At 70.8% G+C, this 115,343-nt stretch carries 100 protein-coding genes (1 of these 100 running past the window's edge); 57 read left to right on the top strand and 43 right to left on the bottom strand.

Annotated elements, in window-relative coordinates:
• From ACIREI_RS03935 to ACIREI_RS03915, 5 genes are all read right to left on the bottom strand, one after another.
• Nucleotides 1–85, bottom strand: partial view of a branched-chain amino acid ABC transporter permease gene (locus ACIREI_RS03935; protein ID WP_403328032.1) — the beginning only. 1,727 nt of this gene lie to the left of the window's left edge; only the first 85 of its 1,812 coding nucleotides appear in the window; its start codon is at nt 83–85; its stop codon lies beyond the left edge, outside the window.
• A 23-nt stretch (nt 86–108) separates the two neighbouring features.
• Nucleotides 109–1,038, bottom strand: a complete 930-nt coding sequence (locus tag ACIREI_RS03930) for a branched-chain amino acid ABC transporter permease (protein WP_403327075.1) — start codon at nt 1,036–1,038, stop codon at nt 109–111.
• A gap of 113 nt (nt 1,039–1,151) precedes the next feature.
• Complete coding sequence (locus ACIREI_RS03925) at nt 1,152–2,381, bottom strand: branched-chain amino acid ABC transporter substrate-binding protein (protein ID WP_403327073.1); 1,230 nt, start codon at nt 2,379–2,381, stop codon at nt 1,152–1,154.
• 847 nt (nt 2,382–3,228) lie between these two features.
• Entirely contained in the window at nt 3,229–3,717 is a 489-nt protein-coding gene (locus tag ACIREI_RS03920) for a hotdog fold thioesterase (RefSeq protein WP_403327072.1), read from the bottom strand.
• Nucleotides 3,718–3,772: 55 nt separating this feature from the next.
• Nucleotides 3,773–6,052 carry an FdhF/YdeP family oxidoreductase gene (locus tag ACIREI_RS03915; protein ID WP_403327070.1) on the bottom strand — a complete coding sequence of 760 codons (2,280 nt, stop codon included), beginning with the start codon at nt 6,050–6,052 and terminating at the stop codon, nt 3,773–3,775.
• Nucleotides 6,053–7,102: 1,050 nt separating this feature from the next.
• Between ACIREI_RS03915 and polA the strand changes: the two genes are divergently transcribed.
• A complete protein-coding gene (polA, locus tag ACIREI_RS03910) occupies nt 7,103–9,829 on the top strand; it encodes a DNA polymerase I (protein WP_403327068.1) in 2,727 nt (908 codons plus the stop codon).
• Between the two features lie 284 nt (nt 9,830–10,113).
• Nucleotides 10,114–10,512 carry a hypothetical protein gene (locus ACIREI_RS03905; protein ID WP_403327066.1) on the top strand — a complete coding sequence of 133 codons (399 nt, stop codon included), beginning with the start codon at nt 10,114–10,116 and terminating at the stop codon, nt 10,510–10,512.
• Here ACIREI_RS03905 and ACIREI_RS03900 read toward each other — a convergent pair.
• The gene (locus ACIREI_RS03900) at nt 10,427–11,287 is read right to left on the bottom strand and encodes a DUF4184 family protein (protein WP_403327064.1); all 861 of its coding nucleotides are present in this window, start codon (nt 11,285–11,287) and stop codon (nt 10,427–10,429) included. The genes ACIREI_RS03905 and ACIREI_RS03900 overlap by 86 nt on opposite strands.
• A gap of 345 nt (nt 11,288–11,632) precedes the next feature.
• Between ACIREI_RS03900 and ACIREI_RS03895 the strand changes: the two genes are divergently transcribed.
• From ACIREI_RS03895 to ACIREI_RS03885, 3 genes are all read left to right on the top strand, one after another.
• Nucleotides 11,633–13,366 carry a lytic transglycosylase domain-containing protein gene (locus tag ACIREI_RS03895; RefSeq protein WP_403327062.1) on the top strand — a complete coding sequence of 578 codons (1,734 nt, stop codon included), beginning with the start codon at nt 11,633–11,635 and terminating at the stop codon, nt 13,364–13,366.
• A gap of 166 nt (nt 13,367–13,532) precedes the next feature.
• Complete coding sequence (locus tag ACIREI_RS03890; protein ID WP_403327060.1) at nt 13,533–13,667, top strand: SPW_0924 family protein; 135 nt, start codon at nt 13,533–13,535, stop codon at nt 13,665–13,667.
• Nucleotides 13,668–13,707: 40 nt separating this feature from the next.
• A complete protein-coding gene (locus ACIREI_RS03885) occupies nt 13,708–14,700 on the top strand; it encodes a DUF3068 domain-containing protein (protein ID WP_403327058.1) in 993 nt (330 codons plus the stop codon).
• Here ACIREI_RS03885 and hrpB read toward each other — a convergent pair.
• Both hrpB and ACIREI_RS03875 read right to left on the bottom strand, forming a co-directional pair.
• Complete coding sequence (gene hrpB / locus ACIREI_RS03880) at nt 14,690–17,167, bottom strand: ATP-dependent helicase HrpB (RefSeq protein ID WP_403327056.1); 2,478 nt, start codon at nt 17,165–17,167, stop codon at nt 14,690–14,692. The two genes, ACIREI_RS03885 and hrpB, sit on opposite strands and share 11 nt — an antisense overlap.
• Before the next feature lie 4 nt (nt 17,168–17,171).
• The gene (locus ACIREI_RS03875; RefSeq protein WP_403328030.1) at nt 17,172–18,020 is read right to left on the bottom strand and encodes a class I SAM-dependent methyltransferase; all 849 of its coding nucleotides are present in this window, start codon (nt 18,018–18,020) and stop codon (nt 17,172–17,174) included.
• Between the two features lie 376 nt (nt 18,021–18,396).
• Here ACIREI_RS03875 and rpsA point away from each other — a divergent pair, with 376 nt between their 5' ends.
• The 4 genes from rpsA (at nt 18,397) to ACIREI_RS03855 (ending at nt 22,189) form a co-directional block, all read left to right on the top strand.
• Nucleotides 18,397–19,890 (top strand): 30S ribosomal protein S1, encoded by a 1,494-nt coding sequence (gene rpsA, locus ACIREI_RS03870; RefSeq protein ID WP_403327054.1) that lies wholly within the window; start codon nt 18,397–18,399, stop codon nt 19,888–19,890.
• A gap of 236 nt (nt 19,891–20,126) precedes the next feature.
• Entirely contained in the window at nt 20,127–21,065 is a 939-nt protein-coding gene (locus ACIREI_RS03865; RefSeq protein WP_403327052.1) for a PAC2 family protein, read from the top strand.
• A gap of 57 nt (nt 21,066–21,122) precedes the next feature.
• Complete coding sequence (coaE, locus tag ACIREI_RS03860; protein WP_403327050.1) at nt 21,123–21,737, top strand: dephospho-CoA kinase; 615 nt, start codon at nt 21,123–21,125, stop codon at nt 21,735–21,737.
• Nucleotides 21,738–21,808: 71 nt separating this feature from the next.
• Nucleotides 21,809–22,189: a tetratricopeptide repeat protein gene (locus ACIREI_RS03855; RefSeq protein ID WP_403327048.1), complete on the top strand. Its 381-nt coding sequence runs from the start codon at nt 21,809–21,811 to the stop codon at nt 22,187–22,189.
• 34 nt (nt 22,190–22,223) lie between these two features.
• Here ACIREI_RS03855 and ACIREI_RS03850 read toward each other — a convergent pair whose 3' ends face one another.
• On the bottom strand, nt 22,224–22,520 hold the full coding sequence (locus ACIREI_RS03850; RefSeq protein ID WP_403328028.1) for a DUF6343 family protein: 297 nt from the start codon (nt 22,518–22,520) through the stop codon (nt 22,224–22,226).
• A 73-nt stretch (nt 22,521–22,593) separates the two neighbouring features.
• Here ACIREI_RS03850 and ACIREI_RS03845 point away from each other — a divergent pair, with 73 nt between their 5' ends.
• Together ACIREI_RS03845 and ACIREI_RS03840 are read left to right on the top strand one after the other, a co-directional pair.
• The gene (locus ACIREI_RS03845; RefSeq protein WP_403327046.1) at nt 22,594–23,505 is read left to right on the top strand and encodes an acyltransferase domain-containing protein; all 912 of its coding nucleotides are present in this window, start codon (nt 22,594–22,596) and stop codon (nt 23,503–23,505) included.
• A gap of 140 nt (nt 23,506–23,645) precedes the next feature.
• Complete coding sequence (locus ACIREI_RS03840) at nt 23,646–24,077, top strand: DoxX family protein (RefSeq protein ID WP_403327045.1); 432 nt, start codon at nt 23,646–23,648, stop codon at nt 24,075–24,077.
• Between the two features lie 39 nt (nt 24,078–24,116).
• Here the strand turns inward: ACIREI_RS03840 and ACIREI_RS03835 are convergent, their stop codons facing one another.
• Nucleotides 24,117–24,644, bottom strand: a complete 528-nt coding sequence (locus ACIREI_RS03835; protein WP_403327043.1) for an RNA-binding S4 domain-containing protein — start codon at nt 24,642–24,644, stop codon at nt 24,117–24,119.
• Between the two features lie 60 nt (nt 24,645–24,704).
• On the opposite strand from ACIREI_RS03835, the gene ACIREI_RS03830 reads away from it, so the two are divergent.
• Nucleotides 24,705–25,418: a uracil-DNA glycosylase gene (locus tag ACIREI_RS03830; RefSeq protein WP_403327041.1), complete on the top strand. Its 714-nt coding sequence runs from the start codon at nt 24,705–24,707 to the stop codon at nt 25,416–25,418.
• A gap of 8 nt (nt 25,419–25,426) precedes the next feature.
• On the opposite strand, the gene ACIREI_RS03825 is transcribed toward ACIREI_RS03830, so the two are convergent.
• A complete protein-coding gene (locus ACIREI_RS03825; protein WP_403327039.1) occupies nt 25,427–26,089 on the bottom strand; it encodes a GntR family transcriptional regulator in 663 nt (220 codons plus the stop codon).
• A gap of 197 nt (nt 26,090–26,286) precedes the next feature.
• Here ACIREI_RS03825 and ACIREI_RS03820 point away from each other — a divergent pair, with 197 nt between their 5' ends.
• On the top strand, nt 26,287–27,786 hold the full coding sequence (locus ACIREI_RS03820; RefSeq protein WP_403327037.1) for an NCS1 family nucleobase:cation symporter-1: 1,500 nt from the start codon (nt 26,287–26,289) through the stop codon (nt 27,784–27,786).
• A gap of 5 nt (nt 27,787–27,791) precedes the next feature.
• A complete protein-coding gene (locus ACIREI_RS03815; RefSeq protein ID WP_403327036.1) occupies nt 27,792–28,511 on the top strand; it encodes an aspartate/glutamate racemase family protein in 720 nt (239 codons plus the stop codon).
• Here ACIREI_RS03815 and ACIREI_RS03810 read toward each other — a convergent pair.
• The 3 genes from ACIREI_RS03810 to ACIREI_RS03800 form a co-directional block, all read right to left on the bottom strand.
• Entirely contained in the window at nt 28,502–28,990 is a 489-nt protein-coding gene (locus ACIREI_RS03810) for a GNAT family N-acetyltransferase (protein WP_403327034.1), read from the bottom strand. The genes ACIREI_RS03815 and ACIREI_RS03810 overlap by 10 nt on opposite strands.
• Nucleotides 28,987–29,403, bottom strand: a complete 417-nt coding sequence (locus tag ACIREI_RS03805; protein ID WP_403327032.1) for a RidA family protein — start codon at nt 29,401–29,403, stop codon at nt 28,987–28,989. The genes ACIREI_RS03810 and ACIREI_RS03805 overlap by 4 nt, the downstream gene beginning before the upstream one ends.
• A gap of 168 nt (nt 29,404–29,571) precedes the next feature.
• Nucleotides 29,572–30,204, bottom strand: a complete 633-nt coding sequence (locus tag ACIREI_RS03800; RefSeq protein WP_403327030.1) for a hypothetical protein — start codon at nt 30,202–30,204, stop codon at nt 29,572–29,574.
• 38 nt (nt 30,205–30,242) lie between these two features.
• Between ACIREI_RS03800 and ACIREI_RS03795 the strand changes: the two genes are divergently transcribed.
• From ACIREI_RS03795 to ACIREI_RS03770, 6 genes are all read left to right on the top strand, one after another.
• Nucleotides 30,243–32,171 carry a TIR domain-containing protein gene (locus ACIREI_RS03795; RefSeq protein WP_403327028.1) on the top strand — a complete coding sequence of 643 codons (1,929 nt, stop codon included), beginning with the start codon at nt 30,243–30,245 and terminating at the stop codon, nt 32,169–32,171.
• Between the two features lie 64 nt (nt 32,172–32,235).
• Nucleotides 32,236–33,000, top strand: a complete 765-nt coding sequence (locus tag ACIREI_RS03790; RefSeq protein WP_403327026.1) for a nucleotidyltransferase family protein — start codon at nt 32,236–32,238, stop codon at nt 32,998–33,000.
• A gap of 245 nt (nt 33,001–33,245) precedes the next feature.
• Nucleotides 33,246–35,207 (top strand): FUSC family protein, encoded by a 1,962-nt coding sequence (locus ACIREI_RS03785; protein WP_403327024.1) that lies wholly within the window; start codon nt 33,246–33,248, stop codon nt 35,205–35,207.
• 91 nt (nt 35,208–35,298) lie between these two features.
• Nucleotides 35,299–36,663: an amidohydrolase gene (locus ACIREI_RS03780; RefSeq protein ID WP_403327022.1), complete on the top strand. Its 1,365-nt coding sequence runs from the start codon at nt 35,299–35,301 to the stop codon at nt 36,661–36,663.
• Between the two features lie 150 nt (nt 36,664–36,813).
• The gene (locus tag ACIREI_RS03775) at nt 36,814–37,503 is read left to right on the top strand and encodes a DUF899 domain-containing protein (RefSeq protein ID WP_403327020.1); all 690 of its coding nucleotides are present in this window, start codon (nt 36,814–36,816) and stop codon (nt 37,501–37,503) included.
• Between the two features lie 155 nt (nt 37,504–37,658).
• Entirely contained in the window at nt 37,659–37,844 is a 186-nt protein-coding gene (locus ACIREI_RS03770) for a hypothetical protein (RefSeq protein WP_369168562.1), read from the top strand.
• Between the two features lie 41 nt (nt 37,845–37,885).
• Here the strand turns inward: ACIREI_RS03770 and ACIREI_RS03765 are convergent, their stop codons facing one another.
• The 3 genes from ACIREI_RS03765 to ACIREI_RS03755 form a co-directional block, all read right to left on the bottom strand.
• Nucleotides 37,886–39,748 carry an ABC transporter ATP-binding protein gene (locus ACIREI_RS03765; protein WP_403328026.1) on the bottom strand — a complete coding sequence of 621 codons (1,863 nt, stop codon included), beginning with the start codon at nt 39,746–39,748 and terminating at the stop codon, nt 37,886–37,888.
• Between the two features lie 377 nt (nt 39,749–40,125).
• Nucleotides 40,126–40,560, bottom strand: coding sequence for a hypothetical protein (locus tag ACIREI_RS03760; RefSeq protein ID WP_403327018.1), 435 nt, complete (start codon nt 40,558–40,560; stop codon nt 40,126–40,128).
• Nucleotides 40,551–41,186, bottom strand: coding sequence for an ATP-binding protein (locus ACIREI_RS03755; protein WP_403327016.1), 636 nt, complete (start codon nt 41,184–41,186; stop codon nt 40,551–40,553). The genes ACIREI_RS03760 and ACIREI_RS03755 overlap by 10 nt, the downstream gene beginning before the upstream one ends.
• A 274-nt stretch (nt 41,187–41,460) precedes the next feature.
• Between ACIREI_RS03755 and ACIREI_RS03750 the strand changes: the two genes are divergently transcribed.
• The 3 genes from ACIREI_RS03750 (at nt 41,461) to ACIREI_RS03740 (ending at nt 43,429) form a co-directional block, all read left to right on the top strand.
• Complete coding sequence (locus ACIREI_RS03750; RefSeq protein ID WP_403327014.1) at nt 41,461–42,321, top strand: helix-turn-helix transcriptional regulator; 861 nt, start codon at nt 41,461–41,463, stop codon at nt 42,319–42,321.
• Nucleotides 42,322–42,576, top strand: a complete 255-nt coding sequence (locus ACIREI_RS03745) for a DUF397 domain-containing protein (RefSeq protein WP_403327012.1) — start codon at nt 42,322–42,324, stop codon at nt 42,574–42,576.
• Between the two features lie 64 nt (nt 42,577–42,640).
• Nucleotides 42,641–43,429: an SAM-dependent methyltransferase gene (locus ACIREI_RS03740; protein ID WP_403327010.1), complete on the top strand. Its 789-nt coding sequence runs from the start codon at nt 42,641–42,643 to the stop codon at nt 43,427–43,429.
• A 72-nt stretch (nt 43,430–43,501) separates the two neighbouring features.
• Here the strand turns inward: ACIREI_RS03740 and ACIREI_RS03735 are convergent, their stop codons facing one another.
• From ACIREI_RS03735 to ACIREI_RS03720, 4 genes are all read right to left on the bottom strand, one after another.
• Nucleotides 43,502–44,206: a dual specificity protein phosphatase family protein gene (locus tag ACIREI_RS03735; protein WP_403327008.1), complete on the bottom strand. Its 705-nt coding sequence runs from the start codon at nt 44,204–44,206 to the stop codon at nt 43,502–43,504.
• Between the two features lie 183 nt (nt 44,207–44,389).
• Entirely contained in the window at nt 44,390–45,307 is a 918-nt protein-coding gene (locus ACIREI_RS03730; protein ID WP_403327006.1) for a hypothetical protein, read from the bottom strand.
• Entirely contained in the window at nt 45,304–47,691 is a 2,388-nt protein-coding gene (locus ACIREI_RS03725) for a PEP/pyruvate-binding domain-containing protein (RefSeq protein ID WP_403327004.1), read from the bottom strand. The genes ACIREI_RS03730 and ACIREI_RS03725 overlap by 4 nt, the downstream gene beginning before the upstream one ends.
• Nucleotides 47,692–48,006: 315 nt before the next feature.
• Entirely contained in the window at nt 48,007–49,482 is a 1,476-nt protein-coding gene (locus ACIREI_RS03720) for a PLP-dependent aminotransferase family protein (protein WP_403327002.1), read from the bottom strand.
• 47 nt (nt 49,483–49,529) lie between these two features.
• Between ACIREI_RS03720 and ACIREI_RS03715 the strand changes: the two genes are divergently transcribed.
• Nucleotides 49,530–50,063 carry a carboxymuconolactone decarboxylase family protein gene (locus tag ACIREI_RS03715; protein ID WP_403327000.1) on the top strand — a complete coding sequence of 178 codons (534 nt, stop codon included), beginning with the start codon at nt 49,530–49,532 and terminating at the stop codon, nt 50,061–50,063.
• A gap of 30 nt (nt 50,064–50,093) precedes the next feature.
• Here ACIREI_RS03715 and ACIREI_RS03710 read toward each other — a convergent pair whose 3' ends face one another.
• The 3 genes from ACIREI_RS03710 to ACIREI_RS03700 all read right to left on the bottom strand — a co-directional run bounded on the left by ACIREI_RS03710 (nt 50,094) and on the right by ACIREI_RS03700 (nt 53,211).
• On the bottom strand, nt 50,094–51,581 hold the full coding sequence (locus tag ACIREI_RS03710) for a glutamate synthase subunit beta (RefSeq protein ID WP_403326998.1): 1,488 nt from the start codon (nt 51,579–51,581) through the stop codon (nt 50,094–50,096).
• A 144-nt stretch (nt 51,582–51,725) separates the two neighbouring features.
• Nucleotides 51,726–52,205, bottom strand: coding sequence for a DUF1772 domain-containing protein (locus ACIREI_RS03705; protein WP_403326996.1), 480 nt, complete (start codon nt 52,203–52,205; stop codon nt 51,726–51,728).
• Nucleotides 52,206–52,515: 310 nt separating this feature from the next.
• On the bottom strand, nt 52,516–53,211 hold the full coding sequence (locus tag ACIREI_RS03700) for a DUF2293 domain-containing protein (RefSeq protein ID WP_403326994.1): 696 nt from the start codon (nt 53,209–53,211) through the stop codon (nt 52,516–52,518).
• 510 nt (nt 53,212–53,721) lie between these two features.
• On the opposite strand from ACIREI_RS03700, the gene ACIREI_RS03695 reads away from it, so the two are divergent.
• The 3 genes from ACIREI_RS03695 to ACIREI_RS03685 all read left to right on the top strand — a co-directional run bounded on the left by ACIREI_RS03695 (nt 53,722) and on the right by ACIREI_RS03685 (nt 55,528).
• Entirely contained in the window at nt 53,722–54,363 is a 642-nt protein-coding gene (locus ACIREI_RS03695) for a uridine kinase (RefSeq protein WP_403326992.1), read from the top strand.
• A gap of 156 nt (nt 54,364–54,519) precedes the next feature.
• The gene (locus ACIREI_RS03690) at nt 54,520–54,933 is read left to right on the top strand and encodes a PPOX class F420-dependent oxidoreductase (RefSeq protein ID WP_403326990.1); all 414 of its coding nucleotides are present in this window, start codon (nt 54,520–54,522) and stop codon (nt 54,931–54,933) included.
• 157 nt (nt 54,934–55,090) lie between these two features.
• Nucleotides 55,091–55,528: a CBS domain-containing protein gene (locus ACIREI_RS03685; protein ID WP_403326988.1), complete on the top strand. Its 438-nt coding sequence runs from the start codon at nt 55,091–55,093 to the stop codon at nt 55,526–55,528.
• 99 nt (nt 55,529–55,627) lie between these two features.
• Here ACIREI_RS03685 and corA read toward each other — a convergent pair whose 3' ends face one another.
• Nucleotides 55,628–56,755, bottom strand: a complete 1,128-nt coding sequence (gene corA, locus ACIREI_RS03680; RefSeq protein WP_403326986.1) for a magnesium/cobalt transporter CorA — start codon at nt 56,753–56,755, stop codon at nt 55,628–55,630.
• Nucleotides 56,756–57,069: 314 nt separating this feature from the next.
• On the opposite strand from corA, the gene ACIREI_RS03675 reads away from it, so the two are divergent.
• Nucleotides 57,070–57,864 (top strand): methyltransferase domain-containing protein, encoded by a 795-nt coding sequence (locus ACIREI_RS03675; RefSeq protein ID WP_403326984.1) that lies wholly within the window; start codon nt 57,070–57,072, stop codon nt 57,862–57,864.
• A gap of 53 nt (nt 57,865–57,917) precedes the next feature.
• Here ACIREI_RS03675 and ACIREI_RS03670 read toward each other — a convergent pair whose 3' ends face one another.
• Together ACIREI_RS03670 and ACIREI_RS03665 are read right to left on the bottom strand one after the other, a co-directional pair.
• Nucleotides 57,918–58,808, bottom strand: coding sequence for a carbohydrate kinase family protein (locus tag ACIREI_RS03670; RefSeq protein ID WP_403328024.1), 891 nt, complete (start codon nt 58,806–58,808; stop codon nt 57,918–57,920).
• 74 nt (nt 58,809–58,882) lie between these two features.
• On the bottom strand, nt 58,883–59,791 hold the full coding sequence (locus ACIREI_RS03665; RefSeq protein ID WP_403328022.1) for a pseudouridine-5'-phosphate glycosidase: 909 nt from the start codon (nt 59,789–59,791) through the stop codon (nt 58,883–58,885).
• A 99-nt stretch (nt 59,792–59,890) separates the two neighbouring features.
• Here ACIREI_RS03665 and ACIREI_RS03660 point away from each other — a divergent pair, with 99 nt between their 5' ends.
• The gene (locus ACIREI_RS03660) at nt 59,891–60,319 is read left to right on the top strand and encodes a VOC family protein (protein ID WP_403326982.1); all 429 of its coding nucleotides are present in this window, start codon (nt 59,891–59,893) and stop codon (nt 60,317–60,319) included.
• 49 nt (nt 60,320–60,368) lie between these two features.
• On the opposite strand, the gene ACIREI_RS03655 is transcribed toward ACIREI_RS03660, so the two are convergent.
• The 3 genes from ACIREI_RS03655 to ACIREI_RS03645 form a co-directional block, all read right to left on the bottom strand.
• Nucleotides 60,369–61,655 carry an MFS transporter gene (locus ACIREI_RS03655; RefSeq protein WP_403326980.1) on the bottom strand — a complete coding sequence of 429 codons (1,287 nt, stop codon included), beginning with the start codon at nt 61,653–61,655 and terminating at the stop codon, nt 60,369–60,371.
• A gap of 263 nt (nt 61,656–61,918) precedes the next feature.
• Nucleotides 61,919–62,473: a methylated-DNA--[protein]-cysteine S-methyltransferase gene (locus tag ACIREI_RS03650; protein WP_403326978.1), complete on the bottom strand. Its 555-nt coding sequence runs from the start codon at nt 62,471–62,473 to the stop codon at nt 61,919–61,921.
• Between the two features lie 64 nt (nt 62,474–62,537).
• Complete coding sequence (locus tag ACIREI_RS03645) at nt 62,538–63,407, bottom strand: glycerophosphodiester phosphodiesterase (RefSeq protein WP_403326976.1); 870 nt, start codon at nt 63,405–63,407, stop codon at nt 62,538–62,540.
• Nucleotides 63,408–63,685: 278 nt separating this feature from the next.
• Here ACIREI_RS03645 and ACIREI_RS03640 point away from each other — a divergent pair, with 278 nt between their 5' ends.
• The 7 genes from ACIREI_RS03640 to ACIREI_RS03610 all read left to right on the top strand — a co-directional run bounded on the left by ACIREI_RS03640 (nt 63,686) and on the right by ACIREI_RS03610 (nt 72,545).
• The gene (locus ACIREI_RS03640; RefSeq protein ID WP_403326975.1) at nt 63,686–64,552 is read left to right on the top strand and encodes an MHYT domain-containing protein; all 867 of its coding nucleotides are present in this window, start codon (nt 63,686–63,688) and stop codon (nt 64,550–64,552) included.
• 40 nt (nt 64,553–64,592) lie between these two features.
• Entirely contained in the window at nt 64,593–66,740 is a 2,148-nt protein-coding gene (uvrB, locus tag ACIREI_RS03635) for an excinuclease ABC subunit UvrB (protein WP_403326973.1), read from the top strand.
• A gap of 198 nt (nt 66,741–66,938) precedes the next feature.
• Entirely contained in the window at nt 66,939–67,514 is a 576-nt protein-coding gene (locus ACIREI_RS03630) for a TerD family protein (protein WP_403326971.1), read from the top strand.
• Nucleotides 67,515–67,585: 71 nt separating this feature from the next.
• Nucleotides 67,586–69,661 (top strand): TerD family protein, encoded by a 2,076-nt coding sequence (locus ACIREI_RS03625; protein WP_403326969.1) that lies wholly within the window; start codon nt 67,586–67,588, stop codon nt 69,659–69,661.
• Nucleotides 69,662–69,885: 224 nt separating this feature from the next.
• Entirely contained in the window at nt 69,886–70,887 is a 1,002-nt protein-coding gene (locus ACIREI_RS03620) for a TerC/Alx family metal homeostasis membrane protein (RefSeq protein ID WP_403326967.1), read from the top strand.
• Nucleotides 70,888–71,026: 139 nt separating this feature from the next.
• Nucleotides 71,027–71,329, top strand: a complete 303-nt coding sequence (locus tag ACIREI_RS03615) for a hypothetical protein (protein WP_403328020.1) — start codon at nt 71,027–71,029, stop codon at nt 71,327–71,329.
• A 115-nt stretch (nt 71,330–71,444) separates the two neighbouring features.
• On the top strand, nt 71,445–72,545 hold the full coding sequence (locus tag ACIREI_RS03610; protein WP_403326965.1) for a calcium:proton antiporter: 1,101 nt from the start codon (nt 71,445–71,447) through the stop codon (nt 72,543–72,545).
• Between the two features lie 70 nt (nt 72,546–72,615).
• Here the strand turns inward: ACIREI_RS03610 and ACIREI_RS03605 are convergent, their stop codons facing one another.
• Together ACIREI_RS03605 and ACIREI_RS03600 are read right to left on the bottom strand one after the other, a co-directional pair.
• Nucleotides 72,616–73,887: an MFS transporter gene (locus tag ACIREI_RS03605; protein WP_403326963.1), complete on the bottom strand. Its 1,272-nt coding sequence runs from the start codon at nt 73,885–73,887 to the stop codon at nt 72,616–72,618.
• A gap of 95 nt (nt 73,888–73,982) precedes the next feature.
• Nucleotides 73,983–75,029 (bottom strand): S66 peptidase family protein, encoded by a 1,047-nt coding sequence (locus tag ACIREI_RS03600; RefSeq protein ID WP_403326961.1) that lies wholly within the window; start codon nt 75,027–75,029, stop codon nt 73,983–73,985.
• A 104-nt stretch (nt 75,030–75,133) separates the two neighbouring features.
• Between ACIREI_RS03600 and aroQ the strand changes: the two genes are divergently transcribed.
• The gene (gene aroQ / locus ACIREI_RS03595; RefSeq protein ID WP_403326959.1) at nt 75,134–75,607 is read left to right on the top strand and encodes a type II 3-dehydroquinate dehydratase; all 474 of its coding nucleotides are present in this window, start codon (nt 75,134–75,136) and stop codon (nt 75,605–75,607) included.
• Between the two features lie 120 nt (nt 75,608–75,727).
• Here aroQ and ACIREI_RS03590 read toward each other — a convergent pair whose 3' ends face one another.
• From ACIREI_RS03590 to ACIREI_RS03570, 5 genes are all read right to left on the bottom strand, one after another.
• Nucleotides 75,728–76,456 (bottom strand): amino acid ABC transporter ATP-binding protein, encoded by a 729-nt coding sequence (locus ACIREI_RS03590; RefSeq protein WP_403328018.1) that lies wholly within the window; start codon nt 76,454–76,456, stop codon nt 75,728–75,730.
• Nucleotides 76,457–76,491: 35 nt separating this feature from the next.
• A complete protein-coding gene (locus ACIREI_RS03585) occupies nt 76,492–77,412 on the bottom strand; it encodes an amino acid ABC transporter permease (RefSeq protein WP_403326957.1) in 921 nt (306 codons plus the stop codon).
• On the bottom strand, nt 77,409–78,293 hold the full coding sequence (locus ACIREI_RS03580) for an ABC transporter substrate-binding protein (protein ID WP_403326955.1): 885 nt from the start codon (nt 78,291–78,293) through the stop codon (nt 77,409–77,411). Before ACIREI_RS03580 ends, ACIREI_RS03585 begins: the two co-directional genes overlap by 4 nt.
• Nucleotides 78,294–78,632: 339 nt before the next feature.
• Nucleotides 78,633–79,289 (bottom strand): MBL fold metallo-hydrolase, encoded by a 657-nt coding sequence (locus ACIREI_RS03575; protein WP_403326954.1) that lies wholly within the window; start codon nt 79,287–79,289, stop codon nt 78,633–78,635.
• Between the two features lie 44 nt (nt 79,290–79,333).
• Complete coding sequence (locus ACIREI_RS03570) at nt 79,334–80,020, bottom strand: maleylpyruvate isomerase family mycothiol-dependent enzyme (protein ID WP_403326952.1); 687 nt, start codon at nt 80,018–80,020, stop codon at nt 79,334–79,336.
• 223 nt (nt 80,021–80,243) lie between these two features.
• Here ACIREI_RS03570 and uvrA point away from each other — a divergent pair, with 223 nt between their 5' ends.
• Nucleotides 80,244–83,291: an excinuclease ABC subunit UvrA gene (gene uvrA, locus ACIREI_RS03565; protein ID WP_403326950.1), complete on the top strand. Its 3,048-nt coding sequence runs from the start codon at nt 80,244–80,246 to the stop codon at nt 83,289–83,291.
• A gap of 153 nt (nt 83,292–83,444) precedes the next feature.
• Here uvrA and ACIREI_RS03560 read toward each other — a convergent pair whose 3' ends face one another.
• The 3 genes from ACIREI_RS03560 to ACIREI_RS03550 all read right to left on the bottom strand — a co-directional run bounded on the left by ACIREI_RS03560 (nt 83,445) and on the right by ACIREI_RS03550 (nt 86,770).
• Nucleotides 83,445–84,356, bottom strand: a complete 912-nt coding sequence (locus ACIREI_RS03560) for a carbohydrate kinase (RefSeq protein ID WP_403326948.1) — start codon at nt 84,354–84,356, stop codon at nt 83,445–83,447.
• The gene (locus ACIREI_RS03555; protein WP_403326946.1) at nt 84,353–85,402 is read right to left on the bottom strand and encodes a LacI family DNA-binding transcriptional regulator; all 1,050 of its coding nucleotides are present in this window, start codon (nt 85,400–85,402) and stop codon (nt 84,353–84,355) included. The genes ACIREI_RS03560 and ACIREI_RS03555 overlap by 4 nt, the downstream gene beginning before the upstream one ends.
• Nucleotides 85,403–85,816: 414 nt before the next feature.
• On the bottom strand, nt 85,817–86,770 hold the full coding sequence (locus ACIREI_RS03550; protein ID WP_403326945.1) for a hypothetical protein: 954 nt from the start codon (nt 86,768–86,770) through the stop codon (nt 85,817–85,819).
• 463 nt (nt 86,771–87,233) lie between these two features.
• On the opposite strand from ACIREI_RS03550, the gene ACIREI_RS03545 reads away from it, so the two are divergent.
• From ACIREI_RS03545 to ACIREI_RS03480, 14 genes are all read left to right on the top strand, one after another.
• Entirely contained in the window at nt 87,234–87,368 is a 135-nt protein-coding gene (locus ACIREI_RS03545) for a hypothetical protein (RefSeq protein ID WP_403326943.1), read from the top strand.
• Nucleotides 87,369–87,989: 621 nt separating this feature from the next.
• Nucleotides 87,990–90,134 (top strand): excinuclease ABC subunit UvrC, encoded by a 2,145-nt coding sequence (gene uvrC, locus ACIREI_RS03540; protein WP_403326942.1) that lies wholly within the window; start codon nt 87,990–87,992, stop codon nt 90,132–90,134.
• The gene (rapZ, locus tag ACIREI_RS03535) at nt 90,131–91,147 is read left to right on the top strand and encodes an RNase adapter RapZ (protein WP_403326940.1); all 1,017 of its coding nucleotides are present in this window, start codon (nt 90,131–90,133) and stop codon (nt 91,145–91,147) included. Before uvrC ends, rapZ begins: the two co-directional genes overlap by 4 nt.
• Nucleotides 91,144–92,211 (top strand): uridine diphosphate-N-acetylglucosamine-binding protein YvcK, encoded by a 1,068-nt coding sequence (yvcK, locus tag ACIREI_RS03530; RefSeq protein ID WP_403326938.1) that lies wholly within the window; start codon nt 91,144–91,146, stop codon nt 92,209–92,211. The genes rapZ and yvcK overlap by 4 nt, the downstream gene beginning before the upstream one ends.
• Complete coding sequence (gene whiA, locus ACIREI_RS03525) at nt 92,202–93,191, top strand: DNA-binding protein WhiA (protein ID WP_190070616.1); 990 nt, start codon at nt 92,202–92,204, stop codon at nt 93,189–93,191. The genes yvcK and whiA overlap by 10 nt, the downstream gene beginning before the upstream one ends.
• Before the next feature lie 152 nt (nt 93,192–93,343).
• A complete protein-coding gene (locus ACIREI_RS03520) occupies nt 93,344–96,298 on the top strand; it encodes a M14 family zinc carboxypeptidase (RefSeq protein ID WP_403326936.1) in 2,955 nt (984 codons plus the stop codon).
• 229 nt (nt 96,299–96,527) lie between these two features.
• A complete protein-coding gene (gene gap, locus ACIREI_RS03515) occupies nt 96,528–97,535 on the top strand; it encodes a type I glyceraldehyde-3-phosphate dehydrogenase (RefSeq protein ID WP_403326934.1) in 1,008 nt (335 codons plus the stop codon).
• Nucleotides 97,536–97,688: 153 nt separating this feature from the next.
• Nucleotides 97,689–98,900, top strand: a complete 1,212-nt coding sequence (locus ACIREI_RS03510) for a phosphoglycerate kinase (protein WP_403326932.1) — start codon at nt 97,689–97,691, stop codon at nt 98,898–98,900.
• Nucleotides 98,901–98,941: 41 nt separating this feature from the next.
• Complete coding sequence (tpiA, locus tag ACIREI_RS03505) at nt 98,942–99,697, top strand: triose-phosphate isomerase (protein WP_403328016.1); 756 nt, start codon at nt 98,942–98,944, stop codon at nt 99,695–99,697.
• A 119-nt stretch (nt 99,698–99,816) separates the two neighbouring features.
• Complete coding sequence (gene secG / locus ACIREI_RS03500) at nt 99,817–100,053, top strand: preprotein translocase subunit SecG (RefSeq protein WP_302001543.1); 237 nt, start codon at nt 99,817–99,819, stop codon at nt 100,051–100,053.
• Between the two features lie 203 nt (nt 100,054–100,256).
• The gene (locus ACIREI_RS03495; RefSeq protein ID WP_003957010.1) at nt 100,257–100,592 is read left to right on the top strand and encodes an RNA polymerase-binding protein RbpA; all 336 of its coding nucleotides are present in this window, start codon (nt 100,257–100,259) and stop codon (nt 100,590–100,592) included.
• Between the two features lie 171 nt (nt 100,593–100,763).
• Entirely contained in the window at nt 100,764–102,008 is a 1,245-nt protein-coding gene (locus tag ACIREI_RS03490) for an MFS transporter (RefSeq protein ID WP_403326930.1), read from the top strand.
• A gap of 52 nt (nt 102,009–102,060) precedes the next feature.
• Complete coding sequence (gene pgi, locus ACIREI_RS03485) at nt 102,061–103,716, top strand: glucose-6-phosphate isomerase (protein ID WP_403326928.1); 1,656 nt, start codon at nt 102,061–102,063, stop codon at nt 103,714–103,716.
• Between the two features lie 107 nt (nt 103,717–103,823).
• Complete coding sequence (locus ACIREI_RS03480; RefSeq protein ID WP_403326926.1) at nt 103,824–104,774, top strand: hypothetical protein; 951 nt, start codon at nt 103,824–103,826, stop codon at nt 104,772–104,774.
• Between the two features lie 10 nt (nt 104,775–104,784).
• Here ACIREI_RS03480 and ACIREI_RS03475 read toward each other — a convergent pair whose 3' ends face one another.
• The 3 genes from ACIREI_RS03475 to ACIREI_RS03465 all read right to left on the bottom strand — a co-directional run bounded on the left by ACIREI_RS03475 (nt 104,785) and on the right by ACIREI_RS03465 (nt 108,428).
• The gene (locus tag ACIREI_RS03475) at nt 104,785–107,067 is read right to left on the bottom strand and encodes an FtsX-like permease family protein (protein WP_403326924.1); all 2,283 of its coding nucleotides are present in this window, start codon (nt 107,065–107,067) and stop codon (nt 104,785–104,787) included.
• Nucleotides 107,068–107,142: 75 nt separating this feature from the next.
• Nucleotides 107,143–107,916 carry an ABC transporter ATP-binding protein gene (locus ACIREI_RS03470; RefSeq protein WP_403326923.1) on the bottom strand — a complete coding sequence of 258 codons (774 nt, stop codon included), beginning with the start codon at nt 107,914–107,916 and terminating at the stop codon, nt 107,143–107,145.
• Nucleotides 107,913–108,428 (bottom strand): PadR family transcriptional regulator, encoded by a 516-nt coding sequence (locus ACIREI_RS03465; RefSeq protein ID WP_048585079.1) that lies wholly within the window; start codon nt 108,426–108,428, stop codon nt 107,913–107,915. The genes ACIREI_RS03470 and ACIREI_RS03465 overlap by 4 nt, the downstream gene beginning before the upstream one ends.
• A gap of 126 nt (nt 108,429–108,554) precedes the next feature.
• Between ACIREI_RS03465 and ACIREI_RS03460 the strand changes: the two genes are divergently transcribed.
• The 5 genes from ACIREI_RS03460 (at nt 108,555) to ACIREI_RS03440 (ending at nt 115,242) form a co-directional block, all read left to right on the top strand.
• Nucleotides 108,555–109,826, top strand: a complete 1,272-nt coding sequence (locus tag ACIREI_RS03460) for an ABC transporter substrate-binding protein (RefSeq protein WP_403326921.1) — start codon at nt 108,555–108,557, stop codon at nt 109,824–109,826.
• Between the two features lie 159 nt (nt 109,827–109,985).
• Entirely contained in the window at nt 109,986–111,647 is a 1,662-nt protein-coding gene (locus tag ACIREI_RS03455) for a glycoside hydrolase family 13 protein (RefSeq protein WP_403326919.1), read from the top strand.
• A 50-nt stretch (nt 111,648–111,697) separates the two neighbouring features.
• Nucleotides 111,698–113,035: an ABC transporter substrate-binding protein gene (locus tag ACIREI_RS03450; RefSeq protein WP_403326917.1), complete on the top strand. Its 1,338-nt coding sequence runs from the start codon at nt 111,698–111,700 to the stop codon at nt 113,033–113,035.
• Nucleotides 113,036–113,041: 6 nt separating this feature from the next.
• Nucleotides 113,042–114,406 (top strand): ABC transporter permease subunit, encoded by a 1,365-nt coding sequence (locus ACIREI_RS03445; protein WP_403326915.1) that lies wholly within the window; start codon nt 113,042–113,044, stop codon nt 114,404–114,406.
• Nucleotides 114,403–115,242 carry a carbohydrate ABC transporter permease gene (locus tag ACIREI_RS03440; protein WP_403326914.1) on the top strand — a complete coding sequence of 280 codons (840 nt, stop codon included), beginning with the start codon at nt 114,403–114,405 and terminating at the stop codon, nt 115,240–115,242. The genes ACIREI_RS03445 and ACIREI_RS03440 overlap by 4 nt, the downstream gene beginning before the upstream one ends.
• The last annotated feature ends 101 nt before the right edge of the window (nt 115,243–115,343 follow it).

The following is a 115,343-nucleotide window of genomic DNA, read 5'->3' as shown; positions in this document are numbered from 1 at the left end:
GTGCGCGTGCCGCGGTGTGCGGCAGCGGGATGATGGGGGTGGCCGGGGCGGTGGACACCTTGGTGGTGTCGGGGGTCTTGTCCATGGGGGTTTCGGTGGTCATGGGTATCACGCCCGATCCGCGACGCGTTCGCCGAGCAGGCCTTGTGGCCTGAACAGGAGGACGAGGATGAGGAGGGCGAACGCCCATACGTCCTTCCAGGCGCCGCCGCCGAAGAGGTCCATGCCGGGGATGTCGCCGATGTAGCCGGTGGCGAGGGACTCGGCGACGCCGAGGACGACTCCGCCGAGCATGGCGCCGTAGATGTTGCCGATGCCGCCGAGGACGGCGGCGGTGAAGGCCTTGAGGCCCATCAGGAAGCCCATGCGGAAGCCGACCTGGCCGTTTTTGAGGCCGTAGGCGACGGCTGCGATGGCGGCGAACGCGGCGCCGATGGCGAAGGCCATGACGATGATGCGGTCGGTGTTGATGCCCATGAGCTTGGCCGTGTCGGGGTCCTGGGCGGTGGCCTGCATGCCGCGGCCGGAGCGCGTCTTGGTGACGAAGATGCCGAGGGCGAACATGCACAGCGGGGCGGCTATGAGTACGAAGAGGTCGCCGCGCTGGATGTTGGCGCCGAGGACGTCGATGGGGCCGCCTTCGAACTGCGGGAAGGGCTGGTCCTTCTTCGCGTCGGGGTACCACATCCATACGGCCTGCTGGAGGACGATGGACAGGCCGATGGCGGTGATGAGGGGTGCCAGGCGTGGCGCGGTGCGCAGTGGCCGGTAGGCGAAGCGTTCCGCCGCGGTGGCGACGGCGACGGAGACGATGATGCCGGCGAGGATCATGAGGGGGATCGCTGCGCCGAGGGCGAAGCCTTCGGGGAGTACCAACCAGACGGTGAGGGCCCCGAAGCCCCCGACCATGAAGATCTCGCCGTGGGCGAAGTTGATGAGCTGGACGATGCCGTAGACCATCGTGTAGCCGATCGCGATGAGTCCGTACATCGCGCCGAGGATGAGTCCATTGGCCAGCTGTTGCGGCAGTTCGTTCACCGCAGGGCCTCCGTGGAGTGGTTCGGATATGGCGCCGCGCGGGAGCGCTGATGGGTGCTCCCGCGCGGCCTGGATCAATGTGTGATGGGGGAGTGTTCTTTACTCGTCCTCTGTCAGCCCAGCTTGGGTTCGCCGCTGAACTCGGGCGTCCATGCGTTGCTCTTGACCTTGTAGGCGGTCATGGTGTGGTTCGTGGTGTCACCGAACTCGTCGAACGAGATGGGGCCGGTGACGCCGTCGAACTTGACCTTGGCCATGGCGTCCAGGACTGCCTTGCGGCCGTCGGACGGGACCTCGCCGTCGTTGCCTTCGACGGCCAGCTTGACGGCCTCGATGATGGCCCAGGTGGCGTCGTAGGTGAGGCCGCCGTAGGCCTCGTAGTCGTCCTCGTAGCCCGCGGCCTCGTAGTTCTTGATGAACGTCTTGGCGGAGTCGAGCTTCTCGACGGGTTCGCCCACGGAGGTGGCGAGGTCGCCTTCGGCCTTCTTGTTCAGCTTCGGGAACTCGCCGGAGTAGATGCCGTCGCCGCCCATGAGCGGGATGTTCTGGCCGCTGTCCTTGAGCTGCTGGCTCAGCGGGGCGGCGGCCGGGTACTCGCCGCCGTAGTAGAGGGCTTCGGCGCCGGTCTTCTTGATCTTGGCGACGACGGCGTTGAAGTCGCGGTCGTCGGGGTTGATGTGGTCGCTGCCGACGATCTTGCCGCCGAACTTGGTGAAGTTCGTCTTGAAGGAGGCGGCGAGGCCGGCGCCGTAGGTCTTCTGATCGTCGATCAGGTAGACCTTCTTGATCTTCGCCTGGTTGTACAGGTAGTCGGCGGCGAAGGCACCCTGGATCTCGTCCGTGGTGGCGGTACGGAAGAACGTCTTGAACTGGCGGACCGAGTCGCCGGTCTTCCAGCCGTCGCCCTGGGTGAGCTCGGTGCCGGTGTTGGCCGGGGAGATCTGGGTGAGGCCGGCGTCGTTGAACGGCTTCTGCATCTGCTGGGAGACGCTGGAGTTCAGCGGGCCGACGACGCCGAGGACGTCCTTGTTGCTGATGAACTTCTGGGCGTTCTGCTGGCCGACGGAGGGCTGGGCCTGGTCGTCGAGCGGTTCGATCTTGAACTCGACGCCCTTGACGAACTCCTGCTTGTTGGCCGTCTTGGCGGCGAGGTCGGCGGAGTTCTTCATGCCGAGGCCGAGTGCGGACAGGTCGCCGGTCAGCGGGGCGTCGAGGCCGATCACCACGGTGGTCTTGTCGCCGTTGCTGCTGTTGCCGCCCTCGTCACGCGACCCACAAGCCGTGAGTGTCAGCGATCCTGCCGCGAGTGCGGCGGTTATAGCGATGATCGAACGTTGACGCACGAATCAGGTCCTTTCCCTGGCACGGCGGTTCCCCATGGAGCGCGCCGAGTCGAGCGCTGGGCCGAAGTGGCTTCGAATCCGGTGGCTCGGTGACTGGCGGTGACTCTAAGCGTGTGGAGGGAACATGGAGGAGGCCCTGACCAAGGCTGTGACGCTCTTGTTATGACACGGGGTAACACAGAGCGGTACTCCGTGGGGGGAAGAGTGGATTTCCGGCCGATTCGCCCTGTCCACATAGTGAGAACTTGCAGCGTCCGCGCGTAGCTTCTTCACTAGTGTTCACATGTTTTGGTGATGACCAAAGTCGTGGCTGGAGGCTACCAGGGGGCTTCTGTCGTCTTGTGTGAGGGGTGCTCGCCGTGGGGGAACTGGCGGCTTGTATTGCGGCTGTATTACGTAGAGTTACGGCCGGGAAATAGGTTCGGATTCCTCGGCTATTTCGTGTATGGGCCACGAAAAGGAAAAGGCGACTGGCCCGGCCCACGCGCCTCCGGGCGGCTCGCCTTTGCGGTGTCTGTCGTCGCGCGACTTCTGTGACCGGCGGCGGTGTCCACGGTCTTGCGGAGGATCTCGTCCCGGCCGTCGGACAGGCCCATCGGGTGGTGAAGTCGCCGGTGGGGAGGGTGAGTTGCCCGTCCGGTCGGGGTGCGCGTCGCTCTGGGTGCCCGGCTGCCCGCCGTATCCGGCCACAAGGCCGGCGGCCGGCGGCGCCAGTATGAGCGCCGCCCCCTGCCGGCGGGCTCCTCCCGTCGTCATGCCTCGACGTTATGCCGCCCGGCGTCACGGTTCAACGGCAGGGAAAAACAAGGGTGTTGGCCGTAATGACACCGCCATCGGGGCGGTGGTGTCAGTTCGCCGCCCGGATGTGCTCCCCGTCGCCCGGGTTCACGTCCCGCAGCATGCAGGTCAGCCGCGCGCTGCACACCCGCCGACCCGCCTCGTCACTGATCACGATCTCGTACGTCGCCGTCGAGCGGCCCCGGTGCAGGGGTGTGGCCACGCCGGTGACGAGGCCGGAGCGGACGCCGCGGTGGTGGGTGCAGTTGAGGTCGACGCCGACCGCGATCTTGGAGCTGCCGGCGTGCAGCATCGACCCCACCGACCCGAGCGTCTCGGCGAGCACCGCGGAGGCGCCGCCGTGCAGCAGCCCGTACGGCTGGGTGTTCCCCTCCACCGGCATGGTCCCGACGACCCGCTCGGCGGACGCCTCCACGATCTGGACACCCATGCGCGTCCCGAGGTGCCCGGCGGAGAACAGGGCCGGCAGGTCGACGCCGAGCGCGGCGTACTCGTCGATGACCTCCTGCGGGAACGTCACGTGCTGCTGCTCGCCCATGGGTCCGGCTCCGTTCGTCGTGCTCAGTCGCGTTACAGGTCGACTGAGCAAACGCTCAGTCGGTCGCCGATTGTTCCAGACGTACGACGACGGACTTGCTGGCCGGGGTGTTGCTGGTGTCCGCGGTGGCGTCCAGTGGCACGAGGACGTTGGTCTCCGGGTAGTAGGCGGCCGCGCAGCCCCGGGCCGTCGGATACAGCACCACCCGGAAGCCGGGCGCCCGCCGCTCGACGCCGTCCTTCCACTCGCCGACCAGGTCGACGTACGACCCGTCGGCGATGTTCAGCCGCTGCGCGTCCTCGGGGTTGATCATGACGACCCGGCGGCCGTTCTTGATCCCCCGGTAGCGGTCGTCGAGGCCGTAGATCGTGGTGTTGTACTGGTCGTGCGAGCGCAGGGTCTGCAGCAGGAGCCGCCCCTCCGGCACCTCGGGGTACTCGACGGGGGCCGCCGTGAAGTTGGCCTTGCCGGTCGCCGTCGGGAAGCGGCGCTCGTCGCGCGGGGCGTGGGGGAGCGTGAAGCCGCCGGGGCGGGCCACGCGCGCGTTGAAGTCCTCGAAGCCGGGGATCACGCGCGCGATACGGTCCCGGATCGTCGCGTAGTCCTTCTCGAACTCCTCCCACGGGACCTGGCTGTCCTCGCCCAGGACCCGGCGGGCGAGCCGGCACACGATCGCCGGCTCGGACAGCAGATGCGCGCTCGCGGGCTCCAGGCGGCCACGGGAGGCGTGCACCATGCCCATGGAGTCCTCGACCGTCACGAACTGCTCGCCGCTGCCCTGGAGGTCGCGCTCGGTGCGGCCCAGCGTCGGCAGGATCAGCGCACGCGCGCCCGTGACGGCGTGGCTGCGGTTGAGCTTCGTCGACACGTGCACGGTCAGCCGGGCCCGGCGCATCGCCGCCTCGGTGACGTCCGTGTCCGGCGTGGCCGCCACGAAGTTGCCGCCCATCGCGAAGAAGACCTTCGCCTCACCGTCGCGCAGCGCCCGGATGGCCCGTACGACGTCGTAGCCGTGCTCACGCGGCGGCGCGAAGCCGAACTCCTTCTCCAGGGCGTCCAGGAAGGCCGGGGCGGGCCGCTCGAAGATGCCCATCGTGCGGTCGCCCTGCACGTTCGAGTGGCCGCGCACCGGGCACACGCCCGCGCCCGGGCGGCCGATGTTGCCGCGCAGCAGAAGGAAGTTGACGACCTCGCGGATGGTCGGCACGGAGTGCTTGTGCTGGGTGAGGCCCATGGCCCAGCACACGATGGTGCGCTGCGAGGCGAGGACCATGCCCATGACCTGGTCGATGTCCGCGCGGGTGAGGCCGGTCGCCGTCAGCGTCTCGTCCCAGTCCGCCGCGCGGGCGGCCGCGGCGAACTCCTCGTAGCCGTGGGTGTGTTCGCGGACGAACTCCTCGTCGACGGCGCCCTCGGTCTCGAGGATCAGCTTGTTGAGGAGGCGGAAGAGGGCCTGGTCGCCGCCGATGCGGATCTGCAGGAACAGGTCGGTGAGGGCGGCGCCCTTGAGCATGCCCTGGGGGGTCTGCGGGTTCTTGAACCGCTCCAGGCCGGCCTCGGGCAGCGGGTTGACGCTGACGATCTTCGCGCCGTTCTCCTTGGCCTTCTCCAGCGCGGAGAGCATGCGCGGGTGGTTCGTGCCCGGGTTCTGCCCGGCGACGATGATCAGGTCGGCCTTGTACAGGTCCTCCAGCAGGACGCTGCCCTTGCCGATGCCGATGGTCTCGGACAGCGCCGATCCGGACGACTCGTGGCACATGTTGGAGCAGTCCGGCAGGTTGTTCGTGCCGAGCTCGCGCGCGAAGAGCTGGTAGAGGAACGCGGCCTCGTTGCTGGTGCGACCGGAGGTGTAGAAAACGGCCTCGTCGGGGGAGCCGAGTGCGGTGATCTCCTCGCCGATGATGTCGAAGGCGCGCTCCCAGGTCACCGGCTCGTAGTGGGTGCCCCCTTCGGCGAGGAACATGGGGTGGGTGAGCCGCCCCTGCTGCCCCAGCCAGTAACCGCTCCTGGTCGCGAGATCGGCGACGGAGTGCGCGGCGAAGAACTCCGGGGTGACCCGGCGCAGGGTCGCCTCCTCGGCCACCGCCTTCGCGCCGTTCTCACAGAACTCCGCCTTGTGCCGGTGCTCCGGCTCCGGCCACGCGCACCCCGGGCAGTCGAAGCCGTCCTTCTGGTTGACCCGCAGCAACGTCAGCGCGGTGCGCTTCACACCCATCTGCTGCTGCGCGATGCGCAGGGTGTGCCCGATGGCCGGCAGCCCCGCCGCCGCGTGCTTCGGCTCCGCGACCTGGGGCGCGTCCTGAACCGGATCACCCTTGGGCGGCTTGGTGGCCATCGCGCACTCTCCCTGTCTTCTCGTTCACCACGGGAACGCCTCGCCGACACCTGCGCTCCCGCGGGTCACCGGCTGTGTACACGTGTGAGGTACATCTCCGATCCTCGCATGGGGGACTGACAACGTGGGGGGTGGGATTGGGGAGGGGCTGGGGGCGGTGGCTGTAGGGAGGGGAGTGGAGCGGGTGTCGGTGGTAGGGATGCCCGGCGGCGGAGGGGCCGGTGGTCGTGATGCCCGGCGGCGGAGGGGGGGCCGGTGGTCGTGATGCGGGCCAGCGCTGCATGACGGGCGTTCTGCGGGCGCCGGAGCCGACAGAGGGGCGGGGGCACGCACCGGACATCGCCGCTGGGGGGCGGCACCGCATCCGCTCATGGTGCTCGGTCCGGCCCGTGCCGACGTGCGCTGCTCTTCTTACTCCGGTTACTCCGGTTCCTGCCCTGAGCGCCCGGACGCGTTGCGCGGCGCAGCCGCGTCCGTCACCTCTGCCGTCGCCGGGGAGACGCGCGGTTTATGGGGCTCGTGACGGACTGCCCCGGCGGCGGCCCGCCCTGGTCCGCGCGTCCCGGAGCCCTCGCCGACTTCTGCGCCGTTCCCGCTTCTTCCCTTGGCGGCCCCGGACGCGCTGCCCGGTTCCTCCGGGGCTGGTCGTCTCCGCCGCCGCTTCCTGTGCGCGCCGCCCTTCTTCGTCTCGCGGCCCGCTCCCCTTTCTTCCCCGGACGCTTCCTTTCTTCCCGCAGGCCGTCCCTCTCCGTCCCGCTGTGCGCTGCCCTGCTCCCCGTGGTCCGGCTCTCTTCTGCCCCCCGCCGCTCCCTTCTCTCCGCGACTCGCCCCTCCCCCCCCAGCAGCGCTGCCTCCCGGCCCTCCCGCGCCCCGCTCCCGTGGCCCCCGGCGTCGCCGCTGCTCCACCCCACCCCACTCCACCCCGCTCCGCCCCCGGCGCATCCTCACCGCCGCGACGGCGATCAACGCCACATCGGAGCCCGGCCCTGTCGGGCCGGCCGGGCCCCCGGTGGGGACCGACTGTCAGTGGGGCGTGGCAGGATCGGGGGCGTGGCAGAGACAGCATCGAAGCAGACCGAGACCAACCCCGGCGGCAGCCGGCCCCGCCTGATGCTCATGGATGGGCACTCGCTGGCCTACCGCGCGTTCTTCGCGCTGCCCGCGGAGAACTTCACGACCGCGACGGGCCAGCCGACGAACGCGATCTACGGCTTCGCGTCGATGCTGGCCAACACCCTGCGCGACGAGGCGCCCACCCACTTCGCGGTGGCCTTCGACGTGTCCCGCAAGACCTGGCGCTCCGCGGAGTTCACCGAGTACAAGGCGAACCGCTCCAAGACCCCGGACGAGTTCAAGGGCCAGGTCGAGCTGATCGGCGAGCTGCTCGACGCGATGCACGTCTCACGGTTCGCGATCGACGGCTTCGAGGCCGACGACGTGATCGCCACCCTCGCCACCCAGGCCGAGTCCGACGGCTTCGAGGTGCTGATCGTCACCGGCGACCGTGACTCCTTCCAGCTCGTCAGCGAGCACACCACGGTGCTGTATCCGACGAAGGGCGTCTCCGAGCTGACCCGCTTCACCCCGGAGAAGGTCTTCGAGAAGTACGGATTGACGCCCGCCCAGTACCCCGACTTCGCGGCCCTGCGCGGCGACCCGTCCGACAACCTGCCGGGCATCCCGGGCGTCGGCGAGAAGACGGCAGCGAAGTGGATCAACCAGTTCGGCTCGTTCGCCGAGCTGGTCGAGCGCGTCGAGGAGGTCAAGGGCAAGGCCGGCCAGAACCTCCGCGACCACCTGGAGGCCGTCAAGCTCAACCGCCGGCTGACCGAGCTGGAGCGGAACGTCGAGCTGCCCAAGACCGTCGCCGACGTCGCGCGCGTGCCGTACGACCGCAAGGCCGTCGCGATGATCCTGGACACCCTGGAGATCCGTAACCCCTCCCTGCGCGAGCGGCTCTTCGGCGTCGACCCCGGAGCCGAGGAGGCCGAGACCACGCCGATCGCCACCGACGGCGTGGAGCTGGACGGCTCGGTGCTCGGCACCGGCGAGCTGGCCCCCTGGCTGGCGGAGCACAGCGGCGAGGTGCTCGGCGTGGCCACCGTCGACACCTGGGCGCTGGGCACCGGTTCGGTCGCCGAGGTCGCGCTCGCGGCGGGCGACGGCGCGGCCGGCTGGTTCGACCCGGCGGAGCTGGACGAGGCCGACGAGAAGGCGTTCGCGGCCTGGCTGGCCGATGCCGACAAGCCGAAGGTCTTCCACAACGCCAAGGGGGCGATGCGGGTCTTCGCCGAGCACGGCTGGAGCATCGCCGGTGTGCGCATGGACACCGCGCTCGCCGCCTACCTGGTCAAGCCGGGCCGCCGCTCCTTCGACCTGGACGCCCTGTCCCTGGAGTACCTGCACCGCGAGCTGGCCCCCGCCGCCGCGGCCGACGGCCAGCTGGCCTTCGGTGCGGACGACGGCGCCGAGGCCGAGGCGCTGATGATCCAGGCCCGTGCCGTCCTCGACCTGGGCGAGGCCTTCGAGGGCAAGCTCCAGGAGGTCGGTGCGGCGGACCTCCTGCGGGACATGGAGCTGCCGACCTCCGCGCTGCTGGCCCGCATGGAGCGACACGGCATCGCGGCCGACCGGGCCCACCTGGAGGCCATGGAGCAGATGTTCGCGGGCGCCGTGCAGCAGGCCGTGAAGGAGGCGCACGCGGCGGCCGGGCACGAGTTCAACCTGGGCTCGCCCAAGCAGCTCCAGGAGGTCCTCTTCGGCGAGCTCGCGCTGCCCAAGACGAAGAAGACGAAGACGGGCTACACCACGGACGCCGACGCCCTGGCCTGGCTCGCCACCCAGACCGACAATGAGCTGCCGGTCATCATGCTCCGCCACCGCGAGCAGGCGAAGCTCCGCGTCACCGTCGAGGGTCTGATCAAGACGATCGCGACGGACGGCCGTATCCACACGACGTTCAATCAGACGGTCGCGGCGACCGGTCGGCTTTCCTCCACGGACCCGAACCTGCAGAACATCCCGGTCCGCACGGACGAGGGCCGGGCGATCCGCCGGGGCTTCGTGGTGGGCGAGGGTTTCGAGTCCCTGATGACCGCGGACTACAGCCAGATCGAACTGCGCGTGATGGCCCACCTGTCCGAGGACGAGGGCCTGATCGAGGCGTTCACCTCGGGCGAGGACCTGCACACCACGGCCGCCTCGCAGGTGTTCGCGGTGGAACCTGCCGCGGTGGACGCGGAGATGCGCCGCAAGATCAAGGCCATGTCGTACGGCCTCGCCTACGGCCTGTCGGCCTTCGGCCTCTCCCAGCAGCTGAACATCGACGCGGGTGAGGCCCGCGCGCTGATGGACGCCTACTTCGAGCGCTTCGGCGGCGTACGGGACTATCTGCGCCGCGCGGTCGACGAGGCCCGGGCGACGGGGTACACGGCGACGCTCTTCGGCCGCCGCCGCTACCTCCCCGACCTCAACAGCGACAACCGTCAGCGCCGTGAGGCGGCCGAGCGCATGGCCCTCAACGCCCCCATCCAGGGCACGGCGGCGGACATCGTCAAGATCGCCATGCTCAACGTGGACCGGGCCCTGCGCGAGGCGAACCTCACCTCCCGCATGCTCCTCCAGGTCCACGACGAGATCGTCCTGGAAATCGCCCCCGGCGAACGCGAGGCCGCGGAAGAACTGGTCCGCCGCGAAATGTCCAACGCCGTCCAGCTCAGCGTCCCCCTGGGCGTCTCGGTCGGTTCGGGCCCGGACTGGGAGTCGGCGGCCCACTAGCCTCCGACACCGGGCCACATCTCGATGCCGGGCCAGTTCCCCAACCGGCCCGGCATCCCGGCCGCCTTTCGGTGAGCGGTGCTGCAGCGCCCCAAAGGGGCGCGGGACCGTATCGATTTGCGGCTCCGCCGCGCGGGCGCGACCAGCCACAACCCACCCGCAGCCCCCGAAACCACCGCAACCCGGCACACGCAGCGGCCCGGGCCCCACCCCCGGAGGGACTCGTCACTCGCGTGGCCCCCGCAAAAGCGCACCCCACGCCCGCCGCCCGTAAGGATGCGGACATGGGTATACGCACGCTCCACCGCCGGCCATCCCCGGCACCGGCGCAAGCGAACGCCGAGAAGGCCCCGTCCGAAGCGCAGCCGTCGCTCCCACCCTTCGCCCCCGGCGCAAGCACCGCCCGCATCCCCGCCGACCTGCTGGGCACCCTGCGGAAAACGGCGGTGATCGCCCGCCGCAGCCTGGCCCACCGGGCACAAGGATGGGCCGAGCTGACCCGCAGCTACCTGGCCCTGGCCCTCACCCTGCTGCCACGGTCCCGCCCCGCAGGAACCGTCACCGTGTTCGTCGCTTCCGTCGCCCCCGTCGGCACGCTCACCGAGCCACCGGACGGCTCGGCTCCTTACCGGTCTCACCCGCACCCGCGCTGCCAGGGCCCGGGGCCGGACGCCACACCCTGACGCCCGCGGCGTACAGCAGCAGCCCCAGGACGAGTCCCGCGCCCGCGCCGAAGCACACCGCCGGAATCAGCTCCCAGTACTTCGCGGTCGAACCCCAATAGGCCCACCAGCGCGACGCCCGCTGCACCGCGGCCACCGCGGCGATTCCGCCGATCACCGCCCCGGCCAACCACCGGTCCCGTACGGAAAGCACCGGCACCGCGACCGGCGCGGCCGCAGGGGTCCGCCGTAGCGCCACGAGCACGAACGCGGCGATGACGACCGCGGCGAGAGCCGAACCGCCGTACTGCAGATACCAGTACAGAGGCGAGCCCGCGATCTCCTCGCCCAGCACGGGAAACAGCCGCATCCCCCAGCGGTCGAGATGCGTGAACGCGTCCCACACGACATGCGTCAGCGCGCCGAGCACGGCCGAGACGTACCAGCGCAGCGCCAGCGACAGCCCTGCACGCGCGCGTGGCGCCCCGCAGCGCAACAGCGTGGCCACCCGCGCCTGTCGCCGCACCGGAAGCAGCGCCACCAGCGGCTCGCGCAGCAGCAGCCACAGGCCCACCAGTGCCCAGGCGATCAGCACGTCGATGGTGAACACGCCCGCGAACGAGTGCGTGACATCGCCGAACTCCATCGCCCCGGACAGGACACTCGCCGCGTAATAGGTCATGTCGGGCGCGAAGGAACCCGCCACCAACACGGCCGGTACGAGCGCGGCGCGGCCGGTTCCGTCGGTGCGTACGGCGGGCAGTACGGCCGCCGCATGGCTCAGCGTGAACGGCAACGGGGCTCCTTGCGCGGGAGGTTGACGGGTCAGGTCCGCCCCGGTCGGCGGCGAAGCCGGTGCCGGGGACGTACGACGGCCAGTATGCGGGACGTCCGACAGGCGGACCGCACACGCCCAACTGGTAAAAATCGGGCACCAACGGGTGCCCGCGCAAAGGAAGTTGTCGTAGGGTCGCCTGGGTCACCGTGCCGGGTGTGCGGTCGAACGCGCGAACGGCGCATGAAATCGCGCCGCGGGGGCAACTGTCGCGGCGAGTCGATCGTCACAACAGGGGCGGGCCCGGCATGGCGGGCCCGGCAGACAGAGACGGGCGCTCGGGCGTCCACGGGAGGGGTTCGCTCTATGGCGGCGGAATTCGGCAGGCTGCGCAAGGGGGCGGTGAACACCACGGTGGCCGCGGTCGTGGTCGCGGCACTGGCAGCGTCCCAGGCTCCCGGGGTGACGACCGACGACGCCGGCAGAAAGGTCACCACCGGAACCCAGCCCTCGGCCGACACGCCCGCCGAGGACAGCGCGACCGGCAACTCGCCGTACTACACGGACCTGCCGCCGCTCAACAGCCCCAGCCCGTCGCCCACGACCAGCACCCCGGTCACCCCGGGCGCCTCCGAGGCGGGCATCCCCGCGACCGTCCTCGACGCGTACAAGAAGGCCGCGACCGCGCTCCAGGAGGCCAAGCCCGGCTGCAACCTGGAATGGCAGCTGCTCGCCGCCATCGGCAAGGTCGAGTCCGGCCAGGCCCGCGGCGGCCGCGTCGACGCGAACGGCACCACGATCACCCGGATCCTCGGCCCGCAGCTCAACGGCAACGGCTTCGCGAACATCAGCGACACCGACAACGGCGCCTACGACGGGGACGCCTCGTACGACCGTGCCGTCGGCCCCATGCAGTTCATCCCCTCCACCTGGGAGTGGGCCGGCCGCGACGGCAACGCGGACGGCAAGAAGGACCCCAACAACGTCTACGACGCCGCACTCGCCGCCGGCCACTACCTGTGCCGCTTCGGCTGGGACCTGTCCACCCGGAGCGACCTCAGCAGCGCGATCCTCAGTTACAACAACTCGCAGGACTACCTGAACCTGGTCCTGAAGTGGCTGGAGTACTACCGCAAGGGCACGCACGCGATCCCGGACGGCACCGGCACCCTCCCGGCCGACCGCAGTGACGACAACGCCGGAGCCAGTCCCTCGCCGTCCCCCACACCGCCCAGGACGCCGACGACGCCCAGCACCCCCGCCAAGCCCGGCGGCAACGGCGGCTCCACGAGCCCGAAGCCGACCCCGCCGACCACCACGCCGCCCAGCACCACGCCCCCCACCCCCACCGACACGGTGGACCACCTGGAGGACGCGGGCACCGCGAAGCTCACCGCGATGGCGGGCGACACCTTCACCGAGAAGGTCAGCGCCCGCGCCGAGACCGAGGCCGGCAAGGCCGTCGCCAAGGTCCGGATCCGTTTCACGATCGTCGGCCGGACCGACGCCACCTTCACCGGCGGCGAGAAGTACGCGGCCGTCGTGACCAACAGCGCCGGTGAGGCGGTCGCGCCCGCACTGAAGGCGGGCGAGGACACGGGCGAGTTCGTCGTCCGCGCCACCGTCGTCGGCCGTTCGATCCCCGGCCTCGACTACACGGCCACCGTCACCGAGCGCGCCGCCGACACCCTCACCCGCACCAGCGACACCGCGCTGACCTGCACCCCGGGCGGCGAGTTCGCCGACCAGGTCGAGGTGAAGGCGACCTACAAGGGCGCCGTGGCGGACAAGGTCGCGGCCACCGCCACGCTCATCAAGTCGGCGGACGACCCGACCGAGAACGACAAGGGCCCCTACTTCAAGGACGCCGACGGCAAGACCGTACGCACCCTGACCGGACTGACGACGGACGCGAACGGCCTGCTCAAGCTGCCGAAGCTGTACGCCGACGACACCACGGGTACGTTCCTGCTCCGCGTCAACACCGCGGGCGGCGCCACCCTGACCGTCGAGCTGAAGGTGGCGGCGGCCGAGACGTCGCCCACCCCGACCCCCTCGGAGTCGACGTCCGGGTCGGCATCGCCGAGCCCGACCGCGTAGGCGCCGGACGAGACGACGACGAAGGGCGCCCCTCCGCCACGGTGGACCGGGCGCCCTTCGTTGTGTGTGCAACGTGTTCTCATCTCGCCCGCCCGTTGCTACGGTGCCGTTCCTGACGATGTATCAGTTCCGCGGTCCTGAAGGTTCCGTCCGCCGGGAGGCAGGCATGCGCGCCCTGATCGCCGCCGCGACCGGTCTCGCCGCCGCGTTCGCCCTGGTCCTCGCGATCACGGCCATGGGCGCACCGACCGGCGAGACATCGCCGAAGCCGCTGCTGACGACGGTCCCCGCACACCCGTAACCGCCCGTCCGCGTCACGCCCGTCCGGGAGGGAGGCCGAGATGCGCCGCAAGGCCGGCCTGATCCTGCTCGCCCTCGCCGTGTTCTTCGCGGCACTGTCCCCGCTGGTGCGCTGGTACGCCTTCCCCCGCCTGGCCAAGATCCCGGCGAACCAGTACCAGGACATGGTCCTGGAGGCGAAGGACGCGACCCTCCTCGACTACGGCACGATGAAGGCCCGCAAGGTCTCCAAGGTCACCATCGTGCAGACGCTCAAGGGCAACGTCGAAGCCTCGGAGAAGATCGAGGCAACGGCCGGAAAGGACGTCGTCGTCTGGGACGGCCTGTCCTATGTCGTCGGCCCCGACGGCAAGATGGTCTCCAAGATCCCCGAGCGCTACATCTTCGACGCCCACACCCAGGAACCCGTCCACGCCACCGGCGAGATGGTCGACGGCGACCCGGTGAAACGGCAGGGCATCGAGTTCAAGTGGCCCTTCCTGACGGAGAAACGGGACTACGAGTACTTCGACGCCCAGGCGCGAGTGACGGCCCCCATCCACTACAAGGGGACGCAGAACTTCCGCGGCGTCGACGTCTACTACTTCGAGCAGACCATCCCGTGGACCAAGGTGAAGTTCCCCAGGACCATGCCGGTCGAGGGCATCACCCCGGAGTCGGTGGCCAAGACCGGCACGACCCGCTGGTACACCACGGTCCGCAAGTTCTGGGTCGAACCCCTCACCGGCGCCCCCGTCTACGGCGAGGAGATCCACAAGGAGGAACTGCGCGGCGGCACCCTGCTCGGCGGCCGCGACAAGGTGACGGCGTTCGCGGGCCACGTGAAGATGCGCGAGGACTACATCGACTCCACGGTGGACCTGGTCAAGTCCAACCGCACGCTGGTCCTGCTGATGACGTCGTACCTCCCCTGGGGCTTCCTGATCCTGGGGCTGCTGCTCCTGTCCCTCTCCCTCTACCTGGAGGCACGCGGCCGCCGCCCCGGCGACCCGGAGCCGACGAGGAACACCGACCCGGAACCGGTCAGCGCCTGAGCCGGGCGTTGGTGTGCCGGGTCGGCTCGGCGGTGGCGGGGTCCTCGGGCCACGGATGCTTCGGATAACGGCCGCGCAGCTCCGCCCGCACGCCCTTGTAGCCGTCCTTCCAGAAGGAGGCGAGGTCGGCGGTGACGGCCGCGGGGCGCCCGGCGGGGGAGAGCAGATGGACCAGCAGCGGCACCCCGGCCACGGAGGGCGACTCGTGCAGCCCGAACATCTCCTGCAACTTCACGGCCAGGACGGGCTGTTCGGGATTGCCGTAGTCGATCCGGATTCCGGACCCACTGGGTACGGTGATCCGCTCCGGCGCCAGCTCGTCGAGCCGCCCGGCCTCCCCGGAGGCCCACGGCAGCAGCCGAGCCAGCGCCGCCCCCGCGTCGATCCGCGCCAGGTCGGCCCGCCGGCGGGCCCGGCTCAGCTCGGGCTCCAACCACTCGTCCACGCGCGCGTGCAGCGCGTCGTCGCGGACGTCGGGCCAGGGCGCGCCGAGATGCAGATGCAGAAAGGCGAGCCGCTGCCGCAGCACGCCGGCGTCGGGGGACCAGCGCAACAGGCCGAGCCCTTCCTGCCGTAGACCTTCGAGCAGCGCCTCGCGTACGAGTACGGGATCGGCGTCCGTCAACGGCCGCTGCGCGAGCTCGATCGCCCCGAGCCGTTCGACCTGCCGGGCGACGACGTCCCCGTCGGCCCAGTGGACCTCCTGGCTCGCGGAGTGCAGCGCGCCCGCCGCCGATCGGGCCAGGTCCTCGTCCACCACGGCGGCGAGCTGCACGCGTGCGTGCCCCTTGCCGACGGGTCGGTCCGCGACGGCCACGGCGATCCACGGGGCGCCGCGCAGGGGGCTGCCGTCAGCGAGTTCGGCGCGGGTGCCGGAGGCCATGAGGTAGGAACCGCCCTCGGCTCTGGCAACGCGCTCGGGGAAGGCGAGGGCGGCGACGAGGCCCGCGGTGCGGTCGTCCGCGCCGTGCGCCGACGCGCCGGCGCTGCCCGCCCGCAACCGCCGCACCTCCGTACGCCACCGCCCCGCATAGGCGTCACCGCCCCGCCGAGCCGCGCGCAGAGCGCCGGCCAGATCGTCCCCGTACTCCCTCGGGGCCTCCTCGCTCAGCAGGGCGACCACCTCGGCACCCGCACCGGGTGTGTCCAGCAGCGCCCTCCCCAAGCGGGGATGCAGCCCCAGCCGGGCCAGCTCAGTACCCCGAGCCGTGGCCCGCCCGTCACGGTCCACCGCCCCGATGGCCGTCAGTACGCTCCGCGCCGCCGCCATCGCCCCACCCGGCGGCGGATCCAGCAACGCCAGCCCGGCGGCCTCCGGATCACCCCAGCACGCCGCCTGCAACGCGAACGCCGTCAGGTCGGCCACCTTGATCTCCGGCGACGGGAACCGCGGCAACCGCGCGTCCTCGGCCTCCGCCCAGCAGCGGTACACCGCCCCCGGCGCCTCACGCCCGGCCCGCCCCGCCCGCTGCCGCCCGGCAGCCTGCGAGGCCCGTACCGTCGTCAGGGCGCTCAGCCCGCGCGCGTGATCGACGCGAGGCTCCCGCGCCAGCCCCGAGTCGACGACGACGCGCACACCCGGAACCGTCAGCGACGACTCCGCCACGGCCGTCGCCAGCACCACCCGGCGCCGCTCCCCGCCCGCCAGCACCGCGTCCTGCACGGCCGTCGGCGCCCGCCCGTGCACCTGGAGCACCTCGACGTCCCCGAGCTCTCCCAGCTGCCCGGCCACCCGCGCGATCTCGCCCACACCCGGCAGGAAACACAGCACATCCCCGGCCCGCTCGGCCAGCGCCCGCCGCACCACCGACGCCACGTGCGTCAGCAGCGCCGGGTCGACCCGCATACCGTGCGGCGGCCGTACGGGACGCGCAGGCGGCGCCCAGACCACCTCCACGGGATGCGACACGCCCTCGGCCTCGACCACCGGCGCGTCACCCAGCAGCCGCGCCCACCCCTGCGCGTCCGTCGTCGCCGACGCGGCCAGCAGCCGCAGCTCCGGCCGCAGCGTCTGCCGTACGTCCCACAGGAACGCCGCCACCGTGTCCGCGTCCAGATGCCGCTCGTGGCACTCGTCGAGCACCACCACGTCCACACCCGCGAGCTCCTGGTCGCGCTGCAACCGCTGGAGCAGCACACCGGTCGTGACGACCTCCACGCGCGCGTGCCGTCCGACGACCCGCTCCCCGCGCACGGTGTACCCGACGCTCTCGCCGGCCTTCTCGCCCAGCAGCCACGCCATCCGCCGCGCGGCGGCCCGGGCCGCGATCCGCCGCGGCTCGGCGACGACGACCCGCCGCGCCGGCCCCTCGCCGAGCAGCCCCGCCAGAGCCAGCGGCACCAGGGTCGTCTTGCCGGTGCCGGGCGGCGCGACGAGCACCGCGGTGCCGTGCCCGTCCAGGGCGTCGGCCAGACCGGGCAGGGCACCGCGTACGGGCAGCGCGTCCAGGGCGTCGTAACGGATCACGCTCTCAGTCCCGTACGCACACGAAGATCGCCGTCCCCGGGATCAGGTTCCCGCGCAGCGGCGACCAGCCGCCCCACTCCGCGGAGTTCCAGGCCGGCCACTCCGGCTCCACCAGGTCCACCAGCCGGAAGCCCGCCGCCACGACGTCCCGCACCCGGTCGCCGACCGTGCGGTGGTGCTCGACGTACACCGCGCGGCCCTCGTCGTCCTGCTCCACGTACGGCGTGCGGTCGAAGTAGGACGCGGAGACGGACAGGCCCTCCGGACCCGGCTCGTCGGGGAAGGCCCAGCGGATGGGATGGGTGACGGAGAAGACGAAGCGTCCGCCCGGCCGCAGCACCCGCCGCACCTCCCGCAGCACCAGCACCGGGTCGGCGACGAACGGCAGCGCCCCGTACGCCGAGCAGGCCAGGTCGAAGGAGCCGTCGGCGAAGGGAAGGGCGCCCGCGTCGGCGCAGACCAGGGGGAACGCGCCCCCGATGCGCAGGGCGTGCTGCAACTGACGGTGGGAGAGGTCCAGGGCGACCGGGCGGGCCCCCTGCGCGGCCAGCCAGCGCGAGCACTGGGCTGCTCCCGCGCCGATCTCCAGGACGTCCTTGCCCTTGAGGTCCTCCGGCGCGCCGAGCAGCTCGGCCTCCACCTCGTCCAGGCCCTCGGGGCCCCACACGAAGCGGTCGTCGCCGAGGAACGTGCCGTGCTCGATCTGGTACTCGTCGGCGTTGCGGTCCCACCAACCCCGGTTGGCGCGGGAGCTCTCCGCGACCCCGGCGTCGCGCCGGGTGGCCTCCGGTTCGGCGGAAGCGTCGGACGAGTCGTCGGACGCGATCTCGGGCGATACGGGCTCTTGGATGATCGGCTCCCTCGTCGTACTCTTCCGTCACCTGAATGGCGCGGCCTCTCCCGGCGGTGTCACGCAAGAGGCCTCCCAAGGCCTGCGTGGCCTCAAGGGACAGGTTTTGTGCCGGGTATGCGGCGATCCGCCCCGGGTGTGCGGCTTCGCGCATTGACCCTGCCCGGCTGCCCCCGTATGCTACAAGTTGCGCTGCGGGCCTGCGCACCTCAGACGTAGCAGGCTGCGCTCGCATCTGTTGTATGTCCCCTCGGTTGTCGAGGCGCATCACCGGCGTTGGTGAGGCGCTTCCTTGGCTGTCCGGCTTCTTCAGAGCGATACGGGCTCCCGGCGTAGCAGTACCTACGACTTCAATGTCCGTACCGGAGCCCTTTCCCACATGACGAGCAGCACCGAGACCACCGCCACCACCCCGCAGGTAGCGGTCAACGACATCGGTAACGAGGAAGCCTTCCTCGCCGCGATCGACGAGACGATCAAGTACTTCAACGACGGCGACATCGTCGACGGCGTCATCGTGAAGGTCGACCGGGACGAGGTCCTGCTCGACATCGGTTACAAGACCGAAGGCGTTATCCCGAGCCGTGAGCTCTCGATCAAGCACGACGTCGACCCCAACGAGGTCGTCGCCGTCGGTGACGAGATCGAAGCCCTTGTTCTCCAGAAGGAGGACAAGGAAGGCCGCCTGATCCTCTCGAAGAAGCGCGCCCAGTACGAGCGTGCCTGGGGCACCATCGAGAAGATCAAGGAAGAGGACGGGATCGTCACCGGTACCGTCATCGAGGTCGTCAAGGGTGGTCTCATCCTCGACATCGGCCTCCGTGGCTTCCTCCCGGCCTCCCTGGTCGAGATGCGCCGCGTTCGCGACCTCCAGCCCTACGTGGGCAAGGAGCTCGAGGCGAAGATCATCGAGCTGGACAAGAACCGCAACAACGTGGTCCTGTCCCGCCGTGCCTGGCTGGAGCAGACCCAGTCCGAGGTCCGCCAGACGTTCCTCACCACCCTCCAGAAGGGTCAGGTCCGTTCCGGCGTCGTCTCCTCGATCGTCAACTTCGGTGCCTTCGTGGACCTGGGTGGCGTCGACGGTCTGGTCCACGTCTCCGAGCTGTCCTGGAAGCACATCGACCACCCGTCCGAGGTTGTCGAGGTCGGCCAGGAAGTCACCGTCGAGGTTCTCGACGTCGACATGGACCGCGAGCGTGTCTCCCTGTCGCTGAAGGCGACGCAGGAAGACCCGTGGCAGCAGTTCGCCCGGACCCACCAGATCGGTCAGGTCGTCCCGGGTAAGGTCACCAAGCTGGTTCCGTTCGGTGCGTTCGTCCGCGTGGACGAGGGCATCGAGGGTCTGGTCCACATCTCCGAGCTGGCCGAGCGCCACGTGGAGATCCCGGAGCAGGTCGTCCAGGTCAACGACGAGATCTTCGTCAAGGTCATCGACATCGACCTCGAGCGCCGTCGCATCAGCCTCTCGCTGAAGCAGGCCAACGAGGCCTTCGGTGCCGACCCGGCCACGGTCGAGTTCGACCCGACCCTGTACGGCATGGCCGCGTCCTACGACGACCAGGGCAACTACATCTACCCCGAGGGCTTCGACCCCGAGACCAACGACTGGCTCGAGGGCTACGAGACCCAGCGCGAGGCGTGGGAGCACCAGTACGCCGAGGCGCAGACCCGCTTCGAGCAGCACCAGCAGCAGGTCATCAAGTCCCGCGAGGCCGACGCCGCTGCTGCGGCCGAGGGCGGCGAGGCTGCGGCTCCGGCCGCGTCCGGTGGCGGCTCGTACTCCTCCGAGGGCGCCGACCAGTCCGGCGCGCTGGCCTCGGACGAGGCGCTGGCCGCGCTCCGCGAGAAGCTGGCCGGCGGCCAGAGCTGAACGCTGACCGCTGAGGCTTAGCCGTTAACTGAAGGGCCGCACCTGCAGAGGTGCGGCCCTTCAGCGTTGCCGGGAAAGGGTCGTCGGTCGGCTGCGGGCCGTGGGGGCTGGTCGCGCAGTTCCCCGCGCCCCTAGGGGGGTGGCCCATCCCGGCAAGATCACGGATCCCGTCCTCACGGGAATGCCCGTGCCCGTAAGGGCGTTGTCACGTACGGACACAAGGAGGGGCGGTCACAGTGCTTGATCCGCAGGGTTTGTACGCGTGGGAGCCGAAGGGCCTGGCTGTCGTCGACATGGCGCTCGCCCAGGACTCGGCGGGCCTTGTCATGCTCTACCACTTCGACGGATACATCGACGCGGGTGAGACCGGCGACCAGATCGTCGACGGGCTCCTGGACTCGCTGCCCCACCAACTCGTCGCCCGGTTCGACCACGACCGGCTGGTGGACTACCGTGCCCGCCGCCCGCTGCTGACGTTCAAGCGCGACCGCTGGGCCTCGTACGAGGTGCCCGCCATCGAGGTGCGGCTCGTTCAGGACGCCACCGGGGCGCCCTTCCTGCTGCTGTCCGGGCCCGAGCCGGACGTGGAGTGGGAGCGCTTCGCCGCGGCCGTCCAGCAGATCGTGGAGCGGCTCGGGGTGCGTCTGTCGGTGAACTTCCACGGCATCCCCATGGGCGTCCCGCACACACGCCCGGTCGGCGTCACCCCCCACGGCAACCGCACCGACCTCGTCCCGGGCCACCGCAGCCCCTTCGACGAGGCGCAGGTGCCCGGCAGCGCCGAGTCGCTGATCGAGTACCGGCTCATGGAGGCGGGGCACGAGGTGCTGGGTGTCGCCGCGCACGTCCCGCACTACATCGCCCGCTCCGCGTACCCCGACGCGGCCCTGACCGTGCTGGAGGCCGTCACGGCGGCGACCGGCCTGGTCCTGCCCGGCATCGCGCACACCCTGCGCACGGAGGCCCACCGCACGCAGAACGAGATCGACCGCCAGATCCGCGAGGGCGACGAGGAGCTCACCAACCTCGTCGAGGGCCTGGAGCACCAGTACGACGCGATCGCCGGCGCCGAGACCCGCGGCAACATGCTCGCCGAGCCCGTGGACATCCCGTCGGCCGACGAGATCGGACGGGAGTTCGAGAAGTTCCTGGCGGAGCGGGAGGGCGACGGCTGAGGGCGGGAGCTGGTCCTGCCGGATGCGTTGTCAGTGGCAGGGCCTAAGCTTCCGGTCATGCTGAAGGTGGGCCTGACCGGGGGCATCGGAGCCGGTAAGAGCGAGGTGTCGCGGCTGCTCGTCGAGTGCGGGGCCGTGCTGATCGACGCGGACCGTATCGCGCGCGAGGTGGTCGCGCCCGGTACGCCCGGGCTCGCCGCCGTCGTGGAGGCGTTCGGCGAGGAGGTGCTCACCGAGGACGGCAGCCTGGACCGGCCCAAGCTGGGCTCGATCGTCTTCGCCGACCCCGAGCGGCTCGCCGTACTGAACTCGATCGTGCATCCGCTCGTCGGCGCCCGCTCCCGCGAGCTCGAAGAGGCCGCCGCCGAGGACGCCGTCGTCGTCCATGACGTCCCGCTGCTCACGGAGAACGGCCTGGCCCCGCTGTACGACGTGGTGGTCGTCGTCGACGCCGGTCCCGAGACGCAGCTCGACCGGCTCGTCCGGCTGCGTGGGATGACCGAGGAGGACGCACGCGCGCGTATGGCCGCGCAGGCGACGCGGGAGAAGCGCCGGGAGATCGCGGACATCGTCATCGACAACGACGTACCGCTGGAAGAGCTTCAGCGGCGCGTGAAGGACGTGTGGGACGAGCTCGTGCGCCGGGCACACGGGGCACAGGGGAGCCGGTAGCCCCAGTCGGCGCAGGAATAGGGGCACGTCGTTCGCGCGTTGAAGTCCTCCAGTGAGGGAAGGACTTTGCCGTGCCCGAGACCAGCGGTTCGACCGGACGTACTCCGGAGACGCATGTCATCGACTTCCGTGCCGCCGAGCAGCTGCTCGCCGCGCGGGACCCGCGGGGTGCGGTGAAGCTGCTCGACGGGGTCATCGCCGTGCACCCCGAGAACACCGCCGCCCGGCTGCTGCGCGCGCGTGCCTTCTTCGCCGCCGCCCAACTGCGGCCCGCCGAGCTGGAGTTCACCATCGTCCTGGAGCGCGAGCCGGACAACGCGTTCGCGCACTTCGCGCTCGCCCGGACGTATGAGCGCCAGGGGCGGCCCGACCAGGCCAAACGCCACTTCCGGCTGGCGGCCGCGCTCGATCCGAACCCGGATTACCTCAAGGCGGCACGGTTCGAGGCGTGAGCGGCGAGTGGGGGCGGCGGGTCGGCCGGTGCGACTAGGGGCGGCGGTTCTCCGGCGGGGGCGGCCGGTAGGGGCGGTTCTCGGGCGGGCGGTACGGAGGGATGTCGCGGCCCGGCTGGTAGTGCGGGCCCTGACGGATGTGCCTGAGGACCATGGCCAGGTCGATCGTGATCACCAGCCACAACACCCCGCAGGCCGCAGCCCAGCCGGGGCGGTCGGCGAGCGCGAACGCGGCGGTGCCGAAGACCGTCCACACCAGGCCCCACACGCACAGCCAGAAACGCGCCCGCAGTGCACTGCGCGCTGTCGTCGGCTCACTGCCCGTACGCATCCGGATCACCACTCCTCCTTGAAACGTACTCCGGGTACTCCTCATACGCCTCGCACTCCTCGCAGGGGGCCTCGTGCTGCCGGACACCGATGAACTGGCCGAAGCGTTGCTCGACCTCGGCGTACCCCACGAGGACATCAACGACCTCGTACGGATGGGCCGGCGGGTCACGGACCACCCCGAGCTGCGGCAGATCCTGGAGCGGTCCGTCGACGAGTTCGTCCAGGGGATGGGGGAGGTCGGCCGCCCGGTCGACCTGCCCGACCTCGACTGGCCCTCGGGCGCCCTGCAGCGCTGCTTCCCCGTGTACGTCTTCCTCGCCGCGCTGCCGTACACGCGCGCGTACCACCGCGAGCGCGGCATCCCGGCCGACATCTCCCGACGCACCCTCGCCGACCTCGGGCGGAGCATGGCCGGGCACCGCAAGCGGCACGGCCGGGCGGGCGTGCGGGCTCCCCAGTGGCTCACCCATCACTTCCGCGGCGAGCTGTACCAGCTGGGGCGGTTGCAGTTCGAGCGGGCGCGGCTCGGGCAGCGGACGGGGACGCGGCTCGCGGCGGCCGGCCTCGCCGCGGGTCCGGGCTCGCTCTGCCTCAACCTGCACATCCCCGACTGCCACGGGCCGCTGTCCCCGGCCGCCGTCGACCGGTCCCTGGCCCTGGCCCGGGAATTCTTCGCCCGCCACTTTCCCGAGGAGCGGTACCGGACGGTGACCTGCCACTCCTGGCTGCTGGACCCGCAGCTCAGGAAATACCTTCCCGGTGACTCCAACATCGTCCGGTTCCAGGAGCGTTTCGGCGTCGCCCGCGAGGACACCGAGCCGGCCGACACCGAGCCGGTCCGATTCGTCTTCGGAGACCCGGAGTTGCCCGTCGAGAGCCTGCCGCGCCGCACGGCCGTGGAACGGGCCGTCGGGGACCATCTGCGAGCGGGCGGCCACTGGTACATCGGGCACGGGTGGCTGCCGTTCCACGGGAGTGGATGAACTCCGTCCGGCGAGGGTGGATGAACTCCGTTCGTATCCGGCGGGGATGGATGAATTCCGTTCGTACGGCGATGAGTTTCACGGAGAGCCCCGGTCTGTCTCTGTGACAGCACAACCGGCCGCTTCACACGGGAGACCCCATGTCCGAGACCACTGCCTCCGTCATCGCCGAGTCCACGACCGCACGCGGCCGCCGGGCCCGTATCGCCCTGCGCGGCCTGCAGGTGCTGCTCGCGCTCTTCATGGGCATCGCGAGTGCCGTGCCCAAGCTGATCGGGCACTCCTCCGCGGCTGACATGTTCGACGAACTCGGCTGGGGCAGCGTGGGCATGTACACCATCGGTGTCCTCGAACTCGCCGGAGCGGTCGCGCTGTTGATCCCGGTGCTGCAGTCGGTGGCGGCCATGGCGTTCATCGGGCTGATGGTGGGCGCGTTCGTCGTCCAGATCGCCGCCTTCGACGCGCAGTACGCCGCGACACCGATCATCCTGATCGTGCCGTTCGCCCTGATCGCGTGGGCGCGGCGCGACTCCAACGCGGAGCTGCTGCGGCTGCTGCGACGACGGGCGTGACGTATGCGTGAACGTATGCCGTAGCCGTATCCGTACGGTCTACCGGCCGTCCGGCCGCTTCGCTCCGTCCATCAGCCCGCGCAGCCGTTCCAGCTCGCGCCGGTCCCGCTTGGTCGGCCGGCCCGTGCCGCGGTCGCGGATGCCGGCCGGGGCGACGGCCTCGCGCGGCGGGGGAGGGGGCGAGTTGTCGACGTAGCACTGGACCGCCACCGGCGCCCCGACCCGCTTGCGGATGAGCCGCTTGACGATGACGATCCGCTCCCGGTTCTCCTGCCGCAGGCGCACCTCGTCGCCGACGCGCAGCGAGTGGGCGGGTTTCACGTTCTGGCCGTTCACGCGCACGTGCCCGCCCTTGCAGGCGGCGGCGCCCAGGGAGCGGGTCTTGACCAGGCGTACGGCCCAGATCCAGCTGTCGATCCGCACGGGCTCCCCGCTCTGCGGGCCGGCGGCCTCGGCGGCGGCCACCGCGGCGGCGATCTTCGGATCGACGGCCGGCTCCGCGTGCGTCGCGTCCGCCGGCCCGTCGGCCGTGCTGCCGCTCTTCTCCTCGTCGTCCTCGGAAGCCATGCCCCGACCTTAGTCCCCGTACGGGGCGGTACGGGACGGAGACGGCTTTACGGTGGAGCTGTGGATGCCCTCGCTGACCTCGACCGGCGGATCGCGGGCTGCCGGGCCTGCCCGCGGCTGGTCGGCTGGCGGGAGGAGGTGGCCCGCACCAAGCGCGCCGCCTTCGCCGACCAGACGTACTGGGGCCGCCCGGTGCCCGGCTTCGGTCCGCCGGACGCCCGGCTGCTGATCGTCGGGCTCGCCCCGGCGGCGCACGGCGGCAACCGCACCGGCCGGATGTTCACCGGGGACCGCTCAGGGGACGTGCTCTACCAGGCGCTGTACGACGTCGGCCTCGCCTCGCAGCCCACGTCGGTCGCCGTCGACGACGGCCTGGAGCTGTACGGCGTCCGCGTCACGGCCCCCGTGCACTGCGCCCCGCCCGCGAACAAGCCCACCCCGGGGGAGCGGGCGACCTGCCGGGCCTGGCTCGTGCAGGAGCTGGCGCTGCTGCGGCCGACCGTGCGGGCGGTCGTCGTACTCGGCGCCTTCGGCTGGCAGGCCACGCTGCCCGTGCTGGCGGAGGCCGGGTGGAGCGTGCCCCGGCCGCGCCCCGCCTTCGCGCACGGGGCGCGGGTCGCCCTCGACGGGGTGGGCGGACTCGACGGCCTCGCACTCTTCGGGTGCTTCCACGTCAGCCAGCGCAACACCTTCACCGGCAGGCTCACGCCCGCGATGCTGCGGGAGGTGCTGCGTACGGCGGCGGAGGCGGCGGGGCTGCCGGTGCGGCCGTAGGCGGGGCGCTAACCGGCTTCGTCCCCGAACAGCTGCCGTACCGTCGAGCGGTAGTTGGTCTGTACGTGGGTGAGCGCGTGCGCGCGGGCGCGGTTCGGGTCTCCGGAGGCGATCGCCTCGTACAACTCCCGGTGCTCCACGAGGAGTTGGGGCCACTCCTCGTTCCGCCGGGTCATCCAGCGCAGGCGGCCGGCGACCGGTTCCAGGGCCTCGATGAGCAGTTTGTTGCCCGCCATGGCCACGATGCGGTCGTGCAGCCGGCTGTTGACGTCCGTGATGGTCTCCGCGTCGCCCGCCTCGGTCGCGGTGGCCGCCTGGTCGAGGAGCCGCTCGACCTCGGCCAGGTCCTGCGGCGTCGCACGGGACGCGGCCAGTCCCGCCGCGTACACCTCCAAGGCCTCACGCAGTTCGAAGAGCTCCTTGACGTCGGCCGGGGTGAGTCGGCGTACGACCGTGCGGCGCGCCGACTCGAAGTGGACGAAGCCCTCGGCGACCAGGGCCCGGATCGCCTCGCGGACCGGCACGCGCGAGACCCCGAGGCGCTCGGCCAGCTCCCGCTCGACGAGCCGGTCGCCGGGCCGGAGGCGGCCCACGATGATGTCCTGCCGCAGGGTCGCCAGGACGCGTTCCCGTACCGCGCCGATGGGTTCGATCTTCGTGGGGGAGCTCATGGGGCCATTTTGGCGGACTCAGGGTGTGTTTTACGGAGCGTTAACAAGAGCGACATCGGTCGGAACTGTTGACGGGAGGACCATGTCCGCAGTTTGGTATACCAAACATCCCCGCGTGAGGGGGTCCCCGTTAAGCAGGCCCCCACAAGCAGTCCCCTCCATAAGCAGTCCTCCGTCCCCCGGCTCCTGGAGGCCCCGTGTCCCTCGCCGACCGTGCCGAAGTCACCGGCACACCCGCGTTCGCCCCCGATCCCAGGCTCACCAACGAAGACCTCGCGCCCGCCGGCAAGCGCAACTGGAAGGTCTTCGACCTCTTCGCCCTGTGGATGTCCGACGTCCACAACCTCGGCAACTACACGTTCGCGGCCGGTCTGCTGGTCCTCGGCATGAACGTGTGGCAGGTCTTCACCTCCCTGCTCGTCGGCTTCGTGCTCATCTACATCGGCATGAACTGGATGGGGAAGATCGGCCAGCGCCACGGCGTCCCGTTCCCCGTGGTCAGCCGCATCAGCTTCGGCGTCTGGGGTGCCAACATCCCGGCGCTGATCAGGGCCGTGATCGCCATCATGTGGTACGGCATCCAGACCTATCTCGCGTCCGTCGCCGTGAATGTGATGCTGCTGGCCGCCTGGCCCGGCCTGGAGTCCTGGACGCACAGCTCCTTCCTGGGCCTGCACGCGCTCGGCTGGATATCCTTCCTCTCCCTCTGGCTCATCCAGGCGTTGATCATCAGCCAGGGCATGGAGTCGGTGCGCAAGTTCCAGGACTTCTGCGGTCCGGCGATCTGGGTGGTGATGATCGCGCTGGCGGTCTGGATCTTCGCCAAGGCGGGCTGGACGATCTCGCTCACGAGCACCCCGCACCCGGTCTCCGTCGGCGAGCAGTGGCGGCAGTGGTTCGGCGCGATCGGCCTGATCCTCGCCACGTACGGCACGCTGATGCTCAACTTCTGCGACTTCTCGCGCTTCGCCCCCGACTACAAGACGGTCAAGCGCGGCAACTTCTGGGGTCTGCCCATCAACTCGACGGCGTTCGTGGTCGTTTCGGTGATCGTCACGGCCGGTTCGCTGGAGGTGTTCGGCGAGGCCATCACGGATCCCGCGGAACTCGTGGCCAAGGTCGGCAACACCTGGATCCTGGTCCTGGCCGCCCTGACGTTCGCCATCGCCACCATGGGCGTCAACATCGTCGCCAACTTCGTCTCACCGGCGTACGACCTGGCCAACGTCTGGCCGCAGAAGATCACCTTCAAGGTCGGCGGCATGATCAGCACGGTCGCGGCGCTCGTCGTGACCCCCTGGAACCTCTTCTCGAACCCGACGGTCGTGAACTACTTCCTGGGCGGTCTGGGCGCCTTCCTGGGCCCGCTGTTCGGCGTGATCATGGTCGACTACTACCTGGTCAAACACGGCCGCGTGGACGTGGACGAGCTGTTCTCCGCCGAGCCGGGCTCGCGCTACTACTACCGCAAGGGCGTCAACCCCAAGGCGCTGTGGGCGTTCCTGCCGGCGGCCGGGGTCGCGGCGGTGCTGGCGCTGGTGAAGACGTTCAGCGATGTGGCGCCGTACTCGTGGTTCATCGGTACGGCGATGGCGGCGGGCCTGTACCTGGTGCTGTGCCGCGGTGAGCGCGCCGAGGCGGCCGCCGAGTCGGCCATCGCGTCCGATGCCGCCGAGGCCAGGACGCGGGAGGTCTGACGGACGTGCGGATCGTCGTCACCAACTGCAACACCACGCAGGAGATGACCGAGGAGATCGTACGAGGTGCCCGGGCCGCGGCAGGCCCGGGCACCACCGTGCTCGGGCTGACCCCCGCGTGGGGGCCCGAGTCCGCGGAGGGCTGGCTCGACAGCTACCTCTCGGCGGCGGCGGTCATGGACGCGCTGCGGACGTACGAGGGCCCCGCCTACGACGCGGTCGTCATGGCCGGCTTCGGGGAACACGGGCGTGAGGGCGTCCGGGAACTGGTCGACGTACCGGTCGTCGACATCACGGAGGCGGCCGCGCATCTGGCGTGTCTGCTCGGGCGGCGGTACGGCGTGGTGACCACGCTGGAGCGGTCGTGCGGGCAGATCGAGGACAGCCTCGAGACCGCCGGTGTGGGCCGCAACTGCGTCGCCGTGATCGGTACCGGGCTCGGGGTGCTGGAGCTGGAGGACGGCGAACGCACGGAGTCCGCCTTTCTGGCAGCCGCCGAACGCGCGCGGGACGCGGGTGCCGAGGTCCTGGTGCTGGGGTGCGCCGGGATGACCGGGTTGCAGCGGACCGTGGGGGAGAAGCTGGGGGTTCCGGTGGTCGACGGGGTGGGAGCGGCAGTCAAACTCGCGGAGTCGCTGGTCGCGTTGGGGCTGACGACGAGCCGGGCCGGGACCTACGCGAAGCCGTTGCCGAAGCGGCGGACCTGGGGAGCGCCTCAGGGGTGAGGCGGACGGGGGTGAGCCGGGCGGGGGCGGGCGGGCCGCCAGACGTACCGCACGTCCGGCTCGCGCTCCTCGTTGCCGCTGCCGTCCGTCTGCTCGACGGCGACGAAGCCGTGCCGCTCGTAGAAGCGGTGGGCGGGCTTGTTGACCTGGAAGGTCCACAGGGTCAGTCCGTGCGGTCTGCGTTGTTTGGCGAGGTCCACGAAGCGGTCGCCGAGGCCGCAGCCGCGCCAGTCGGGGTCGAGGTAGAGCTGGGAGAGCTGGTCGCCGTCGAGCACCATGAGACCGACGATGCGGTCGGCGGCCTCCGCCACCCAGGTCTCCCGCAGCAGCACCACCACCTCCCGGAAGTACGTCCGCACGTCGTCGTCGGAGCGCGGCCGCACGACCGTAGGCAGGGCGGCGGCGAACGACCGCAGCCAGACGTCGGCGGTGGCACCGGCGTCGGTCGCGGTGGCGCGGCGCAGGGCGACACCGCTCACGGCTGTGTCCCCTCCTCCGGGACGACGGCGGTGGCCGTGATCTCCACCAACTGCCCCGCGTATCCGAGGCAGGCGACCCCCAGCAGCGTCGACGAGTGAGGACCGGCGCTCAGTCCCGACGCCTCCACGACCTCCCAGACGGCCGACAGCACAGCCGTCTCACTGCTCACCACGTACACGTCACTCGACAGCACATGCGCCAAGTCGCTGCCGACCGCCCGCAGTTGCTCCTCCAGGTTGGCGATCACCTGCTCGGCCTGCCGCACGGGGTCTCCTTCGCCGACGAGCTTCCCGTCGGCGTCGAGCGGCACGGAACCGGCGAGGAAGGCGAGCTTCGTGCCGGCCTCGACGACGGAGGCGTGGGAGTAGGTGGGGGGTGGGAAGAGGGCGGGGGCGGTGACGCGACGGATCATGGGGCCTCCTGAGTCTTTCCTGCCGGTTCGTGCCTCGTACGGCGAATCGCAGCAGTTCCTCGGCAGCCGATCATCCGGGGCCCGGCCCCCACTCGCATCCCAATTTCCACCACGGCGCGGCTCACGCGACCCGTACGAACCGCCGGCTCGATTCAGTCGACCTGACCGTCAGGATCCCTCTGGCCTGCGGGGGGGGGGGGTGCCCCAGTCCGCCCCCGCCTCGGGAGAACGCGGCGACCTCGGAGCCCGCGGCGCCGGAAGGTCGATCAGGTCGCTGACGTTCGCCACCTCCTGCAAGGTCCGCGCCAGCGACACCAGCGTCTCCCGTACGGCGGCGATCTCGCGGCGCAGGGCCTCGGCGTGCTCCCATTCGCGTTCGTAGACCACGGGATCGCGCCCCCCCGGCCGCTGGGACTCGTACGCGGTCAGACGGGGATGCCACTGGGCGAGGAGCGGACGCAGCACGCGGTTGAGGACGGTGACGGCGAGGACACCGAAGCTGACGTGGCCGGGGGCGAGGGGCGGGGCGACGTCGGGGCCGTAGCGGCGGAGGATCTCGCGGGTGGTGTTGAAGAAGGTGTAGAGGGAGGAGAGCGCCTCACGCAGGAAGCCCTCGTCGGGATCGAGCTCCTCGACCGACACGCGCGTGACCAGCTCCAGATACAGCTCCCAGGCCGCGCTGCGCTCCGCGTCGGCCGGCTCCCACATGCCGGATATCTCGCCGACGAACGGAATCGTCAGCTTGGCCGTGATCTGCGACGGACCGCTCGGTCGACGTCGCCTGCGCTGCCTGTGTCCCATGATCGCCCTCCCCGGTACCCACAGTAGGGTAAGTCGCCGTGTGGGACGTCTTCCTCAGCTACAGCCGCGGTGACGTGGAGCGGGTCCGTCCGCTCGCGCGGGCGCTGCGCGACGGCGGGCTCGAGGTGTTCACGGACGAGACCGGCGTCGAATCCTTCGCCGGCATCAGCGCCACCATCCGGCGCGAACTGGGCCGTTCCAAGGCGCTGCTGGCCTTCTACTCCACCGGCTATCCCGAGCGCGAAGCCTGCCAGTGGGAGCTGACCACCGCCTATCTGGCGGGACTTGGGGAGGGCGATCCGCGGCGCCGGGTCATGGTGGTCAACCCGGAGCGGACGGCGGACCACATCCAGCCCGTGGAGCTGCGTGACGCCAGACACGCCGCGCCCGACGACCTCCCCGCCCTCGTGGCCGACGTACGCGCGCACGTGGCCCGCCTCGACGGACCGATGACGGTCGCCCGACCCGGCGTCCGGCACTGGTTGCTGGGCACCCCGCAGCCCCGCCCCGACTTCCTGGGCCGCCTCTTCGAGCTCTGGCAGGTGCACTCCGCCCTGCACGCCCACGCCGCACCCCTCGTCACCGGCCGCGCCGCCGCGCACGCCGTGCAGATCCGCGGCATGGCGGGCATCGGCAAGACCCTGCTGGCCCAGGAGTACGCCCTGCGCTTCGGAGCGGCCTACCCCGGCGGCGTGTGCTGGGTGGACGGGGAGGCGTACGAGGATTCCGTGCGCGCCCTGGGGGCGGGGGCGGGGGGCCTCTTCGCCTACTTCGACGCCATCGGCGAACCGTTCCTGTGGATCGTCGACGCCGCCCCCGCCCACCGGCTCCCCGCCCGCGACATCGCGGCGATGGCGGCGCCCCACCCCCTCGGCCACACCCTCTTCACCCTGCGCGGCCGCGCCTACGACACCCTCGGTACCCCCGTCGACCTGGGACCGCTCGACGCTCCCCACGCGCGCGTGCTGGCCGGCGGTGACGAGGCACTCGCCGACGCGGTCGGCGGCCACCCCCTCGCCCTGGGCCTGCTGGGCCGTGCGGTCCGCGCCGGCCACCACCCCGGCACGCTCTACGACCGGCTGCACGCCCGGGGCCGGTCCCTCCTCGACACCCTCGCCGACGAGGACGTCACCGGCACCGTCGTACGGGACGTGGACACGACGGACGCCGCCGACGTCCTGCGCTGCGCCGCCGCCCTCCACCCGCTGCCTCTCAGCACCGACGACGCGGCCCATGTCCTCGCCGCGGCCGACCGCGTCCCGCGGATCGTCGCCCGCCGACGTGCGGCCAACGGCGTCCGTGAACTGCGCGCCCGCAGCCTCCTGACCCCCGCGGCCGACGAACACTGGTCCCTGCACCCTGTGACCCAGCACGCCTGGCACCACCACGACCCGGCCCCCGCCCGCACGGAGGTACTCCGCCACGCCGCCCTGCGCACCCTGTGCGGCCGCCGCGACCCGCGTGACCCGGTTACGCTGGCCTTCCCCGGTACCCGGAGGGAGGCACCCATGGCAGCGCCCAGCGAGTCGGAACGGATGGCCGCCTACGACATCCAGGTCGAGCTGGTCACCCGGATCGGGGTGCAGGAGCTGGCGCCGGGGACGGGGAGCCTGCGGGAGGCGCTCACCTCCCTGAAGTCACTGATCGACTTCACGCGCGCGACGCTGCACACGTACAGCGTGAGCCTGGAACGCGGCTCGGAGGCAGGCGCACCGACAGTCCAGAACCTCGCGTACGCCCTGATCAACGAGACGATCCGCCCCTTCACCAGCACCTGGCACCCCCGGCTTGCCGCCTACGAGGCCCGCTGCGCGGCGGACACGGCCCCGCTCGACCACGAGGCGGCATGGCCGCAAGCCGAGGCGATGAGGGCGGAACTGGCTGCCCTGCGGGAGCCGTTGGTGCGGATCGCGGAAGGGCTGGGCGGGATCTCGGGGGCGGACTTCGGGGTGGCGGCGACAGGGTGAGGTGCCGGGCCCTCACGGACGTAATTGCGTAGAGGCACACGGCACGGCTCCGTACGCTGCACGTATGCCCGCCCCCGACGACACCACCTTCCTGAACACCACCGCCGACCGCCTCGCCGCCCTCCCCGCCGTCCGGGCCGTCGCCCTCGGCGGCTCCCGAGCGCAGGGCACCCACACGCCCGACAGCGACTGGGACCTGGCGATCTACTACCGGGGCGCCTTCGATCCCGCGGACCTGCGCGCGGTCGGCTGGGAGGGTGAGGTCTCCGAGGTCGGCGGCTGGGGTGGCGGAGTCTTCAACGGGGGTGCGTGGCTGACGATCGACGGGCGGCGCGTCGATGTCCATTACCGCGATCTCGACGTCGTGGAGCGGGAGTTGGTTGAGGCGGAGGAGGGGCGGTTCCGGGTGGAGCCGTTGCTGTTCCATCTCGCGGGGATTCCCAGCTACTTGGTGGTGGCGGAGCTGGCGATCAACCAGGTGCTGCGGGGTGCGCTGCCGCGCCCGGCCGCCTATCCGGAGAAGCTGCGTCGCACTGCGCGCGAGCGCTGGTACGACACCGCCCGGGCCACCCTCGGGTACGCGCAGGCCAACCATGTCCCGGCGGGCCGCCTCACCGAGGTCGCGGGGGCGATCGCCACGGCTGCCGTGCAGGCCGGGCATGCGGTGCTGGCGGGGCGGGGGGAGTGGGTGACGAATGAGAAGCGGTTGCTGGAGCGGGCGGGGCTGCGGGGCGTGGACGGCGTCATCGGGTCGCTGGGCGTGCGTCCCGACCGGTTGGGCGGGGCGGTCGCGGAGGCGGAGGCGCTGTTCGAGCGGGCTGTGCGCTGAGAGCACCGTGTACGTTTCCCGCGTCCTCGCCTTCTCCGGCCCGAACTGACACTGCGCCCATCTCCGCGCGGGCTCCGCAGTTGCGTTCATAAAGAACGTGGCGTTTCCACGTATCGTCACATCCCCGAAACACCGGCGTCCCATCGCCTCCAAGAACCCGCCCTACCGTGGACACCACAGCCCCAAGCCCGGCCACCGTCGCCCGAAGGCTCACCCCCCGCCCTCGACGAGACGACTGGAGCCACGTGTCCCGCCCCGCACGACCCGCATTCCCGGCCCTCACTCTGCCGCCCTGGCTCGCCCACACCCTGCGCACCCAGCGCGGACCCGTGCCCTGGAGTGCGGTCACGCGAGGGGCGTTGGCCGCCGGGCCCCTGCTGCTGGCTGCCGTCCTCGTCGACCGCGTCTCCCTCGGCGTCGTAGCCGCGATCGCGGCCATGCTCGCCGGCATCAACGACCGTCCCGGCAGCCGCCGTGTCTCCGTCAAGCGGCTCGGGGTGCCCGCGCTGGCGGGGGCGGCCGGGCTGTTCGTCGGGACGTACGCCGGGGACCACGCCGGAGCCGTCCCGCTCACCCTCCTCCTCACCGGCCTCGGGCTCTTCGCCGGCGGCATCAGCGCGGTCGGGCCCGTCGCCTCCGCCGCCGGTACTCAGTTGCTGGTCGCGTCCGCCATCGGGGCCGGGATGCCGTTGCCCGAGGCGGGGTGGCAGCGGGCGCTCGCCTATCTCGCCGGTGCCGTGTGGCTGCTGGCGTTGCGGCTGGTGCTGCCCACGCCCGGTTCCCTCGCCGGTGACTTCCGGTTCGACGGGGAGCGGGACGCCGTCGCCGCCGTGTACGACGCCGTCGGCGAGCTCCTCGACGCCGCGGGCACCGAGCGGGCCACCGCCCGGCGTGTGGCGCTCACCGCCGCCCTCGATCACGCGCAGGACGCCCTCGCCGGGCCCCGGCTGCGGCGGTACGCCTCCTCGTCCACCGAGCGGCGGCTGCACGCGCAGTACGCGGCGGCCCTGCCCCTCGCCGAGGCCGCCACCGCGCTCGCCTGGGCCGGGGAACCCGTGCCCGCCCGGGCCTCCGAAGGCCCTCGCCGCCTCGCCGCCGCCGTACGCGGCAACACGCACACCGGCCCGCTCCCCGCGCCCTCCCGGTCCGCGCCCGCCCTGCGCGCCCTCGACGACGCCCTGCTGCACGCCGCCGAGGCCTTCGACCGGGGCAAGGGCAACCGCGACCTGCACACCCGGCGTCGTACGCCCAAGGACCTCGTCCGTGCCGTGTTCGGGGCCGGCGGGCGGGAGTACGGCCTGCGTGTCGCCCTGTGCTTCGGGGCCAGCGCCGCCATCGCCCAGGCCCTGCACCACGCCCAGTGGTACGGCCAGCACGAGCACTGGTACTGGCTCCCCGCCACCGCCGTCTTCCTCGTCAAGCCCGACCTCGGGCCGCTCGTCTCCCGGGTGCTGTGCCGGGCCGCCGGCACGGTGCTGGGCGCCCTGCTCTTCGCCGGGTTCGCGGCCGTGCTGCCCCGGCCGGAAGGGCTCATCGCGCTCGTGGCTCTCAGCGGCGCCCTCATTCCCGTGGCCACCCGGCACTTCGCCGCTCAGACCGCCGTAGTGACCGTCCTCGTGCTCGCCCTGGTGATGGTGGGCGGTGAGCCGCAGGCCTCCGCGAGCCGGATCGGGGAGACGCTGCTGGCCTGCGCGATCGTCCTGGTCGTGGGGCATCTGCCGATGCCGGGGCAGCGGGGCGGGGGAGTACGGGCACGGCTCACCGCGGCCAACCGGGCCGCACAGGCGTACCTCACGCATGTTCTGCGGGAGTCCGACGCCCGGGCGGCGCCGCGCGACTCCGACGACACCGGTACCCCGCTCCCGTCCGACGGCCGTAGTCCCGCCCCTTCGGGCGACCGTGCCCTGCGCTGGACGCTTCGCCGCGAGGCCTACCGCACGCTCGCCGAGGCCCGGACCGCCATCGCGCTCGCCGCCGCGGAACTCCCCGCCCTCGCCCGGCACACGGAGGGCGCGGACGACGTCGTCGCCACCCTCGAACAACTCGTCGACACGACCACCGCGTGCGCCGTGCACCTCGACGACTCGGGTCGGCTCACGTCCTGGCACACCGCCCACCTCGCCGAGTTGCTGGACGAGCTCGCGCGGGAGCGCGACCGGGTCGGCCTGAGCGGCCCCGAGGCCCCCGACGTGCCGCTCGCCGGCTGACGTCGGCGCGGTGGCCCGCGCGCGGGCCGGGGTGCTCCCCGATGCGCGGTTCACCTCACGCGCCCCCGCGGCCGCGTCGTACGTTGGCGTGATGACGCCTTCTCCCGCAGAAGCTCCCGCCGACCTCATCATCACCGGATGCACCGTCCTCGTGCACGACGACCAAGAGCGGATCGGGTTCGAGGAGAACGCCGCGATCGTCGTACGGGGCGGGGTCGTCGAGGCCGTCACGACCGCCGACGCCGTACGCGACCGACTCGCCGTCGAGCGCTTGGACGCGCCCGGCCAAGTCGCCCTTCCCGGCCTCGTCAACTGCCACACCCACGCCCCGATGGTGGCCCTGCGCGGGGTCGCGGAGGACCTGCCCACCGAGGAGTGGTTCAACGACGTCGTCTGGCCCGTCGAGTCCAACCTCACCGAGAAGGACGTGGAGTTGGGGGCGCGGCTCGCCTGCGCCGAGATGATCCGGGGCGGCGTCACCTGCTTCGCCGACCACTACTTCTCGATGGACGCCGTGGCCGCCGTCGTCGCCGAGTGCGGGATGCGGGCCCACCTCGGCGAGGCCTTCTTCTCCTCCCAGGGGCCTCAAGGGCGGGAGAGGTCGGTGGAGTTCGCGCTACGGCAGCGCGGCGGCGCCGACGGCCGTATCACCACCGCCCTCGCCCCGCACGCCCCCTACACCGTCGACGACGCCGACCTGACCGCCACCGCCGAACTCGCCCGCGACCACGGACTCCCCGTCCACCTCCACGCCTCCGAGAACCGCGACCAGGCCGAGACCAGCCTCGCCCGCCACGGCGCCACCCCCATCGAGGTCCTGAAACGCACCGGAATCCTCGACGTCGACGTCCTCATCGCCCACGGCACCGGCATCCTCGACCGCGACCTTCCGGTCCTGCGCGACGCCGACGGGCGTACGGCCGTCGCCAGCGCCCCCCGCGGCTACCTGAAGTTCGCCTGGCCCACCACCACACCCGTACGCGCCCTGCACGACATCGGCATCCCCGTCGGGCTCGCCACGGACGGCGCCGCATCCAACAACTCCCTCGACGTATGGGAGTCGATGGCCCTCACCGCCCTCATCCAGAAGTCGGCCACCGGCGACCCGCGCTGGCTGACGTCCCGTCAGGCCCTGCACCACGCCACCCTGCAGAGCGCCCGCGCGGTCGGACTCGGTGACATGGTCGGCAGCATCGCCCCCGGCCGGCGCGCCGACATCATCCTGGTCGACCTCACCGGCCCGCACACCCAGCCCGTCCACGACCTCGCCGCCACCCTGGTGCACAGCGCCCGCTCCTCCGACGTGCGTACGACCATCGTCGACGGACGGATCCTGATGCGCGACCGGGAACTGCTGACGATCGACGTGCCCGTGGTGGTGAGGGAGCTGGGGGAGCGGATGCCCGCGCTCCTGGACCTCAGCCACGGCAAGCGCATCCAGGAATACGACACATGACCCGAGGTCCATGGAGTCCGCTCGCGCCACCGGTGACGTACTCCGAGAAGATCTCCCGGAATTCTGCCGAAATCCTCGCGGCCCGGCGATGAGTTCGCCCCCTCCCGCCGGTCACCCCCAGAACGGACCGTTGCACAGAAGGGGCGCCCCATGTCGCTTCCGGAGATCGTCTCGCGTGAGCAGTGGCGCGCGGCACGCGAGGAACTGCTGGTCAAGGAGAAGGCCGCCACGCGCGCGCGTGACGCGCTCAACGCCGAGCGGCGCAGGCTGCCCATGGTCGAGGTCGAGGAGGAGTACGTCTTCGAGGGCGGCGACGGCAAGGCCACCCTGCTCGACCTCTTCGAGGGGCGGCACCAACTCGTCGTCCACCACTTCATGTTCGCTCCCGAGTGGGACGCCGGCTGCCGCAGCTGCTCGGGGTTCCTCGACCAGATCGGGCATCTGGCGCACCTCAAGGCGCGCGGGACGACCCTGGTCGCCGTCTCCAGGGCGCCGTACACGAAGATCCTGCCGTTCAAGGCGCGCATGGGCTGGGCGGTGCCCTGGTACTCGTCGTACGGCAGCGACTTCAACCACGACTTCGAGGTGACCCTGGAGCACGAGGGCGAGCTGGTGGAACGGCCCGGCGTCAGCTGCTTCCTGCGGGACCGGGACCGTGTCTTCCACACCTACTCGACGTATGAGCGCGGCCTCGACGGGCTGGGCTCGACCACCGGCTTCCTGGACCTCACGGCGTTGGGCCGGCAGGAGGAGTGGGAGGAGCCCCAGGGGCGTGCGTCGGCTCTCGGGGCGCCTGCGGGCAGTGAGCGCATCCGCTATCACGATGAGTATGAGGAGTGACGACGGGGCGTAGTGGCGGATCATCGAGAGTGAGCGGGCGCTCACACATCGCGGTGAACGAGTGTCAACTACGTCTCAGTCCCGTCACCGGGCGAGGCGTTTCACCTCCGGCAAGCGTTAACTCCTACAAGTACGACGCTTATCGGAGGTGCAGGATGGTGAACGGGCGAACAGTGCTCGAACGCTTTCCCGCGGGCGGGCCGCGGGGGTCGTGGCCGGCGGAGGAGTTCGCACACGCGCGGCGCATGGAGGGACTGGACGCCGAGGTCGTCATGGACCTCGCGACGGACGCCTTCCTGGTGGTCGTCCGCGGCGACCTCGCGGCTGACGCCGCCGCGTGACAGGAGGGCCGGGGCGCTGCCCGTCGGGGCCCTCGTGCTGATCAGCCCGCCTTCGGGGCGGGCACCCGGGTCGTGAACTGCTCCGCCTGGAGCGAGTACAGCTCGGCGTAGACACCGCCGGTGGCCAGCAGTTCGTCGGGCGTGCCGGACTCCACGAGCCGCCCCTGGTCGAGGACATGCACCAGATCGGCATGGCGTACGGACGCCAGCCGGTGGGTGATGAGGACGACCGTCTGCCCGGCGGACGCCAGTGCGCGGATCTTCTCGAAGACCTCCAGTTCGGCCCGTGCGTCCAGGGCCGCGGTCGGCTCGTCCACGATCAGGATGTGGCCGCGCCGGTAGGCGGCCCGCGCGATCCCCAGCCGCTGCCACTGACCGCCGGACAGCTCGTGCCCGCCGCTGAAGTGCCGGGCCAGCAGGGTGTCCAGGCCGCGGGGCAGATCGGCCACCACGTCCTCGGCGCCGGCCTCGGCGAGCGAGGCGGCCAGACGTTCCTCGGTGAGGGGCGCGGAGGAGCGGCCGACGGCCACATTGACCCGGGCGGTGAACGGCCAGCGCTTGAAGTCCTGGGCCACCATCGCGATGCGCTCGGCGAGCTGGTGCCGGTCGGCGGTGGCCGCGTCGACGCCGTCCCAGAGGATGCGGCCCCGGTCCGGGGTGTAGAGACCCGCCAAAAGCTTCACCAGCGTCGTCTTCCCGGAGCCGTTCTCGCCGACCAGGGCGACGATCCGGCCGAGGGGGAGGGTGAGCGTGACGTCGTCGAGGGCGGGGCGGGCCGATTCGCCGGGGTAGGAGAAGCTGACGTTCTCGAAACGCACCTCCTGCGGGTCCTCGGGGAGGGCGGCCCCGCCGACCGGAATCGCCCGTTCGGCCGCCTCGACGTACAGCCGCTGAAGATCGCCCACGAAGAGGGCCTCCTCGTGGAGGGCGTTGACCTCCAGGACGAGGGTGTCGAGGCTCGAGGAGCCGGTGCGGATCGCGATGACGGCCGTACCCGCCACGGAGAGCGCCATCGCGCCGGCGAGCAGCAGTCCGCCCAGCGTGGCGTACGTCGCGACGGTCGCGAGCCCCGTCCACACCGCCGCGATGAGCCCCGTACGCGCCGCCAGCCGGGCCAGCCGGGCCTGCTCCGCCTCCGCCGTCTCCGACATCGCCCGGTAGTGGCGCAGCAGGAAGGGCCCCACACCATGAACACGGATCTCGGGCGCGGCGGCGGGCTCGGTGAGCAGCCCGCTGATCAGATGGCCGGCCCGGGAGTGCTGTACCCAGGTGTGGAAGGACTCGTAGCGACGCCGTGCGTTGGTCAGGGCGCTCCAGGCGCTGGGCAGCGTCATGGTGGCGAGGAGGGGCAGCAGGGCCGGATGCAGCACGGTGAGCACGCCGGCCGCGGCGATCAGCGAGATGCCCGCGTTCACGACCCGCGCGCTGTAAGAGATCATGCGGCGGGCGGAGGCGGCGCCGTACTGCGCGGTGTCCAGGAGCTTGTGGAAGGCGTGGTCCTCGATCGCCGCCAGCTCCACGGCCGCCGCCCGCTCCAGATACAGCTCGGTCGCCACCCGCTCCACCTTGGGCTCGAGCCGCCCGGTGGCGTACGTCGAGGCGGCCCGCAGCAACGTCGAGACCACCATCACGACGGCCATGGCGACGAGCGCGGGAACGGCACCCCGTAGCCGCTCCTCCAGTGCCCCGCCCCCGATCAGCCGCCCCAGCACACTGTTCACGGCAAGCAGTCCGACCGCCTGCGCCAGCCCGCGCCCCACCTCGGCCACCAGCACGGTCCGCGCGGCCCGCCGATCGGCCTGCCAGGCGAGCCGGGAACTCGACGCCAGCAGCGACGGCAACCGCCTCACCATGGCCCGGAAGCTCAGCTCCAGAAAGGCGTCCCGATGCTGATTCCACCCCATGTCGTACCGCAGAGGCCCCCCGAAGAGCAGCCGCTCCGACTCAGACACCTCAGCCGCACCAGCACCGCGTTTCTTCCCCACCCCAGCCCCTCCCCCGACGGCCCTCGTGACGGAGGGCCACTATGGCGGGGCGGGCGGGTTCGAGGGAGGGCGTGAGTGGGGGCAGCGGGTGCGCGCGGGCGTACGCCGTTCCTGGCTGCGCTTCCCAGCCCCGGCCCAGGTCATTCAGCCCGTCCGGCGTTTGAGGACGAGGCCCGTTCAGGGCCGAAGCGGGGTCTGGGGCGGCAGCCCCAGCGGGGTCGAAGGGGCGGAGCCCCTTCAGGATGGGACGGGTTGGGGCGGCGGGGGCGAGAGAAAACCGCCCCACCGGCGGAGCCTCACGCGCTGATCTGCCGAGACCACGTAGGAGTGGTCCCCGTCACCCGGCACAACACCAGATACAACGGAATCGGCGGCGTGTAAGGAACCGTCCCGTCCGGCCGATGAATCAGCCGAGGCGCCTCCGCCACCACCGCCCCCGTCGTGTACCGCACCACCGTCGGCCACTCCAGCGCATAGTCGGAGTCGGCCGGCACGATCCACCACCAGTGCGCCTCGTCGGCGTACACGCACCCCACCCGAGGCAGCCGAGCCAGCACCAGAGGCCCGAAGCGGGCGGGCACCGCCACCGCGTCGCAGCCCAGGGGCGCCGTCATCCCGTCGGGAAGGGGCAACCGCCGAGGAGCCGCAGCGGAGCGCTTGCCGCGGCGGAGCCGAACCAGCGAGTCCAGGCTCAGCACCTGACCGCCGCCGGACGCGCCGCTCACAGCCATGCGGGCCCCGTTTCCCCGCGGTGCCGCGCCTGCGCCTCGTCCTCGTCGCCCGAACCCCCGGACGGACCCGGCTTGGGCCGGGACCCCCACCCGAGGTCGTTGTGCGGCCCGGTGTCGACAGGGAAGGCGTCCGGGAACCCGGCCGCGCGCGGCAGATCCGCCCAGACGACGAGCCCGGACTCCTGCTCCCGGGTCCCCCAGGCGTGACAGAGGGCGTCGATGAGGAGCAGTCCCCTCCCGTGCTCCTCCTCGGGCCGCGCCGCCAACGGATGCGGCTCACCCGGCGCGCACCCTTCGTCGCGCACGGCTATGCGCACCAGCTCGGCACCGTCGTGCAGCTCACAGACGATGTACTCGCTCGCTGTGTGCACGATCGCGTTGGTGACCAGCTCGGACACGACCAGAGCCGCCGTGTCACAGGTGTCCTCGCACACCGCCCAACCGTTCAGCCGAGCCCGGGTCAGGCGTCTGGCCTGCGCGGGAGAACCCGGATGCGCGGCCAGTTCGAAGCGGAACCGGCGCTCGGCAGCGGCGCCCCGCTGGGGGCCGACTCCCGTGGCGGCGCCGAAGCCGTGGGGGGCTGCGGCGTCTGTTCCTAAGGGCGGGGACGGAATCACGCTTGCCACTATCGCCCCGCCGTGAACACTTGGCAAGTGTCACTCTGAAAATTGCAGAGTGCTGTGTGACGCGGTGGAAGGCCGTGGCACACTGCTCGCAACAGCATGTCGAGCGGCGCCAGTTGGGATCGCCGAGGATCCGCCGGTTCAACCCGCGGTCTTCGAATGGGTCTTCGAATGGCGCCGTCGGCCTGTCGGCCCGTCGGCATTCCTGCCGGCACTCATGTCGGGATTCGTGTCGGGGTTCAGCCGGCCTGTCGGCACTCATTCGTGGAGGTGGAGCGTGAGCGAGCCGCGGTCCGCGCCGACGGTCGGTCAGGTCGTCCTCGGTCGACGCCTGCTGGACCTGCGTGAACGCGCCGGGCTCAAGCGCGAGGAGGCCGCCCGCATCCTCCGCGTCGCCCCCGCCACGGTCCGCCGTATGGAGATGGCAGAGGTCGCGCTCAAGATCCCCTACCTCCAACTGCTCCTGAAGGCCTACGGCATCTCCGACGAAGAGGCCGACGGCTTTGTGCAACTGGCCGAGGAGGCCAACAAGCCCGGCTGGTGGCAGCGGTTCCACGACATCCTGCCCGGCTGGTTCTCGATGTACGTCAGCCTGGAGGGCGCGGCCGGCCTCATCCGGTCGTACGAACCGCACTTCGTGCCCGGCCTGTTGCAGACCGAGGACTACGCGCGCGCGGTGCTGAGGTCGGGGGCCATCGGCCAGACCAGCCCCGAGGACATCGAGCGCCATGTCGCCCTGCGCATGCAGCGCCAGCAACTGCTCACCCGTGAGGATGCGCCCCGGCTGTGGGTCGTGATGGACGAGACCGCGCTGCGCCGCCAGGTCGGCGGCCCGGAGGTGATGCGTGCCCAGATCGACCGGCTGCTCGAGGCCACGAAGCTGCCCCACGTGACGCTTCAGGTGGCCCCGTTCGCGAACGGGCCGCACCCCGGCACGTACGGGCCCTTCGTGCTGTTCCGATTTGCCATGTCAGAACTGCCGGACATGGTCTACAGCGAGTACCTGACCGGCGCCGTCTACCTCGACGCGCGCACCGAGGTGGCGACCCATCTCGAGGTCATGGACCGCATGGCGGCGCAGGCCGCTACGGCACATCGCACGAAGGGGATCCTCCGGGATCTCCGCAAGGAGCTGTGAATGGATCGCATCAAGCCGCGCATACACGTCTACAACGGCATGCCCGCGCGGGACTTGGGCACCGAGGGCTGGCACAAGCCGTGGAGCGGCGGCAACGGCGGCAACTGCCTGGAGGCGATGAAACTCGCCGACGGCCGGATCGCCGTCCGTCAGTCGACCGACCCGGACGGGCCGGCGCTGATCTACACCACGGACGAGATGACGGCGTTCATCGAGGGGGCGAAGGCGGGGGAGGCGGACTTCCTGCTCTCGTGACGTTATGGTGCGTGGTTCACTCAACTTCCTTGTGTTGGTGCTGAATTGATGGGGTGCTTTATCAATGGTTGAGATCGACACCAGCAAGCCGCATCCCGCGCGGATGTACGACTGGTATCTCGGCGGCAAGGACAACTACCCCGTCGACGAGGCCATGGGGAAGCAGATGCTCGCCCTCGACCCGCGCGTCCCGGTGATGGCGCGGGTCAACCGCGCGTTCATGCACCGGGCCACGCGCTGGCTCGCCAAGAACGGCGTACGTCAGTTCCTGGACATCGGCACCGGAATTCCCACCGAGCCGAACCTCCACCAGATCGCCCAGGGGGTCGCCCCCGACGCGCGCGTCGTCTACTGCGACAACGACCCCATCGTGCTGGCCCACGCGGCGGCCCTGCTGCGCGGCACGGACGAGGGTACGACCGAGTACCTGCAGGCCGATGTGCGCAGCCCCGAGGCGATCGTCGAGGGCGCGAAGAAGGTCCTGGACTTCAGCCGCCCGGTGGCCCTCTCCCTCATCGCGCTGCTGCACTTCGTCTCCGACGAGGACGGCGCGCACGAACTGGTGACCCGGCTGCTGTCCGAACTCCCCTCCGGCAGCTACCTGGTGATGACGCACGCGACCGCCGACTTCACTCCCGAGGAGTCGAAGGCGGCGACCGAGAAGCTCAAGGCGGCCGGCGTCACCCTGGCCCTGCGCTCGCGTGAGGAGTTCACCCGCTTCTTCGCCGGCCTCGAACTCGTCGAGCCCGGCGTCGAGGTGCCGCACCACTGGCACCCCGAACTGGGTGACCCCGTACCCGGACAGGACGACGGAGTCATCCCCGGGTACGGGGCGGTGGGGCGCAAGCCGTAGTTCCCCCTGCGCGCCATCTGTCGTTCCCCCTACGGGCAAGCCGTAGGTCTCCTCACAGGTGCGGCGTTCTCCTTACAGGTACGACATCATGCGTCGCGGAGCGTCCACCAGGCGGCTGAGGACCACCACCGGCAGCGGGGGCTGCTCGACCTTGGCCGGGCTGAGGTTCAGCCCGTAGTAGATCTGCTCGATCGAGGGCGGGCCGACCGCGAGGTTGCGCCGGACCGCCTGCGACGGCGACTCCTCACCGGTCTTCACGAGGTACGCCGCGACCATCGCGCCCGTACGGCCGACACCCGCGCCGCAGTGCACGAACACCGGGCCGGACGCCGACGAGACGACGTCGAGGAAGCGCTGCACCTGCTGGGGCGACGGCGTCTGCCCGTCACGGATCGGCATGCGCACGGCCTTCAGCCCGGCGTCACCCGGTTCGGCCAGCTCGCCCGCGCTCAGGTTCTCGGCGCGCAGGTCGACGACGGTGGTGATGCCCATGCTCGCCAGTGCCCGGTAACCGGCCGGGGAGGGGGCGGAGCCGCGCCACAGCCGGCCGTCGGTGTCCACCGGCTGGAAGTGGTTCACGCCCTGGACGGACCGCGTACCGGCAGGCGCCGGAGTCTCCTCGCGGGCCAGGAACGACAGGCCCAGGATGCTGCCGGCGCCGGCGGCCCACAGGGCGAGGTAGCCGATGACGAGGCCGAGGAGGATCCGCAGGGCGCGCCGGGACAGCGGGCGCTTGCGGAGAGCGGAGGAGGGCAGGGTTGCGGTAAGGACAGCCATGGACGACCCGGGGGGCTAGGGGACGAGGGTCGTTGGAATCGTAACCCGCGGTATGTGATCAACTGTGCGATACGTCCGTTTTGTGCGATTAGTCTCACTTGTCATGTTCAACTACTCGGGGCGCGTAGTCGGTCGGTCGCGGTCGGCGCGGGCGATCGGCGGGGGGCGGCCGACGGGGAACCGTCAGCCCTGGTCCGCCTCCGCGTCGCCGACGGCGACCACCGTGAGGTGGGCGCGGTCCAGGGTCGCGTCCTCCAGGCAGCCGCGCAGCCGCATGAGGTCGTGGTCGGTGAGCGCGGGCCGTATCACCCCGGCGAACGTGCCGTCCCCCAGGTCGCCCAGCGTGGCGTGCCGCAGCGGTGCGGCCGTGGAGTGCCGGCAGCTCTCCCAGATCTGCTGCGCGGCCAGCGCCCTCCCGGCGGACGACATGTCCACGCCCCGCAGCTCGATCTGGACGACCACCGAGGTCGCCTCGTTCCCGTTGGCCTGTTCCTTCCGGGTCTGGGTGAGCTCGGCGAGCCCCACGACCAGGGCGGCGAGCAGGGCGGCGCCGACGAGGGCGACGGTGGCGAGGCGGGCGGTACGGCCCCGGGAGGGCCCGCCGCTCAGCGGTGGCAGGTCCTCCAGGTCGTCGGCGTCGGCCGGGCCGGGCGCGGCGAGCACGGCCAGCCGCCCGGCCAGGCGCCGTTCGGCGGGTTTCGCCGTGGCGGACGCCAGCCGCTGCACCACCCAGGCGAGCCCGGACAGCAGCACGCCGGCGACCATGAGGACCGGCACGAAGACGTACGTCCGCTCCGCCGGGTCCTCCAGCCACCGGAACCGCGTCTCCTCGTGCGTCACGGCCGGCTCGCGCAGCCGCGTCAGTATGTCCTCCTGGCGGGCGTCCAGCTCCCGCTGCCGCCGGTCGGTGTCGCGCAGCCGGTCCTCGATCCGGTTCAGCCGCCCCAGCGTCACCAGGCCGAGCAGCATCACCTCGACGACCAGCAGCAGGACCCCGCAGATCATCGCCCGCTGCCACTGCCAGCGGTACAGGTAGACGACGAGGTAGGTGCCCGCGCCGGCGGCGACCAGCGCTCCGAAGACATACGCGATCTTCCTCATGACGCGTCCCCCAGTCGTACGTCACCTGCCGTGCCGTCGACGGTCAGCCGGGAGCCGGGCGGGAACCGGCGTACGGCGTCGGTGGCGCCGACGACCGCGGGGAGCCCGAACTCCCTTGCCAGGACGGCCAGGTGGGACAACGCGCTGCCGGTCTGGGCGACCAGGCCGGTGAGGCCGGGCAGCAGCGGGGCGAGCGCGGGGTCGAGGGTGCGCACGACCAGCACGGCGTCTCTCGGCCGGGGGCCCGCACCGTCCCACACGGTGCCGACGACGCGCCCCGCGGACACACCCCGTACGCCGTCGCCACGGCCGCCTCCCCGCTCGGCGACGACGACCTGACCGTCCGCGAGCCGGAAGGCGTCCGGCAACGGCGGCGACTCGGCCTGCGGCACGCGCGCGTGGAGATCGCCGGGCAGGGCCCCGCCGTCCAGCACGGCGGCCAGCTCCGCCCACCGCAACAGGCCGGCACGCTCCACGTCGATCCCCAGCCGCCGAGCCGCCTCGCGCACGAGCCGCACCTGCAGTTCCTGCACCCAGCGGATGCGGAGTCGGAGGGCTTCGCGGGGAGGGAGAGTGGCGAGGGAGGGGGAGTGGGGGCTTGAGGGGTGGGGGGTGTTGTTCGTGGGTGAAGGGGGTGCAGGGGCCTCTGCGGGTGGAGGGGCCTCTGTGAGCCACGGGGCCCGTGTGGTGCCGGTGTGTGGGGTGGCGTAGATGGCGAAGGCCGCGCTCCTGGGGGTGGTGTGCGTGGGACGCGCCAGTGTGGCCGCGTCTGGTGCTGGTGCTGGTGCTGCTGCTGCCGGTGCGGGCGCCGGTCCCTGGGCGATCACTGTCGCCCACGTCCGGTGGGTCTCCGTGGCCTGCGGAGCAGCCTGACCGGGGTCGTTCGGCGGCGGTGACGGCGTCGCCGTGGCGCCCGGCGGTTGCCCTCGTCCGCGCAGGCTCGGGGCGGTGAGGGCCAGGATCACCGGGGCGCCGGCGACCGCCCGGCCGTCCGGGATGCCCAGGGCGCGGGCCTCGGACAGGGCGGTGAGGGCCGTGCCGGCGGCTGTGCGGCTCTTGGGCGGCTCGTCGAGGAGGGCTCCGGCGAGGGCCTCCTGGGCGTGCAGGGAGACCAGGGCCCGGCGGGCCCAACGGAGCTCCGCGGCCAGGGCCGAGCCGGAGAGCGCGGTGGGCGACGGGATCCCGGCGAGGTGGCGGTCGACGTCCGCGGCGAGGTCGGTGGCAAGGCCGGGCAGGGCGGACGCGAGGCGACCCACCCGCCAGGCCGCGGTGAGCCGGCGCGCTCCGGGTGCCGGGTTGAGCAGCGCGAGCCACCGGTGCCGGGGTGGCACGGCACCGAGGAGCCGCAGATCGGCGGCGGCGCGACCGGCGACCGTCGTGACCACGGGCACCGAGTTCAGCAGCCGACGGGGCGCGGTGCCCCCGATGTCGAGCGCGGCGGCGAGCCCACGGGCCATCGGCGCCACCCACAGGTCCTCCTCCAGCGGTGCCAGCTGCTCCGGCAGCGTCTCCGCCACCGGACCGGGCCCGAGCAGTCGCGCGCCGCGTGCCGGTCGCGCCGCCATCGCGGTGATCGGCCGACTCTGGAACAGCCACAGCCGCCCGTCCGCGTCGAAGCCGAACTCGACGTCCTGCGGCCCGCCGAAGACCCGACGGACCTGCCGCGCCAGCCGCGCCAGCCGGAACAGCTCGACGCGCGTGAGCAACGAGCCGGAGGGCTCCGTCGGAACCTCCGAAGACTCCGTCCGCAGGAGTCTTCCGTGCCCGCTCAGCCAGTAGTCGGTGCCGGCCCGCGCCCCGCCGACCAGGCTGTCCGGCCCGCCGCGCACCGCGCTGACCAGCAATCTGTCGGCCCGCCCCGCGACCGGGTCGGCACCGAACATCACCCCGCCGACCCGAGCCGTGAGCATGGGCTGCACCAGCACCGCCATCGGTGCCGTGGAGCCGTCGGGCCGGTGCGCCGAGTCGAGCACGGTCCGTACGGCCGTACGGAAGTCCCGCCAGCCGCGTACGTCGAGCACCGAGGTGAACTGGCCCGCCAGGGACGACTCCTCCGTGTCCTCCTGGGGCGAGGAGGACCGTACGACGAGCGGGCGGGTGCCGCCCTCGGAGAGCTCGTCCCAGGCGCGCCGCAGGGCGACCGTGTCGCGCACTGCATGGTGCGGTATCACGAAACCGGGGAGCACGGGCAGTCCGGCGCGGGCCGCGCGGGCGAGGTTCGCGGCCTTGGATCCCATCAGCGAGGGGAGCGCGGTGCCGGTGCCGGGCAGGTCCAGGGGGACGACGGCGGGGCCGTACGTCTCGACCTCGGCCGACGTGACGTCGCCCCGGAGTTCATCCCCGTCGCGCGCACCTTCTCCGTGACGTTCATCGAGCGTCGTCATCGAACACCCTCCAGGACCGGCCGCCAACAGGGGGGACGCGCTGGGGTGGCCCTGCGCCTGACGACGGAACGAAGGATGGGGGCGAGCCGCTGCCGTCCCGGGCGCGGGTACGGCGACAGCACACCTCCTGCTCCGATGATCCCACTCCTGTTCGGATCCATGTAGCCCGGAAGCCACTTTTCGGACACATGGGAGAACAAATATGTATGTGGGGGTATGCCGGGAAAGGGCGACTTGTTTTCGAGAGCGGCAGTCCACCTTTCGGGAGTGGCAGTCCACGCCCGGCTCCCAGCGGCGGTAGTCCCCGCCCGGCTTTCAGCGGTGGTGGTCCCCGCCCGGCGGCAGCACCCCGCACAGCGCCTCCAGCGCCGCCCCGTACGCGTGCTCCGAGGGCGTCGCGTACCCGACGACGATGCCGTCCCGGACCGGCATGGCCGTCTCCTCGGCGTGTTGATGCCGGAACTCGGCGAGGCCGTCCAGGGCGATGCCCTGCCAGGTGGCCGCCTTGACCGCGGAACGTTCGGTGCCGGGCGGCAGCCGCAGCACCGCGTGCAGTCCGGCGGCGACACCGGTGACCTCGATGTGCGGCGCGTGCGTGGCGAGTGCCGCGACGAGGCGGTCGCGGCGGCTCCGGTACCGCTGCCGCATCCGCCGTACATGACGGTCGTACGCACCGGAGGCGATGAAGTCGGCGAGGCTCAGCTGATCGAGGACGCTCGCCCACGCCTCACGCTCGCCCTTGGCCGCGAGCACGTCGTCGACGTACCGCTCCGGCAGCACCATCCACCCCAGCCGCACCGCCGGTGACAGGCTCTTGCTGACCGAGCCGATGAAGATCACTCGCTCGGGATCGAGACCTTGGACGGCGCCGACGGGTTTGCGGTCGTAGCGGAATTCCCCGTCGTAGTCGTCCTCCAGCACGACGCCCCCACGCGCGCGTGCCCAGTCGATCACGGCGGCACGCCGCTCGGGGGGCAGCGGACCGCCGGTCGGGAACTGGTGCGCGGGCGTGAGCAGTACGGCCCGTTCGCGTCCCAGCCGGTCGACGCGTGCGCCGTCCTCGTCGAGGGGGAGCGGTACGGTCCGTACGCCCGCGGCGGCGAGGAGTTCGCGGTGGAAGCCCAGCCCGTACGCCTCCACGGCCAGCGGACCGCGCAGCACACCGCCACCTGCGCCCGGGCCTGGGCTCCTGTCCTGGCCGAACAGCAGCCGCAGGGCGTGCGCGAAGCCGGAGCAGATCACGATCCGGCCCGGCTCGGTACGCACGCCACGCGCGCGTGCCAGGTACTCGGTGAGCGCCTCCCGCAACTCCACGCGTCCGGCGGGATCGCCGGGCCCGAAGACCTCGTTCGGCGCCTGCTGGAGGGCCCGCCGGTAGGAGGCCAGCCAGGCCGCACGCGGGAACGCCGACGCGTCCGGGGTGCCCTGCCGCAGGTCGTGCCGAGGCCCACGCGCGCGTGGCGGCGCCTTGCGGGGCACGCGCTCGGCGCGTCGCAGGGGCTCGGCACGCTCGGCCACCCTCGTCCCCGAGCCCTGGCGGGCGGTGAGCCAGCCCTCGGCCACCAGCTCCGCGTACGCGTCGGCCACGGTGTTGCGGGCGACTCCCAGATCGGCGGCGAGCGAACGGTACGGCGGCAGCCGGGTACCGGGCGCGAGCCGCCCGTCGCGCACCGCCTCGCGCAGCGCACGGGTCAAGGCTGCCCGCCGGCCGCCCGGCGCGGACGCCTCGGAAAGATCCAGGTGCAGGTCGGCGCCGATGCGCTCCGCCGAATTGACCCACGATTCAGCCATGGAAATGCACCCTACAGCCGGTCTTTCCGGCCCGTAGGTTGATCCACATGACGACGAACACGACCGACACCAAGCTCACCGAGTCCATCGCCGAGTCCATCAACGCGGCCGAGGCCGCCCGCACCCGCCTCGACTTCGCGAAGTCCGCCCCGAAGGTCTTCCGCGCCATCGTCGGCTTCGACGCGGCCGCCCGTGAGGGCCTGGACCCGGCACTCGTCGAACTGATCCAGATCCGCGCCTCGCACCTCAACCACTGCGCCTACTGCCTCCACATGCACACGACCGACGCCCGCAAGGCCGGCGAGAGCGAGGACCGGCTGCACATGGTCGCCGTCTGGCGCGAGGCCCGCCACTTCTTCACCGAGAAGGAACAGGCCGCCCTGGCCCTGACGGAGGCGGTGACCCTCGTGGCCGACGACGGCGTCCCCGACGAGGTCTACGCCCGGGCCGCGGCCCACTTCGACGAAGCGGAACTGGCCCACGTACTGGCTCTGATCCTCACGATCAACACATGGAACAGGGTGGCGCTGGCGACGGGGAAGGTGGCGGGGACGGACGAGCGGCGTCAGGGACGTCAGTGAGCCGTTCCTCGCGCCCGCGATCACTGCCCGTCAGACGGACATGGGGCGGTCGTACGGCGAGATCGGCGCCGGCAGCCGTGAACTCCCCGTCAGGCAGCGGTCGACGGCCGCCGCGACCGCCCGCCCCTCCGCGATCGCCCACACGATGAGCGACTGCCCCCGGGCGGCATCCCCCGCGGCGAACACACCGGGGACGTTCGTTTCGAACCCGGCATTTCGCGTGATCGTGCCGCGAGGCTCCAGCTCCAGCCCCAGCTGGTCGATCAGCCCGTCTCCCCGGTCGGGCCCGGAGAAGCCGAGGGCGAGCAGTACGAGGTCGGCGGGCAGCGTCCGCTCCGTGCCCGCCAGCGGGCTGCGCCGCGCGTCCACCTCGGTCAGGTGCAGCGACCGTACGTGTCCGTCCGCGTCACCCGTGAAGCGGAGCGTGGACGCCGCGAACAGTCGCGCGTCCGCGTCCGCCGCGGGTGCCGTCCGAAGATCGCGCGCCTCCTCGTGCGCGGCCGACAGGCGGTAGATCTTCGGGTACGTCGGCCAGGGCTCGGCGTCCTCGTCCCGCTCGGCGCCCGGCTGGGCATAGATGTCGAGCTGCGTCACGGAGGCGGCGCCCTCCCGGACGGCGGTGCCGAGGCAGTCGGCCCCCGTGTCCCCGCCGCCGACGATGACGACATGCTTTCCGGCGGCGGACATGGGCGAGGTCTCCAGATCACCCTCGCACACCCGGTTGGCCAGCGGCAGATACTCCATCGCCTGATGGATGCCGCTCAACTCCCGCCCCGGAAGGGGAAGTTCACGCCAGGCCGTGGCTCCCGTGGCGATCACCACGGCGTCGTAGCGCGCCCGCAGCTCCGCGGCCCCGATGTCCCGCCCGACCGCCGTCGACGTACGGAACTTGGTCCCCTCGGCCCGCATCTGCTCGATCCGGCGCTCCAGATGGTGCTTCTCCATCTTGAACTCGGGGATCCCGTACCGCATCAGCCCGCCGATCCGGTCGTCCTTCTCGTACACGGCGACCGTGTGCCCCGCCCGGGTCAGCTGCTGCGCCGCGGCTAGCCCGGTGGGCCCCGACCCGATCACCGCGACCGTGCGCCCGGACAGCCGGTCCGGCGGGCTCGGGGGCGCGAACCCCTCTTCCCAGGCCCGGTCGGCGATCGCGCACTCGACGTTCTTGATGGTGACGGCCGGCTGGTTGATCGCCAGCACGCACCCCGCCTCGCACGGCGCCGGACACAACCGCCCCGTGAACTCGGGGAAGTTGTTCGTCGCGTGCAGCCGGTCGGCGGCCGCCCGCCAGTCCTCCCGCGACACCAGGTCGTTCCACTCGGGGATCAGATTGCCCAGCGGACAGGCGTCGTGGCAGAAAGGTATGCCGCAGTCCATGCAGCGGTCGGCCTGCTTGCTGATGATCGGCAGCAGCGCCCCGGGGACGTACACCTCGTCCCAGTCCTTGACCCGCTCCTCGACGGGCCGGCGCGGCCACTCCCGGCGGGGGGTGGTCATGAAACCCTTGGGATCGGCCATGGCCGTCTTCCTCGTGTGCGCGTGCGCGTGTGACGTGTGGGAGCCGTACGTCATCGGGCGGCACTCTTCCGGCCACGATACGTCCCGCGGGCCACGGGCGCAGAGTGGCGGGACAGCGCTTTCTCCCCGGGTGGCGGGGGCGCGTCAGCTGAGGGCCAGCACGTAGGACACCGCCGCGGCGGCCGAGGCGACCGCGCGGACGTGGTTCCACGCCGTCCACTCGCGCACGTACGTCGGCCAGTAGGCGGCCGCCTCCGGAGTGCCCGCGTCGAGCTTGAGCAGCGCCTCGTTGCGCGGCACGTTCGCCACCATGGTCACCCCGAACGAGCCGAACAGAAACAGCGCACTGCCCAGCAGCAACTCCACCGTCGCTTCCTCCGGCCAGAGCACGAACGTCACCACGGCGATCACCGCGCACAGCACCGCCGACCCTATGAACACCAGCATGAACGCCGGCAGCAACGCCGCCACATTGATCGCCTTCATCGCGGCCACGCCCTGCGCGGGCGGCAGCGCGGCGAGCCCACGCATCACGAAGGTCGAGAAGGCGCAGAAGACCCCGGCCACGAGACCGGTGCCGACCACACCGATCACGATCAGTACGAAGTACGGTCCCTCAATCATGTCAACGTCAACTCCCGCATCCCGCCGGAATCCTGCCCGGCCGCCTCCAGCAATACCAGTGCAACTTGTACAAGATCAGTGACTATGGCCGAGCGGCGCGAGCACCTGTGCCAGTACCTGCGTGAGTCTGCCTGAGCGGCCGGCAGGACGGACGCGGGCGCTGCGATGAGCGTCGCGTCTTGAGGCAGTGCGCCTCGCAGGGCCGGTTGGTCTCCCGGCGGTTCGCTTCCCAGCGGTTTCCTTCCCTCCGCTTCGCCCCCGGGCCCCGCGCGGCGGCATCGGCTCGGCTGTTCCCGACCCTGGGGGACTCTCAGCCGACCCCCGACACCTCCGCCCGCCACGCCCGCAACGTCGACTCCACCGCCGCCGCGATCCGGCGCCGAGCCTCGTGCCGCGGCACCCCGCTCATCAGCAGCTGGTCGTACGGCGTGTCCATATGCCGTACGGACGCCACGACCGCCGACGTCACCGCCGCCTCGGACAACGCCCGCCCCGCCGCACTCCGCCCCACCCGCCCACTGCCCCGTACCGACGCATGCGCGGCGATGTCCCGCGCCCGGCCCGCCGGGCACCCCGGGAACAGCCGCCGTATCTCCCCCGCGAACGCCTCCGCGAACCGCACGTCCTCCCGCGCCCGCTGCCGGGCGTCCCGCACCCGGCGGCGCCGCCGCGCCTCCGCGTCCGCCAGGCACCGCTCCTCGGCGCGGGCGAGCCCCGCCTCCTCGACGAGGACGCCCTGCCGCTCATAACGGCTCCTGCGTCGGTTGAACCTCACGACCACCGCCGAGAGTGCGCTCTCCTCCCGCGACCGACGCGTCAACGCCGTGTCGCCGCGCGGCAGAAACACCAGATGCCCGAGGTCGGCACAGTCGAGACACCGCGGCGCACCCTCCTCCAGCACGAGCATCTGCAACGGTCCCGCATGACACTCCGCACAGTGCCGCCGCTTGAGGGGCTGGATCACGAGAAGGCCGGTTCGGGGCGGGGGAGTTGCGAGCGGTGCCATACGGGGTTCATTCCCCTCGGGGCAGGCCCGGGGAACTCCCTGACCGGGGTCGAGAAGCCGTCTGATCAGGCCGGGGAGGCCACCCGACCGGCTCCGGAACGCGACGGGGTGTGTCTGCGGAACGGTGTGGTCGGGTCCGGGGCGGCCTGGTCGGGTTCGGGTGCGGGCGGTTCGGGCCTGGGGGCGGGCTGGTCGGATTCGGGGGATGGTCTGGGCGAGGGCGAGGGCGAGGGCGAGGGTCGGGACGAGGGTGATGGTGAGGGCGGGGATGAGGGTGAGGGCGGGGGCGGGGGTGAGAGTGAGGGCGGGGAAGAGGGTCGGGACGAAGGGGAGGGCGAGGGGCAGGGCGAGGGTGAAGGTGATGACGAGGGTGAGGGCGGGGACGAGTGTCAGGGGGAGTGTGAGGGGCAGGGCGGCGGCGAGCGTGCGGGTGAGCGAGGGCAGGGGTGGGAGGGACCGCGGTAACGGGGCCGCGGAGCGCCCCGCACCCCGGCCACCTCCTGCCGCATCATGGGCCGTGTGCGACTCGAAGCGATCACCTGGGACCGGCTCGGCGACCTGCTGGCGGAGCGGCTGTGCGACCTGAAGCCGGCCGATGGCAGCCCTTGGCCGCGCATCGCGTTCGACGGTGCCCCGGCGGCGCGCCCGGGAGACCTCGCCGAGCGCGTCGGTGAGGCGCTGCGCATACGCGGCCGTCCCTCGCTCACCATCGGCACGGAGGGCTTCCTGCGCCCCGCCTCGGTCCGCCTGGAGTACGGCCACCAGGACGTGGACGCCTACTACGACGGCTGGTTCGACACCGGCGCCCTGTGGCGCGAGGTCTTCGGCCCTCTCGAACCCGGCGGCGACGGTCGCGTCCTGCCCGACCTGTGGGACCCGGTCACCGACCGAGCCACCCGCAGCTCCTACGCCCAACTCCCGCCCGGCGGCTTGCTGTTGCTGCACGGACCCCTCCTGCTGCGGCACTGGTTCCCCTTCGACCTGACCGTCCATGTCCTCCTCTCGCCCGGTGCCCTGCGCCGCCGTACCCCCGAGGCCGACCACTGGACCCTCCCCGCCTTCGAGCGCTACGACCACGAGACCGACCCCGCCGGTACGGCGGACGTCCTGGTCCGTGCCGACGACCCGCGGCACCCGGCGTGGAGCGGCTGAGAGGCAGGCCGGCTCGGCGGCTGGGCGGTTGAGGGACTCGGCGGTAGGGCGGTAGGGGGGCGGGCGGTTGAGTGGTGAGCCTTTGCGTCTTTGAGTAGCTGAGTCCGACTCGGCAAAACCCCTTCTGTATGCACGTGCATTCATTAATCTGTCCCCATGACGACCTCCACGACTGATCCGATCTCCTTCGACGACTCCGTCCGCTCCCTCCTCGACGGCAGGAACTTCGCCAGCGTGGCCACCCTCGGTCCCGACGGCGCCCCGCAGAACTCGGTGGTCTGGATCAAGCGCGAGGGCGACACCGTGCTCTTCTCCTCCGTCGACGCCCGCCAGAAGGTGCGCAACCTCCGTCGCGACCCCCGCATCAGCGTCTCGGTCTACGACCTCGCCAACCCCTACACCTCCGTCGAGATCCGCGGCACCGCCGAGATACTCCCGGACGACGCCAAGCGGCTCCCCTTCGAGCTCTCGCACAAGTACCTCGGCATCGACCCGCCCGCCGAGAAGGACGACGAGACCCGAGTGATCATCCGCGTCGTCCCGCGGAAGATCGTGGGCTTCTCGGCCTGATCGCCACCTGCTGCTGGGGACCGTTACCGCCCGCTGCCGGGTCCCGCCACCGCTCGGTTCCGGGTGCGGGCGCCCGGCGGCACGGCGAGAATGAAGGGCGCCGGGACTAGCGGTGCGTCCCGCGCCGCGCCGGCCGTCCGGCATCGGGAGGTACTCCATGACCACTGCCGGAGACATCATGCACCGTGGCGCCCAGTGGATCCCGGCCCACGAGACCCTGGACCGCGCCGCCCAGCTCATGCGCGAGCTGGGCGTCGGAGCCCTGCCCATCAGCGACGAGAACGAGCGGCTCTGCGGCATCCTCACCGACCGCGACATCGTCATCGGCTGCGTGGCCGTGGGGCGCGACCCGAGCAAGGTCACCGCCGGCGAGATGGCCCACGGCACCCCGCGCTGGATCGATGCCAACGCCGACATCAGCGAGGTGCTCCGGGAGATGAAGGAGCACCAGATCCGTCGGCTCCCGGTCATCGAGAACAAGCGCCTGGTCGGCATGATCAGCGAGGCCGATCTGGCCCGGAACCTGCCGGAGGACGAGGTCGCCCACTGGGCCGAGAGCGTCTACGCCAGGACCACGGCGCCGACGACCCACTGACCCGGCGAACGTCCCCTCACCTGATGTGCCGTCCCCGCCCGGCCGACCGCGCCGGACGGGGACGCACCGCGGTCGGCCGTGAGCCCGCCGAGGGGAGCGTCAGAGCCATCCGTTGCGTCGGAAGCCGCGGTACAGCGTCACGCACGCCACGGATATCACGCCTATGACCAGCGGATAGCCGTACGTCCAGCGCAGCTCCGGCATGTAGTCGAAGTTCATCCCGTACAGCCCGCACACCATCGTCGGTACGGCGACGATCGCGGCATAGGCGGTGATCTTCCGCATGTCCTCGTTCTGCGCGACCGTGACCTGTGCCAGGTGCGCCTGCAAGATCGAGTTCAGCAGTTCGTCGAAGGCGGCTATCTGCTCCTTGGCCCGCAGCAGATGGTCGGAGACGTCGCGGAAGTAGGCCTGTATCTCCGGCTCGACGACCCGGATGGGCCGAGTGGCCAGTTCCTCGAGCGGGCGGCTCAGCGGAACCACGGCCCGCTTCAGCTCGAGGAGTTCCCGCTTGAGCTGGTAGATCCGGCCCGGGTCGGCCCGCGCGCCGTTCTCCGCGAACACGTCCGTCTCGACCTGGTCGATGTCCTCCTGCATCGAGTCGGTGACGCTCAGATAGTCGTCGACCACATGGTCGGCGATCGCGTGCAGCACCGCGGCGGGACCTTTGGCCAGCTGCTCGGGGCTCGACTCCAGCTCCTCGCGCAACGGGCCCAGCGAGCCGTGCCGACCGTGCCGTACCGTGATCACGAAGTCCCGGCCGACGAAGACCATGATCTCGCCGGTGTTCACGACCTCGCTCGTCGCCGTGAGTTCCTCGTGCTCGACGTAGCACACCGTCTTGAACACCGCGAACAATGTCTCGTCGTAGCGCTCCAGCTTCGGCCGCTGATGCGCCTCGACCGCGTCCTCGACGGCCAGTGGATGCAGGGCGAACAGCTCGGCGATGCCCGCGAACTCCTGATCCGTCGGCTCATGGAGGCCGAGCCAGACGAAGCCCGCGCCGCGTTTGCGCACCTTCTGCACGACGTCGACCAGATCGCCGCTCTCCGGGACCCGTACGCCGTCCCGGTACGTCACGCAGTTCACCACCGAGGAGCCCAGCGGGGACCGGGCGGGATGGCTGAGGTCGACGCGGGGGCGCCGTCGAGTCAGCCGTGCCACCTTGCGGAGGCCGCCGACCTTGCTGAGGCCCGTGACCTTCCGCAGATTCCCTGCCATGGACATCTGGATCTCCTTGCGTGGATCTCCCCATTGAAGTGCGACTCGCCTCCGGGACGCTCCGGCCCCATCGGTTCGCTCGCGGTGCGCCGCATCTGTGCGCCCTGGCCCGCCAGTTTGCCAGGTGGGTGGGAGACGTGGGTAAGCCTGTGGGAGCAGGTGGTTCCGCTTTGTTCCTGGCTGTGGATGAAGGGTCCGTCCCGGCCTCGCCACTCGGCAGGCACAGCCCTACGGGATTCAGGGCCGTCCTGCCGAATTCGGGACCGCCCTGCCGAGCGTCGCCTTCTCCGGACAAGCCGGGCAACTGGGATGATCGCATCATGACGCGAACCCACGGGTATCTCCTCGGTAATCAGCAGGACGAGGCGGGCGAGCGCTTCGACGCCTTCGCCACTCTCTTCGATCCCACGACGTTCCGACACCTCGAACGGCTCGGTGTCGGGCCCGGCTGGCTCTGCTGGGAGGTGGGTGCCGGCGGCACCTCCGTGGTGTCCTGGCTGGCCAAGAAGGTCGGCCCGACCGGACGGGTCGTCGCGACCGACATCGACACCACACAGCTCACCCCGGCCGCCCGTCCGCCGGTCGAGGTCCGCGTCCACGACGTGGGTGCGGACGAGCCGCCGGGAGAGGAGTTCGACCTGGTGCACGCCCGGCTCGTGCTCGTGCATGTACCGGACCGCGAACGGGCGTTGCGCTCGATGATCAGTGCCCTGCGCCCCGGTGGCCGGCTCCTGATCGAGGACGCCGACCCCGCTCTGCAGCCCCTCGTCTGCCCCGACGAGCACGGCCCCGAACAGCAGCTGGCGAACCGACTCCGCAACGGCTTCCGCGAACTGCTCGCCGACCGGGGCGCCGACCTCTCCTACGGCCGCCGGCTCCCGCGCCTGCTCCGTGAGGCAGGTCTGCGCCAGGTGGAGGCCGACGCCTACTTCCCGGTCGCCTCGCCCGCATGCGCCGCTCTGGAGTCCGCCACCATCCGCCAGATCCGCGACCGGCTCGTCACCGAGGGCCTCGCCACCGACAAGGACATCGACCGCCACCTCGCCAACGTCGCAGCCGGAGGCATGGACCTGGCCACCGCCCCGATGATCTCGGCATGGGGCCGCAAGGCGTAGCGGAGGACCGAGAACTGACATGGCTTCGCACAGTCGGCAGCAGCCGGTCGCCGTCACCGCTCCGCGGGCGGCCTTCCACCCACCCGGTTCACCGCCAGCGCACCCGCCCGGCACCCCTCCCGCGCCGCATCCTCGGGCCCGGCGCCCGAGAGCAGGGCCGCGAGGAAGGCGCCCGTGAAGGCGTCGCCCGCCCCCGTCGTGTCCCTCGGCGTCGCCGGCGCGGCGGGGACATGGGCGCGCACAGCGCCGGACCGCGCCACCAGCGCGCCGTCCGCGCCCTGCTTGACCACCACCAACGGCACCTGACGGCTCAGCTTGGCCGCCGCGTCCGCCGCGTCGGACAACCCTGTGAGCAGACACGCCTCGTCACGGCTGGGCAGCAGGACGTCCACCCCTTCCACCAGCGCCAGGAAACGGCCGACGCCCAGCTCCACGAGGAAACCGGCCGACGCCGGATCCAGGCTCACCGGCACACCCCGTGCGCGTGCCGACGCCAGAGCCGCCGCCACCAGCGCCCGGCTCGGCTCGGAGAACAACAGGTAGCCCGAGAGGTGCAGTCGGGCGACACCGTCCAGCATCGTGTCCGACCAGTCCTCGGGGCCGAGCCGCAGGGACGCCCCGCTGTCGGTGAGGAATGTCCGCTCGGCAGCGGCGCCCGTGTCGACCAGGCAGATCACCGTGCCGGTCGGCGCCTGCGGATCCACGACGAGACGGGGCCGTACTCCGCTCGCGGCCAGCTCCCGCTCGTGCCACGAGGCCGCGTCCGTGCCGACCCGCCCCAGGAGCCGCACCTGATTGCCGCCCCAATACGCGGCCCAACAGGCCACATTGGCGCCCGCGCCGCCCGGCACCGTCCGGATCGCCGCAGCCGTGTCCGTGCCCGAGGCGAGCGGCCCCCGGTGGCGGGCGATGACGTCCGTCACCACGTCCCCGACGACCAGCAGCGCGCCCCCGCACTCGTCGGCCGGAGCGGGCCCTTGGCCGACCCCGCCGCTCCCCGTCCCGCTCCCCGGCTCGCTCACGCTCCGGCCCAGGCCGCCGCGATCCGTCCCGCCAGCCGAACGTTGCCGCGCACCGCCGCGAGATTTGCGCTCAGTGAGGCACCGTCCGTGTGCCGTACCAAGTAGTCCAGCAGGAACGGCGTGACCGCCTGACCGGTGACGCCCCGCTCCTCGCACGCGTGCAGCGCGTCGGCGAGCACGCGCGCGTGCAGCGCGGGATCCAACTGCTCCGCCTCCGGAACCGGATTGGCGACGATCAGCGCCGACTCGGGCCCTTCGAGCGCGTCCTGAGCACGCATCACCTCGGCCACCTCCTGAGGTGACTGAAGCGTCCAGTCCACCGGATGCCCCGAGTCGGACAGATAGAAGCCGGGGAAGCGCTCGGTGCGGTAGCCGGCGACCGCGACACCGAGGGTCTCCAGACGCTGCAGGGTCGCCGGGACGTCAAGGATCGACTTCACCCCGGCACACACCACGGTGATCCGCGTACGCGCCAGCAGCCCCAGGTCGGCCGACTCGTCCTGCGTCACCGTCCACTCCCGGTGCACACCGCCGAGCCCGCCCGTCGCGAACACCCGCACGCCGGCGAGCGCCGCCAGCAGAGCCGTCGCCGACACCGTGGTCGCCCCGCTCGCCCCGGCGGCCACCGCGAGCGGCAGATCCCGGTGCCCCAGCTTGCGGATCCCGTCCTCGTTCGCGATCCGCTCCAACTGCTCCTTGTCCAGCCCCACATGGGGACGCCCGTCCAGCACGGCGATCGTCGCGGGAACCGCGCCCTCCCGCCGTACGACGTCCTCCAGTTCCAGCGCCACCTGCAGATTGCGCGGGCGCGGCAGCCCATGCGCGATGATCGTGGACTCCAGGGCTACCACGGGTTGACGCGCGTTGATCGCCTCCCGCACTTCTTCGGACACCACCAGCGCCACGCGCATGCCTCCTGTCGTTCGGTCTTCCCTCATCTCTGGCAGGCGGCACGCCCGGTCAAACCCTTGCGGCCTGTGGGAGACGCCACCAGCCTGGGACGCATGACCGACAACACGACACGTCTCGACCATGTGGTCCTGTGGGTGCGCGACCCGGCCGCCTCGGCCGAGTTCTACGAGAAGACCCTCGGTATGGCATCGATCAGGCTCACCGAGTTCACCGCCGGCGAGGCGCCGTTTCCCTCGGCTCGCGTCAACGAGGAGACCATCCTCGACCTCATGCCGATGGCCATGGCGGAGCGCATGCAGATGCTCCCCGGTGCCGCCCGGAGCGCGGGGCACCCGGTCAATCACGTCTGCCTCTCCTTGCCGGAGGCCGACTTCGACGCGCTGCGCACCCACCTGGAGGAGCACGACGTACCCGTGTCGGACTACTCGTACGACTCCTTCGGCGCCCGCGGCAAGGCCAGGCGCAGCTTCTACTTCCGCGACCCCGACGGCAATGTCTTCGAGGCCCGGCACTACGACTAGCACGCTGCGAAGGGGGTCACACGTGCGTGGCGCCCCGGCCACGGCCCTGTCAGTCGCCCACCGGAACGTCGGCGGCCCGTCCGCCCCGCGTGAACAGCGCCAGCGCCGCCAACGGGAGCAGCAGGCAGGCGGCGGTGAAGTTCAGCCAGCCGTAGCTCGCCCGGGCGACGACCAGCCCCGCGGCCGCGCCACCGACGCCCGCGGAGGCGTTCATGACGAGGTCCGACAGTCCCTGGGCAGCGGCCCGTGCGGGCTGCGGAACGGAGTCCGTGAGCAGCGCGGAACCGGAGACGAGCCCCGCCGACCAGCCGAGGCCCAGCACGAAGAGACCGACGGCCGTCTGCCCGTGACTGCCGCCTGCCGTACCGGCGAGGAACACCGCGCATGCCAGCAGCCCCACGGCGAGCCCGATCCCGGACAGCCGCCCCAGCCGGTCCGACAACCGCCCCATGAGCGGCGCGAACGCGTACATGCCGGCAATGTGGCCGCTGATGACCAGACCGATCAGATCGATGCCCGCGCCGTGGTGCGCGAGGTCGACCGGAGTCATCGCCATCACCGACACCATCGCCGTGTGCGCCACGGCAACGGTCACCACCGCGAGGCGCGCTCGCGGCGAGGCGGCCACGGCCGCCATCCCGGCGCGCAGTGAACGCGCCGCGGGCGACTGCTCCTCGGCCGGCGCGAGCGCACGCGCCGTCAGCAGTGGGTCCGGCCGCAGCAGTACGGCCACCACGACCGCGGATATCAGGAAGATCCCGGCCGCCCACAGGAACGGACCCGCTGCCGCGGGTATCCCCAGGCCCGTGACGCTCCGACCGGCGGGGGAGGCGATGTTCGGGCCGACGACCGCGCCGATGGTGGTGGCCCACACGACGAGCGAGATGGCCCGGGCCCGCCGCTCCGGCTCGGCCAGATCGGCGGCCGCGAACCGCGCCTGGAGGTTCGCCGACGACGCCGCGCCGAACGCGGCCATCCCGCACAGCAGCAGCGGAAAGCTCCCGATGCCGGCCGCGATCACCGTGACACCGGCGCCCACGGCTCCGATGAGATAGGCCAGGACGAGTCCGGGACGCCGTCCGCGTGCGGTCATCAGCGCGGCCAGCGGCATCGACAGCACCGCCGTACCGGCGACGGTCGCGGTGGGCGCGAGCCCGGCCAGCGACTCGGTGCCGCTGACCTCCGTCGCCAGGACGGCCGCGAGCGCGATGCCGGTGGCGACGCCGAGCCCGCCCAGGATCTGTGTCGCGATCAGCACGGCCGATATACGGCGCCGCAGGGCCGGCAACCGGTCGGGCGTGACGGACGCGACGCTCCCTCGCACGACGGCGGTCACGATGCACACCCGGCTGTACGGCGCGCCCGGGTGGCCCACATGGAGCGGCCCGCCGGACCTGCCGGCACGGGACAGCACACCGGACCGGCCGCGTACAGGTGGGTGAAGCCGGCCGCGTGCAGCCGGGTGAAAGGTGTCGTCACAGGCGCAGTCTCCCCCTCTTTCCTCGCCAGTCTTCTCTCGCCCGTCCCACTCGGGAAGACCCGGAAGCCCTCACACTGCGCGAAGACCGAAAGCCCTCACACTCCCGGAGACCGAAAGCCTCAGAACAGCGGCTCCGGCAGCACGCCCTCCAGCGCGAGCAGCTTCCGCTTGGTCTCCAGGCCGCCGCCGAACCCGCCGATGCCGCCGTCGCTCTCCACGACCCGGTGGCAGGGCACGACGACCGGCAGCGGGTTGGCGCCCATCGCCATCCCCACCGCCTGGGCCGCGCCCGGCTGCCCCACCCGTCCCGCCAGGTCGCCGTATCCGACGACCGTGCCGTACGGGACACCGGACGCCAGCTCGCGCAGCACCTGCCGGTTGAAGCCGGAGATGAGCGACCAGTCCAGCGGCAGCTCGAAGTCGCGCCGGGAGCCCGCGAAGTACTCCTCCACCTGACGTATCGCCTCGGCCAGCAGCTCAGAGCCGGGTGCCTCCACCGGCTCGGCGCCCAGCCGGGACGCCAGTCGGTCCAGCGTCTGGTCGCGCACGCTCTCCGTGGCGTGGAACACGACGCTGACCAGGCCGTCGCCGGTCGCGGCCAGCATCAGCGGACCGATGTCGGTACCGACGACGGCCCACACGACCTGCTGTTCGTACTGCCCATGGCTGTCCATGCGCCCACCGTACGACCCGCCACTGACAACGCCCCGGGAGCGGGCGCCGGCTGCCGGCCTGGCCTCAGCCCTTGGGGAACGCGTCCCGCACCACGTCGGGACTGTTGGTGATGATGCCGTCGACCCCGTACCTGCCGACCAGCCGGGCGGTGTCCGCGTCGTTCACGGTCCAGGTGAAGACCTCCAGTGGCCCGCCCCGGGGTCCCTCGAACTCATGGACGGAGGCGACGTAGTCCGCGGAGATGGAGGAGTGCGAGGGGTTGATCTGGTCGACGAAGGTCGCGTACCAGGACAGGTCCGCCACAGCCGGCGTGCCCAGGAATCCGGTCTTCACGGCCGGCTTCAGCTCGTGGACGGTTCGCATGCTCTCGGTACTGAAGCTCTGCACGATCAGCCGCCCCGCGAGGTGGTCCGGGTCGAGCCAGCCCTCGTTGCCCAGGATCTTGAGGGTCTGGCGCTCGATGCCGGGGTACAGATCGGGGTTCTTGATCTCCAGGAGCAGCTTCTGGTGGTGCAGCTCCACGCGGTCCATGAACTGCTCCAGCGTCGGTACGCGCTCGCCCGCGTACGCGGGGCCGAACCAGCTGCCCGCGTCCAGGTGGGCGATCTCGGCGGCGGTGAAGTCCTTCACCTTCCACGGCGCCCGGTCGGGGAAGACCTCCTCCACATCGGTCGTGCGCTTCAGATTGTCGTCGTGGAGGACGACCAGCTCGCCGTCCTTGGTGCGCTGGACGTCGTTCTCGACCCAGCTGACGCCCAACTCGGCGGCCTCGTCGACGGCGGCCAGCGTGTTCTCGGGGGCGTACGCGGAGGCACCTCGGTGGGCGATGATCGTGGGCCGCTCGGCACCGGCCCGGGCGGCGGAGGCGGGGAGCAGAAGGGCGGCGGCTCCCAGGAGCGCGGTCGTCGTGGCGGCTACAGCGCGCGCGTACATGCGTACTCCTCGCGTCGAACGATCACGGACAGCTCAACTGTGACAGCAGAGGGTCAACGGCGGGGGTGTACAGAATGGCCACAGATTGAATGGAGTTGCCCGGGCCCGCTCACTCGTGCCGCACAACTGGGGCAAGGCCGTGTTTCTTTGCCGGAGAATCGTTCGACCATTCCGGTGGGGGTTACTCTCTGCCTCAACCCTGACCGCTCGGGCGGTCCTGGGAGGGGGCGCATTCCACGGATTTCCGGGACGTAAGAGGGCGGGAAAGGCAGCTGCGTATGCAGGGCACGATCGACGGATTCAGCTACGGACTCGTCACACCGCTGGTGGCCTACCTGATGGCCTGCCTCGGCGGTGCCCTCGGTCTGCGCTGCACCACCAGATCGATGCTCGTCTCGCAGTCCTGGCGGCCGGGCTGGCTCGCCCTGGGGTCGGCGGCCATCGGCTCCGGCATCTGGACCATGCACTTCGTCGCGATGATGGGGTTCACGGTCAAGGAGACGCCGATCCACTACGACAAACCGATGACGTTCGCGAGCCTGGCCGTCGCCATCGTCATGGTGGGCATCGGGATCTTCATCGTCGGCTACAAGGGAGCCAGCGGAGCGGCCCTGTTCACCGGCGGCACCATCACCGGCCTGGGCATAGCCTCGATGCACTACCTGGGCATGGCCGGCATGCGGCTCAACGGCAAGCTGGAGTACAACACCCTCACCGTCGCCGTCTCCGTCGCCATAGCCATGGTGGCGGCCACCGCCGCTCTGTGGGCCGCCGGACAGGTCAGAGGGCTGATGTGGAGCGTGGGCGCGAGCCTCGTCATGGGCCTCGCCGTCAGCGGCATGCACTACACCGGCATGGCCGCCCTCAGCGTCCATCTGCACGGCACGGAGGCCCCCTCCACGGGCGACTCACCCGCCGCCCTGCTCGCGCCCATGATGATCGGCCCGCTCGCCTTCCTGCTCCTCGCGGGCGCCGTCATGCTGTTCGACCCGAAGATGGTCATGGGGAAGCCCGCCGGCGCCCCCGTCGAGCACAAGCCCGGTGTTCCGGCCCACGCGGCCGTCCCGCACCCGGCCCGCCGCCCGCCGCTGCGCCCCCGCCGCGCCCTCGGGCAGCGAGGCCCCCGCACCCCGCAAAACCACTGATCGGGCCGCGTTGTCAGTGGCGGGTCGTACGGTTGATTCCATGCGGCCCGTTTCCAGCATCGAACGCACGGTGGCGCCCTTCGAGGTCGTCAGCCCCTACCAGCCCAGCGGCGACCAGCCGCAGGCCATCACCGAGCTCGCCCGGCGCATCGAGGCCGGCGAGAAGGACGTCGTCCTGCTCGGCGCGACCGGCACAGGCAAGTCCGCCACCACCGCGTGGATGATCGAGAAGCTCCAGCGCCCCACCCTGGTGATGGCGCCGAACAAGACGCTGGCCGCCCAGCTGGCGAACGAATTCCGCGAGCTGCTGCCGAACAACGCCGTCGAGTACTTCGTCTCGTACTACGACTACTACCAGCCCGAGGCCTACGTCCCGCAGTCGGACACCTACATCGAGAAGGACTCCTCGATCAACGAGGAGGTCGAGCGCCTGCGCCACTCCGCGACCAACTCGCTGCTCACCCGCCGCGACGTCGTCGTGGTCGCCTCCGTCTCCTGCATCTACGGCCTCGGTACTCCGCAGGAGTACGTGGACCGCATGGTCCCCCTCAAGGTCGGCGAGGAGATCGACCGGGATCAGCTGCTGCGCCGCTTCGTGGACATCCAGTACACGCGCAACGACCTGGCCTTCACCCGCGGCACCTTCCGGGTGCGCGGCGACACCATCGAGATCTTCCCGGTCTACGAGGAGCTCGCCGTCCGCATCGAGATGTTCGGCGACGAGATCGAGGCCCTGTCCACGCTCCACCCGCTCACCGGCGAGATCATCAGCGACGACGAGCAGCTGTACGTCTTCCCGGCCTCCCACTACGTCGCGGGCCCCGAGCGCATGGAGCGGGCCGTCAACGACATCGAGAAGGAGCTGGGCGAGCGCCTCGCCGAGCTGGAGAAGCAGGGCAAGCTCCTGGAGGCCCAGCGCCTGCGGATGCGCACGACGTACGACCTCGAGATGCTCCGTCAGATCGGCAGCTGCTCCGGTGTCGAGAACTACTCGATGCACTTCGACGGCCGCGCGCCCGGTTCCCCGCCCAACACCCTGCTGGACTACTTCCCGGACGACTTCCTGCTCGTCATCGACGAGTCCCACGTCACCGTGCCGCAGATCGGAGCCATGTACGAGGGCGACGCATCCCGCAAGCGCACCCTCGTCGACCACGGCTTCCGCCTGCCCTCCGCCCTCGACAACCGCCCCCTGAAGTGGGAGGAGTTCCAGCAGCGCATCGGGCAGACCGTCTACCTGTCGGCGACCCCGGGCACCTACGAGCTCTCCCGCTCGGACGGCCAGGTCGAGCAGATCATCCGCCCCACCGGCCTCGTCGACCCCGAGGTCGTCGTCAAGCCCACCGAGGGCCAGATCGACGACCTGGTCCACGAGATCCGGGAGCGCGTGGAGAAGGACGAGCGCGTCCTGGTCACCACCCTCACCAAGAAGATGGCCGAGGACCTCACGGACTACTTCCTGGAGCTCGGCATCCAGGTGCGCTACCTGCACAGCGACGTCGACACGCTGCGCCGCGTCGAGTTGCTGCGCGAACTGCGTGCGGGCGAGTTCGACGTCCTGGTCGGCATCAACCTCCTGCGCGAGGGCCTCGACCTTCCCGAGGTGTCCCTGGTGGCGATCCTCGACGCCGACAAGGAGGGCTTCCTGCGCTCCGGCACCTCCCTCATCCAGACCATCGGCCGCGCGGCGCGCAACGTCTCCGGCCAGGTCCACATGTACGCCGACAAGATCACCCCGGCGATGGAGAAGGCCATCGACGAGACCAACCGCCGCCGGGAGAAGCAGGTCGCGTACAACAAGGCGAACGGCATCGACCCCCAGCCGCTGCGCAAGAAGATCAACGACATCGTCGCGCAGATCGCCCGCGAGGACGTCGACACCGAGCAGCTGCTCGGCACGGGTTACCGCGCCAAGAAGGACGGCCGGGGCACCAAGGCCCCCGTGCCCTCCCTCGGTGACAAGGCGGCCAAGGGTGCGAAGGCCGCCAAGCCCGCCAAGGGCAAGGCCAAGGAGACGGTGCCGACCGACCGTCCGGCGGCCGAACTCGCCGAGCAGATCGAGGAGTTGACGGAGCGTATGCGCGCCGCCGCCGCGGATCTGCAGTTCGAGATCGCGGCCCGGCTGCGTGACGAGGTGTCCGAGATGAAGAAGGAGCTGCGCCAGATGAAGGAGGCGGGTCTGGCCTGACGGGACCAGGGGCGCCGGTCCACGCTCTGGAACCGGCGCCCTCGAACTGCCTGCCAGGGCATGTCGAGCACGCGCTGTGTTGCAAGACCGACACAAAGTGCGGACCGGGGTACGGCACTGTCAGTGCCCCTGCGTAGGGTTCTGGTCATCCGCGGCGTCCGCGGCCAACAGGGGACAGCTCGAGAGGGGAATCGGCACGTGACCATCAACATGACCAAGGGTCAGGCCATCAGTCTGCAGAAGAACGACGGCGGCAGCCTGACCGCGGTGCGCATGGGTCTCGGCTGGCAGGCGGCTCCCCGGCGCGGCCTGTTCGGGTCGCGCACGCGAGAGGTCGACCTCGATGCCTCCGCGGTCCTGTTCGCGGACAAGCAGCCGGTCGACGTCGTCTTCTTCCGCCACCTGGTGAGCGACGACGGCTCGGTGCGCCACACGGGTGACAACCTCGTCGGCGGTGTCGGCCAGGGCGACGACGAGGCGATCCTCGTCGACCTCGCGCGTATCCCGGTCCACATCGACCAGATCGTCTTCACCGTGAACTCCTTCACGGGCCAGACCTTCGAGGAGGTGCAGAACGCGTTCTGCCGCCTGGTCGACGAGACCAACGGTCAGGAGCTGGCCCGCTACACCCTCGCGGGCGGCGGCGCCTACACGGCCCAGATCATGGCGAAGGTGCACCGCAACGGCCCGGGTTGGACGATGACGGCCCTCGGTACGCCGGCCAACGGCCGCACCTTCCAGGACCTGATGCCGTCGATCCTGCCGCACCTGTAGGACATCAAGGACCTCTGGAGCGGCCCGGCAAGCGGCGCACCACACGACAAGCGACACAGGGGGACGAAGGCATGGCGGCCGAGCTGGTGCGGGGGCAGAACCACCCGCTCTCCCAGGCCCGTCTGGAGATCCGGGTCTCGGCCGGCACGCCGATCGTGGCCGGAGCGACGCTCGGCGACGAGCAGGGCAGGATCCACGGCGTGGAAGGGGTGGCCCACCCCGGCGCCCCCACCCTGCCCGGCCTCGAGGTCTCCCGGCAGGCGGCCGCCGACCATCGCCTCGCGGTGGATCTGGACGCCATGCCGGAAGCCGTCCACCGCGTCAGTGTGCTGCTCGCCCTGCCCACCGGGGTCGCCGGCCCGACCCGGTTCGGCGCCGTCGCCACCCCCTTCGTCGCGGTCACCGGCCTCGACGGCACCGAGGTCGCCTCCTACACCATCACCGGCCTGGAGGCCGAGTCGGCAGTCATCGCCCTGGAGCTCTACCGCCGTCAGGGCGCCTGGAAGGTGCGCGCCATCGGCCAGGGTTACGCAGGCGGCCTCGCCGACCTCTTCACCGACCAGGGCCTGCTCCAAGCCCATCAACTCGCCGGCAGCATCAATGACGCGGTGGCCCAGGGCATGGCCCGCTCGGTGCCGGCACCCCCATCCCGGCCGGACGGCGACCGCTCCCGGCAGACGGCCGCACCGGCACTCGGCCCGGACCAGGGCGGCCCCGCACCACAGGGCACCTCCGGCCCCGTGCCGCCGCAGCCGACGTCGCCCTACGGCACCCAGGCGCCCGGCGTGCCCGGACAGCCCACCCCGCAGCCGAACTCCCCGTACGGCGCCCAGCCACCCGGCGTACCGGGCCAGCCCGCGCAGCAGTCGCCGTATCAGGGCGGAACCGGCGCCACCGACCCCGCCCAGCCGTCCGTGCCCACGTCGGGCGGTCCGATCGACTACAGCCACCCGCGCCGCCAGAGCGCGGCCCCGCCGCCCCCGCCGGCCGCGCCCCCGGCCCAGCCCGGGCAGCCCGCACAGCCGGTCGCGGGTGACGCCACCGGCTGGTCCATGGACGAGCGGCTCTACAACCAGGTGTGGGGCATGTTCGAGGACCTGGCTCGCACGACCGCCGCCTACCGCAGTGCGGTCGACTTCGCCGACTCACGGATGGAGAAGGAACTCGACCAGGTCCTGTCGGATCCGCGCAGCCGGATCGGCGGACAGGGTGACGCCGCACGTGAGGCGGCCCAGGCCAAGCACGCCCAGCTGGTCAACCAGGCCAGGGCGGCGCTCGACCGGGACCTGGCCCAGCTCACCGCCGAGTCCGAGGTCGTCGAACCCGCGCTGCCGACCGCGTACGCGCGGTGGGACAACCCGGTCTGGCACGGCTACCGCGTACCGATGGAGATCCCCATGGCGCTGCGCCTGGGCGACCTCCACCTGCCCGAGAGCGCCCACTTGCGCATACCGATGCTGGTCCGGCTGCCGCTGGAGCGCGGTCTGTGGATCGACAGCGGACGCGGCGGATCACTCGACGGCTCGTTCACCGATCCCCACGACCTGCGGCGCCTGGCGATGGAGACGGCGGTGGCGCACGCGGCCCGGCTGCTGGCCGTCTATCCGGCGGGCGAGTTCACCGTGCACGTCATCGATCCGGCCGGATCGGGCGGGCAGGCGCTCGTACCGCTGGTGCAGACCGGCGTGCTCGCGGCCCCGCCGGCCGTGGGCGCGGCGGGGGTCGCGGACGTCCTCGCGCGGCTCACTCAGCGCGTCGACCTGGTGCAGATGGCGCTGCGGGGCGGTGCGCCCGACTCCCTGCCGCCCGGTTTCGACACCTCCGAGCAGTTGCTGATCGTCAATGACTTCCCGCACGGCTTCGACGACCGGGCGGTGAACCAGCTGCGCTACCTGGCGGACGAGGGGCCCGCCGTCGGCGTCCACCTGATGATGGTCGCGGACCGCGAGGAGGCCGCTGCCTACGGCCCGTTGCTCGACCCGCTGTGGCGTTCGCTGATGCGATTGACCCCGGTGCCGGACGATCACCTCGCCGACCCGTGGGTGGGGCACGCCTGGACGTACGAGCCGCCGCTCGTGCCGCCCGGCAGCCAGGTGCTCCAGCAGGTGCTCACGCAGGTCGCCGCAGCCCGGGCCAAGCACAGGTAAAGACTCCCTGACCAGCACACTTGGTCGTTCTTTTGCCAAGCGCTTTACCTTTCCTTGGTGATTGGGGTACTGTTCATCGCACGGAGGGGAGTACTCCCTGTCTGCTGCGACGTACCCGTCAATACGGATCCGGCCAGATCCCGGGGCGTCGGCCCATCGTGGGTGGAAGAGACCTCCGGCGCGCGACGACGCTGACATTTGCCGTTACGACTGCCGGAGGCGCAGTGGATGTTTCCCCGACCCTATGGGTCCTGACCATCGTGGGCCTTGCCGCCCTGATCGCGGTCGACTTCTTCATCGGCCGCAAGCCGCACGACGTATCGATCAAGGAAGCCGGTATCTGGACGGTCGTCTGGATCGTCCTGGCCGCCCTCTTCGGCTTCGGCCTGTTGATCTTCGGTGGCGGACAGCCCGCCGGTGAGTTCTTCGCCGGCTTCATCACCGAGAAGTCGCTGAGCGTCGACAACCTCTTCGTCTTCGTCCTGATCATGGCGAAGTTCGCGGTGCCGTCGCAGTACCAGCAGCGCGTGCTCCTCATCGGCGTCCTCATAGCCCTGGTCCTGCGCGCGATCTTCATCGCCGCGGGCGCCGCGATCCTCGCGAGCTTCTCGTGGGTGTTCTACCTCTTCGGCGCCTTCCTCATCTGGACTGCCTGGAAGCTCATCCAGGAAGCCAGGGCCGACGAGGAGGACGAGGAGTACGAGGAGAACAAGCTGCTCAAGGCCGCCGAGCGCAAGTTCGGTGTCGCCGACCGCTACCACGGCACCAAGCTGTTCATCACCGAGAACGGCAAGCGGATCATGACCCCGATGCTGGTCGTGATGCTCGCGATCGGCACCACGGACGTCCTGTTCGCCCTCGACTCCATCCCGGCGATCTTCGGCCTGACGCAGGACCCGTACATCGTGTTCACGGCCAACGCCTTCGCCCTGATGGGTCTGAGGCAGCTGTACTTCCTCATCGGCGGCCTGCTGAAGAAGCTGGTCCACCTCAGCTACGGCCTGTCGATCATCCTGGGCTTCATCGGCGTCAAGCTGGTGCTGCACGCGCTGCACGAGTCCGGGGTCCATGTCCCCGAGATCAGCATCCCGGTCTCGCTCGGCGTCATCTGCTCGGTCCTGATCGTCACCACGATCACCAGCCTGAGGGCCTCCAAGAAGCAGGCGGCGGCCGAGGCGGCGCAGGAGCGGAGCGAAGGCACTCCGAAGGACAGCATCGACGTCTGACCACGTCGGACGTAGGAAGAACCAACACCGGGAGTGGTGCCCAGCAAATTGCCGAGCACCGCTCCCGGTGCTTCGTTGGGTGCTGGGTGTCCCCGGCCGGGGACACCACGGCCGGGTGGAGGCACCAGTGGACGCACCCATGAAGTTCGTGCAGATCATCGACTTCGAGACCGAGCGCATCGACGAGATGCGGGAGCTGGCCCATGACACGGAACAGCGCATGGCGGGTCGCAGCGGCGGCCCCGCACGCCGTCTCGTCCTCAAGGACAGGGGCCAGGCCAACCGCTACCTCGTGATGATCGAGTTCGACTCCTACGAGGACGCCATGCGCAACAGCGACGACCCCGAGACGACCAAGTTCGCGGAGCAGATGGCCGCACTGTGCACCAGGCCGCCGTCCTTCACGGACTGCGACGTACAGGAGATGACCGATTTCGCGTAGCGACATACGACGCACAGGGGCCCCGCATCCCGAAGGCGCGGGGCCACCTGACAACCGCCCTGACAACCACACAGACCGGAATGCGAACCCTCAACCCCTCTGCGACGATCGCTCCATGATCGCTCGGCTCAGGCCGCTCACGACTCAGTGGACACACGTCGTGCCGGTGCTCGCGGTCGTCCTGCTGGCCTTCACCTGGGGACGGGACCTGCCCGGCGCCCTCGTCGCGCTGGTGACACTGGTCCTCGCGGGCGCCGTCCTGGCCGCCGTACACCACGCCGAAGTGGTCGCACACCGGGTCGGCGAGCCCTTCGGCTCCCTGGTCCTCGCCGTGGCCGTCACGATCATCGAGGTCGCCCTGATCGTGACCCTGATGGTCGACGGCGGCGACAAGAGCTCCACCCTCGCCCGGGACACGGTCTTCGCGGCCGTCATGATCACCTGCAACGGCATTGTCGGCCTCTGCCTGCTGGTCGCCTCACTGCGCCACCGCACGGCGGTCTTCAACCCGGAGGGCACGGGCGCCGCCCTCGCGACCGTCGCCACCCTGGCCACGCTCAGCCTGGTGCTGCCGACGTTCACCACCAGCAAGCCCGGGCCGGAGTTCTCCAGCGTGCAGCTGACGTTCGCCGCGCTCTCCTCGCTGGTCCTGTACGGCCTGTTCGTGGCGACGCAGACCGTGCGGCACCGCGACTACTTCCTCCCCATCACCCGGCAGGGCGAGGTGATCACCGCGGACGACCACGCCCATGCGCCCTCCGCCCGCACCGCGATGATCAGCCTCGGGCTGCTGGGCCTGGCCCTGATCGGGGTGGTCGGCCTGGCCAAAGGCGTGTCGCCCACCATCGAGTCCGGGGTGGCGGCCGCCGACCTGCCGCATGCCGTCGTCGGCGTGATCATCGCCCTGCTGGTGCTGCTCCCCGAGACGATCGCCGCGCTGCGCTCCGCCCGCCGTGATCGCGTGCAGACCAGCCTGAACCTCGCGCTCGGCTCGGCGATGGCCAGCATCGGCCTGACCATCCCCGCGGTCGCCCTCGCCTCCGTCTGGCTCTCGGGCCCCCTCGTCCTCGGCCTCGGCCCCACCCACATGGTGCTGCTCGCCCTGACGGTCGTGGTGAGCTCGCTGACGGTGGTGCCCGGGCGGGCGACGCCGCTCCAGGGAGGCGTTCATCTGGTGCTGTTCGCGGCGTATCTGGAGCTCGCGATCAATCCGTAGCCGCCGTGTTCCGCGGCCGATTGCCCTTCGTCGCTGCGATGCGCGGCGGAGCCGCCGTCTCCGGAGCCCGTCACCCGGTGGCGGGCTCCGGCGCCACAGCAGGTGCCGGACGCGTCTCGGGCAGCAGCGCGAAGCACCCCAGGCTGAGCAGCGCGATTCCGGTCAGATAGGCCCCCACACCCCACGGCACCCGACCGCCCTGCTCGGCGAGCGCCGTCGCCACGATCGGCGTGAGCGCGCCCCCGAGGACGCCACCGAGGTTGTAGCCCACCGCCGCGCCCGTGCAGCGCACCCGGGGCTCGTACAACTCCGGCAGGTACGCGGCGATCACGGCGAACATCGTGATGAACGCGAGCATCGCCCCGAGGAAACCCAGGAACATCAGCAGTGGCTCGCCCGTCGAGAGGAGCGCGACCAGCGGAAACATCCACAGGGCGGCGGCAGTGCACCCGATCAGGGTGAGGGGCCGTCGCCCGTACCGGTCGCCGAGCATCGCCACCAGCGGCGTGAGCGAGCCCTTCACCACGACCGCGCCCATGATGCAGGTCAGCATGACGCCCCGGCTCACCCCGAGCTGCTCGGTGGCGTAGGCGAGGGACCAGGTCGTCACGGCGTAGAAGATCGCGTATCCGATGGCGAGCGCCCCGGCGGTCAGCAGAACGAGTCGCCAGTGGTCGCGTACGACCTCGGCGAGCGGCACGCGCGCGTGGTCGTCGATTTCGAGGAACCGGGGGCTCTCGGCGAGCGACGACCGCAGCCACAGCCCCACCAGCGCGAGCACCCCCGCCGCCCAGAACGGCACACGCCATCCCCACGCGGCGAACTGCGCGTCGGACAACGTCGCCGAAAGCCCCAGCACCACACCGTTGGCGAGCAGAAAGCCCAGCGCGGGCCCGACCTGCGGGAAGCTCGACCACAGACCGCGCCGCTCGGCCGGCGCGTGCTCCACGGTCAACAGGACGGCTCCGCCCCACTCGCCGCCGAGGCCGAGCCCCTGCAGAAAGCGCAGCACGAGCAGCAGCAAGGGAGCGGTGACACCGATCGTCTCGTACGTCGGTACGCAGCCGACCACGACCGTGGAGGCGCCGGTCAGCAGCAACGAGGCGACGAGGACCGGCCGGCGTCCGTGCCGGTCCCCGATGTGCCCGAACAGCACCGACCCCAGTGGCCGCGCCACAAAGCCCACGCCGAACGTCGCGAAGGCAGCCAGGGTTCCCGCCACCGGCGAGAACGTCGGGAAGAACAGCGGCCCCAGGACCAGCGCCGCCGCGGTCCCGTAGACGAAGAAGTCGTAGAACTCGATGGCTGTTCCGGCGAGCGAGGCGGCCGCGAGCCGCAACATGGAGGGCGCCCTTACGGTGCGTACATCGTGCATGCTGCGTCAACTACCCACGGTGACCGCGGGTTACGGGGGCGTACGGGCGCGTCGGGGCTTCGTCAGTACGTGACGGTGATGCGCCGGGCGAGGCCGTCCACGCGGACGATGCCGCCGTAGGGGATCACGAGTTGGGGGTCGGTGTGGCCATAGTCCACGTCGAAGACGATCATGGTGTCGGGAGCGTAGGCCCGCATGGCGCGCAGGACGGCCTCGCGCTGCTCGGCCGCGTAACGGGCGGCTTCCTCCGGGCTGTTGGGGCGCTCGAAGGACCAGGTCTTCGCCCGGCCCATCAGGAGTGCGGAGAAGCGCTGGAGCAGCCCGCGCTCACCCATGTTGCGCATGGTGCGGAAGACTTCCTCGCCGCTGGGCATCTCCTCCGAGGTCTCCAGGAGCAGTACCCCGCCGTCGTATTCCGAGAGGTCGCGCGCGATTTCCCGGTCAGCCATCAGCATCCAGCCGAGGATCTCCAGACAGCCGCCCCAACTGCGGCCTTCCACCACCTCGTCGGCGTTCACCCACGTCCATCCGTCGGAGGGACGCATCTCCGGCTCCGCGTCGAAGGTCGCCGGGTCGGCCCAGTCACGGTTGATGTCGTTCCAGAGTTCCGGGGACTTCAGCTCGTACTCACCCGATGTGAACAGCGCCGCCCGCAGCGATTCGGCGGTCAACTGGTCCATGGCAACAGGGCGGCCCAGCGCGGTCATGACGGTCGCGCCGTGGTAGCCGACGATGCCGGTGTTGCGCAGGAACATGAGCAGGTTGGTGTTGTCGCTCATCCCGAAGAACGGCTTCGGGTTCGCCCGGATCAACTCACGGTCCAGGTACGGCAGCACGGTGATCTGGTCGTCGCCGCCGATCGACGCGATGACCGCCCCGATGTCCGGGTCGGCGAACGCGGCGTGGATGTCGGCGGCCCGCTCCTGCGGCGTCGAGCCCATTTTGCGGGTGGCCGGGTACTCGACCGGTTCGAGCTCGAAGTCCTTGCGCAGCCGCTCCAGTCCCAGTTCGTGAGGGCGGGGGAACAGACCGGGCAGGCCGGCGCCGGGCGAGATGACGGCGATGCGATCGCCGGGGGAGGGCTTGGGAGGGTACGAGATCATGGTCATGGCGGGAGGGTATGGCTCGTGGGGTGGCCCGTGCACCGTGATAAACCGGGTCTGAACAGCGGTCACTGACGGACCGCCGCACCCCCGAACGGACCGGAGGAACCGTGCCCCGCACCCTGGCGAACGCCCCGATCATGATCCTCAATGGCCCCAACCTGAACCTGCTCGGCCAGCGCCAGCCGGAGATCTACGGCTCCGAGACCCTGGCCGATGTCGAGGCCCTGTGCGCCAAGGCGGCCGCCGCGCACGGCGGCACGATCGACTTCCGGCAGTCCAACCACGAGGGCGAGCTGGTCGACTGGATCCATGAGGCACGGCTGAACCACAGCGGGATCGTGATCAACCCCGGTGCCTACTCGCACACGTCAGTCGCGATTCTGGACGCACTCAACACCTGTGACGGGCTGCCCGTGTTGGAGGTCCACATCTCCAACATCCACAAGCGCGAGTCGTTCCGGCACCACTCGTACGTCTCGCTGCGCGCCGATGGCGTCATCGCGGGATGCGGTGTGCAGGGATACGTGTTCGGGGTGGAGCGGGTCGCGGCATTGGCGGGGGCGGGACGAGCGGACACGTGAAGTGGCCGGGCGGGGCGGGCGGGTGAGTCCGGCGCACTTACGAGCTTTGCGGACGTGTAAGCCCTGGGGACGTGTAAGCCTCGCGGACGTGTAAGCCCCGCCGACCATGGCGAGCGGTCCTTACAGCCGCCCCGCCTCCACGATCCGCCGCAGGAAGCGCTGGGTGCGCTCCTGCTGCGGATCGCCGAAGATCTGCTCGGCTGTGCCGCGCTCCAGCACCACGCCTCCGTCCAGAAAACAAACCTGGTCGGCTACCTCGCGGGCGAACCCCATCTCGTGCGTGGCCAGCACCATCGTCATCCCGTCCTCCTTCAAGTCACGGACGACGGAGAGGACTTCACCCACGAGCTCGGGGTCGAGGGCGGCGGTGATCTCGTCGAGCAACAGCAGCCGCGGCCGCACGGCCAGGGCGCGGACGATGGCGACCCGCTGCTGCTGGCCGCCGCTCAGCCGGTCCGGGTACTCGCCCGCCTTGCCGGCCAGCCCGAGCCGCTCCAGCAGCGCACGCGCGCGTGCCTCGGCCTCCGCCCGGGACACACCGTGCACCCGGCGCGGCGCGAGGGTGATGTTCTCCAGCACCGTCATGTGCGGGAAGAGGTTGTACGCCTGGAACACCACGCCGATACGGCGCCGTACGGCGTCCTGGTCGACGCGCGGATCGGTGATCTCCTCGCCGTCCAGCCAGATCGCACCGTCGTCGATGTCCTCCAGCAGGTTCGCGCACCGCAGCAGCGTGGACTTGCCGGAGCCGGAGGCGCCGATCAAGGCGGTCACCGTGTGCGGGGCGAGCTCCAGATCGACGTCCCGCAGCACCACCGAGTCGCCGAAGGTCTTGCGGACGGACTCCATCCGCAGCACAGGTGCGTTGTTCACGGCCGCGTCGCTCACAGGGCTCCTCCTTGGGCGCGCCGACGGTCCATCCGGGCCGTCACCCAGTCCGTGAAGCGGGTCATCGGGATGGTCAGTGCCACGAAGACCAGGCCCGCCACGATGTACGGCGTGTAGTTGAGACTGCGGCCCGCGATGATGTCCGCGGCCCGTACGGCGTCCACCGCACCGCCGATCGACACCAGACCGGTGTCCTTCTGCAGCGACACCAGGTCGTTCAGCAGGGGCGGCACCTGACGGCGGACGGCCTGGGGCAGGACGACGTGCCGCAGTGCCTGCCGATTGGTGAGGCCGAGCGAGCGGGCCGCGGCGCGCTGCGAGGGGTGGACGGACTCGATGCCCGCGCGGAACACCTCGGCGACGTACGCCGAGTACGTCAGCGTCAGCGCGGTACCGCCCAGCAGTACTGGATCGACGGTCACGCCCTGGAGCCGCAGCGCGGGGACGCCCAGGACGACGATCATGAGGTTAATGATGAGCGGAAGGCCCCGGAAGAAGTCCGTGTACGCGGCCGCCAGCGCCCGCAGCGGGAAGAACACCGGGCCACGCAGGGTGCGGGCGACGGCGATGAGCATCCCGAGGACCAGCACGGCCGCACCGCAGATCAGCAGCAGGCGGACGTTGAGCCAGAGCCCTTCGAGGACCTTGGGAAACGCCTCGCGCGCGTACTGCCCGTTGAAGAACGTCTCCTTGGTGCGCGGCCAGCCCGGCGCGTTGACCACGACCAGGTAGAGAACGACGCCGGTGACCAGGGTGGAGAGGGCGGCGATCGCCGTGGCGCGGCGGGCGCGGGCGCGCTTGTGGCGCTCGCGGTCGAGACGCCGCTGCGAGGGGACGTAACCGTCGCCGCCCGCGCCGGACATGCCGTCGTTGTCGTCCGTGCCCTCCTGGCCGGACTCCTCCTTCGTGACCGTCACTTGAGCACCGGAGCGTCGACGGCGTCCGAGAGCCACTGCTGCTCGAGCTTGGCCAGGGTGCCGTCCTTGCGCAGCGTGTCCACGGCGTCGGTCACGCACGCGGTGAGCGCGCTGCCCTTGTCAAGCACGAGGCCGAACTGCTCCGGCGTACCGCCCTGGTTCTCGAACTGCCCGACGATCGTCGCGTCCGTCACCTCGGCCGCGGTGATGTAGAAGGCGGTCGGCAGGTCGACGACGACGGCGTCGACCTGACCGTTCTTCAGCGCGGACTTGGCCTGGTCGTTCTTGGCGTAGGCGGCGGCCTCCTGAGTCGGCTTCACCACGTCGTCGATGTAGTCCAGGCTGGTGGTGCCGACCTGTGCGCCCAGCTTGAGGCCCTTCAGGTCCGCGATGCTCTTCGCCTTGGCGGCCTTGGTGCCCTTCAACGCGATGACGGCCTGGCGAACGTCGTAGTAGCCGGAGGAGAAGTCCACGGCCTTCTTGCGCTCGTCGCTGATCGAGACCTGGTTGATGTCGAAGTCGAAGGTCTTCTCGCCGGGCGCGAAGGCCTTGTTGAACGGCACGCTCTGCCAGACGACGGAGCTCTTGTCGTAGCCCAGCTGCTTCGCCACGGCGTACGCGACCGCCGACTCGAACCCCTCACCGTTGGCGGGCTTGTCGTCCTTGAACCAGGGCTCGTACGCCGGCTCGTCCGTGGCGATCGTCAGCTTGCCGGAGGTCTGGGTGGCCAACTTGCCCTTGGCGCAGGTGTTCCCGGCCGACCCCGAGGGTGCGTCGGCGGCCTTGTCTTCCGGCTGCGGAGCACAGCCGAGAGCGGTGGCGAGGAGGGCTGTCGTTGCGACGGTGACGGCGCGGCGCAGCGCGCGAGGGGCAAGGTGCATGGCGGGAGATTGACAGTACATCGTCGTGTTTGTCGAGGTCACGACGGTAACTGTCCGCATAGTGGGAACGGGTGTTGCGTTCCTGTGAACAGATCCCTCGGCAGCCGCCGGGGCCGCCGGCCGAGGGCGGGGATTGAGAGACCGGCGGCCCTTACCGCTCAGGAGCCGTCATCCTGTGCGGGGCTGCTTCCAGTTGACCGCGCAACAATGTCCGCCGGGAGCGCGCGCGTGGCACCGGCGCGTGTGAACGATTCACACGGGGCGCGTACGGGGTGCGTACGCGGGGTGTGCGCTCACGGCCGCGCGCTTACCCACCTCGCGCGCCCATCGGTCCAGCGCTCACCAGCCCCGCGCGCGCCACTCCGGCAGCTGCGGCCGTTCCGCGCCCAGCGTCGTGTCGTTTCCGTGGCCCGGGTAGACCCAGGTCTCGTCCGGCAGCACGTCGAAGATCTTCGTCTCTACGTCGTGGATCAGGCTGGCGAACGCCTTCGGATCCTTACGGGTGTTGCCCACGCCGCCGGGGAACAGGCAGTCCCCGGTGAACACATGGGGATGCCCGTGCGGGTCGTCGTAGACGAGGGCGATGGAACCAGGCGTGTGCCCGACCAGGTGGCGCGCGGTGAGCTCCACGCGCCCCACTCGGATGGTGTCGCCGTCGTCGACCAGGACGTCGGTCGGCACCGGGATGCCCTCGGCGTCGTCACGTCCGGCATAAGTGCGTGCCCCGGTGGCCTCGACGACGGAGGCGAGCGCCTGCCAGTGGTCGCCGTGCTGGTGTGTGGTGACGACGGACGCGATGCCGTCGTCACCGATCATGCCGAGCAGCGCGTCCGCGTCGTTGGCGGCGTCGATCAGCAGTTGCTCGTCCGTGGCCCGGCAGCGCAGCAGATAGGCGTTGTTGTCCATCGGGCCGACCGCGATCTTGGTGATCATCAGGTCCTTGAGCTCGTGCACGTCGGCGGGGCCACCGACCGTCACCTGTCCGCTGTACGTCATGGCGGCAGCCTATAGCGGAGAGCGGTCCGGGGACGGTCCAGGAGCTACAGCGGGGGGAGCGACGGCAGCGGGCCGCCCTCCACGGTCAGCCCGGATCCGTCGCGGCGCCCGGCGAGCCAGCCGAGCAAGTCGGGCGCGGTGCCTCGGACGGTGATCTCTGCGGTGTCCGCCTCCCGGCCTGTGCTCCACGCGCGCGTGCCGTCCGTGAGACGGGTGGGCGGCACATCGGGGTGCCCGGTGAACCGCTCGGCGAGGAAGTCGATCTCCCGCTCCACGAACTCCGCCGGCAGGTCCTCCAGCTCGTACCCGATCCCGAGGTCCACATGATGCAACTCCACCTCGATCCACCGCCGGAAGGGCACCCGGGCCGCCGCGTCGGTGACCCCGTTGCGCAGCTGGACGGTGCGTGACCAGTCCCCGGGAGCCGCCCCCGTCTCCTGGAGCCGGGCCGCGCTCTCGCGGACGTCTGCGAGCTGCGCGTCGAGGGGGCGCGGGGCGTCCCGCTCGATGTCGGCGTCCCGGGCCGTCGCCGACACGTACATGGGGCGTCCTTCGAGGACGTTCACGAGGGCGTCGGCATTGCGGGCGAGGTGGGCGAGGACGTGGCCGCGGCTCCAGCCGGGCAGCCGTGACGGCTCGGCCACCGACGCGTTGTCCAGTTTGGCCGCTGCGGTGAGCAGCCGTTCCGTCGCTTCACGTACAGACACCAGGTCACGAGCGTGATCAATCATGGTGCTGACACTAGCCCCGCCACACCTTTGGGTGAAGGTGGTGAACGAGTGCCGTAAATCGAATGCGCGTGCTATAGGGTCGGTCTCGGCGTCGGGCATGCTGGATGGTCCGGGATTGTTGTCCCATTCGGGAATCCGACCGGCGTTGTCAGTGGCTCCCCCTAGTCTGAAAAGCACGGGGGCCTCGCCCCTGTCACTTCTCTCAAGAAAGGTGCGGACCGGCGTGGCCGACCGTCTCATCGTCCGTGGCGCGCGCGAGCACAACCTGAAGAATGTCTCGCTCGACCTGCCGCGCGACTCGCTCATCGTCTTCACGGGCCTGTCGGGGTCGGGCAAGTCCTCGCTGGCCTTCGACACCATCTTCGCCGAGGGGCAGCGGCGCTACGTGGAGTCGCTGTCGTCGTACGCCCGGCAGTTCCTCGGCCAGATGGACAAGCCGGACGTCGACTTCATCGAGGGTCTGTCCCCGGCGGTCTCCATCGACCAGAAGTCGACCTCGCGCAACCCGCGCTCGACGGTCGGCACCATCACCGAGGTCTACGACTATCTGCGTCTGCTCTTCGCGCGCATCGGCAAGCCGCACTGCCCCCAGTGCAGCCGTCCGATCTCGCGCCAGTCGCCGCAGGCCATCGTCGACAAGGTCCTGGAGTTGCCGGAGGGGAGCCGCTTCCAGGTCCTGTCGCCGCTGGTGCGCGAGCGCAAGGGCGAGTTCGTCGACCTCTTCGCCGACCTCCAGACCAAGGGCTACTCCCGCGCGCGCGTGGACGGCGAGACGATCCAGCTGTCCAACCCGCCCACGCTGAAGAAGCAGGAGAAGCACACCATCGAGGTGGTCGTCGACCGCCTCACGGTGAAGGACTCCGCCAAGCGCCGCCTCACCGACTCCGTGGAGACCGCCCTCGGCCTGTCCGGCGGCATGGTCGTGCTCGACTTCGTCGACCTTCCCGAGGGCGACCCCGAGCGCGAGCGCATGTACTCGGAGCACCTGTACTGCCCGTACGACGACCTCTCCTTCGAGGAACTGGAGCCGCGCTCCTTTTCCTTCAACTCGCCCTTCGGCGCCTGCCCCGAGTGCACCGGTATCGGTACGCGCATGGAGGTCGACCCCGAGCTGATCGTCCCGGACGAGGACAAGAGCCTCGACGAGGGCGCCATCCATCCCTGGTCGCACGGTCACACGAAGGACTACTTCGGCCGCCTGATCGGTGCTCTCGCGGATGCGTTGGGTTTCCGGACGGACATCCCCTTCGTCGGCCTGCCGCAGCGCGCCAAGAAGGCGCTCCTCCACGGGCACAAGACGCAGATCGAGGTCCGTTACCGGAACAGGTACGGGCGCGAGCGTGTGTACACCACGCCCTTCGAAGGGGCCGTCCCCTTCGTCAAGCGCCGGCACAGCGAGGCCGAGAGCGACGCCAGCCGCGAGCGCTTCGAGGGCTACATGCGCGAGGTGCCCTGCCCCACCTGTGAGGGCACGCGTCTGAAGCCGATCGTCCTCGCGGTCACGATCATGGAGAAGTCGATCGCCGAAGTCTCCGCGATGTCCATCAGCGACTGCGCGGAGTTCCTGGGCGAGCTGAAGCTCAACGCCCGCGACAAGAAGATCGCCGAGCGCGTGCTGAAGGAGGTCAACGAGCGGCTGCGGTTCCTGGTCGACGTCGGCCTGGACTACCTCTCGCTCAACCGCGCGGCGGGCACGCTGTCCGGCGGCGAGGCCCAGCGCATCCGCCTGGCCACCCAGATCGGCTCCGGACTCGTCGGCGTCCTGTACGTCCTGGACGAGCCGTCCATCGGTCTGCACCAGCGCGACAACCACCGGCTCATCGAGACCCTCGTCCGGCTGCGCGACATGGGCAACACGCTCATCGTCGTCGAGCACGACGAGGACACCATCAAGACCGCCGACTGGGTCGTCGACATCGGCCCCGGAGCCGGCGAGCACGGCGGCAAGGTCGTGCACAGCGGCTCCCTGAAGGAGCTGCTCGCCAACACCGAGTCGCAGACCGGGCAGTACCTGGCCGGCAAGAAGGCCATCCCGCTGCCCGACATCCGCCGCCCGCAGGACCCGTCCCGCCGGCTCACGGTGCACGGCGCCCGGGAGAACAACCTCCAGGACATCGACGTGTCCTTCCCGCTGGGCGTGTTCACCGCGGTCACGGGCGTCTCCGGCTCCGGCAAGTCGACGCTGGTCAACGACATCCTGTACACGCACCTGGCCCGTGAACTCAACGGCGCCCGCAATGTCCCCGGCCGCCACACGCGCGTGGAGGGCGACGACCTCGTCGACAAGGTCGTGCACGTCGACCAGTCGCCCATCGGCCGCACCCCTCGCTCGAACCCGGCGACGTACACCGGCGTCTTCGACCACATCCGCAAGCTGTTCGCCGAGACCACCGAGGCGAAGGTCCGCGGCTACATGCCGGGCCGCTTCTCCTTCAACGTCAAGGGCGGCCGCTGCGAGAACTGTGCGGGCGACGGCACGATCAAGATCGAGATGAACTTCCTCCCGGACGTCTACGTCCCGTGCGAGGTCTGCCACGGCGCCCGGTACAACCGGGAGACCCTGGAGGTCCACTACAAGGGCAAGTCCATCTCCGAAGTCCTGAACATGCCCATCGAAGAGGCCATGACCTTCTTCGAGGCGGTCCCGGCGATCAACCGCCACCTCAAGACGCTGAACGACGTCGGTCTCGGCTATGTCCGGCTCGGCCAGTCGGCGACCACCCTGTCCGGTGGTGAGGCGCAGCGCGTGAAGCTCGCCAGCGAGCTGCAGAAGCGCTCCACCGGCCGTACGGTCTACGTCCTGGACGAGCCCACCACCGGTCTGCACTTCGAGGACATCAGCAAGCTGCTGAAGGTCCTCTCCGGCCTGGTGGACAAGGGCAACACGGTCATCGTCATCGAGCACAACCTCGATGTGATCAAGACCGCCGACTGGATCGTGGACATGGGGCCCGAGGGCGGCGCCGGCGGTGGCCTGGTCATCGCCGAGGGCACGCCCGAGGAGGTCGCCGCCGTCCCCACCAGCCACACCGGAAAGTTCTTGCGCGAGATCCTCGACGCCGACCGGATCAGCGACGCGGCCTCGGTGAAGGCCCCGCGCAGGGCGGCGGCCAAGAAGACGGTCGCGGCGGGCTCGACGGCGAAGAAGACGGCGACGGCCAGGACCACGAAGACGACCAAGGCCGCCAACAACACCGCCACCAAGAAGGCGGCCGGCGCCACGAAGAAGGCGGCACCCGCGAAGACGACGACGCGGGCCCGCAAGGCCTGAGGCTCGCGAGCACCGAGCCCGGACACAACCCGAAAAGTGCGGCGCCCCGCGGGAACTCCCCGCGGGGCGCCGTGCGTTGAATGATCAGCCGCCCGATCCCCGCGGCCGTGACGAAGCTTGACTCCTCAAGAGTGGAATGGCAGGGAACGCCCCCTAGAAGTCCCCCAGTTCGGAGGCGTACGGCGGCTCGGCGCCCGCCCGGGAGCAGGTGATCGCGGCAGCGCGCGCCGCGAACCGCAGCAGCCGGGCCCAGCCGTCGGCGCCCAGGCCCACGAGGGCCTCGGCGGACAGGGCGTCCTGGGCGGCCAGGCCGTGCAACAGGGCCGCGTTCACGGTGTCCCCCGCACCGATCGTGTCCACGACGTCGACCTCCTCGCCCGCTACGGTGTGCACCGCGCCGTCCCGAGTGAAGGCGGTCAGTCCGTCACCGCCCTGAGTGATCACGACGGCCGCAGGCCCCGCGGCCAGCCACTCGCGCGGGGTGCCACCCAGCCACAGCGCGTCCTCCTCGGACAGCTTGAGCAGCGACACCGACGGCAGCCAGCTCTTGAACCGGGCCCGGTAGCCGTCCGGGTCCGGGATCAGGCCGGCCCGGATGTTCGGGTCGAGAGCGGTGAACACCCCTTGCGCGGCCGCGCTCCGCATCAGCTCCTCGTAGGCGCTCGCCCCCGGTTCCAGGACGAGCGAACAGGTACCGAAGGAGACCGCGCGCGTCTGCGCGGGCAGCTCCGGGGGTGTCGTGAAGAGCCGGTCGGCGGTTCCCTCGACGTAGAAGGAGTAGGCGGCCGAGCCCTTCGCGTCGATGGTGGCGACCGCCAGGGTGGTCGGCTCCATACCGCGCTGCACGGCCGATACGTCCACCCCGGCCTCCCGCAGCCCGTCGAGCAGGGCCTCACCGAAGGCGTCGTAGGAGGTCCGGGAGCAGAACGCGGTGGGGGAGCCGAGGCGGCCGAGGGCCACCGCGGTGTTGTAGGGCCCGCCGCCGAGCGCCGGCTTCAGGCCCGCCAGGGCGCCCGCGCCCTGTGGTACCAGGTCGATCAGGGCCTCACCGGCGACGACGATCACGAGACGGTTCCTTTCACGGACGGCAGGGGCTGTTCGGGGCATCCACATGAGGTGCGATGCACGAAGGTGCAGGGGAGCCGGTGGGTCCGGGCGGGCCGGTCCGGCGAGGCGAGGCGGTCCAGGAGGACGCGGACCGCCTGGGCACCGATGTCCCTGCTGGGCTGGGCTATCGCGGTGAGCCGGGGCGAGAACAGATCGGCCCAGGCGAAGTCGTCGAAGCAGCACAGCGCGATGTCCTCGGGCACGGCCAGGCCACGCTCGCGCAGGGCGCGCAGGGCGCCGATCGTCATCGCGTTGTTGGCGGTGACGAGGGCGGTGGGCGGCGACGCGAGCGACAGCAGCGCGGCGGTGGCCTGTTCGGCGCCGGCCGCCTCGGAGTCGCCGTGTACGACGAGGCGCTCGTCGTACACGAGCCCGGCCGCCGTCAGGCCGTCCAGGTACCCGGTGAGCCGCTCGCTCGTGGTGCTGAGGCCCGGCCGGCCGGCGACGAGGGCGATCCGGCGGTGGCCGAGGTCGGCGAGATGAGTGACCAGCCGGGCCACGGGTTCGGCGCTGTCGGCGCAGACCTGGTCGAAATGCGGTGAGCTGTCGGTCGTGGGATCGACCACGCGGTCGAGGAGGACGGTCGGCACCTTGTGACGCCCGAGGTAGGCGATGAGCTCACGCGGGTCCGCCGAGGGTGCGACGATCATGCCGTCCACGCGGCGCTCGTGCAGGAGCTGGACGACTTTGCGTTCATGCTCCGGATCGTCGTGCGGGTCGGCGATGAGCAGGCTGTAGCCGTGTTCCAGGGCCGCGGCCTCGACGCCCTGGAGTATCTCCGTGAAGTACGGATTGCTGATCGCCGACACCGCGAGCCCTATGGACCGGGTGCGGGAGGTCACCAGGGAACGGGCGAGGGTGTTGGGCGTGTAGCCGAGCTCGTCCATGGCGTCCAGCACCGCCTGGCGGGTGTGGGGCAGTACCGGCCGGGTGCCGTTCAGCACATGAGAGACGGTCGCCACGGACACGCCGGCGCTCCGCGCGACGTCGGCCATGGTTGCCATCGCGATCCCCTCCAGGTTCTGCCTGCGCCGCGGACCCCTCCCTGGGCCGCCGCGGGCCTTCTGGCCGGGAAGGTATCCCATTCGGCGCCAGACGTAAACGCTTGCGCAATCGCTTACGTGCCCCTGCTGGTCCTGCCGAGAGGGGGACGTCGGCCGTCCCAGGATCAAAACCTGGTGGTCATCCGTACCGGTGTGGGGAACGTGCTGATCAGCCGTGCCAGGATGAAGAGTGGTGTTCAGCCCGGCCTGTGTCAGGACGCGGGTGTTCAGCCCGGCCGGTGTCACGGCGTGGTGGATGGCTCAGCCGGTGTCAGGACGTGGTGGTAGCCCGGCCAGTATCAAACATGGCGGTCAGGCCGACCGGGATGGGAAGGGCGGCGGTCAGCCGAGGCCGCGACGGACCGGGCCGGCGGCTCACTCCCACTCCCACCCGATGCCCACGATCCCCGTCCGCACCCGTGGCTCGACAAGGTGGACGGAGCGGTGCAGCCCGCTGAGGGCGAGTCCCTGACGGCCGCTGCGGGGCGCCGCTGCCGAGTGCTGGGCGAACCGGTGGCAGCGGACCGGGAGGGCGTTCTCGGCGAAGCGGACCTGGAGGGCGTACTGGCCGCCGGCGAGAGGGAAACCGCGGGCGTACTCGCGGGACACGTCGGCCGTGCCGTCCTCGACGCCGTAGCGGAAGAGGTAGGTGTCGCCGGCCCGCAGACGCGTACCGAAGAGCAGCTCGGCCACGAGGACGCCGGTGTCATGGTGCCAACGGACCCGTCCCGTGCGGCAGTTCTCCAGCGCGTGCACTGTGATGCGCTCCGGAGTGCACCCCGGGTCGCCGTGGTGGACGGCGACGAAGCGGTCCACGCCGTCCCTGTGGGCGCGCACGATGTGGTGCGACTCGCGTCCCGCCAGCTCGCGGCGCGGCCCTATCCGCACCCGCTCGTGGTGGGCGAGGGTGTGCAGGCCGCCGTCGACCGGCCAGTCCAGCTCGGACAGTAGCTGTTCCAGGACGCCGGAGGCCTCCAGCAGGGAGCGATAGGAGCGGGCCGCCGGCCGTTGGAGGGCGGAGTGGTCGTCGGCCTCGGCGAGCAGCCGGATCAGGGACTCCTCCGGCAGTTGGAGGATCTCCTCCAGCGCTCGTACCGCACGCAGTGACTCGGGGCGCTGTGGGCGGCGGGCGCCCTGCTGCCAGTAGCTCAGGCTGGTGACGCCGACTTTCACACCCCGACGGGACAGATGGTGCTGCACGCGCTGCAGCGGCAGTCCCCGGGCGGCTATCGCGGCGCGCAGGGCGACGTGGAACGGGCCGCCTCGCAGGGCCGTGTCCAGTTCCGCGGTGGCGGTGGGGATGTCCGCGTGCTGTGTGGCGTGCGGCATGCAGGGGCCTTTCTCTGGATGTTCACAACGGGTGGTCAGACCGTTCGCGCGGCTGCTCGGGGCCACCCCATCGGCGTGGCAGGGTCTTCACATCCGTACGCCGTCGTTCATGGCCCCGAGTTCCCCCGCATTGAAGCGTGTTGACCAAGCCCCGACAACACCTGATGCCCAACAGTGGGCAATCCTGGCCGAGTCGCGATGCCTTCGCCTCAAGTCACTTTGCTCGCCCTGGTGTTGCCCGACCCCCGCCCTCGGTGTTGCCCAGCCTCGGCCCTGGTGCTGCCCAGCCCCGGCTCTCGGTGCTGCCCAGCCCCGGCCCCGATGTTGCGCTGCACCGCCCTGATGGCGCGTGCGGCCGGAGCCGACCACCACAGGAAGCCGTGAGCCGGACTGCTGCTCCGGGAGGACATGGTCGGCCTGCGCGAGCGGTCGGGTACGAGGTGGCGGAAGTCAAGCCGATGACGTGGCCGGGCTGCTGGAACAGGTCGGGGTCGAGCGACCGGCCCTCGCGATCGCCGACACCAGAATGCCGACCGGCCACTCCAGCGAGGGCCTCAAGGCGACCCGCGCCGTCCGCGAGCACCCTCCGCCACCGTGATCCTCGTGCTGCCGACATTGTCGACGTTTGCCGACGTTTGCCGAGGTCGACGAGCTCGGCGAGGCCCTGGACTGGATCCAGCGGGAGGGCTCGGTGTTCGCCCCCTCCCCAGGTGCGGGAGCTGTCCTCCCCCTGGCCGGGACAGCCCGCCGGCTCCTCTCAGCGGCCTTCGGCCGTGAGAGCGGCCCTCACGCCGAAGGCCGCTCCGACACGGGCATAGCCGCCGCCTGCGGTCATCGAGGGCATCTCGGAGAACCATGTCCGCGGCATCCTGGCCGGACTCCGGCTCTGGGAGACCGGCGATGACCACCACCGTGTCCTGGCCGCTCTCACGTTCCTGTCCTGGCCATTCTCAGGTTCCAGCGCTGGTCCGCCGGTCCGCCGGTAAGGCCGACGGTGATCCGCGCGACGACGCGGACAACCCGGCGCGCACGCCGCCACTGCCGGGGCCCGACGCGCACACGGCGCCGCTCGCACAGCCACCGCGGATCGCTCGCCACGTGCTGACATCCGGGGTGCCACCGCCCGACGTGGCGCGGGCCGTCACCCGCTGAGCCCCAAGGCTTCGGCGTTGTCCACAGCCCCGCCGGACTGTCAGCGCTCGCCAGTAGGGTGTGAGACATGGCCGATCCCTCCAGCTACCGCCCCAAGCCGGGACAGATCCCGGACTCTCCCGGGGTGTACAGGTTCCGCGACGAGCACCGCCGGGTGATCTACGTCGGAAAGGCGAAGAGCCTGCGCCAGCGCCTGGCGAACTACTTCCAGGACTTGGCCGGCCTGCACCCGCGCACCCGCACGATGGTCACCACGGCCGCGTCCGTGGAGTGGACCGTGGTGTCCACGGAGGTCGAGGCCCTGCAGCTGGAGTACTCCTGGATCAAGGAGTTCGACCCCCGGTTCAACGTCAAATACCGCGACGACAAGAGCTACCCGTACCTCGCGGTGACGATGAACGAGGAGTACCCGCGTGTGCAGGTGATGCGCGGTCACAAGAAGAAGGGCGTCAGGTATTTCGGGCCGTACGCACACGCGTGGGCGATCCGTGACACCGTCGACCTGCTCCTGCGCGTCTTCCCCGTGCGCACCTGCTCGGCCGGCGTCTTCAAGAACGCCCGCCGCACCGGCCGCCCCTGCCTGCTCGGCTACATCGGCAAGTGCTCCGCCCCCTGCGTGGACCGCGTCTCGGCCGAGGAGCACCAAGAACTGGCCGAGGAGTTCTGCGACTTCATGACCGGCCGCACAGGCACGTACATCCGCCGCCTCGAGAAGCAGATGATGGAGGCGGCCGACGAGATGGAGTACGAGCGGGCCGCCCGCCTGCGCGACGACATCGAGGCCCTGAAGAAGGCCATGGAGAAGAACGCGGTCGTGCTCGCCGACGCGACCGACGCCGACCTCATCGCCGTCGCCGAGGACGAGCTGGAAGCTGCCGTGCAGATCTTCCACGTCCGCGGCGGCCGGGTGCGCGGCCAGCGTGGCTGGGTCACCGACAAGGTCGAGGAGATCACCACCGGCGCCCTGGTCGAGCACGCCCTCCAGCAGCTCTACGGCGAGGAGACCGGGGACGCCGTGCCCAAGGAGGTCCTGGTCCCGGCCCTGCCCGACCCCGTGGAGCCCGTGCAGGAGTGGCTGACCGGGCGCCGCGGCGCCGGTGTCTCGCTGCGCATCCCTCAGCGCGGTGACAAGCGCGCCCTGATGGAGACCGTCGAGCGCAACGCCCAGCAGGCACTCGTCCTGCACAAGACCAAGCGCGCCTCCGACCTGACCACCCGCTCGCGGGCCCTGGAGGAGATCGCCGACGCCCTCGACCTGGACAGCGCCCCCCTCAGGATCGAGTGCTACGACATCTCGCACCTCCAGGGCGATGACGTCGTGGCCTCCATGGTCGTCTTCGAGGACGGGCTGCAGCGCAAGAGCGAGTACCGGCGCTTCCAGATCAAGGGCTTCGAGGGCCAGGACGACGTCCGCTCCATGCACGAGGTGATCACCCGCCGCTTCAGGCGCTACCTCGCCGAGAAGGAGAGGACGGGCGAGTGGACCGACGGCGAGAACACCCTCGGCGACGCCTCGTCCGCCCCGCTCGGCGACGCCTCGTCCGATCCCCTCGCCGACGCCTCGTCCGACCTGCTCACCGACGCCTCCTCGGCCCCCCTCACCAGCGGCCTCAAGGACGACGACGGCCGCCCCAAGCGCTTCGCCTACCCGCCGCAGCTCGTCGTCGTGGACGGCGGACAGCCGCAGGTCGCGGCCGCGCAGCGGGCCCTGGACGAGCTCGGCATCGACGACATCGCCGTCTGCGGCCTCGCCAAGCGGCTGGAGGAGGTCTGGGTGCCCGGCGAGGACGACCCGGTCGTGCTGCCCCGGACCAGCGAGGGCCTGTATCTGCTCCAGCGCGTCCGGGACGAGGCCCACCGCTTCGCGATCACCTACCAGCGCACCAAGCGGGCCAAGCGCTTCCGGTCGAGCCCGCTGGACGACGTCCCCGGGCTCGGTGAGACCCGCAAGCAGGCGCTGATCAAGCACTTCGGGTCGGTGAAGAAGCTGCGATCCGCGACCATCGACCAGATCTGTGAGGTTCCGGGCATAGGCCGCAAGACGGCAGAGACGATCGCCGTGGCCCTCGCCCAGGCGGCCCCGGCCGCGCCCGCCGTGAACACGGCGACAGGAGAGATCATGGAAGACGAGGAATCCGATACGACGGCGGAGACCTCGGGGGAGCCCGTGTCCGCGGGCGCCCCGGACGAACGACGGGGGCAGGAGAGATGAGCGAGCACGACACACATCCCACAGGCGAGCGAGATCAAGAAGCTCAGGAAACGCACAAGAAGACCGGCGAGGATCTCACCCATCAGGACGCACGCCAGGAAGACGGAGCACAGGTGAGCACGGGCATCGAGACAGCCGGGGTCCCCGAAGCGGCCATCCCCGAGCTGGTGATCATCTCCGGCATGTCCGGGGCCGGCCGCTCGACGGCCGCCAAGTGTCTGGAGGACCTCGGCTGGTTCGTCGTCGACAACCTCCCGCCCGCGCTGATCCCCACCATGGTGGAGCTCGGCGCCCGCTCCCAGGGCAATGTGGCGCGGATCGCGGTGGTCGTCGACGTCCGTGGCCGGCGGTTCTTCGACAACCTCCGCGAGTCCCTCGCCGAACTCGACACCCGGGGCGTCACCCGCCGGATCGTCTTCCTGGAGTCCTCCGACGACGCCCTGGTGCGCCGCTTCGAGTCGGTGCGCCGCCCGCACCCCCTCCAGGGCGACGGCCGCATCGTCGACGGCATCGCCGCCGAGCGCCAGCTGCTGCGCGAGCTGCGCGGCGACGCCGACCTGGTGATCGACACCTCCAGCCTCAACGTGCACGAGCTGCGCGCCAAGATGGACGCCCAGTTCGCGGGCGAGGAGGAGCCCGAGCTGCGGGCCACGGTCATGTCCTTCGGCTTCAAGTACGGCCTCCCGGTCGACGCCGACCTGGTCGTGGACATGCGGTTCCTGCCCAACCCGCACTGGGTCCCGGAGCTGCGCCCCTTCACCGGCCTCAACGAGGAGGTGTCGGCGTACGTCTTCAACCAGCCCGGTGCGAAGGAGTTCATCGACCGCTACTCCGAGCTGCTCCAGCTCATCGCGGCCGGATACCGCCGCGAGGGCAAGCGGTACGTGACGATCGCGGTCGGCTGCACCGGCGGCAAGCACCGCTCGGTCGCCACATCGGAGAAGCTCGCAGCGCGCCTTGCCTCCCAGGGCGTGGAGACGGTGGTCGTACACCGGGACATGGGACGGGAATGACGGGACGTACTCCGCGGCTGAGCAGGTTGCGCCGGGCGGTGCCCGAGTCGCGGGCCGGCCGGCCCGCCGAGGCCCGCGGCGCCAAGCCGCGCCGCCGCGGCGCCCAGCCCAAGGTCGTCGCCCTCGGCGGCGGCATGGGTCTGTCCGCCTCGCTCGCCGCGCTGCGCCGGATCACCGGCGACCTGACCGCCGTGGTCACCGTGGCCGACGACGGCGGCTCCAGCGGGCGCCTGCGCGACGAGCTGGGCGTGCTGCCGCCCGGTGACCTGCGCAAGGCGCTGGCCGCGCTGTGCGGCGACGACGACTGGGGCCAGACCTGGGCCCGCGTCATCCAGCACCGCTTCCACTCCAAGGGCGACCTGCACGACCACGCGGTCGGCAATCTGCTGATCGTCGCCCTGTGGGAGCAGCTCGGTGACCACGTCCAGGCCCTCGACCTGGTCGGCAAGCTGCTCGGCGCGCACGGGCGCGTGCTGCCCATGTCCGCCGTACCGCTGGAGCTCCAGGCCCTGGTCAAGGGGCACGACCCGGACCTGCCCGAGGCCGTCGACACCGTCCGTGGCCAGGCCAACGTCGCCCTCACCCCCGGCGAGGTGCAGTCGGTGCACCTCGTTCCGCACGACCCGCCCGCCGTCCCGGAGGCCGTCGCCGCCGTCCGGGACGCGGACTGGGTGGTGCTCGGCCCGGGCTCCTGGTTCTCCTCGGTCATCCCGCACCTGCTCGTGCCGGAACTCCTGGACGCCCTCATCGAGACGAAGGCGCGCCGGGTACTCTCGCTGAACCTCGCTCCGCAGCCGGGAGAAACCGAAGGCTTCTCACCGCAGCGTCATTTGGAGGTTTTGGGACGACACGCCCCTAAACTCGCCCTGGACGTGGTGCTGGCCGACGAGGCCGCCGTGCCGGACCGGGATGTGCTCACCGAGGCCGCCAAGCGGCTCGGTGCCGCGGTCGAGCTGGCCCCGGTGGCCCGGACGGACGGGACGCCCCGGCACGACCCGGAGCTCCTCGCCGCCGCGTACGACCGTATTTTTCGGATGCATGGAAGGATCGGCCCATGGCGATGACGGCAGCGGTGAAGGATGAGATCTCCCGACTCCCCGTCACCCGGACCTGCTGCAGGAAGGCGGAGGTCTCCGCCATTCTGCGGTTCGCCGGCGGCCTCCACCTGGTCAGCGGGCGCATCGTGATCGAGGCGGAGCTGGACACCGCGATGGCGGCCAGACGGCTCAAGCGGGACATTCTGGAGATCTTCGGCCACAGCTCCGAGCTGATCGTGATGGCGCCGGGCGGGCTGCGCCGCGGTTCGCGTTACGTCGTACGCGTGGTCGCGGGCGGTGACCAGCTCGCCCGCCAGACCGGCCTGGTCGACGGGCGGGGCCGCCCGATCCGCGGCCTGCCCCCGCAGGTGGTCTCCGGCGCCACCTGTGACGCCGAGGCCGCCTGGCGCGGCGCCTTCCTGGCGCACGGCTCGCTCACCGAGCCCGGCCGCTCCTCCTCCCTGGAGGTGACCTGCCCGGGTCCCGAGGCCGCGCTCGCCCTGGTCGGCGCGGCCCGCAGGCTGTCGATCGCCGCCAAGGCCCGCGAGGTGCGCGGCGTGGACCGCGTGGTCGTCCGGGACGGCGACGCGATCGGCGCCCTGCTGACCCGGCTCGGGGCACACGAGTCCGTGCTGGCCTGGGAGGAGCGCCGGATGCGCCGCGAGGTGCGCGCCACGGCGAACCGTCTCGCCAACTTCGACGACGCCAACCTCCGCCGCTCGGCGCGCGCGGCCGTCGCCGCCGGTGCCCGGGTCCAGCGCGCGCTGGAGATCCTCGGCGAGGAGGTCCCCGAGCACCTCGCCGCCGCCGGACGCCTGCGTATGGAGCACAAGCAGGCCTCGCTGGAGGAGCTGGGCGCGCTCGCCGACCCGCCGCTCACCAAGGACGCCGTCGCCGGCCGTATCCGCCGACTGCTGGCCATGGCCGACAAGCGGGCCCAGGACCTCGGCATTCCGGGCACCGAGGCCAACCTCTCCGAGGAGTTGGCGGACAACCTCGCGGGGTGATGTGAAGGATCGTCAACAGACTGGCGCCGATGTTCCCTTGGGGCATCGGCGCCAATCTTTTGTCAGTCTTTGCGGCACTCTTGACTGGGCCGTGAAGTGGCATGAGCCTGGCAGCCATTCGTCACTGTGGCGAAACACTGCTAGGGGGGTTCATGAGACCCAGAGCGAGATCGATCCTCGCTGCCGGCGCGCTCCTGATAGGCGGAGCGAGTATCGCACCCATCGCCCAGGCACAACCGGGAAGTTCACAAGAAACCGACCCGAACGAAGTGAAGGTCTTCCGCGCCGAGGTCACCAAGAAGCAGGTACCCCTGCTGCTGGCGGCCGGTCAGGACGGCCACGAACTCAGTGAGCAGGCGCCCGAGAAGGGCACGGCCACCGTTGAGGTCTACCTCACCGACGACCAGGCCAAGAAGCTCGAGAAGCAGGGCGTCGAGCTCACCGAGCACGACCTCTCCGCCAAGGCCGAGGCTCGCACCGAGAAGGCCGCCGAGGGCGTGTACCGCCCGTACAGCGGCAGCGGGGGACTCAAGGAGGAGATCGTCCGGACCGGGCAGGAGAACCCCGGCCTCACCAAGGTCGTCTCCATCGGCAAGACGATCAACGGCCAGGACATCCTGGCGCTCAAGCTCACCAAGAACGCCAAGAAGACGAAGGACGGCGCCAAGCCGTCCGTTCTCTACGTCTCCAACCAGCACGCGCGCGAGTGGATCACGCCGGAGATGACCCGGCGTCTGATGCACTACTACCTGGACAACTACAAGACGGACAAGCGCGTCAAGAAGATCGTCGACTCGACCGAGCTGTGGTTCGTCCTCTCGGCCAACCCCGACGGCTACGACTACACCTTCAAGGACTCCAGCACCCGCCTGTGGCGCAAGAACCTGCGCGACATCAACGGCGACGGTGTCATCAGCACCGGCGACGGCGTCGATCCCAACCGCAACTTCGCCTACAAGTGGGGCTACGACGACGAGGGTTCGTCCCCCAACCCCACCAGCGAGACCTATCGCGGTGCGTCCCCGGCTTCCGAACCCGAGACACAGGCGATGGACGCCTTCCAGAAGCGCATCGGGTTCGAGTACGGCATCAACTACCACTCCGCGGCCGAGCTCATCCTTTACGGCGTCGGCTGGCAGGTGGCCACGGACACCCCGGACGACGTCCTCTACGAGGCCCTCGCCGGCACCCCGGAGAACCCCGCGATCCCGGGCTACCACCCGCAGGTCTCCTCGGAGCTGTACACCACCAACGGCGAGACCGACGGCCACTCCGCGAACCTCAACGGCATCGCGATGTTCACGCCCGAGATGTCGACCTGCCAGACCGCGTCGAACATCGACCCGAACGACCAGTGGAACGCGCGGGACTGCCAGTCGGTCTTCAACTTCCCGGACGACGAGAAGCTGATCCAGGACGAGTTCGCCAAGAACGTCCCGTTCGCGCTCTCCGTCGCCGAGTCCGCCGCGCACCCCGACCGGCCGTCCTCCTCGGTCGGCCTGAACGCCGCCGACTTCACCCCGGCGGCGTTCACCACGTCGTACTCCCGCGGCGCCGACCAGGAGGTCTCCGTCGTCGTACGCAAGTCCGTGCGCGACAAGGAGCTCAAGTACCGCGTCAACGGCGGCCGTACGGAGGACATGGCGCTGAGGCCCTGGAAGGGCGGCGAGACGTACGGCGGTGAGGACAACCTCTACTTCGACGAGTACCGGGCCAAGGTCGCCGACGGCGACCCGGGCGACAAGGTCGAGGTGTGGTTCACCGGCGAGACGAGGAGCGGAAAACCCGTCTCCAGCAAGCACTTCACCTACACCGTGGCCGAACGGCCGCGCGCGGACGTCCTCGTGGTCGCCGAGGAAGGCGCCACCGCCACGCACGCGCAGAAGTACGTCGACGCGCTCAAGGCCAACGGCCGCAGGGCGGTCGTCTGGGACGTCGCCGCTCAGGGCGCGCCCGACGCGCTCGGTGTGCTGAGCCACTTCGACACCGTCGTCCACTACACCGGCGCGAACGTCCCGGGCAACGCCACCCAGCTCCAGCTGCGCGCCTACCTCAACGAGGGCGGCAAGCTCATGGAGGCGGGCGAGCAGGCCGGCGGCAACGTCGACCTCGGCGGAGGCAACCTGTCGAACGACTTCAGCCAGTACTACCTGGGCGCCTACTCCCGTACGTCGCTCCCCGGGGCCACCGGCTTCACCGGCTCCGGCAAGTTCGGCGGGTTCATCGGAGCGCTCGGCGACGCGACCGGCAACCCGCTCGACAAGGCTGGCAGCTACAGCGTCACCTCGGACCAGCTCCCCGTCGACAAGTACCCGCAGTTCGCCAGCGCGGGCGCGGGCCAGTTCGCCGGGACCGTCAATCCGTACGGGCCGTACACGGGAGCCTGGATGGCGGCCGCCGTGCACACCGACGACGCCTACAAGCGGCTCACCAGGACCGTCGACCTCACCGGTGTGACCGCGGCCCAGCAGCCCACGCTGCGCACCCAGTTGCTGTGGGACGTCGAGCCCGGCTACGACAACGTCCTGATCGAGGCCCACACCACCGGGGCCGAGGACTGGACGACGCTCCCCGAGAAGGGCGGCGCCAGCAGCAACACCGTGCCGGCGGAATGCGAGGCCGGGTTCTACATGGCCGAGCACCCCTGGCTCAAGCACTACCTGACGCAGTCGGCCCAGGGCTGCACCGCGACCGGCACCAGCGGCCAGTGGAACGCCCTCACCGGCGCCTCCTCGGGCTGGAAGCAGGTCGAGTTCGACCTGAGCGCGTACGCCGGCAAGTCCGTGGAGATCTCGATCAGCTATGTCTCCGACCCGGGCTTCGGTGGCCGCGGCGTCCTCGCCGACCAGGCCTCGCTCGTCGTCGGCGGCACCGCCACCGAGACCGAGGGCTTCGAGACGTCGCTCGGAGCCTGGAGCGTGACCGGACCGCCCGCGGGCAGTCCGGCCGTGCTCAAGGACTGGGCCCGCACCGGGGCGCTGTTCCAGACCTACGGAGCGGTCACCACGGACGACACGGTGCTGCTGGGCTTCGGCCTGGAGCATGTCACCGCGGCGGCCGACCGCAAGGCGCTCATCGGAAAGGCCCTCTCCTCACTTGAGGACTGACATACCGAGGTCAACAGCGCACAACGCGCCGTGACCAAATCGAGTGATCCGGGCTTTCGGGCCGGGCGGTCCGTACCCCTACTGGCGGGTACGGGCCGCCGTGCCGTGTATGAGGCATCTGGATGTCACCACGGCGGCTTCAGAGAGGTAGGGTCGTAGGCGGTCGGGGACATCCCAAATAGAGCTCGCCGGCACCGCATGGCCGGCGTACCAACGAGGAGATCGGTTCGTGACGATCCGCGTAGGCATCAACGGCTTCGGTCGTATCGGTCGCAACTACTTCCGCGCGCTGCTGGAGCAGGGTGCTGACATCGAGATCGTGGCTGTCAACGACCTGGGTGACACTGCGACCACCGCTCACCTGCTGAAGTACGACACGATTCTGGGCCGCCTCAAGCAGGAGGTCACCCACACCGCCGACACGATCACCGTCGACGGCCACACCATCAAAGTCCTGTCCGAGCGCAACCCCGCCGACATCCCGTGGGGCGAGCTGGGCGTCGACATCGTCATCGAGTCGACCGGCATCTTCACGAAGAAGGCCGACGCCGAGAAGCACATCGCCGGCGGCGCCAAGAAGGTCCTCATCTCGGCTCCGGCCTCCGACGAGGACATCACCGTCGTGATGGGTGTCAACCAGGACAAGTACGACCCGGCGAACCACCACGTCATCTCCAACGCCTCGTGCACCACCAACTGTGTGGCGCCGATGGCGAAGGTCCTCGACGAGAACTTCGGCATCGTCAAGGGTCTGATGACGACGGTGCACGCGTACACGAACGACCAGCGCATCCTGGACTTCCCGCACAAGGACCTGCGCCGCGCGCGTGCCGCCGCCGAGAACATCATCCCGACCACCACGGGTGCCGCCAAGGCCACCGCGCTGGTCCTCCCGCAGCTCAAGGGCAAGCTGGACGGCATCGCGATGCGCGTCCCGGTCCCGACCGGCTCGGTCACCGACCTCGTCCTGGAGCTCGGCCGCGAGGTCACCAAGGAAGAGATCAACGCCGCCTTCCAGAAGGCCGCCGAGGGCGAGCTGAAGGGCATCCTCGAGTACACCGAGGACCCGATCGTCTCCTCCGACATCGTCAACGCCCCGGCGTCCTGCACCTTCGACTCCTCCCTGACCATGGTCCAGGAGGGCAAGAACGTGAAGGTCATCGGCTGGTACGACAACGAGTGGGGCTACTCCAACCGCCTCGTCGACCTCACGGTCTTCGTCGGCAACCAGCTCTGATATCCAGAGCAGGCGCATTGATGTGAGTCAGGGCTCGGGCGGCGCAGGGACGCGCCGTCCGAGCCCTGACGCGCGTGCAGAACCGACCTGTTGGATCACGAGCGCTTTCGAGCGATCAAGAGCGATCACGAGCCCTCCTCAGGAGTCCCCTTCATGAAGACGATCGACGAACTTCTCTCCGAAGGCGTCGCCGGCAAGCGGGTCTTCGTCCGCGCCGACCTGAACGTGCCGCTGGACGGCACCACCATCACCGACGACGGCCGTATCCGCGCCGTCCTGCCCACCGTCAAGGCGCTGGCCGAGGCGGGCGCCCGCGTGGTCGTCGCCTCGCACCTGGGCCGCCCCAAGGGAGCCCCGGACCCCGCCTTCTCCCTCGCCCCGGCCGCCGCGCGCCTCGGTGAACTCCTCGGCGCCGACGTGGCGTTCGCGACCGACACGGTCGGCGAGTCCGCCCAGTCCGTCGTCGCCGGCCTGACCGACGGCCAGGTCGCGGTCATCGAGAACCTGCGCTTCAACGCCGGCGAGACGTCCAAGGACGACGCCGAGCGCGGCGCCTTCGCCGACCGGCTCGCCGCCCTCGCCGACGTGTACGTCAGTGACGGCTTCGGTGCGGTGCACCGGGGGCACGCCTCCGTCTACGACCTCCCGGCCCGCCTGCCGCACTACGCCGGCCACCTCATCGCCACCGAGGTCGGCGTCCTGAAGAAGCTCACCGAGGACGTCAAGCGCCCGTACGTCGTCGCGCTCGGCGGCGCCAAGGTCTCCGACAAGCTCGCCGTCATCGACCAGCTGCTCGGCAAGGCCGACCGGCTGCTCATCGGCGGTGGCATGGCGTACACCTTCCTCAAGGCCAAGGGCTACGAGGTCGGCATCTCCCTCCTCCAGGAGGACCAGATCCCGGCCGTCACCGAGTACATGGAGCGGGCCGAGAAGAACGGCGTCGAGATCGTGCTGCCGGTCGACGTCCTGGTCTCCACCGAGTTCCCGGACCTGAAGACCAAGGCCCCGGCCAACCCCACGACCGTCGCCGCGGACGCCATCCCCGCCGACCAGGAGGGTCTGGACATCGGTCCCGAGACCCGCAAGCTGTACGCCTCGAAGCTCGCCGACGCCGCCACCGTCTTCTGGAACGGCCCCATGGGCGTCTTCGAGCACCCCGACTACGCCGAGGGCACCAAGGCGGTCGCCCAGGCCCTCGTCGACTCCAAGGGCTTCACCGTGGTCGGCGGCGGCGACTCCGCCGCAGCCGTGCGCACCCTGGGCTTCGACGAGAACGCATTCGGCCACATCTCGACCGGTGGCGGCGCCTCCCTCGAATACCTCGAGGGCAAGACGCTCCCCGGCCTCGCCGCACTGGAGGACTGACCTTAATGGCTGCATCTAATCTTTCCGGGCGCACGCCGCTGATGGCGGGCAACTGGAAGATGAACCTCAACCACCTCGAGGCCATCGCCCACGTCCAGAAGCTCGCCTTCGCCCTGGCCGACAAGGACTACGAGGCCGTCGAGGTCGCCGTCCTGCCGCCCTTCACCGACCTGCGCTCCGTGCAGACCCTGGTCGACGGCGACAAGCTGAAGATCAAGTACGGCGCCCAGGACATCTCGGCCCAGGACTCCGGCGCCTACACCGGCGAGATCTCCGGCCCGATGCTGGCCAAGCTGAAGTGCACGTACGTGGCGATCGGCCACTCCGAGCGCCGCCAGTACCACGCCGAGACCGACGAGATCGTCAACGCCAAGGTCAAGGCCGCCTTCAAGCACGGCCTCACCCCGATCATGTGCGTCGGTGAGGAGCTGGAGGTCCGCGAGGCCGGCAACGCCGTCCCGCACACGCTCGCCCAGGTCGAGGGCGGTCTGAAGGACGTCCCGGCCGAGCAGGCCGAGACCATCGTCATCGCCTACGAGCCCGTCTGGGCCATCGGCACCGGCAAGGTCTGCGGCGCCGAGGACGCCCAGGAGGTCTGCGCCGCGATCCGCGCCAAGCTCGCCGAGCTGTACTCGCAGGAGCTGGCCGACAAGGTTCGCATCCAGTACGGCGGCTCCGTGAAGTCGGGCAACGTCGCCGAGATCATGGCCCAGGCCGACATCGACGGCGCCCTGGTCGGCGGCGCGTCGCTGGACGCCGACGAGTTCGTCAAGATCGTGCGGTTCCGTGACCAGTGAGTAGGCCGTAACGACGATTCGTCGTACCCTTGCGGGGCCGAAGCTGTTATTCGGAGCGTGAAGCTTCAAGAAAGGCTTCGGCCCCGTCGTTATCCGAATCCGAGGAAGTTGGTCCAGCCGTGGTTCTGGGGTTCTCCATCGCCCTGATCGTCTTCAGCCTGCTGATGATGCTGCTGGTGCTGATGCACAAGGGCAAGGGCGGCGGCCTCTCCGACATGTTCGGTGGCGGCATGCAGTCGTCCGTCGGCGGCTCCTCGGTCGCCGAGCGCAACCTCGACCGGATCACCATCGTGGTCGGTCTGCTGTGGTTCGCGTGCATTGTCGTGCTCGGCATCCTGATGAAGATGAACAACTGACCGGCACGCACATTCCGCACGTAAGGCCCCATGTTCGGTACGCGCAGCTGAGCGCGGCCTATCATGGGGCTTGCGTCTTGGTGTGGGGGGGCTATGTAACTCCAATCACTGGACGCGCGTTGGGCCTTACGTAGACTGAGGCGCTCGCAGCGAAGCGAAACGCCGACTCGCTTCGCGGCACCATCACGCAGGGAGTTACGACCGTGGCAAGTGGCAACGCGATCCGAGGAAGCCGGGTCGGGGCGGGGCCGATGGGCGAGGCCGAGCGGGGCGAGTCCGCGCCCCGGCTGCGCATCTCCTTCTGGTGCTCCAACGGGCATGAGACGCAGCCCAGCTTCGCCAGCGACGCGCAGGTTCCCGACACCTGGGACTGCCCGCGCTGCGGCTTTCCCGCCGGACAGGACCGGGACAACCCGCCGGACCCGCCGCGGACCGAGCCCTACAAGACGCACCTGGCGTATGTACGGGAACGGCGCAGCGACGCGGACGGCGAGGCGATCCTCGCCGAGGCGCTCGCCAAACTGCGGGGCGAGATCTAGAAGTTGAGGACCGGCCGGGTACCTAATGGGTGCCTGGCCGGACCTGTTTGACGCACCGGCGCCGAGCCGCTCGCGGACCGATTGTCAGTGGTGCCCTCTACGGTTTGTACATCGATCTTCTGCATCGGTGGACCGTGAGGGGGAGTTGTGGCGACGGCTGAGGCGGCGGGCTTGCGTGCGCCCGCGTGGCGCGGGGGATTCGGGCGGTTGTGGACCGCCGCCGTGGTCTCGCGGTTCGGAGACGCGCTGCGTACGACAGCGCTGCCCCTGCTCGCCGTGCAACTCACGGACGATCCCCTGATCATCGCCTCGGTCACCGCCTGCGGCTATGCCCCCTGGCTGCTCTTCGGCCTGCTCGGCGGGGCCGTGGCGGACCGGGTGGACCAACGGCGCGCGATGTGGGCGGTCGATCTCGTACGAGGACTCCTCGTCGCCGGATTCGCGCTCGCCGTCGGACTCGGACACGCGTCGATCCCGCTGTTGCTGGTGCTCGCCTTCACGTTGACGACGCTCCAGACGCTGTTCGACAACGCGTCCACGGCCCTGCTTCCGTCCCTGGTCGACCGAGAGGCCCTGGGCAGTGCCAACGCCCGGCTGATGACGGGCCAGCAGCTCGCGGGCGGCCTGCTGGCGGGGCCTTTCGTGCCGTTGCTCCTGACGGCCGGGGCCGCCATGCCGTTCGTGGCCGACGCCGGTACCTATCTGCTGGCCGCCGCCCTGGTGGCGTCCCTGCGCATAGGACCGCCCGAGCGGCAGCCACGCCCGGCGGGCAGCACACTGTGGGCCGAGATCGGCGACGGGCTGCGCACACTCTGGCGGGATCGAGCGCTGCGGGCCATCTGCCTGGCCACGCTGCTGTGCAACATCGGTATGGGCGCCCTGATCGCCACGCTGGTGCTGCACGTGACGCGCTGGCTTGACGGGGGCCACACGGCGTACGCGGCGGCGATGACCACGTACGCGGTCGGCAGCCTGGCCGGCGGCTTCGTGGCCCAGCGGTTGGCGCGCAGGACGGGGCGGGTGCGGGCACTGCTGTTGGCCGGGACCGTCCAGACGGTGTCGCTGCTGCTCACCGGGGTCGTCCGCCACCTGGCGGCCCTCCTGGTGGCCATGGCACTGCTCGGCGCCATGGGCATGGTGTGGAACGTCAACCAGGTCACGCTCATGCAGCAGCGCAGCCCCGAGTCGATGGTGGGCCGAATCGCCTCGGCCTTCCGGACCGCCTCGACGTCCGGCGCCCCGGTCGGTGCTCTGCTCGGCGGTGCCGTGGCGGGTGGGTTCGGGCTGAACGCACCGGCCTTGCTGGCCGCCGTACTCTTCGCCCTCGCCGTCACCTCGTTGATACCGGCGCGCAAGCCGGACGTACCTGTTGTTGCGCCGGGGGACGACGCCACGACGGTTCACGCCCCGCGCTGATCAATTAGGTTGGAACCGCTGGGACAGGCACGAAAGAAGGCTGAAGTCGGACATGAACGCAGACGGCCGTACCAGGCTCAACCAGACGCCCGAGTGGACCGCGCTGGCCAAGCACCGCGAGGAGCTCGGCGAGGTGCGGCTGCGGGAGCTGTTCGCCGCCGATCCGGGGCGCGGTGCGGGGTACACGCTGCAGGTCGGCGACCTGCACATCGACTACTCCAAGCACCTCGTCACCGACGAGACCCTGCGGCTGCTGCGTGAGCTGGCCGTCGCGACGGACGTGTTCGGGCTGCGGGACGCCATGTTCCGTGGCGAGAAGATCAACACCACCGAGGACCGCGCCGTTCTGCACACCGCGCTGCGCGCGCCGCGTGACGCGGTGGTCGAGGTCGACGGGGAGAACGTCGTCCCGGGGGTGCACGCCGTCCTGGACAAGATGGCCGACTTCGCCGAGCGGGTCCGCTCCGGCGTCTGGACCGGCCACACCGGCAAGCGCATCAAGAACGTCGTCAACATCGGCATCGGCGGCTCCGACCTGGGCCCGGCGATGGCGTACGAGGTGCTGCGCAGCTACACCGACCGCGGTCTCACCCTCCGCTTCGTGTCGAACGTCGACGGCGCCGACCTGCACGAGGCGACCCGCGATCTGGACGCGGCCGAGACGCTGTTCATCGTCGCGTCCAAGACGTTCACCACGATCGAGACGATCACCAACGCCACCTCGGCCCGCAACTGGCTGCTGGGTGAGCTGAAGGCGGGGCAGGAGGCCGTCGCCAAGCACTTCGTCGCGCTGTCGACGAATGCCGAGAAGGTCGCCGACTTCGGTATCGACACGGCCAACATGTTCGAGTTCTGGGACTGGGTCGGCGGGCGCTACTCGTACGACTCGGCCATCGGGCTCTCGCTCATGGTCGCCATCGGGCCGGACCGCTTCCGGGAGATGCTCGACGGCTTCCGGATCGTCGACGAGCACTTCCGCACCGCGCCCGCCGAGTCCAACGTGCCGCTGCTGCTGGGTTTGTTGGGCATCTGGTACGGCAACTTCCACGACGCCCAGTCGCATGCCGTGCTGCCGTACAGCCACTATCTGTCGAAGTTCACGGCGTATCTGCAGCAGCTGGACATGGAGTCCAACGGCAAGTATGTCGGCCGGGACGGGCGGGAGGTCGACTGGCAGACCGGGCCGGTGGTGTGGGGCACGCCGGGCACCAACGGGCAGCACGCGTACTACCAGCTGATCCACCAGGGCACCAAGCTGATCCCGGCGGACTTCATCGGCTTCGCCGAGCCGGTCGCCGAGATGAGTGACGAACTCAAGGCGCAGCACGACCTGTTGATGGCGAACTTCTTCGCCCAGACGCAGGCGCTGGCGTTCGGCAAGACTCCGGACGAGGTGCGTGCGGAGGGGGTGCCGGAGGAGCTGGTGACCCACAAGACGTTCAAGGGCAACCATCCGACGACCACGGTCCTCGCGCGTGAGCTGACCCCGTCCGTGCTCGGTCAGCTGATCGCGTTGTACGAGCACAAGGTGTTCGTGCAGGGCGCGGTGTGGAACATCGACTCCTTCGACCAGTGGGGCGTGGAGCTCGGCAAGGTCCTCGCCAAGCGGGTCGAGCCCGCGCTGACCGAGGGCGCGGACGTGCCGGGGCTGGACGCGTCGACGAAGGCGCTCGTCGCCAAGTACCGGGAGCTGCGCGGCCGGCAGTGACCGCGGATGCGGACATCGGGCATGCGGGAAGCGGGCGGCGCGCGGTCGTCCGCTTCCCGTAGACTCCCTCGTCGATCAAGAGCGTGAATCACTCGGGGGAGTGCAAGTTGACGAATCCATACGGGAGTTGGACAGGCGGCGCACTGACCGCCCGTTCGTTCCTGAAGCCCCACCATGTGGCGCGGTCGGTGTTCCACCCGACCTGGATCCCGGGCTCGCTGGATCCTTCGGTGGACGCGCTCAAGAAGGCGCGGGTCATCGCGGGCGCGGTCGCGGCGTTCGGGGTCTACACCTTCGTCGAGGGCGGGTTCGCCTTCGACGAGATGCTGGACAACGCGGCGACCGCCTGTGTCGTCCTGCTGTTCGTCACACCGCTCACGGTCGGCGTGATGCTTCACATCTGGCGGCGTTCCGGCGCGGGCACAGTGGGGCAGTTGCGGGGGCCGCTCGTCAGGTCGCTGAAGTTGCTGCTGCTGTTCATCGGCTCGGCGCTCGGAACGGTGCTGGTCTTCCGGATGGGCGACGCCTTCGGGGTCCTCGGGAGCATGGTGTCCGGCCTCCTCGGGCTCTGGATGGCCCTCTTCGTCATCGCCGGCGCGTACCGGATCTCGGGGAACTTCTTCGGCACCGCTGCCGTGCACCGCTGTCTGCCGCCGCTGCTCGCCACGGTGACGACCTGGCTCATGGCCATCCCCGATCTCATCACCGGCGACCTGCACGGCCTCGGCCTCGCGATGGGCGTCGTCTTCATCCTGGGCGCCCCCGTGACGGTCACGGGCATCGCCCTGCTGGAGATGGGCCGGCTCAGGGGCCGGTACGGCATCCGGCTGGCGGCCCACCCGGCCACCCTGCCGCCCACTCCGGCACCGGCCCCGCCGCCACCGTCGTACGCGCCGAACGGTTTCGTACCGCCCCAGGGCAACCCGTACGGCCCGCCGAGCGGGAGCCCCTACGCACCGCCGACCCGAAACCCCTACGGCTCGGCTCCCCAGGGCAGCCCGTACGCATCGGGCCCGCGGCCGCCGTACAGCCCGCCGCCCCCGCACCACCCGCGGTAGCCCCCGCAGGTCAGGCGACCGCGCTCAGTGTGTCCGCGAGGCGGCGGCGGGCCGCGCGGGAGGCCGGGACGGTGGCGAGGGCGGCTGCGCCCGTGACCGCCGCCGCGCCGAACAGCAGCAGGAGAGCGACGGACGGGCCCTGGGCGATCCCGGCGCCGATGCCGCTCGATCTGCCCTGGGCGTCGATCAGCCAGTGCCCGAGAGGTGCGCCCAGTGCCGTGCCGATGACGACCGCGGCCAGGGCGGTGCAGGCGGTGGACGTGACAGTGATCGCCGTGATCTGCCGTGGGGACAGGCCGATGGCCTTGAGGGCCAGCAGGTCGCGCTCGCTCTCGCGGACGGTGCCGCCGATCGCGGTCAGCAGTTCGATGAGCCCGATGAGGGCGAGTACGGCGATCAGGCCCACGACGACTCCGCGCAGAGGGGAGAGGCCGTCGGCGGGGTTCGGTACGGCGTGTACGTCCAGGCGTCCGTGTCCGGCGGCGGTCAGGCGGTCGGCCACCTCGTACGGTTCGGCGCCCGGGCGGAGCCGTAGCTCGTAGAGGGTGGGGCCGAGGCCCGGGTCGTTCTCGCGGAGGGTGTCGAGGGAGGTGGAGATGACCCGGCCGGCGTTCTCGGGTTCGATGCTGCGGCCCACGATGTGCAGGATCTGCGGCTGGTCTCCGACGGTCATCCGCACCCAGTCGCCGACCTTCACGTCCAGCAGATCGAGCAGGCCCTGTCCGGCCACTGCCTCGTCGCGGCTCTGCGCGGCACGGCCCTCGGCCAGGGTGTACGGGTAGGGGTCCTCGCGGGTACCGAGGCCGCGCAGGGCGATCGTGGCCGTCTGGCCGGGGACCAGGGCGGCCACCTCGACGCCGGGGTAGGCGGCGGCGACCTGCGGGTCGCGTTCGAGCAGTGTGCGGGCGTCCCGGTCGGGCAGGCCGGAGTCGGCGTGGACGGTGAGGGCGGTCGGCAGGCCGATCTGTTCGGGCCTGCTGTCGAAGCGGTCGATGGTGGTCCACGCGCTCATCGCCACCACGATCAGCAGCAGCGGCAGCGCGAGCCGGGCGACCGTGGCCAGCGACCGCAGACGCCGCGTGAACGCCCGGTGCCAGCCCAGCACCAGCGCGGGCGGCAGCCGCCGCCCGAGCGCCTGCCGGGCCACGCCGGAAAGCCGCCCGCCGAGCGGAGCCGCGGGCCGCGGCACCGGCACCGGGGGCACCCGCCCCGCCCGCCACGCGGCGAGCCCCGTGGTGGCGCCGATGAACAACACCGCGCCCACGGGCACCACGAACAGCGCCACGCTGTGCCCGGGCAGCCCCTGCCACACTCCGACCGCGTCCCCGAGCCGCCCCGGGACATGGCTGCCCACGGCCTGGATGAGAGCCGCCGCGGCCACGGCGCCCAGCAGCGCGTAGGCGAGGTGCTGGAGCAGGAAGACACGGACCACCTGACCAGGCGTGAAGCCGATCGCCTTCAGCACCGAGATGTCCCGCAGATGGCCGCGGATACGGGTGCCGATCGCCCCGTGCACGGCGAGCCCGGCGGCGGCCAGCGCGCCCAGCCCGAACAGGCCCAGCACCTGCCCGAGCAGCCGGTTGTCGCCCTGTGCCTCGGCGCGCGCCTGCTTCCAGGTGGAGACCTCGCCGACCGCGCCGGCGCCCAGCACGGTCACGGCGCGCTGTACGGCGTAGTCCGTGTCGTCCGGGTCCGTCAGACGCAGCCCGATCACCTGGCCGCCGGGATCGCGTACGGCGGCCGGTGGCGCCCAGACCAGACCCGGCTGTTCGCCCGGCCGGTAGCGCGGCTCGGCGCTGTCGGCGATACCGAGGACGGTCAGGGTCCGGCCGGTGCCGGGCAGGGTGAGCGTGTCGCCGGGGGCGGCCAGGAGGGCGCGGGCCAGGCGGCTCTCCAGGACCACGCCGTCGGGGTTCGCCGGGTCCAGCCAGCGGCCGGAGGTGAGGAGCGGTCGGTCGACGGTGGGACGCTCGGGGGTGCCGCGCAGCTCGACGGAGGCGCGGGTGCCGCGGGAGGCCAGGGGGGTGGAGGCGGTGGGGTAGGGGCCCGCGACCGAGTCGACGCCGTCGAGCTCGGCGAGTTTCCCGGTGTCGGCCGAGACTCCGGTGTGCAGCCACACGTGTGCGCCGCGCGCCTGGGTGAAGACGCGCTGCCAGGGGTTGGTGGCGTAGCCGAACAGCGCCGTGGCCAGCAACAGCGAGGCGACGATCCCTGCCGTGGCCAGCACGAGGAACAGCGCCTCGCCGCGGTGCGTACGCAGATCGGAGTGCGCCCAGCGCAGGGTGGCTCGCACGGGCCTCAGCCCCTCGGCCCGGATGCCGGGCAGTGGTCGTACACCCGTATGTCCACCCGTGTATCCACCTGCATGTCAGTCCTTGAGCTCCAGCACACCCGATATCCCCGCCCGGCGCGGCGGCGTGCCGCCGTCCAGTTCGGCGTCGTCGGCGATGCGGCCGTCGAAGAAGCTGATCACCCGGTCCGCCGCGCTCGCCAGCCGTGCGTCATGTGTGACCAGCACGATCGTCTGGCCGCGCTGGTGGAAGCGGGACAGCAGACGCATCACCTCGCGGGTGCCCTTGCTGTCCAGGCTGCCGGCGGGTTCGTCGGCCAGCAGCAGCGAGGGACGGTTGACCAGTGCGCGGGCCAGTGCGACGCGCTGCTGTTCACCGCCGGACAGCTCGCCCGGCATGCTCCGCTCCTTGCCTCCGAGGCCCAGCTCGCCCAGCAGCTCCGCCCGCTCGGCGCGGGCCCGCTTCGGCGGGACGCCGGCCAGCAGCGCGGGCAGCTCGACGTTGTCGGCGACGGACAGGTCGGAGACCAGGTTGAAGAACTGGAAGACGATCCCGATGCGCTTCCTGCGCTCCACCGCCCAGCGGGCCTCGCTCCACGCGTCGGCGCACTCGCCGTCCAGCCAGATGCTCCCGCTGTCGGGCCGCTGCAGTCCGCCGAGCAGATGCAGCAAAGTCGACTTACCGGCACCGGACGGACCGGTGACGGCCACGAACTCGCCCTGCCGGACGGCAAGATCGACCCCCCGCACGGCATGCGCCGGAGCGCCCTCGCCGTAATGCGTCTTGACCAGGGCCTCGGCGCGCAACAGGGGACTCTCCGCGCCCAGCGCAGGAGTGGAATCGTCGCTCACTCCAGCTCCTCCAGCTCTTCCTGGCACCGCTCGAGCCAGTCGAGGTCGGCCTGCAGATGCAGCATCGCGCCCTCGATCAGCAGATGGGCGATGCGGTTGTCCCGGTCCTCGGCGGCGGCCAGCTTCGACAGTTGACGCATGGTGTTCAAGTACTGGCGCCGCTGTCTGTTGATGAGGGCGATCTGGTCGGCGAGACCGGTCTGCGGGGCGACGGCCAGCTTCATGAAGAACTCGTCCCGCACCCGCGGCTCGTCCTCGGGCTCCTCGAACCAGGCGCGCAGCGCCTCACGCCCGGCGTCGGTGAGGTGGTAGACCTTCTTGTTGGGCCGACTCGACTGCTCGACGTCCTCGCCCTCTATCAGCCCCGATTTCTCGAGACGGCCGAGGGTCACATAGATCTGGCCGACGTTCGGCTGAGGGTACGCGGAGCCCAGCAGTTGCTCAAGGTCCTGCTTCAGCTCGTAGCCGTGCGCCGGGCCACGCGCAAGCAAGGCCAGGAGGGGCAGCCGCACTCGTGCTCTCCTCCTCGCATCCTGGTTAATGTGCTGCGAGGCCTAGTATCGCGCATACCTAACAGGTATACATGGCCTCTGACCCCGGACGAAGACGTTCGGCGCCAGGTGTACAGGGAGGAACCTATGCGGTGGATCCATGCCGCCGGTAGGGGCCTTCTCGTCCTCGTGGTGATCCTGACCGGCTATATCGCCTCCGGCGCCCGTGCCGACGAGGGTCCCGCGGCGGGCAGGGGGCCGATGACCCTCGCCACCGCGGGCGACCTCACCGGATATCTCGGTTCCGTTCTGGATGGCTGGAATCGCACCCACCCCGACGAGAAGGTCACCCTCGTCGAGCTGCCCGACTCCGCCGACGAGACCCACGCGCAGATGGTCACCGACCAGCGCGCCGGCGACCGCAGTCGCTTCGACGTCCTCAACATCGACGTCAGCTGGACCTCGGAGTTCGCCGCGCAGGGCTGGATCCGCCCGCTGGCACGCGACCGCTTCCCGCTGGACACCTTCCTGCCGCCGGTCGTGGACACGGCGACCTATGACGGGCAGTTGTACGCGGTCCCATACGTCACCAACGCCGGCCTCCTCCTCTACCGCAAGGACATCCTCGCCAAGGAGGGCGTCGACCCGCCGCGCACCTGGTCAGCACTGGAACGGGCCGCGAGGACCATCGCGCCCGAGTACGGCCTGGACGGCTACGCGGGCCAGTTCCTGCCGTACGAGGGCCTCACCGTCAACGCCGCCGAGGCCGTCTACTCGGCGGGCGGCTCGATCCTCGGCGACGAGGGCGAGCGCGTCACCGTGGACTCGACGGCGGCTCGCGAGGGCATCGGGTTCCTCGCCCGGGGCGTGCGCGAGGGCTGGATCCCGAAGCGGGCGCTCACCTTCAAGGAGGAGGAGTCGAAGCAGGCCTTCCAGGACGGCCGCCTGCTCTTCCTCCGTAATTGGCCGTACGCCTATGTCGGCGCCTCGGCCAAGGGCTCGCCGGTCGCCGGGAAGATCGGCGCCGTACCGCTGCCGGGTCCGGACGGACCGGGGACGAGTGTGCTGGGCGGCTCCAACCTCGCCGTCAGCACGCATGCCCGGCACCCCGACTCGGCTGCCCGCCTGATCGCGTACCTGACCAGCGAGCGCGTCCAGCGCCAGGTCCTCACGCGCGGCGCGCTGCCGCCCGTACGGGCCGACCTGTACGAAGATCCCGGGCTGGTGCGGGAGTTCCCGTATCTGCCGACCCTGCGCGAGAGCGTGCGCACGGCCGCGCCGCGCCCCAAGAGCCCGCGCTACGACCAGGTGAGCCTGGTGGTGCAGGCGGTCGTGCACGACGCCATGGCCGGGCGTGAGACGCCCGAGGCGGCGGTGCGGCGGCTGGCGCGGGAGCTCGACGCGCTCGCTCGTCGCTAGTCGCTGACTAGTTACTTGTTAAGTAACGCCGAGGTCTCTTCTCGGGTCGTTTCTGGCGAATAAGTCCGGATATTACCGGCTAACCCCTCGGTAGCTTACGTCCTACTCGTTGACACCCTCGCGACACACCTACTTAACATGCATGCATAACGAGTTCCCATGCAGAGACAGGGCGATGGATTGAACAGGCAGCACTGGTGGCGCGACGCGGTGATCTACCAGGTGTACGTCCGCAGCTTCCTCGACAGCACCGGCGACGGCGTCGGCGACCTCGCCGGGGTCCGGGCCGGGCTGCCGTACCTGAAGAAGCTCGGGGTCGACGGGATCTGGCTGAGCCCCTTCTACCCCTCCCCGCAGCACGACCACGGCTACGACGTCGCCGACTACTGCGACGTCGACCCGCTCTTCGGCGACCTCGCCGAGTTCGATCTGCTGGTGGCGACGGCCCGGCGGCTCGGCATCAAGGTGCTGCTCGACATCGTCCCCAACCACTGCTCCAGCGAGCACCCGTGGTTCGAGGAGGCGCTGGCCGCCGAACCCGGCAGCGCCGTCCGTGCCCGCTTCCACTTCGCCGACGGCCGCGGCCCCGACGGGGCCGAGCCGCCCAACAACTGGCACTCCATGTTCGGCGGCCCCGCCTGGAGCCGGGTGACCGAGGCGGACGGGCGGCCCGGCCAGTGGTACCTGCACATGTTCGCGCCCGAGCAGCCCGACTGGAACTGGCGCAACCCCGAGATCGCCGCCGAGTTCGACCGGATCCTGCGCTTCTGGCTGGACCGGGGCATCGACGGCTTCCGCATCGACGTCGCCGCCGGCCTCTACAAGCACCCCGAGCTGCCCGACTCCGACGACCCGGAGGCCGACGCCCGCACCCGCGACTCGGTCAACCCGCTCGCCTGGAACCAGCCCGAGGTGCACGACGTGTGGCGCCGGTGGCGCTCCATATGCGAGGAGTACACCGCCCGCGACGGCCGCGAGCGCCTCCTCGTCGGCGAGGTCTCCGTCCCGACCGCCCGCGAACACGCCCAGTACGTCCGCTCCGACGAGCTCCACCAGGCCTTCTTCTTCGACCTGCTCAGCGCCCCCTGGGAGGCCGACGCCTTCCGCAAGGTCATCTCCGAGGCCATGCAGGACATCGCCGGCACGGGCTCGACGGTCACCTGGGTCCTCAACAACCACGACCAGGTCCGCACCGTCACCCGCTACGGCGAACCCGCCACCGAGGGCAGCGGCCTCGGCGCCGCCCGCGCCCGCGCCGCCGCGCTGCTGATGCTGGCGCTGCCCGGAGCCGCGTACATCTACCAGGGCGAGGAACTGGGCCTGCCCGAGGTCGTCGACCTGCCGGACCACGTGCTCACCGACCCGATCTTCCACCGCACCGGCAGCCGGGCCCGTATTCGTGACGGCTGCCGGGTGCCGCTGCCCTGGTCGGGACAGGCGTCCCCCTTCGGCTTCACGTCCGGTGTCGAGAGCGCCAAGCCGTGGCTGCCGCAGCCGGAGTACTTCGCCGAGTACGCCACCGACCGTGCCCTCGCCGACACCCGCTCCTTCTGGCACCTGTACCGCGACGGCCTCCAACTGCGGGACGCACTGCCCCAGTTGGGCGAGGGCACCCTGCGCTGGCTGGAGACCCCGCCCGGCGTCCTGGCCTTCGTCCGCGGCGACGGCCTCGTCTGCGCCGTCAACTTCGGTACGGCGACCGTGCCCGCGCCGGTCTCCGGCTCCCCGCTGCTGTCGAGCGGCCCCTGCCCGGCCGGCGTGCTGCCCGGCTCGACCGCCGCCTGGTGGATGAGCGACGGGACCGAATCCACCCCTGCCTGATACCTGCCTGATTTTCCGTCAGTTCCCCCACCCCCGAAGGGACATCAACGATGATGCGACGACGTACCACCCTGCTCACCGGCTGCACCGCCCTCGTCCTGGCACTCGGCGCGACCGCCTGTGGCGGCGGGCCGGTCTCCGCGGGCGGCGGTGACAAGGGGCTCAGCGGCCAGACGGTCACCGTGGCCGGTGTCTGGTCCGGCACCGAGCAGAAGAACTTCCAGAAGGTGCTGGACGCGTTCACCGAGAAGACCGGCGCCAAGACCCAGTTCACCTCCACCGGGGACAACGTCTCCACCGTCGTCGGCAGCAAGATCGAGGGCGGCAACGCCCCCGACGTCGTGATGGTCCCGCAGGTCGGCGTGCTCCAGCAGTTCGCGAAGAACGACTGGCTCAAGCCGCTGTCCAAGACCACCCAGCAGTCCGTGGACACCAACTTCGCGCCCGTGTGGAAGGACTACGGCAGCGTCGACGGCACGCTCTACGGCCTCTACTTCAAGGCCGCCCACAAGTCGACCGTCTGGTACAGCCCCGACGCCCTCGCCCAGGCGGGCGTCGAGCCGCCGAAGTCGTACGACGCCATGCTGAAGGCCGGACAGACCGTCTCCGACTCGGGCCTCGCCGCCTTCTCGGTCGCCGGGCAGGACGGCTGGACGCTCACCGACTGGTTCGAGAACGTCTACCTCTCCCAGGCCGGACCCGAGAAGTACGACGCCCTCGCCGCGCACGAGCTGAAATGGACCGACGCGTCCGTGGTCGAGGCGCTCAGCACCCTCGGCAAGCTGTTCAAGGACAAGCAGCTGATCGCGGGCGGCCAGAAGGGGGCCCTCAACACCGACTTCCCGGGCTCGGTGGAGAAGGTGTTCGGGCCGAAGCCCGAGGCGGGCATGGTCTACGAGGGCGACTTCGTCGCGGGCGTCGCCAAGGACCAGTTCGGCAAGTCGATCGGCGAGGACGCGAACTTCTTCCCGTTCCCGGCGGTCGGCGGCGGCGAGGCGCCGGTGGTCAGCGGCGGTGACGCGGCCGTCGTCCTGAAGGACGGCAAGAACCAGAAGGCCGGCATGGCGCTCCTGGAGTACCTGGCGACACCGGAGGCCGCGGCGGTGTGGGCGGAGGCCGGCGGCTTCCTGTCCCCGAACAAGAACGTCGACCTCGCGTCGTACGGCGACGAAGTCACCCGCGCGACCGCCAAGTCCCTTGTCGCGGCGGGCGATTCGGATTCGGTCCGCTTCGACATGTCCGACCAGGCCCCGGCGGCCTTCGGCGGCACGAAGGGCGCGGGTGAGTGGAAGCTCCTGCAGGACTTCCTGCGCGACCCGTCGGACCCGAAGGCGACCGCGGCGAAGCTGGAGGCCGCGGCGGCCAAGGCGTACGAGGGCCAGGGCTGACCGGACATGACCGCCACTCTCCTGAAAGAGGCGAGCCGCGGGGCCGCCGTGAGCCCGGGCAGGGAACGTGCCCGGCGCTCGCGGCGGCGCGCGCGGATCATCGCCCTGCTCTTCGTCTTCCCCGCGCTGCTCCTGCTGGGCGCGCTGGTCGTGTATCCGGTGCTGTTCTCGGTCGGCCGCAGCTTTTTCGACGCCTCCGGCACCCGTTTCGTGGGCGGCGAGAACTACACCGAGATGTTCCGCGACCCAGCCACCCTCAAGGCCATCCGCAACACCACGATCTGGGTCGTCGTGGCCCCGGCCCTGCTGACCGGCCTCGGCCTGATCCTGGCCGTGCTGGTGGAGAAGGTCCGCTGGGCGACCGCCTTCAAGCTGCTGCTGTTCATGCCGATGGCCGTGTCCTTCCTCGCCGCCGGCATCATCTTCCGGCTCGCCTACGACGAGGACCCGGACAAGGGCGTGCTGAACGCCGCCGCCGTCTCCGTGCACGACGCCTTCCAGGGCACGTCGACGTATCCGACGGCCCGGGCGCGCGACGGGCAGGGGCTGGCGAAGGGGGCGGACGGCTCGTACCGCCTCACCGCGAGCGTGTCGCCGGGAGAAGCGGTGACGCTGGGGCTGGTCGGCGTCCTGCCCGCCGACCTGCCCGGGGACGCCCGGCCGGCGTACGCGGCGGCGGAGCGGAAGGCGAGCCCCGGTGAGCTGAGCGGGGTCGTGTACCTCGACTTCACGCCCGGTGGGGGAGGGGAGCAGGGCAAGGTCGACCGGCGGGAGAACGGGCTGCCGGAGATGAACGTCGAGGCGGTGCGTGCCGGGAAGACGGTCGCGTCGACGACCACGGCGGCCGACGGCTCCTTCCGCTTCGAGGGGCTGGACGAGGGCTCGTACACGGTGAAGCTGCCGGCCTCGAACTTCGCCGCCCCCTACGAGGGCATCTCCTGGCTCGGGCCCACGCTCGTGACACCGGCGATCATCGGGGCGTACCTGTGGATCTGGACGGGCTTCGCCATGGTCCTGATCGGCGCGGGTCTCTCGTCCCTGCCCCGGGACGCGCTGGAGGCGGCGCGGATGGACGGCGCGAACGAGTGGCAGATCTTCCGGCGCATCACGGTGCCGCTGCTGGCGCCGGTGCTGACGGTGGTCTTCGTGACCCTCGTGATCAACGTGATGAAGGTCTTCGACCTCGTCTACATCATCGCGCCCGGGCCGGTGCAGGAGGACGCGACCGTGCTCGCCACGCAGATGTGGCTGGTGTCGTTCGGTGGCGGCAACAACCAGGGGCTGGGCAGTGCGCTGGGTGTGCTTCTGCTGTTGCTGGTGATCCCCGCCATGGTCTTCAACGTCCGTCGTTTCCGAGGGAGTCAGCGATGAACACGGTCAGGCGCGGGCTGGGCAACGGGGTCGTCCAGGCGCTTCTCGTGGTGGTCGGGCTGGTGTGGCTGACGCCGCTCGCCGGGTTGTTCCTGTCGTCCTTGCGGTCCGCCGAGGACACGGCGAAGGGCGGCTGGTGGACCGTGATCACCAGTCCCGGCCAGCTGTCCTTCGACAACTACTCGGCGCTGCTGGGGAACGCCGGGATCAGCCAGGCCTTCTGGAACACCGTGCTGATCTCGGTGCCGGCGACCGTGCTGGTGGTCGTCCTCGCGGCGCTCGCCGGGTACGCCTTCGCGTGGCTGGACTTTCCCGGGCGGGAGGCGATCTTCCTGGTCGTGGTGGCGTTGCTGGTGGTCCCCGTGCAGATCGGGTTGTTGCCCGTCGCCAAACTCTTCGGTCAGCTGGGGCTGTTCGGCACGATTCCCGGGGTCGTCCTCTTCCATGTGGCGTACGGGTTGCCGTTCGCCGTGTTCCTGCTGCGGAACTACTTCGCCGAGATGCCGAAGGAGATGCTGGAGGCGGCGCGGATGGACGGGGGCAGTGAGTGGCGGATCTTCACGCGGCTGGTGCTGCCGGTGGGGCGGCCGGCCATTGCCTCGCTGGCCATCTTCCAGTTCCTGTGGGTGTGGAACGACATGCTGGTGGCGTTGCTGTTCGCCGACAGTGCGTCGCAGCCGTTGACGGTTGAACTCCAGTCGCAGATACGGCAGTTCGGCAGCAACATCGATGTGCTGGCGCCGGGGGCGTTTGTGTCGCTGGTGGTGCCGGTGGTCGTGTTCTTCGCGTTTCAGCGGCACTTTGTGCAGGGGGTCATGGCGGGGTCGGTGAAGTAGGGTTCCTCGCCCCCGCCGCCCCTACCCATTCCCGTCCCCTGGGGGCTGCGCCCCCAGACCCCCGCTGTCGGCCCTTCGGGCCTCGTCCTCAAACGCCGGAC

It is taken from the genome of Streptomyces sp. NPDC093591 (assembly GCF_044764885.1).
Classification (GTDB): domain Bacteria; phylum Actinomycetota; class Actinomycetes; order Streptomycetales; family Streptomycetaceae; genus Streptomyces.
This window is presented reverse-complemented; position numbering and strand designations above follow the sequence as displayed.

Bases quoted from the DNA above. Each gene is read 5' to 3' on its own strand.
- ACIREI_RS03920 (WP_403327072.1), bottom strand. From the start codon at position 3,717: ATGGGCGAGCAGCAGCACGTGACGTTCCCGCAGGAGGTCATCGACGAG.
- ACIREI_RS03915 (WP_403327070.1), bottom strand. From the start codon at position 6,052: ATGGCCACCAAGCCGCCCAAGGGTGATCCGGTTCAGGACGCGCCCCAG.
- ACIREI_RS03905 (WP_403327066.1), top strand. From the start codon at position 10,114: ATGGGTATACGCACGCTCCACCGCCGGCCATCCCCGGCACCGGCGCAA.
- ACIREI_RS03895 (WP_403327062.1), top strand. From the start codon at position 11,633: ATGGCGGCGGAATTCGGCAGGCTGCGCAAGGGGGCGGTGAACACCACG.
- ACIREI_RS03890 (WP_403327060.1), top strand. From the start codon at position 13,533: ATGCGCGCCCTGATCGCCGCCGCGACCGGTCTCGCCGCCGCGTTCGCC.
- ACIREI_RS03885 (WP_403327058.1), top strand. From the start codon at position 13,708: ATGCGCCGCAAGGCCGGCCTGATCCTGCTCGCCCTCGCCGTGTTCTTC.
- rpsA (WP_403327054.1), top strand. From the start codon at position 18,397: ATGACGAGCAGCACCGAGACCACCGCCACCACCCCGCAGGTAGCGGTC.
- coaE (WP_403327050.1), top strand. From the start codon at position 21,123: ATGCTGAAGGTGGGCCTGACCGGGGGCATCGGAGCCGGTAAGAGCGAG.
- ACIREI_RS03850 (WP_403328028.1), bottom strand. From the start codon at position 22,520: ATGCGTACGGGCAGTGAGCCGACGACAGCGCGCAGTGCACTGCGGGCG.
- ACIREI_RS03840 (WP_403327045.1), top strand. From the start codon at position 23,646: ATGTCCGAGACCACTGCCTCCGTCATCGCCGAGTCCACGACCGCACGC.
- ACIREI_RS03835 (WP_403327043.1), bottom strand. From the start codon at position 24,644: ATGGCTTCCGAGGACGACGAGGAGAAGAGCGGCAGCACGGCCGACGGG.
- ACIREI_RS03825 (WP_403327039.1), bottom strand. From the start codon at position 26,089: ATGAGCTCCCCCACGAAGATCGAACCCATCGGCGCGGTACGGGAACGC.
- ACIREI_RS03805 (WP_403327032.1), bottom strand. From the start codon at position 29,403: ATGATCCGTCGCGTCACCGCCCCCGCCCTCTTCCCACCCCCCACCTAC.
- ACIREI_RS03800 (WP_403327030.1), bottom strand. From the start codon at position 30,204: ATGGGACACAGGCAGCGCAGGCGACGTCGACCGAGCGGTCCGTCGCAG.
- ACIREI_RS03790 (WP_403327026.1), top strand. From the start codon at position 32,236: ATGCCCGCCCCCGACGACACCACCTTCCTGAACACCACCGCCGACCGC.
- ACIREI_RS03780 (WP_403327022.1), top strand. From the start codon at position 35,299: ATGACGCCTTCTCCCGCAGAAGCTCCCGCCGACCTCATCATCACCGGA.
- ACIREI_RS03775 (WP_403327020.1), top strand. From the start codon at position 36,814: ATGTCGCTTCCGGAGATCGTCTCGCGTGAGCAGTGGCGCGCGGCACGC.
- ACIREI_RS03770 (WP_369168562.1), top strand. From the start codon at position 37,659: ATGGTGAACGGGCGAACAGTGCTCGAACGCTTTCCCGCGGGCGGGCCG.
- ACIREI_RS03765 (WP_403328026.1), bottom strand. From the start codon at position 39,748: ATGGGGTGGAATCAGCATCGGGACGCCTTTCTGGAGCTGAGCTTCCGG.
- ACIREI_RS03760 (WP_403327018.1), bottom strand. From the start codon at position 40,560: ATGGCTGTGAGCGGCGCGTCCGGCGGCGGTCAGGTGCTGAGCCTGGAC.
- ACIREI_RS03745 (WP_403327012.1), top strand. From the start codon at position 42,322: ATGGATCGCATCAAGCCGCGCATACACGTCTACAACGGCATGCCCGCG.
- ACIREI_RS03740 (WP_403327010.1), top strand. From the start codon at position 42,641: ATGGTTGAGATCGACACCAGCAAGCCGCATCCCGCGCGGATGTACGAC.
- ACIREI_RS03735 (WP_403327008.1), bottom strand. From the start codon at position 44,206: ATGGCTGTCCTTACCGCAACCCTGCCCTCCTCCGCTCTCCGCAAGCGC.
- ACIREI_RS03730 (WP_403327006.1), bottom strand. From the start codon at position 45,307: ATGAGGAAGATCGCGTATGTCTTCGGAGCGCTGGTCGCCGCCGGCGCG.
- ACIREI_RS03725 (WP_403327004.1), bottom strand. From the start codon at position 47,691: ATGACGACGCTCGATGAACGTCACGGAGAAGGTGCGCGCGACGGGGAT.
- ACIREI_RS03720 (WP_403327002.1), bottom strand. From the start codon at position 49,482: ATGGCTGAATCGTGGGTCAATTCGGCGGAGCGCATCGGCGCCGACCTG.
- ACIREI_RS03715 (WP_403327000.1), top strand. From the start codon at position 49,530: ATGACGACGAACACGACCGACACCAAGCTCACCGAGTCCATCGCCGAG.
- ACIREI_RS03710 (WP_403326998.1), bottom strand. From the start codon at position 51,581: ATGGCCGATCCCAAGGGTTTCATGACCACCCCCCGCCGGGAGTGGCCG.
- ACIREI_RS03705 (WP_403326996.1), bottom strand. From the start codon at position 52,205: ATGATTGAGGGACCGTACTTCGTACTGATCGTGATCGGTGTGGTCGGC.
- ACIREI_RS03700 (WP_403326994.1), bottom strand. From the start codon at position 53,211: ATGGCACCGCTCGCAACTCCCCCGCCCCGAACCGGCCTTCTCGTGATC.
- ACIREI_RS03695 (WP_403326992.1), top strand. From the start codon at position 53,722: ATGGGCCGTGTGCGACTCGAAGCGATCACCTGGGACCGGCTCGGCGAC.
- ACIREI_RS03690 (WP_403326990.1), top strand. From the start codon at position 54,520: ATGACGACCTCCACGACTGATCCGATCTCCTTCGACGACTCCGTCCGC.
- ACIREI_RS03685 (WP_403326988.1), top strand. From the start codon at position 55,091: ATGACCACTGCCGGAGACATCATGCACCGTGGCGCCCAGTGGATCCCG.
- corA (WP_403326986.1), bottom strand. From the start codon at position 56,755: ATGTCCATGGCAGGGAATCTGCGGAAGGTCACGGGCCTCAGCAAGGTC.
- ACIREI_RS03675 (WP_403326984.1), top strand. From the start codon at position 57,070: ATGACGCGAACCCACGGGTATCTCCTCGGTAATCAGCAGGACGAGGCG.
- ACIREI_RS03660 (WP_403326982.1), top strand. From the start codon at position 59,891: ATGACCGACAACACGACACGTCTCGACCATGTGGTCCTGTGGGTGCGC.
- ACIREI_RS03650 (WP_403326978.1), bottom strand. From the start codon at position 62,473: ATGGACAGCCATGGGCAGTACGAACAGCAGGTCGTGTGGGCCGTCGTC.
- ACIREI_RS03645 (WP_403326976.1), bottom strand. From the start codon at position 63,407: ATGTACGCGCGCGCTGTAGCCGCCACGACGACCGCGCTCCTGGGAGCC.
- ACIREI_RS03640 (WP_403326975.1), top strand. From the start codon at position 63,686: ATGCAGGGCACGATCGACGGATTCAGCTACGGACTCGTCACACCGCTG.
- uvrB (WP_403326973.1), top strand. From the start codon at position 64,593: ATGCGGCCCGTTTCCAGCATCGAACGCACGGTGGCGCCCTTCGAGGTC.
- ACIREI_RS03625 (WP_403326969.1), top strand. From the start codon at position 67,586: ATGGCGGCCGAGCTGGTGCGGGGGCAGAACCACCCGCTCTCCCAGGCC.
- ACIREI_RS03615 (WP_403328020.1), top strand. From the start codon at position 71,027: ATGAAGTTCGTGCAGATCATCGACTTCGAGACCGAGCGCATCGACGAG.
- ACIREI_RS03610 (WP_403326965.1), top strand. From the start codon at position 71,445: ATGATCGCTCGGCTCAGGCCGCTCACGACTCAGTGGACACACGTCGTG.
- ACIREI_RS03605 (WP_403326963.1), bottom strand. From the start codon at position 73,887: ATGTTGCGGCTCGCGGCCGCCTCGCTCGCCGGAACAGCCATCGAGTTC.
- ACIREI_RS03600 (WP_403326961.1), bottom strand. From the start codon at position 75,029: ATGACCATGATCTCGTACCCTCCCAAGCCCTCCCCCGGCGATCGCATC.
- ACIREI_RS03590 (WP_403328018.1), bottom strand. From the start codon at position 76,456: ATGGAGTCCGTCCGCAAGACCTTCGGCGACTCGGTGGTGCTGCGGGAC.
- ACIREI_RS03580 (WP_403326955.1), bottom strand. From the start codon at position 78,293: ATGCACCTTGCCCCTCGCGCGCTGCGCCGCGCCGTCACCGTCGCAACG.
- ACIREI_RS03575 (WP_403326954.1), bottom strand. From the start codon at position 79,289: ATGACGTACAGCGGACAGGTGACGGTCGGTGGCCCCGCCGACGTGCAC.
- ACIREI_RS03570 (WP_403326952.1), bottom strand. From the start codon at position 80,020: ATGATTGATCACGCTCGTGACCTGGTGTCTGTACGTGAAGCGACGGAA.
- ACIREI_RS03555 (WP_403326946.1), bottom strand. From the start codon at position 85,402: ATGGCAACCATGGCCGACGTCGCGCGGAGCGCCGGCGTGTCCGTGGCG.
- ACIREI_RS03550 (WP_403326945.1), bottom strand. From the start codon at position 86,770: ATGCCGCACGCCACACAGCACGCGGACATCCCCACCGCCACCGCGGAA.
- uvrC (WP_403326942.1), top strand. From the start codon at position 87,990: ATGGCCGATCCCTCCAGCTACCGCCCCAAGCCGGGACAGATCCCGGAC.
- rapZ (WP_403326940.1), top strand. From the start codon at position 90,131: ATGAGCGAGCACGACACACATCCCACAGGCGAGCGAGATCAAGAAGCT.
- yvcK (WP_403326938.1), top strand. From the start codon at position 91,144: ATGACGGGACGTACTCCGCGGCTGAGCAGGTTGCGCCGGGCGGTGCCC.
- whiA (WP_190070616.1), top strand. From the start codon at position 92,202: ATGGCGATGACGGCAGCGGTGAAGGATGAGATCTCCCGACTCCCCGTC.
- ACIREI_RS03520 (WP_403326936.1), top strand. From the start codon at position 93,344: ATGAGACCCAGAGCGAGATCGATCCTCGCTGCCGGCGCGCTCCTGATA.
- ACIREI_RS03510 (WP_403326932.1), top strand. From the start codon at position 97,689: ATGAAGACGATCGACGAACTTCTCTCCGAAGGCGTCGCCGGCAAGCGG.
- tpiA (WP_403328016.1), top strand. From the start codon at position 98,942: ATGGCGGGCAACTGGAAGATGAACCTCAACCACCTCGAGGCCATCGCC.
- pgi (WP_403326928.1), top strand. From the start codon at position 102,061: ATGAACGCAGACGGCCGTACCAGGCTCAACCAGACGCCCGAGTGGACC.
- ACIREI_RS03460 (WP_403326921.1), top strand. From the start codon at position 108,555: ATGCGGTGGATCCATGCCGCCGGTAGGGGCCTTCTCGTCCTCGTGGTG.
- ACIREI_RS03455 (WP_403326919.1), top strand. From the start codon at position 109,986: ATGCAGAGACAGGGCGATGGATTGAACAGGCAGCACTGGTGGCGCGAC.
- ACIREI_RS03450 (WP_403326917.1), top strand. From the start codon at position 111,698: ATGATGCGACGACGTACCACCCTGCTCACCGGCTGCACCGCCCTCGTC.
- ACIREI_RS03445 (WP_403326915.1), top strand. From the start codon at position 113,042: ATGACCGCCACTCTCCTGAAAGAGGCGAGCCGCGGGGCCGCCGTGAGC.
- ACIREI_RS03440 (WP_403326914.1), top strand. From the start codon at position 114,403: ATGAACACGGTCAGGCGCGGGCTGGGCAACGGGGTCGTCCAGGCGCTT.